Genomic DNA, 112,616 nt, shown 5'->3' with positions numbered 1-112,616 from the left:
ACCTCCACCTGTCGATGCAGGTCGAGCGCGCTGGTCGGCTCGTCGAGGAGGAGGATCTGCGGATCGCGGACCAGCACCTGGGCGAGAGAGACCAGTTGCCGTTGTCCGCCGCTGAGTTCGTGCAGGCCCTTGAAGGAGATCGATTCGATCTGCAGGTCGTGGAGCGCGCGGTCGACCTGTTCGAGGTCCTCGTCGGTGACCTTGCGGGCGGTTCCCTGCTTGCGGGCGAGCAGGATCGACTCGTAGACGGTCAGCACCGTGTTCACCGAAGTGTCCTGCGGCATGTAGCAGACTTGGCCGAAATCGGGCAGGGCGGCCGCGCCTTCGATGCGGACGCTTCCAGGCCCATCGAGCAGGCCGGCGATGCGCCGGAACAGGCTCGACTTGCCGGCAGCATTCGGACCGATCACGGCGGTGACCTCGCCGCCCTTCAGTACAGGGGTGGTGACTCCGGCGAGCACCTCCTGCTTGCCGTAGCGCACGCCGACATCGGTCAATTCAAGGCTCGCTACCATGAGCGCCTCCGGCTGGACATGATCAGGCTGAAAAGGAACGGCACGCCCACGAGGGCCGTGATGATGCCGATGGGAAAAATCGTACCCGGCACGATGGATTTGCTGATGACGGAGGTCAGAGACAGGATGGTCGCGCCGGAGAGAACCGAAGCCGGCAGGAAATAGCGCTGATCCTCGCCCACGAGCATGCGCGCGATATGCGGACCGACCAATCCGATGAACCCGATGGTGCCGACGAAGGCCACGGGAACGGCGGCGAGCAGGCTGATGATCATCATCGTCTCGAGGCGCAGCCAGCGCACGTTGACGCCGAAGCTGGCGGCCTTGTCGTCGCCGAGGCGAAGCGCCGTGAGCGCCCAGGCGCGGCGCATGAAGAGCGGAAGCGAGATCGCCACCACGGCGGTGGTGATCGCGAGTTTCGGCCATGTGGCACGGGTGAGGCTGCCCATGGTCCAGAACACCACTGCGGCGAGCGCCTGCTCGGAGGCGAGATACTGCACCAGCGCGAGAAGCGCGTTGAACGTGAAGACGAGGGTGATGCCGAGGAGCACGATGGTCTCGACGGTGACGCCGCGCTTCTGGCTCATGAAATGGATGAAGAGCGCCGCCGCCATGGCCATGAGCAGGGCGTTGATCGAGACCACATAGTCGATGGCCCAGGGCAGTAGGCCGACGCCGAAGACGAGCGCGATCGAGGCGCCGAAGCTCGCCGCAGCCGAGATGCCCAGCGTGAAGGGGCTCGCGAGCGGGTTGTTGAGGATCGTCTGCATCTGCGCGCCCGCGGCCGAGAGCGCGGCACCCACGACCACGGCCATGAGCGCCACCGGCATGCGGATATCCCAGATCACCACGCTGATCTGCAGCGAGACATCGGACGACCCTACGAGTGCCAGAACGACCTCGCGCATGGTGTAGCGGGCAGGTCCTAAGCCAAGATCTGCAATGACGGAGAGGATCAGAACGAGGCTGAGGGCAAGAAGCACGAGCTTCTTTCGCTGCACGAGGACGCGGTAAGCCCCGCGTCCTTTGGGCATGGCGATGGCAGGCGAGTGGGCCAAGGGCTTATTCCTTGTCCGCGAGGGAGACCCAGTATCCGGTCTTGTACGGGACGGGCAGGAAGCGTTCGTAAAGCGTCTTCATGGTGGCCTCGGGATCGACATCCTTGAACAGATCCGGGTGCAGCCACTTGGCCATCGCCTGGATGGCGACGAACTGATAGGGGCTGTTGTAGAACTGGTGCCAGATGGCGTGAACCTTGTTGTCGCGCACCGCCTTCACGCCCGTATAGGCAGGGCGCTTCATCAGCGCTGCGAGTTTGTCGCGCGCCTTCGCCTTGTCGGCGCCGGAGCCGACGCCGACCCAGGCACCGCCTGGAACATAGAGTTCCCAGTTCGAGCCGGTGACGATCACCTGGTCCGGGTTCGTCGCGATGATCTGTTCAGGATTGACCACGCCGAAGGTGCCGGGGATGATCTTGGCGGCGAGATTCTGCCCGCCTGCGACTTCCACGAACTTGCCGAAATTCTCGTTGCCGAAGGACATGCAGCAATCGTCGGAATAGCCGGCCGCACGCTCGACCATCACCACCGGCCGCGGCGGGCTGGCCTTGGCGAGGCGCTCGGTCACGAGATCGATCTGCGCCTTTCGGAACGCGATGAATTCTTCCGCCCGCGCCTCCTTGCCGAAGAGCTTGCCGATGAGGCGCATGCTCGCGTCCGTATTCTCGAACGGCTTCTCGCGGAAATCGACGAAGACGACCGGGATGTCGATCCTGGCGAGCTTCTCGATGAGCTTGGCGTCGTCGGTCGCGGTCTTGGCCTCGATGTTGAGGAGGATCACGTCGGGCTTGAGCGAGACGGCCTGCTCCACGTCGAAGGTGCCTTCCTTGAAGCCGCCGAAGGTCGGAATCTTGTCGATCTGCGGATACTTGGCGCGATAATCGTTGTAGCCGTCGAGATCCGCCTTCTGCAGATCGTCGCGCCAGCCGACAACGCGCTTGAAGGGCTGGTCGGTGTCGAGGGTCGCCACGAAGTACATCTGGCGCCCCTCGCCGAGGATGACCTTCTCGACCGGCGCATTGACTTCGACCTTGCGGCCCGTGATGTCGGTCACCGTGATCTTGCCGGCGGCCTGGGAGGGAACGGGCAGGAGCCCGACAAGTGCCAAGGCGGCACCGAAGATCAGTTGGGAGAGTTGCATGACGCGCCTCGTTTCAAGGAAAGCAGGCCGTTCCTATGTGCAGGTCACCTGTCAGGCAAGAAATATCTTTTAGAATTACTTTAATTAAAATGTAATCGTGCCAGTTTAAAACAATTCTATTCTACAGTTTATAGTAATTAAAAATTGACGTCTTCCGGTTTTGGCCATAGAGGAGCGGCGAAATCAGCTGTATCCGTGAGCACTCATGAACGCGAATTACACCCTCCGGGACGAGATCCGTGACTACTGGTCCCTGCGCGCTCCGACCTTCGACGAGCAGGTCGGGCACGAGATCTTCTCGGAGGCGGAGCGGCAGGCATGGCGCGATCTTTTCCTGCGGCATCTCGGGCCGGGAGAGGGCCGCAGGGCGCTCGACCTCGCCAGCGGCACGGGCGTTATCTCGCATCTGCTGCACGGACTGGGCTTCAACGTCACGGGCCTCGACTGGTCGGAGCCGATGCTGAGCCGGGCGCGGGCCAAGGCGGCCAGGAACAATGCCGACATCCGCTTCATCATGGGCGATGCCGAGCGAACCCTGGAAAAGCCGGGGAGCTACGACGTGCTGGTGACGCGCCACCTCGTCTGGACGCTCGTTGATCCGAGAGCCGCGTTCCGGGAATGGCATTCGCTGCTCAAGCCGGGCGGGCGGCTTCTCATCGTCGACGGCGATTTCGTGTCCGACACGCTGGTCAAGCGCATGATCAGGTTCGTCGAGAAATGGGTGCCGGGCCTCGCCGGGGCCGCGCATGCGCCCAATGCCATGCGCGAAACCCATGAGCGCATCCTGAGCCGGGTCTATTTCTCCAAAGGGGCGCGCGCCCAGGACGTGGCCGCGCTGCTGCGCGAGGCGGGTTTCGCGCAGACCGTCATCGACCGGGATCTCAAGCAGATCCACCGCCATCAGGCGAAAAACCTGCCGCTGCTCAAGGGGCTCGAACGCGCGACGCAGCACCGCTACGCCGTTCTCGCCGTGAAGGCCTCCACCTGAAAAGTCATGGCCTGACGCGCCGGCTCGTGCTCTCCTGATGCCCGGGATATGGGTTTAGCGGGAGAAGGCCCATGGGACGACGCCTGATCAAACTTCTCGTTGCTTGCGCTGCCCTGACGGGCGCGATCCCGTTCGAGGCGCGGCCGCAGCAGCGCCCCGATGTCGATGTCGCGACGCCCGAAGGCCTGCCGGCCGTGGGGAAATGGATGCTGACCGCGCAGGGAGTGCCGTCCGACTGGCTCGGCGAGATCTACGAGGGCAAGAACCTGCGCGAGCCGATCAACGTCATCATCGTCGATCAGGGTGCTTCGAGTGTCGATGAGGCCAAGGAGCGGCTCCTGGCCGCCGCCGCTCGTGCCGGCTATCCGATCCGCTTCGGCCATTCGACAGGCTACCAGGGCTCCATCGGAGGGCGGCTCTACGCGCAGTTGCCGCAGGGCCGGGATGATGCGTTCTCCAACGATGTCTTCGAGGTCAACAATAACCACGGCCGAGTCTTCGGCCCTCATCAATTCGATCAAGGTTATCTCTTCATCGCGGCCTTCAGCCGCGAGGAGGTCGACCCGCTCCGCGTTCCGGGGCATCGCTTCGAATCGTTCAACCGGGCGCGGGACGACTTCACGCAGCGCCTCGACCGCAGCACGGATTTCAAGGTGATCCGGTTCGTCGATCTCGGCAACGCCCTGATCGGTGACCCGAAGCTCACGACCGGCGATCACGATGGGATTGCCGTTGTCGTGCGGGTCGGACCGTGAGGCGAGCATCAACTATGATGAAAGTGCTCCACACTCTCCACGTCATCACCGGCCTCGTGCCGGTGATCCCGATTGCTTGAGGCGGTGCGCTTCAACGTATCGGGATGGCCGAGACTGATCCCCGGATCAAGTCCGGGGACGGCCATGACGTGAAAGGGATGTCATTCCCGGAGTGAACGCTACCCTGCCAGAAAGCCCGCCAGCGCGCGTGGGTCCACGTTGCCGCCGCTGATGATGATGCCGACGCGCTTGTCCTTGCACGGCACGATGCCGTGGAGGGCGGCCGCGGCCGCGAGGCAGCCGGTGGGTTCGACCACGATCTTCATGCGCTCGACGAAGAAGCGCATGGTGTCCACCAGCTGCGCGTCCGACACGGTGAGAATGTCGTCGGCGAGGGCGCGCATGATGGGAAAGGTCTTGTTGCCGACATAGCTCGTCTGCGCCCCGTCGGCGATGGTGGCGGGCACGGGGATCCGGACGATGGAGCCCGTGCGGAAGGATTGCTGCGCATCGTTGCCGGCTTCCGGCTCGACGCCGTAGATGCGGCAATCGGGCGAGAGCGCCTTGGAGGCGAGCGCCGAGCCCGCAAGCAATCCGCCGCCGCCGACGCAGACGAGCAGCATGTCGAGCGGGCCGACCTCCTCGATCAGCTCCTTCGTCGCGGTGCCCTGGCCGGCAATCACGTCCTCATGGTCGTAGGGTGGGATGAGCGTCAGGCCGCGCTCCTGCGAGAGCTTGCGGCCGATGGCCTCGCGGTCTTCCTTGTAGCGGTCGTAGAGCACGACCTCGCCGCCGTAGCCCTTGGTGGCGGCGACCTTCATGGCCGGCGCATCCTGAGGCATGATGATGACGGTCGGCACCTCCTGCAGCTGCCCGGCATAGGCGATCGCCTGGGCATGGTTGCCGGAGGAGAACGCCACGACACCGCGCTTCCTCGCGTCGGGAGAAAGGCGCGCGATGGCATTATAGGCGCCGCGAAACTTGAAGGCGCCCCCGCGCTGGAAATTCTCCGCCTTGAAGAACAGCCTTCCGCCCGTGCGTTCGTCGGCTGTGCGGGACGTGAGAACCGGCGTCCTGTGAGCCACTCCGTCGATCCGCCGCGCGGCTGCGGCGACGTCCTCGTATGTCGGCAGGTTCACGGCGACAGGGGCTGCGGGTTCGGAATTCTGCGGGGTCTGCACGTTCATCGGATTCTCATGGTCTCGGCGAAGCTTCGCTTCTCTCATATCAACTTTGCACAATCCTTGTCACCTTTGAGGCTTTTTCGAGAGTCGGGAGGTTTTCGGGATTATGCCAGGCCCAAGATCGTCATCGGCGGAACAGCCCATCCGCTCCAGCCGTTCATGGAGATGACGGCATGACAGGAGGCCTCCCATGGAACTGTGGCAGATGGTAGTGGCGGATCACGCGAATATCGAGGAACTCTGCCGCGAGGTGCTGCGCGCCACGGGCAGCGGGCCGAACAGCCGCACCGAACTCTTCGCCGACCTTCAGGACGAGCTGGAGCGACACTTTGCAGCGCAGCAGAACGTGCTCTATCCCGCCCTGTCCACCCATGAGCGCACGGCAAGCTATCTGACCGATCTCGAGAGCAAGCAGGAGGAGATCCTGCGCGAGCTCGACCGGCTCGCCGCACGCCCCGACAAGAACAGCGCCGATTGGGCTGCGGACTTCAAGGAACTCACCGGATCGATCCGTCATGCCTTCACGCTCGAGGAGAACGGCGTCATGATCGTCGCCCGTGGGGCCTTCTCGCCGGACGAGCTCAAGCACCTCTGGCGGCGCTACGAGCGTGAGCGCATCGCGTCCTATGAGGCCGGGCGCTGGCACATGCCGCAAGCCATGATGCCGAGCCGCTATGGGCTTCCGACCGGAACAGTGTTCGGTGTGCTCGCCGGTCTCGCCGCCATCGGCGCCGGTGCGCTCCTGTGGAACATGACCCGGTCCGGCCGCGCCGGCTCGCGACAGAACAGGCCGCTGCATGCGGCTCCCCGGCGCCCTCAGCCACCGTTCCCGCTCGATCGCGGAGTCATCGACCGCAGCCTGGAAGGATCCCGGCGTGGCGCGATGGGGCAGGCACCCTCCGGGGCTAGAACCTATCGGGCGGCAGGTTCGTCCGCAGCGGCCGGTGCCGGCACCGCCACGGGGACCACGTCGAACAACCCGGGCAGCTCGGCGACGGAAGACGAGGCGCTGCTTCATGGGGCAGGGGGCGGCGCCGCTCCTGCCGCAGGCGGAAGTCCCTCGGACGATACCTGGTTCTCCTCCGCTCATCCGCCCCGCGCCCCCTCCGGCCTCTCGACGCCCCTGCAGCCGGGCGGAACGCTTCCCGCAGGCGGCCCTGCCGCCTCGACGGGCTCCATCGGAACCGGCGGTGCTCAGACCGGCGGTGCGGATTCAGGTTCTTTGAAGCGGGATGGGCAGTAACGGCTGCCCACGCTTCGCCTAAAGCATCGGACCCGAAAATAGATATGCACTTTCGGGTCCGATGCTTATTCCACGAAGAGTGCGCAAGACCCCTCCCGTCAGGTTTTCGGCAGGGCATAGGCGATCACGTAATCGCCCGCCTTGGTGCCGAGGGAGCCGTGGCCGCCTGCCACCACGAGCAGGTACTGCCGTCCGTCCGATCCCGTATAGGTCATGGGCGTGGCCTGCCCGCCGGCCGGAAGCCGGGCTTCCCAGAGCTGATTGCCGTTGGACACGTCGTAGGCGCGCACGAAGTAATCGATGGTGCCGGACAGGAACGCGACGCCGCTCGCCGTCATCATCGGCCCGCCGAGGTTGGGCACGCCCATCGGGAAGGGTAGCGGGATCGGGGACGCGTCGCGCACCGTGCCGTTCTTGTGCTTCCAGAGAATCTTTCCGGTGGTGAGATCGGCCGCCGCCACATAGCCCCAGGGCGGCGCCTGACAGGGGATGCCGAGTGTGGAGGTGAAGGCCGAGAGCTTCACGGCGAACGGCGCACCGAAATTCTCGTTCAGCGCTGGCAGGCTGTTCTCCGGCCGATCCTTCCCCTGCACATAGAGCGTCTTCTCGTCCTGGCGTGGCACGAGCTGCGACACGAAGGCGAGGTAGGTGGGCGTGGTGAAGGCGATCTGCCGTTCCGGATCGACCGCGACACTGCCCCAGTTGAACACGCCGAAATTGCCCGGGTAGATCAGGCTGCCTTGAAGCGAAGGCGGCGTATAGCGTCCCTCGTAGCGCAATTTCCTGAAGGCGATGCGGCAGGCGAGCTGGTCGAACGGCGTCGCGCCCCACATGTCGCGCTCGGTCAGGGGCGGCGGGTCGTAGGAGAGGGCGGAGACGGGCTGCGTCGGCGCGGTGCGGTCGCCGGGTGCTGCGCCCTGCGGGGCAGGCTTCTCCGTCACCGGCAGGACAGGCTGGCCCGTGCGCCGGTCGAGCACGTAGAGTTCGCCCTGCTTGGTCGGCTGCACCAGCGCCGGCACCGTCTGGCCGCCGATGGTCAGGTCGATCAGGCTCGGCTGCGAGGGAACGTCGTAGTCCCATAGGTCGTGGTGCACGGTCTGGAAGACCCAGCGCACCTGACCGGTCGCCAGGTCGAGCGCCACGACGGAGGACGAGAAGCGGTCAACGTTGGCGCTGCGGTTGCCGCCCCATTGGTCCGGCGGCTGGTTGCCGAGCGGGATGTAGACGAGCCCCAGGGCCTCGTCGACGCTGGAGATCGACCAGGAATTGGGCGAGTTCGGCACGTATGTTTCACCCGGTGCCAGCGGCGTGGTCACGTCTGGCCTGCCCGAATCCCAGTTCCACACCAGCGCGCCGGTATTCACGTCGAAGGCGCGGATGACGCCGGACTGCTCGCTCGTCGACACGTTGTCGAGCACGGTGCCGCCGACGATGATGAGGTTGCGGGCGATGGCCGGCGGGGAGGTGGAGTAATAGGCGCCCGGTCGCACGTTGGGCATGTTCGCCCACAGATTGATCTGGCCCGTACCGCCGCCGAAGGAGGCGCAGACGGCGCCGTTCTCAGGGTTGAGGGCGATCAGCCGCCCGTCGGCGGTGGGCATGAAGAGCTTCGTCGGGCAATTGTCCGTGGCCGGGTGCTCGCTTGCCGCAACCGGCAGGTCGGGAACGGGTGAGGCCGGGGTCGCAGGGGCTGGAGGCGCCGCCGACGCGGCTGCCCCATTGCCGCGATAATAAGAGAGACCACGGCAGGTGAGATGCTGAAGGGCGAGGTCGCCGCGGATCTTCGGATCGTAGCGCCAGACTTCCTTTCCGGTCGCATCGTCGAGAGCGATGATTGATTGATGCGGCGTGCAGAGATAGAGCCGGTTGCCGAACTTGAGCGGCGTCACCTGGAAGGTGGTCTCTTCCGGATCGCCCGGACGTCCCCGCACATCGTCGGTGCGGTAGGTCCAGGCCTCCTGAAGATTGGCCGCGTTCGCGGGCGTGATCTGGTTGAGCGGCGAATGCCGCTGTCCGTAGGCCGTGCGCCCGTAGGCATGCCATTCGCCGGGTGGAACGCCGAGGACGTCGTCGGGCACATCCGCTCGCGGCCCGGGCGCCGTGCCTTCGATGCGCGTGGGATCGGTGAACCACGAGGCCACCGCCACCACGAGTGCGATGGCGAGCACGCCGGTCAGCGGCAATCCTGCGCCCCGGAAGGCGGAGACGGATCGTGCCGATGCATCATAGTCCGATGCCAGATCGGCCGGGCGATTGTCGAGGCTGCGCGTCACCCAGGGCGTGAGCAGCAGCAGGCCCACGAGGAACACCACATCGCCGCGCGCCGCCAGAGGCCACCAGTGAAGGCCCGCTTCCCATAAGGCCCATCCGAGCGTGCCGGCGGTGACGAGCGCGTAAATCCACAGGGCTGCGGGCTTCTGCGCGAGGAGGAGGATTCCGGTGAGCAGAAAGCCGACGGCGGCGATCATATAGTACCAGGAGCCGCCGAGCGTCATCAGCCAAACCCCGCCGACAGCGAGGGCCAGTCCGATCAGAAGCGTGAGAATGGCGGCGACCACGAGAACAGGGCTGCGCCTCACACCAGGCATGACTCACTCCTCCGGACATTCGGCTTCCAACGACAGGAGGGAGGAAATGTTTCAAAGGGACATGACGCCAAGGCAGAGCAATGCAGCCCAGCTATGCTTCCTTCACATTCGTGCCCCAGCGGCGATGGAGGAAGCGCTCCCAGGGTGAGAACAGCAGGCGGTCGACGAGAAGCCCGATCACCACGATGACGATCATGATGCCGATGACCTGATCCATGGCGTTCAATTCGCGCCCGTAATGCAGAAGGTGACCGAGGCCGAAGCCGGTCAGGATCGTCACATAGATCTCGGCCGCCATCAGCGAGCGCCACGCGAAGGCCCAGCCCTGCTTCATGCCGCTGACGAGGAATGGAAGCGAGGCAGGCAGGATCACCCGGGTCCATTTGTGGAATCCATCCGATCCCATGGTGCGCGCGGCGCGCGCATAGATGGGCGGAATGTTGCGAGCCCCGTGATCCGTCGCGATGATGACGGACCAAACGGTGCCCATGATCACCACGAACAGCATCGCGCCTTCGGTCTGTCCGAACCAGACCAGCGCCAGCGGCACCCAGCACACGCTCGGCAATGTCTGGAAGCCGAGTGCCAATGATCCGAGCGTATCCTCGAAGATCTGCGACGTGCTGGTCAAAAGACCGAGCGGAAGGCCGATGAGGACGCCGGCCGCATAGCCGATCAGCAGCCGCTTGAGCGTCACCCAGGTCGCATCCTCGAGCGTGCCGTCGAGCATCGCGCCCCAGATGTATTCGCCGACGAAGATCGGGGAGGGCAGCAGAACGACGGACCAGCGGCCGGTGCGCACGGCAAGCTCCCACAGGCCGATGAGGAGCGCGAAGAACAGGACAGCGGAGGCGATACGCTTCATTCCGAGAATGCCTCCGTCAGGGTGCCCTTGAGGGCCGACGCAATCTTCGATGCATAGCCGGCGAGCTCTGGACTGTTGATATCGCGCGGGCGCGGCAGGGGAATGTCGAAGATCTGCTGAATGCGTCCGGGCGAGGGCGACATGAGGACGACCCGATCGCCCAGGCACACGGCTTCGCGGACGTTATGCGTGACGAACACGATGGTCTTGCGGCTTTCCATCCAGATCTGCTGGATGTCGTCGTAGAGCTGATCACGGGTCATGGCATCGAGCGCCCCGAAAGGCTCGTCCATCAGCAGCACCTGAGGATCGGGCGCCAGCGCGCGCGCCAGAGCGACGCGCTGCTTCATGCCGCCTGAAAGCTCATGAATCTGCGCATGCTCGAACTTGCTGAGCCCGACGAGCTTGAGGAAATGATGAGCGATTTCCTTGCGCTGCGCATTGGTGAGATCGGGGCGCAGCTTGAGCCCGAACATCACGTTGCCGAACGCATCGAGCCATGGAAACAGCGCGGATTCCTGGAACATGACGAGGCGCTCGCGCCCCGGCCCTTCCACGGCCTTCCCGTCGGCGAGCACACGTCCCACATCCGGCTTGGTCAGGCCTGCGACAATGTCGAGAAGCGTGGACTTGCCGCATCCGCTCGGCCCGACCAGGCAGATGAATTCACTATCGGCAATCGTCAGGGATACGTTGTCGAGAGCCTGGACGGCCGCCCTTGACGAGATGAAGCGCTTGGAAACTCCTTCGATGATCAGCTTTGCCGGTCGTCCGGTCATGACCTTCGCGTCGGGCGCCTCCATCAAGGCGCCTCGATCAGACGGGACAGATCGGGCGTATCGCGCAGGAAACCGACCTGCTGGGCGCTGGTCACGAAGGATTGGAACGCCTCGCGCGATGTATCCGGCGTAATCACCATGCGGCTCCAGGCCTTGGCGACAAGCTCAGGCGACATGTCGAGGCGGAAGGATGCCTGCAGTTCGTCACGGGCCATGCGCTGGGCTTCCTCCGGGTTCTTCTGAATCCAGTCGGTGAGTTCGCGATGGGCTTCGACGAAGCGCCTGGCGAGGTCGCGGTTCTTCGCCAGGAAGTCGGCGCTGGACACGAGGATCGTGGTGATGGCGTCCTTTTCCTCCACCAGGATCTTGCCTCCGGCTTCGGATTCGAGCCGCGACACCCACGGCTCCACGGTCCACACCGCATCGAGCTGCTTTCCCTGGAAGAGGGAGAGCTGGTCCGGATTGCTGGTGGGGACCACCTGCGCGTCGCCGCCGGTCTGCGTGATGCGCAATCCGCCCGCCACGAGCCAGGCCCGGGCGGCCACGTCCTGCGTGTTGCCGAACTGCGGGGTGGCGATGCGCTTACCCTTGAAGTCTGCGGGCTTTGTCAGTGTCGAATCCCCCTGCACGACGAGGGCCGAGCCGCCATTGACCGCGCCGGCGATCACGCGGACCTCGGTGCCGCGGGAGCGGGCATAGGCGTTGAGCGCCGGATTGGGGCCGACATAAGTCAGATCGAGGGACTTGGCGAAAATCGCCTCCATGGCGCTGGGGCCGGCATTGTAGACATACCACTCGATCTTCACGCCGGGCCCGAGCCGCTCGGCGAGCCAGTTTCGTCCCTGCCGCTCGAAGGCGCGGGCCACCAAGGCCTGAACATGGGTGATGTTCGGAAAATGGCCGACCCGGACCGTGGTGGCCTGCTGGGCGAGCGTCGGTGCGTGTGCCGCAACGAGCGACAACGCCGACAAGAGTAGGATCCGCCATCCATACCGCATCGGAAGCCTCCATTTACATGGGATCAAGGCTAGGGATTCCCGGCTGAAGGTCAATGGGACGGGCTGAGACAGTATTCACGATGCAGCTTTGTCTCCGGACTCAGGATATCATTCCTCTCATCGCTTCTTGCCGGATGAAACCGTTGTTTTTTCAACAAAAATCTTGGTTGAAACTGGAAATATTAACCACCCGGTAACCATAAGTACCGCCCAATAAGATGCATTACGTAGCGTAACAAATTCCGCGACAGCCTGATCCGCCTCCGCTCTCCGACCATGTTCTGCGGTCTTCCGGGGAACCTGATGGTGATGTCGTCGCAGGAGCAGTTTCGAAGGGCGAGGAGAACCAAGGATGGCGAAAGTACTTGTCGTGACATCGGGCAAAGGCGGTGTCGGAAAGACGACCTCGACAGCCGCGCTGGGTGCGGCGCTGGCACAGAGCGGCAAGAAGGTGGCCGTGGTCGATTTCGACGTGGGCCTGCGCAATCTGGACCTGATCATGGGGGCCGAGCGTCGCGTGGTGTTCGATCTCATCAACGTGGTCAAGGGCGATGCCAAGCTCGACCAGGCCCTCATCCGCGACAAGCGCATCGAGACCCTTTTTCTGCTTCCCGCATCTCAGACGCGCGACAAGGACAACCTCAGCGAAGAGGGTGTCGAGCGCGTCATCAACGGGCTTCGTGAAAAGTTCGACTGGATCATCTGCGACAGCCCGGCCGGCATCGAGCGCGGCGCGACTCTCGCCATGCGGCATGCGGATGTGGCCGTCGTCGTGACGAACCCGGAAGTCTCGTCCATCCGCGATTCCGACCGCATCATCGGCCTCCTCGATTCCAAGACCGAGAAGGCGGAGAAGGGCGAGCAGGTGGAAAAGCATCTCCTCCTCACACGCTACGACAATGCTCGTGCCCAGCGCGGCGAGATCCTCAAGGTCGAGGACGTGCTGGAGATCCTTTCGATTCCGCTTCTCGCCATCATCCCCGAAAGCACCGAAGTGCTGCGGTCGTCGAATCTCGGTGCGCCGGTGACGCTCGGCAGCCCGAACTCCGCGCCCGCCCGCGCTTATCTCGAGGCGGTACGCAAGCTCCAGGGCGAGACTGTTGTCGAAGTGCAGAAGCAGCGCGGTCTCTTCAGCAAACTCTTCTCACGGAGGGCAGCATGAGCCTGTTCAGTTTCTTCAAGCGCAACACATCCGCGCCCGTTGCCCGCGAGCGGCTTCAGGTCCTGCTCGCCCATGAGCGCACCATCGTCGGAGGTGGCGAATCCGATCTCGTGGCGATCCTGCGCGAGGAGATCATGGCCGTGATCGCCAAGCACATGGCGGTGCCGCAGGACAACGTGCAGATCAAGATGGACCGCGGCGCCTCCGTGTCGACCCTGGAGGTGGATATCGAGATCCCGAGCGACATCGCGGCCGGGATGCGCCCGGCTGCGTGATCCTACCTCGACGCACCTGGAGCGGCTGGAATCCCATCGGGCTTCCAGCCACTCCAACGCTATATCGCGTCGAGGCCGTTTCGCTGTTCTCCGCTTTCAGGCAGCCTTGCTGCCTCACCTGAACGATGATCTACTCGATGTGAGATCCGTTCAACGCGGAGGAATGCGATGCGTGACGCGTCCTGGCCCGATCTGCCCTATCCCGCCTGGCGGGACACGGCGGCGACCCTTCAGCTCTGGACGCAGATCGTGGGCAAGATCCGGCTTGCCCTTTCGCCCTGGCTCAATCACGGCTGGCAGGTTCCGCTCTATGTGACGGCCCGGGGGCTCGGCACCTCGCCCATTCCCGTCGGCCATGAGATCCTGGAAATCGAGTTCGATTTCCTGTCCCATCTCCTGCGCGTGCGCACGAGCAGCGGCGAGGAGCGGGAACTGCCGCTGCAGCCGCAGAGCGTCGCGGATTTCTATTCGCGGCTCCTCACCATCCTGAGCGATATCGGCATCACGGTCGCCATCAACGAGATGCCGAACGAGGTGGCGGATCCCATCCGCTTCTCCGAGGATCGGGTTCACGCCTCTTATGACCGCGATGCAGCCCATCGCTTCTGGCGGGTGCTCATACAGGTGGACCGGGTGTTGAAGCTGTTCCGCAGCGGTTTTCTCGGAAAGTCCTCTCCGGTGCATTTCTTCTGGGGCAGTTTCGATCTCGCCGTGACGCGATTTTCCGGGCGGTCCGCGCCTCTGCATCCCGGCGGCGTGCCCGGTCTGCCGGACGACGTGACCCGTGAGGCCTATTCGCACGAGGTTTCGAGCGCCGGCTTCTGGCCAGGCAGCGAAGCCTTTCCGCAGCCAGCCTTCTATTCCTATGCCTATCCCGAGCCGCCGGGCTTTCGCGACGCGAGGGTGACGCCGGGCGCGTCCTTCGACACGACGCTCGGCGAGTTCATCCTGCCCTACGACACGGTGCGTCTGGCGGAGGATCCCGACGCGCTGCTGCTCGATTTTCTCGTGACCACCTACGATGCCGCCGCCGATGCGGGCAAATGGGATCGAGCCACGCTCGAATGCTCCATCGGCGCGCCAGCGCGGGTGCGTCCGGTCTGACGCGAGACTCCCGAAAGGTGACGATGTTGCTCATGGATCGGGCGGTGTGCAGGAAATCCACACCTGCCTAAAATCGTCGTGGAGCCTCATCGAAGGGCCTTGATTGCCACGCCTGCGCCACATCCCGCGTCTAGCGCTAGTCCTCATCACGGTTCCGTCATCGACGAGATGTGCGAGGATCCCATGAACGTTGGCGACTTGTCTCGACCGCGAACGCCCCGCGAACCACACGACAACGCGGCCTTCCAGGTCATGCGCGTTCTGCTGGTCATCGGTCTCATGAGTGCCGGGTGGCTGGCCCTAGGCAGGTTCCGGGAAAGCGGCCCCGCCACGGAGGGCATGGTGACTGCGGCTCCGCCGCAGACCATCACCGTGGAGTCGAGAACCCCGGCCCCGCCTGATCGGGCTCCGCCCGTCCAGGTTGCCGACGCGGATCCGGCAGCGTTGATCACTCTGCCGACGAAGCCCGTGGCGGCGGTTCGTCCGCCGGAGACCGGCGAGGATGATGGGGAGCAGTCCTTCGACGAGCCTGCCCTCGACTCCGCCGCCATCGCGCAGTCGCGCGATCAGTCCCTTGCCGTGTTGAAGCAGTTCGAAGACGCCCTCGGGCAATCGTCCAGGAAGGAGCCCTCCAAGCCGCAGCCCGCACCCCGCACGGACATGAACATGACGGGTGCCGTGACGCAGCAGGCGAGCCTCGCGAGCCAGTATGTTCCGGCGGGTGGGTCCGCCGCGGACCTCGTCGATCTCAACAAGAGCTCGGTTGAGGATCTGAACAGACTGAAAGGCGCCGGTTCGCTCGGCCGCGCCATTGTCAGAGGACGCCCGTATAAGTCCGTGGAGGATCTGGTGAACAAGCGCGTGGTGCGCCGCGACGTCTTCGAGAGGATCAAGGATCAGGTCGCGGTGCAGTAGGTGTCGTGATCTGCGACACGCGACCTGCTTGCCATGGCGTCATGAAAGGTGCTAAGCAAGTCACATCTGACAGGGGTGCTCCGTATTGCCGGGGCTGAGATGACGGCGCGAAGCCGTTGGACCCTCAAGCTGATCTGGGTAATGCCAGCGGAGCGAGGTGACGATGTTTTCCGGCGCACAGATTTCCCTCTATCCGATGACCGACGATTTCGTCGATGTCATCCTCGGCGCCATTGGGGCGCTTGATCCCTACCGCCCCAATTTCAGGATCGAGACGGACGACATCTCGACCTTGATCGTCGGCCCGCCCGAACAGCTCTTTCCGGCGATGCGCGATCTTTTTCTCGCAGCATCGCGGCGTGGCGTTCACTGCGTGCTGGCCGCAACCGTTTCGCGCGGGTGCCCTGGTGAGCCCGACGATCCGATCTGCACACCGATTGCCGGTTCGCACCATGACCGGTCGCTCGAAGAGCGCATCTCCGCCGCCGTCAAGCACGTGGAGTCGGCGCCGCGCACCGGGCAAGTCGTGGCCGCGCAGTTCTCGCTCTATCCGCTCGGCAGCGGACACCACATGGACGAGATCTACGGCTGCATCGATTTCCTCAAACGATCCGGCGTCTTCGACCGCTCCAAGAATTTCTGCACCAAGCTGCGCGGCGATGCGGGCCCGGTCTTCGCCACGTTGAGCGAAGCCTTCCTGCGCTTCGGTGCTCCGCAGGGCCATGTGGCGCTCGATCTCAAGGTCTCGGCGAACAGCCCGAGCAAGGCTTAATTTCCGTCGTACAACAAGGAGGTCGTCATGTCCGTGACACGTGGCTGGACGTTGAGGGAAACGCTCATCGTCACCGTGATCGGCGCGGTTTTCGCCGTGCTCTATCTCGGATGGGTGCAGGTTTGGTTGATCGCACAGGCGGTCTTCGGCCCCCTGACGATGGATGTGGTGATGGGCTTCTGGTTCGTCGCCTCGATGGTGGCGGCCGCCATCATCCGAAAGCCGGGCGCAGCCTTCGCGGCGGAAGTGCTGGCGGCGGCCGTGCAGGTGCTGCTGGGAAGTCCCGCCGGATTGCTGCTCGTGGTCAGCGGGATCGTCCAGGGCGCGGGCGCCGAAGCGGTCTTCGCCGCAACGCGCTGGCGCAATTATTCGCTCCCGGTGCTGATGGCGGCGGGCGTCGGCGCTGCGGTCTTCTCCTATGTCTATACCTGGATCCGGTTCGATTACGGCGCACTGCAACCTGGGCTGCTCATCGCCATGTTCGTGCTGCGTACTTTGAGCGGCGCGCTGCTCGGCGGCTGGCTTGCCCATGTGATCGTGCAGGCCCTCTATAAGACCGGTGCGCTCGCGGGCCTTGCGATCGATGTCGACAAGCGCTCCGCTGCCGCCTGAATCTGTTGCGGAGTGGCGTGAGGCTGAGGTTGTTTATCCCTTCGCCAAGCGCCCTGCCGTCGGGCCCGTGGATTTATCGATCCGCCAAGGCGAGCGGGTTCTCCTGCTCGGACCGTCCGGCTCCGGCAAATCCACCCTGCTGCTGACGCTGACGGGGCTGATCCCCGACAGCATACCGGCCGAGGTGCGAGGAGAGGTTCGTCTGTTCGGTGCCGGTGTGCTCATGCGCAAGCCGTGGGTCTGGGCGCGCCATGTGGCGCAATATTTCCAGGACGCGGACCAGACCCTCTGCGGCATGCGGGTCGAGGACGAACTCGCCTTCGCGCTTGAAAACCGCGCCCTGCCGTCGGAGCGCATCGCGCAGGCGGTTGCGGATACCATGCGAAAGGTCGGCGTGCCGGAGGAATGGCGGCACCGCCGCTCGACGCAGCTCTCCGGCGGCGAGCGCCAGCTTGTCGCACTGGCGGCCGTTCTCATCCAGGAGGCGCCGCTCTTCGTCGCCGACGAGCCGACCGCGCATCTCGCGCCGGAAGCGGCCGGCCGCCTGCATGCGCTGCTGACGAGCGAGGACGGGCGAACCATTCTCATCGTCGACCACAGGCTCGACGGGTTGATTGAATCCATCGACCGGATGATCGTTCTCGGCCACGACGGCACGGTCATTGCCGAGGGCGAACCGCGCAGGATTTTCCGCGAGGAGCGCGCGCTGCTGCTGTCGCACGGCATCTGGTGTCCCGCCGCGAGTGCGCTCGACGCGGAGCTGATGCGGGCGGGTGTTGCGGCGCCCTCGGCGCCGCTATCCGTTGCTGAGGCCCTTGCGCATCTCGATCCGGAGAGCGCACCAAGTCATCGCATCGAAAGAGCGCGTTCCGCGGTGGCGGCCTTCGTCGCCTCGGCCAAGCCATCCACCGCTGCACGCGACGCCCCCGCGCTCGTGCAATTGCTGCAGGCCGATTGTGCACCTTTCCTGGGCCCGACCGTGCTGCGCGGCGTCGACCTCGCCATTCACGAGGGCGAAATTCTCGGGATCCTGGGCCGGAACGGTGCCGGCAAATCCACGCTGGGGCTGAGCCTCGCCGGTCTTCTGCCCCTGAAAGGCGGTGTGCGCGAAGGGCCGCCGGGTGGCTACGCCTTCCAGCGTCCGGAAAGCCAGTTCACCGCCGGCACCGTGCGCGAGGAACTGCTCACCGCATGGCCGAAGCGCATGAGCGGCGAGGAGAAGGGCGCCCGCACGGATGCCGCGCTTGAAGCCTGGGGCCTGGCGCATCTGTCGGCAAGCCATCCCTTCGAGCTGTCGCAGGGCCAGAAGCGTAAGCTCGCACTGGCATCGCTCACGCTCTCCGATCGCTGGCCGCTCCTCGTGCTCGACGAGCCCATGGCCGGACTCGATGCTCATGGTGCGGCCCTTCTCACGCAGGAGATCCTCGCGCTGCGTGAGAAGGGCCGCACCGTCGCGCTGATCACGCACGACATGGATCTCGCGTTGAAACTCTGCCCCCGCACCATCGTCGTGGGGGAGGGCGGCATCCTGGCGGACGGCGCGACGGAGGAGCTGATGAACGACACCCCTCTGCTTGCTCGCGCCGGGCTTGCCGAGCCCGCATGTCTTGCGGCGGTGCGGTGGCTCGAGGCAGTCGCTCCAAGGCCGGAACGGATCGCTGCATGCTGAAGGCGCTCAATCCGCTCTCGAAGCTGTCCGTCTGCTGCATCTGGCTCGTCGCTTCCGTGCTGGTCTTCGACCCACGCTTCCAGCTTGCCGCGATCCTCGTGCCGGCGCTCGCCCTCATGGCTTTCAATCGCACTTCGCCGCTGGTGCTCCTGGGGCTGATGATCCCCTTCGCCCTGTTTGGTTTCGGCTTTCTCACCACTAGCCTGTTGTTTCGCCGGGAAAGCGACTTCGCGTTGCGCATGGCAGGCGAAGCCCTGCTCGCGTCGCCTGCCTTCTCGGCCGGCATCACGCTGTTCCTGCGCGCGCTCGCCTGCGGCATGATCTCGGTGTTCTTCGCGCTGACTACCGATCCCGGCCTTTTCGTGCGGGCCCTGATGCGGTACGCAGGGCTCCCGCCGCGTATCGGCTATTCCCTGTTCGCCGCGATGCAGCTCGTGCCCGATCTGGCAGGCGAAGCGCAGCAGATGCGTCTTGCCCGTGCCATGAAGTCCGGCCGGCGCCTGCGGCGCATCCCCGGCCCCTTCGAGCTGATGAGCCTCGTGATCCCGCTGCTCGCCTTCGCCATCCGCCGCGCCGGCCGGACCGCCATCGCCATGGAGGCGAGGGGACTCGGCCCCGATACACCACGCACGATCATGAACGCGCCCACCTTTCGCAGGAGAGACGGGTTCTTCATCGCCGTCGCGGTCGCCATATTGGGACTCTGCAGCGCCGCGGCGGTGATGGGGTCGTAGAGTGGAAGGGCCGGGCAGGCGTCCTCAGGCACGGGAAGAAAGTTTCCCTGACCCCATTCACGAGATGGTCTCACCCGGCTACAACCCCGTTGCATCTCCTCGCATTCCGGATCGAGAACAATGGCCGCCAGCGTTACAGACCGTTTCCTCCGCTACGTCGTCATCGACACCCAGTCCGACGCGAAGTCCCAGACCCAGCCCTCCACCGAGAAGCAGAAGAACCTCGGCCGCCTGCTGGTCGAGGAGCTGCTCGAGATCGGCGTTTCCGACGCGCATCTCGACGAGCACGGTTACGTCTATGCGACCATTCCTTCGAACACGCAGAAGAACAACGTACCGGTCATCTGCATCACGGCCCACATGGACACGGCGCCGGATTTCTCCGGCACGAACGTGAAGCCGCAGGTGGTCAGGAACTACCAGGGCGGCGACATCCGCCTGCCGGGAGATCCGAACCAGGTCATCCGGGTCGCCGACCATCCCGTCCTGAAGGACCTGATCGGCCACGACATCGTCACCTCGGACGGCACGACACTGCTAGGCGCCGACGACAAGGCCGGCATCGCCGAGATCATGGCGGCGGCCGAGTTCCTGATCAACAATCCGGACGTCAAGCACGGCACGATCCGCATTCTCTTCACCACGGACGAGGAGATCGGCCGCGGCGTCGACAAGGTGGACCTGAAGAAGCTCGGCGCCGATTTCGGCTACACCATGGACGGGGAGACCGCGGGCACCATCGAGGACGAGACCTTCTCGGCCGATGCCGTGGAGATCGCCATCAAGGGCGTGGCGATCCATCCGGGCTTCGCCTACGGCAAGATGGAGAACGCCATCAGGATCGCCGGCGATATCGTCGCGCGTCTGCCGAAGGACATGGCGCCCGAGACCACGAAGGGACGCGACGGCTTCATCCACCCGACGGGCCTCTCCGGCGTGATGGAAAAGGCCCACTTGAGCTTCATCATCCGCGACTTCACGGAGGAGGGCCTCAAGACCAAGGAGGCGCTGCTGGAGGACATCACCAAGGAGGTGATGAAATCCTATCCGGGTTCGAGCTACACCTTCACGGTCAAGGAGCAATACCGCAACATGAAGGTCGTGCTCGACAAGAACCCGGAAATTGTCGAGAACGCCGTCGAGGCGATCCGCCGGGCCGGTATGGATCCGGTGCGCGGCAGCATCCGCGGCGGCACGGACGGCTCGCGCCTCTCCTTCATGGGCCTGCCGTGCCCCAACATCTTCGCAGGCGGCCATGCCTTCCATTCCCCGCTGGAATTCGTCAGCAGCCAGGACATGGAAAAGGCCGTGAAGACCATCGTCGAACTCGCCAAGGTCTGGGAGGAGCGCGCCTAGGGCATCCTGCGGAACCGGAGGGCGACCCCGAATGGGGCGCCGTTCGAGGATCAGAGACCGACGGAGAGAAGAATTGCCCCCATGCGAGCGGGGGCAATTCTCGCCGAGGCAGGCGGAGCACCATCTGTCGCGGCTCAGATGGTTGACAGCGTCAAGTTCGGGAAACTAGAGCATCGAACGCAAAAGTGGGAACCGGTTTTGCGTGTAAAGATGCAGGAACAGAAAAGCTTAGAGCATCGGATGTGAGTTCGAATTTGCGTCCGATACTCTAAGAAAAGTCATTTCATATCGTTGCGACGTGATGTGCCGAGCATAGACGATAGTCGGGGCCGGGGCGGCTGTCGAAAACTTGACGGCGCATTGTATTGTCGATGAGGAAACCAGAAGATTCGGAGCGGGTTTCTGACGCCGTTGGCCTCCGTATCGCTCAACCCACGGGACGTTGCGGTCAACGATGCTTTTCAATTCCTTTGCGTTCCTGCTCGTATTCCTGCCGGCCGCACTGGTGATGCACTGGCTGGTCGAGCGCTTCAAGCCGCAATGGCGTTTGCCGTTGCTGGTCGTCCTGTCGTTCGTGTTCTACGCCTATTGGGATTGGCGTTTCGCGCCGCTGCTTGCCGCATCGATCCTGGTGAACTGGCTCGTCGCCCAGGCCTTCCTGCGGACGCGGCAGGGCGTCCTGATCACCCTGGCACTGATCGCGAACCTCCTCGTTCTCGGTATCTTCAAGTACTTCAACTTCTTCGCCGACCTTACAAACCTCCTTTCCCCGCTCACAGTTCCGAAATGGGACGTCGCGCTGCCGCTGGGCATCTCGTTCTTTACGTTCCACCATGTCATGTATCTCGTCGATCTGAAGGCCGGGCGTGCGCCGCGCTTCGGCCTCGTTCGATACGCTCTCTACATCGCCTTCTTCCCTCAGGTGCTGGCCGGTCCGCTCGTCCGCTGGAGCGAGATCATGCATCAGTTCGACGAGCGGCCCTACAAACGTCCCGATGCAGCGGAGCGCTTCGGGCGCGGGTTCATGCTGCTCATTCTCGGCCTTGCGAAAAAAGTCTTCGTCAGCGACCCCCTGGCCGAATACGTGAATCCCGTCTTCGCCAAGGCGGCAACCGGCGCCGCGATCCCCACCCTCGACGCATGGCAGGCGACGCTCGGCTTCACGTTCCAGATCTATTTCGACTTCTCGGGCTATACGGACATGGCGCTGGGCATGGCGCTGATGCTCGGGATCATCCTGCCGCAGAACTTCGACAAGCCCTATGCCTCGACGTCGCTCCAGGATTTCTGGCGCCGCTGGCACATGACCTTGTCCCGCTTTCTGCGCGATTATCTCTACATACCTCTGGGCGGTAGCCGCAATGGCCTCGGGGTCCAGATCGGCGCCCTGTTCGCCACCATGGCACTGGGAGGGCTCTGGCACGGTGCCGGGCTCACCTTCATCGCCTGGGGCGTCGCACATGGCCTCGGCCTCGGCGCAGGCGTCCTTTGGCGTCGGGCCGGGCTTCGCATGCCGGCCGCTGTCGGCTGGATGCTGACGATGCTGTTCGTCATGTTCACGTGGGTTCTGTTTCGCGCGACGAGCTTCGATGCCGCCTTGCGGATCTATGAAGGCATGCTCGGGCTCACGACACACGGTGGGACGTTCAAGTGGCGCGCCATTGCCCTCGCGGCCGCCGTGGCATGCCTGGGGCCGACCGCGTGGACGGCAGTCCAACTCGTTCCGCCCCGGCGCTGGATTGCTGTCGGTTTCGCGGTCGTTCTGGTGGGGGTCCTGCTCACGATCGGGGATTCCGCGAATTATGAGTTCATCTATTTCCAGTTCTGACGGACAGCGCATCCGATGACGGCAGGCCCTCAGAACCGAGCCTGGAAGCGCTTCGCCACATGGGCGGTCTCCTCGTCCGTTGCTCTTGTCCTGGCATTCGTGGGTGGGATGTCCCTGATTGATCCCTACGACACGGGACGCTCGCCGTTCTCCCGCGAGCCGGACCTGCGCGGGCAGAGGGAACTCAATGCGACGGCGAGCGTAGGGCGCAACCCGAAATACGAAGCGGCCGTGATCGGTAATTCGACGATCTCCCAGATCACCCCGTCGCGGGTGACGGCGCTGACCGGGATCCCGTTCGCCCAACTGGCTGTGCCCGGTGCGCAGATCCCCGAACAGATCGCAGTCCTCGACTGGTTCATGAAGCATCATGACGGCACCGCGAAAGCGCTGGTGATGGCGCTCAGTCGCGAGATCTGGTGTGCCTCCGATCCGACGCAACCCGGCAACAACTCCTTTCCATTCTGGCGCATCAGCGACTCGACGTCCGAGTATCTGGCCGGCCTGATCAGCATGAGCAGCGCGAAGCAGGCCGCCCGACGCCTGGGAATCATCCCGGCTTCAAGAGCCAAGTCCGGGCCGGACGGCTTCTGGGATTACGAGCCTCTCTACGCGGCGCTTTTCGCGGATGCTCCACAGCGTCGCGAACTCCTCTTCAAGCGCCAGAACGATCGGAACGCCTTAGGCGAGCCGTCGTTTCCGGGTGTCCGGGTTCTGGGCGAAAAGCTTGCGGCTTTGCCGGCCGATCTCCCGGTCGTTCTCGTGGTCCCGCCCGTGTTCACGGCACGGCAACCGCAGTCTGGAACGCCGCGGCATCGCGCCGAGCAGGCTTGCAGGCAGCGTCTGATCGATCTTGCGGCGAGGCGGCCGAATACGGCATTGGTCGAGTGGTGGGACGACCGGCCGGAATTCAGAAAGACCGACGCGTTCATCGATCAGATTCACTATCGCCACCCGATTGCCCGGACTATGGAGCAGGACATTGCAGCGGCGTTGCTCGACATCAGGAAGCGAGCGGGGTCTTTAACGCTTCGCTAACCATAAAAACGAGAAACGGCACTTGCCGCATGCGATGACCGTGATCCTGCGTTAGTTTAGGGCGTTCCCAGGACAAACCGTTCATTTCGCACGATATCGCGCGGGCACGATCCATTATGTTGCGTTTTCTTCTTCTTCTCAGCCTCGTCGCCATCTTCGTTCATCTGTATGGCCCGATCCTTTTCAGCCGGGCTCCGCTCCTGAGCAAGCTGAAACGCATTCCGATCCAGATTGCGGTGTTCGCGATCCTCGCGCTCGCGACGATCAACGGCTTTCGTGGCGAGCCGCAGGAAGCCGAGCAGCAAGCCTCCGCGACGAAGCCGATTCCCGAGGTGGAGACGACCGCCGCCATCACGCCGCCCGTCGTGCTCGAACCCCTGCAGCCGAAGGAGGCCGCCGTGGCCTGCGTGGAGCAGGCCCTGAGCGAAGCGCGCGCCACCGAAGATCTCGTGGGCCAAACCTGGTTGTCGTCGGTCGAGGGCTTTCTCGAGTCGGCGCCGGGAGAAGTGACGGTACAATTCGCCGTCGGACCTCGGGTCGGTCCGGCGAAGGGGCCGCAATGCCGGTCCGAGGCACGTCTCACCTGTGCCATCGCCGGCCGGGACGTGAAGCCGGTGACGCCCGTTCACATGACGGGAGCGCAGATCGCCTGCGGGGCGCAAGGCAGCCTTTGATCACGCTTCTTCTCTGAGATGGCATATCGTCCGGCGTGGACCCTCAGGGTTCGCCCGATGCGCTAGTGAAGCGCCGACATGATGCGCCGGATCGTCGCCTCGAGCAGCTCGATCGTGGATTCCGTTCCGTCTTCACCGGCGAGCATCGCCAGCGAGGCGTCGCCGCGGCTCACCATCGCGGTTTCGAGCACCGCGTAATAGGCGAGGTCGCGCGTTCGTCCGCTGGCCTGATCCCGCAGGGAACTGATCGCTTCGATGATCCCGGGGAATTGGCCGGTGCCGACGAGATCGCATGCCGTCCTCAGGACGCCGATGACTGTTGTTTCCATGAGAGGTGCCCCCTCCTTCGCCAGGTTGACCCGACTTCGGTCCATTATGATTGTGCCCGGTTCTGGTGAGGCCGGGCCCGAGCACAGAATACCATAACGCTGCAGCGTCGAACGACGCGTATTGTCGCGCCAGGCCGCAGCAGCCGGCTGTCGGCCGGAACGCAGAATCGCCGCGACTGAAATCAGGGTTTGCCGCCGCCGACTTCAGGGATGTTCCCGATAGCCCGGGAGCCAGTCGCAGGGCGATACTGTCGCGCTCGGCACAGCACGATCTCCACGCCATGAGCCGCCCTGCACCTCCGCGCGGCAGCGTCCCGTTCGTACGGCACCGGGCTTGCCTTGGCGATCTTATGAGGAGGATCCCGCCATGAAAGCGATCTCCGCAGCCCTCCTGTTCATCTCGGCCAGCATTCTGGCCATCTCCGCCGCCGAGGCCCAGGGGACGACCGGCACGCCCGGCGCGCCGGATGCGACCACCTCCATCGACGGGCGCCAGCTTCCCCCGCCGGATCCGCAGTTCGGCGGTGTGATCCGGGACGAGGCCTTGCAGTCGAAGCCCTGGTGGGCGCCGCGTATCGTGCCGCCGCAGGGCGCGCCCAACGTTCTGCTGATCATCACCGACGATGCCGGCTTCGGCGTTCCCAGCACATTCGGCGGAGTCATTCCGACACCGGCCATGGACCGGGTCGCCAATGCGGGCCTGCGCTACAACCGCATGTTCTCGACGGCCTTGTGCTCACCGACGCGGGCGGCGCTCATCACCGGGCGCAACCACCACTCGGCAGGCTTCGGCGTCGTCTCCGAGCAGTCCACGGGCTTCCCCGGCTACAACAGCATCATCGCCAAGGACAAGGTTACCATCGGCCGCATCCTCAAGGACAATGGCTACGCCACCTCCTGGTTCGGCAAGGATCACAACACGCCGTCCTTCGCGGCGAGCCAGTCGGGGCCGTTCGATCAATGGCCGACCGGGATGGGCTTCGAGTAATTTTACGGGTTCGTCGGCGGTGACGCCAATCAGTGGCAACCCAACCTCTTCCGCAACACGACGCAGATCTATCCCTTCGAAGGCAAGCCCGTCGGGAGCTGGAACCTGGTCACCGCGATGGCCGACGATGCCGTCGATTACGTCAACCGGATGCACCAGATCCAGCCGTCCAAGCCGATCCTCGTCAAGTACGCGCCCGGCGCCACGCACGCACCGCACCATCCTACGGCGGAGTGGGTCAAGAAGATCAGCGACATGCACCTCTTCGACGACGGCTGGAACAAGCTGCGCGAGCGCATTTTCGAGAACCAGAAGCGGCTTGGCGTCATTCCCCAGGATGCCAAGCTCTCGCCCTGGCCCAAGGACGTGCTCAAGGAGTGGGACTCGCTTTCTGCCGAGGAGAAGAAGCTGTTCATCCGCCAGGTCGAGGTCTTCGCCGCCTATGCAGCCTACAGCGACCACGAGATTGGCCGCGTGATCCAGGCCTTCGACGATATCGGTCAGCTCGACAATACGCTCATCATTTATATCAACGGCGACAACGGCACCAGCGCCGAGGGCGGGCCGATGGGGACGCCCAACGAGGTGGCGTGGTTCAACGGCCTGAACGAATTGCCTGTCGACATTCAAATGAAGTTCTACGACGTCTGGGGCACGGACCAGACCTACAATCATATGTCGGCCGGCTGGTCGTGGGCTTTCGACACGCCGTTCTCCTGGTTCAAGCAGAACGCCTCGCAGCTCGGCGGCATCAACCAGAACATGGCCGTCTCGTGGCCGGCGCGCATCAAGGACAAGGGAGCCCTGCGCGAGCAGTTCGTGCACGTCATCGACGTCGTGCCGACGATCCTCGAGGCAGCCGGCATTGCGGCGCCGGACGTGGTCGACGGCATCAAGCAAGCGCCGATCGAGGGCACGAGCTTCGCCTATACCTTCGACGCGGCGAACGCGAAGGCGCCGTCGCGCCACACGACTCAATATTTCGAGATGATGGGACAATGGGCGCTCTATAACGATGGCTGGCTCCTGAGCACGAAGGTCAATCGCGCACCATGGCAAGCGTTCGGGACGGCCAATCCCGATCCGCTCAACAACCAAGTGCTCCAGCTCTACGACCTGAACACGGACTTCAGCCAGACCACCGACGTGGCGGACAAGAACCCGCAGAAGGTCGACGAGCTGAAGAAGATGTTCGTCGCCGAGGCGAGGAAGTACCAGGTGTTCCCGATGGATGCTTCGGTGGCCGCGCGCATCGTCGCGCCACGTCCCAACATCACGGCGGGTCGGAGCGAGTTCGTGTACACGCGGCCCATGACCGGATTGCCGCAGGGCGATTCGCCTGTCCTGCTGAACACCTCCTACACGATCACGGCCGACATCGAGGTGCCGCCGGACGGCGCGGAAGGCATGATCCTGACATCGGGCGGACGCTTCGCGGGCTACGGATTCTACCTGCTCAAGGGCAAGCCGGTCTTCCTGTGGAATCTGGTCGACCTGAAACGGGTCAAGTGGGAGGGACCGGACGTTCTCGCACCCGGTCGGCACAATGTGGAATTCGACTTCCGGTATGACGGCCTGGGGCCAGGTACCCTTGCCTTCGACAACATGAGCGGCGTCGGACGCTCGGGCACCGGTACGCTCAGGGTCGATGGCAAGGATGTGCAGACGATCAAGCTGCCTCAGACGCTGCCGATGATCCTGCAATGGGACGAGGCGTTCGATATCGGCTCCGATACGCTCACCGGCGTGAATGATGCCGACTACGAACCGCCGTTCCCGTTGACCGCCAAGCTGAACAGGCTGACGATCAAGGTCGATCGTCCGACGTTGTCGCCCGAGGACATCAAGAAGCTCGAGAGCGCTGAGGCCACGGCGGTCGATGGCACGCCGCTGACTCGGGTGCAGGCGGGACCTCAATGATGAGGCGGGAAGGGAGGCGGAGCGCCACGGGCTTGCGGCCCTGGCGCTCCGGGGCAGGAGCGGCGCATCGTGCGGACCCGGAGGGCCAGGTCAGTGAAAAGTGGATCCGGTTTTCCGCACGATGCACCTATTCAAAGAACGATCATCGGACCCAAAAGTGCAAGTCCACTTTTGGGTCCGATGCTTTAGCCCTGATGGTTGAAGATGTCGGCGTCCTGGTTGGTGAACGCGAAAGCGTCGCCGCCGTGGCCGAAGAGGCCGAGGCCGCCGACGGCCGTCGTGTCCGCCACCTGGGTGATCGGGCTGGCATTCACGTTGAGATCGGGGCCGAAATCGGCCGGGCCGCCCCAGGGGAAGTGATAGCTATCGCCCAGCTGGACGTTCGAGCTCTCGGCGTGCTGGTTCGTCACCGCGGTGGCATCGCCGCCGTCGCCGAAGAGGCCGGGACCACCGATGGCCGTGGTGGTGGCGACCTGGGTGATCGGGCTGGCATTCACGTTGATATCCATAATGTATCCTTTTCAGTTCAAGTGTTGCGTTCCGTACCGCCTGAGAAGCGATCTCCGTTGGCGATGATGGGACTTTGAACGATTGCGCGGAGGCGGGCTGTGAACAGCATCACAGGGTCGAAAGATTGAATCTCGCGAAGCCGGGCCATGCCCGTTCTGCCGAAAGAGAATGAACGGACGCTCCGGCTTCACATCACGATTCGTGCAGGCGTGCGTGCCTCGACCTGAACCATCGGGGGCGCAGCAGGTCCAGGTTGACAAAGATCGCGCCGGTCGCAGCCATCAGGGCCAGCGCGGCCCAGGTGAGCGCGTAGACGAGGTGATTGTTCGAGAAGGCGATCACCGTCAGTCCGGGGACAGGCAGGCCGCTCTGGCCCGGTGTCCGTTCGGCGTCGATGAAGTACGGCGCGACCTTGTCGAGCCCATGGGCCGCAGCGATCGCCGCCACGTCGCGGGAGTACCAGCGGTCGGACGCGGGATCGTTCGCGCGCAGGAAGCCGCCGCGAGGCTCAGAGATGCGCAGCAGGCCCGCCACCGCGACGGGCCCCGAGCCGCGCGGCTGCCATGATGCCGGTTCGCGCTCGTCGGCGGGAATGAAGCCGCGGTTGACGAGAACCGTGGTCCCGTCGTCTCGGGCCAAGGGCGCCATGACCCAGTATCCGCCGCCCAGTTCCGTGACGGCCTGCACGAGCGCGGAGCGATCCTCGAGCCAACGGCCCGTCACGACCACGTGGCGGTACTCGTCTGCGGCCGCCGACACGTCGCCCCACTGTCCTGGTCCCGGCGCGGGTGTGGGCGCCGCATGAACCCGCGCTTCCACACGCTGGATCAGGTCCAGCTTGGAGGCCCGGCGATGGACCTGCCAGACCGCGAGCGCCGCGAGGCCCGCCACGAGCAGCAGCGCGGCGATGTCGAAGGCAACCAGCTTCGCGATGCGCTTGCCCGTCAGGGCTTTTGCACCGCCTCGTGCGGCGGCATCGGCATCATGTTCTGGTCGAGGTGGTACATGACCCATATGGAGCCAACCAGCGTGATGACGACGAGAATGAGCGTGAACACCAGGGCCAGGAAGGTCCAGCCGCCCTCGGACTTCGTGTTCATATGCAGGAAGTAGATCATATGGACGACGATCTGCACGGCCGCCAGCGCCATGATGACGATGGCGGTCGTGCGCGTGTCGTCCAGCACGTTGCCCATCACGAGCCAGAACGGAATGGCCGTGAGGATGACCGACAGGACGAAGCCGGTCATGTAGCTTCTGAACGTGCCCTGCGAGCCGTGCGCATCATGCGGTCCATGCGCCTCGCCGTGGCCTTGCGGCCTTCCGGCGAGCCCGGGCTCGACGATGTCGCTCATCGCATGACTCCCATCAGGTAGACGAAGGTGAACACGCCGATCCAGACCACGTCGAGGAAATGCCAGAACATGGACAGGCACATGAGTCGACGCTGGTTATCCCGGATCAATCCGCGCAGGCGCACCTGGACCATCAGCGTTACGAGCCAGACGATGCCGAACGTGACGTGCAGCCCGTGCGTGCCCACCAGCGTGAAGAAGGAGGACAGGAAGGCGCTCCGCTGAGGCGTGGCGCCTTCGCGGATCAGATGGGCGAATTCATAAAGCTCGATCGCGAGGAACGCGGCGCCGAGAAGGCCCGTGACTGCGAGCCAGATGAGGGTCGTGCGGGCCTTTTCCTTGTCCATCTCCAGCATGGCGAAGCCGTAGGTGATCGAGGACAGAAGCAGGAGGGTCGTGTTGACCGCGACCAGCCGCAGATCGAACAGCTCCGCGCCCGACGGGCCGGCCGCGTAGTTGCGGCCGAGCACCCCGTAGCAGGCGAACAGGACCGCGAAGATCAGGCTGTCCCCCATCAGGTAGATCCAGAAGCCGAACAACGTGCCCCCATCGCCGTGGGCGTGCTCTTCCTGCTCGTAGAAGACCGGTGCCGTGGCGCCCGGCGGCGGGGTCATCTCATGCATCGGCTCAGGCCCTCCCTGCGAGTTGCGCCATGCGCTGGTTTTCGAGCCGCACGACCTCCTCGGCCGGGATGTAGTAATCCCGGTTGTAGTTGAAGGTGTGGATGATGGCCGCCGCCAGGAGCGCCACGAAGGACAGGGCTGCCAGCCACCAGATGTACCAGACCAGGGCGAAGCCGAGCACGGTGCTGAGCCCGGCCAGCACCACGCCCGCGCCGGTGTTCTTCGGCATGTGAATGGGCCTGAACCCTTCCATCGGATGATCGAAGCCGCGCCGCTTCATGTCCCACCATGCGTCGAGATCGTGGACCACGGGCGTGAAGGCGAAATTGTAGGGTGGGGGAGGCGAGGACGTCGCCCATTCGAGCGTGCGGCCTCCCCAAGGATCCCCGGTGAGATCGCGTAGCTGCTCGCGCCGAAGATAGCTGACGAAGAGCTGAATCAGGAGCGCCGCGATGCCGGCCATGATGATGAAGACGCCGATCGCGGCAACCGTCAGGTAAGGCTGCACGGCCGGGTCGTCGAAGTGCTGCGTCCGGCGCGTCACGCCCATCAGGCCGACGAGATAGAGCGGCGCGAACACGGTCCAGAAGCCGACTAGCCAGCACCAGAACGACACCTTGCCCCAGAACGGGTCGAGCTTGAAGCCAAATGCCTTGGGGAACCAGTACTGTAGGCCTGCCAAGACCCCGAACACCACGCCGCCAATGATAACGTTGTGGAAGTGGGCGACCAGGAACAGGGTATTGTGCAACTGGAAGTCGGCGGGCGGCACGGAAAGCAGCACACCCGTCAGACCGCCGATCACGAAGGTCGGGATGAAGCCCACCACCCAGATGAACGGCGTCTCGAACCGGAGTTTACCCCGATACATGGTGAACAGCCAGTTGAACACCTTCGCGCCCGTCGGGATCGAAATGATCATGCTCGCAATGGCGAAGAAGGAATTGACGTTGGGCCCCGCTCCCATGGTGAAGAAATGGTGCAGCCAGACGAGCCAGGACACGAGGGCGATCACCATCGTGGCGTAGACCATCGACGTGTAGCCGAACAGCCGCTTGCTGCTGAAGGTCGAGGTAACCTCCGAGAAGATGCCAAAGGCTGGCAGGACGAGAACATAAACCTCCGGGTGGCCCCAGATCCAGATGAGGTTCATGTACATCATCGGGTTGCCGCCGTAATCGTTCGTGAAGAAATGCGTCCCCACGTAACGGTCGAGGGCGAGGAGCGTCAGGGTCGCAGTCAGGACCGGAAAGATCGTGACGATCATCGCGTTGCTGGCGAGTGTGGTCCAGCAGAAGACGGGCATCTTCATCATCGTCATGCCCGGAGCACGCATCTTTGCGATGGTTGCGATCAGGTTGATGCCCGACAGTGTGGTCCCCACGCCAGCGACCTGAAGGCCCCAGATGTAGTAATCAACTCCGACACCGGGGCTGTAGGCTGCCTCCGACAGTGGCGCGAAGCCGAGCCAGGTGGCCCGCGAGAACTCACCCACGAACAGGGACATCATGGTGAGGATGGCGCCGCCTGCCGTCATCCAGAAGCTGAAGTTGTTCAGGAAGGGAAAGGCGACGTCGCGCGCCCCGATCTGCAGCGGCATCACGTAGTTCATGAGGCCGGTCACGAATGGCATGGCCATGAAGAAGATCATGATCATGCCGTGGGCGGAAAAGACCTGGTCGTAATGGTGCGGAGGCAGGTAGCCCTCGTTCACGCCGACCGAAAGCGCCTTCTGGGTGATCATCATGACCGCGTCGGCGAAGCCGCGCAGCAGCATCACGATGGCGAGGATGACATACATGATGCCGATCTTCTTGTGATCGACGCTCGTGAACCATTCATGCCACAGATAGCCCCATTTGTCGTACCAGGTGATGGCGCCCAGGAGCGCGATCCCGCCCAGGGCGACGACCGCGAAGGTCGCGAGCAGGATCGGCTCGTGGTAGGGGATGGCTTCAAGCGACAGTCGTCCGAAGATGAGTTGCTGGAGATCGATGTTCGAAAACATGCGGATCCTCGTTCCAATCAGTGCTGGTGACCGTCGGCGGGTTGATTGTTCAACTGGGCCGGCGCGGGCTCCCGGTTGGCGCCGGGGAGGGCATTGCCCTGTCCCTGGTCGGGCTGAGCCTGGGGGGCGTTGACGCCGCCGCGGGTCAGGTCCTGGTCCCGTGGCATCATGCCCTGAGGCTGGACGGAACCATGGGGTGGTCGGCCGGAAGCCGGGAAGGTCGCCGCGGATGGCTCGTTGCCGCTTTCCAGTCGGTGGCGGTTATCATAGTCGAGACGCTTGCGGTTCTCTTCGCTTCCCTCCGCCGCCCCCCCCATGCTGTCGATGTGGTGCATTTCATGCACGCACATCTGGCCCGGTTGGGCGCACATGCCCACGACGGCGTCGAAGAGGCCGTTCTCCACAGTGGAGAAATAACGAACCGGCTCCTTTTCGCTCGGCTTTTCGAGGTTGAGATAGGTCTCGCGGTCGAGGGGCGCCCCAGCTGACCTGGCCTTCGCGATCCACTCGTCGAAGCCCTGCTCGCCGAGGCTTTGGAAGCTGAAGGTCATGCGGGAGAAGCCCGACCCGCTGTACTGCGCGGACAGGCCTGTGAACTCCCCCTCGTGGTTTGTGACTGCCTGCAGCGGCGACTCCATGCCGGGCATGGCGTAGATCATGCCCGCCAGGGCGGGCACGTAAAATGTGTTGAAGACGGAGGATGACGTGATCCGGAAGGAGATCGGCACGTTCACGGGTGCGGCCATCTCGTTGACGCTCGCGATGCCGAATTCGGGGTAGATGAACAGCCACTTCCAGTCGAGGGCGACGACCTCGACCTTCAGGGGCTTCATGTCGGCGGGGACGGGCTTGCCGGGGGCGATCCGAGCCAGCGGCCGGAAGGGATCGAGCGTGTGCGTGCCGATCCAGGTCATGGCGCCCAGCGCGATGATGATGAGCAGGGGCACGGTCCAGATGACGACTTCGAGCTGGGTCGAATGGTGAAACTCGGGATCGTAGGGAGCATCCGTGTTCGATGCCCGGTAGCGCCACGCGAAGATGAAGGTGAGCGCGATCACCGGCAGGACCACGAGCAGCATCAAGGCGACGGACGCGACGATGAGGTTGCGCTGCTGGGCGGCCACGTCGCCCGCTGGAAACAAGATGGTCATGTTGCAGCCGGCGAGCAGACCCGCGGTGGCGAGCAGCGCCAGAGCGTGGAGGGACTTGCGCTTCAAGGATCGACCCGGGCGGCGAGATGCGTTCTCAAGGATTGGGCGCATCGGCTTGTGCATGGTTCAAACCTGCCGGATTTCGGAGCGGGACAGGCTCAGCGCCAGGAGGGTCGTAACCGCTCCCGACAGCAGATACAGACCGACGCAGGCGAGCCCGTAACGGGCCGTCAGGAACAGGACGATCAGCGGCGCGAAGCCGGCGCCGAGCAGCCAGGCGAGATCCGTCGTGAGGGCCGCGCCCGTGTAGCGGTAGCGCCGTTCGAGCTGCGACGTGATCGCGCCGGACGATTGGCCGTAGGACAGGCCGAGCAGCGCGAAGCCCGCATTGACGTAAATCGTCTGGCCGATCGCATTCTCCTCGACGATCAGGGGCGCAATGGTGCTGCAGAGTGCGAAGATCGCGATGAGGCCGGCCGAGACCATCAGGAGCCTGCGGCGGCCGATCTGATCGGCGATAAGGCCCGAGGCCACGACCGCTCCGGCGCAGATGAAGGCGCCTGAGCATTGGATCATCAGGAACTCGCCCGCGGAGCGCTGGGTGAACAGGGTGATCCAGCTGATGGGAAACACGGTGACGAGATGGAACAGGGCGAAGCTCGCCAGAGGGATCAGCGCGCCGACGATGAGAACGCGCGCCTGGGTGCGGATCAGCGGGATGACGGGTGAGGGCTCGAGCCGCCGCTGTTCGAGAAGGCGCGAAAACTCTTCCGTCGCCACGAGACGCAGTCGCGCGAACACGGCCACGACATTGATCGCGAATGCGCAGAAGAACGGATAGCGCCAGCCCCAATCCAGGAAGTCGGCGTCGGAGAGGTTGAGCATGAAGAACGCGAACAGGACGCTGGCGACCATGAAGCCGAGCGGAGCGCCGAGTTGCGCGACGGCCGTGTAGAAGCCCCGTCGCTCGGCGGGCGCGTTGAGCGCGAGAAGCGATGCGAGTCCATCCCAGGCGCCGCCCTGGGCGAGACCCTGCCCGATGCGCAGGATGGCCAGGAGATAAATCGACCAGGCTCCGATCTGGTCGTAGCGGGGCAGGAAGGACACCGCCATGGTCGAGAAGCCGAGCAGGAAGAGCGCGACGGTGAGCTTGACGCCACGCCCATGCCGGCTGTCGATGGCCATGAAGATGACCGTGCCGATCGGCCGGGCGATGAAGGCCAAGGAGAACAGGGCGAAGGAATAGAGCGTCGCCGTCACGGGCTCCGCGAAGGGGAAGAACACCTTGGGAAACACCACCACGGACGCGATGGCGAAGACGAAGAAGTCGAAGTATTCCGCCGCCCGGCCGATCACGACCCCGATGGCGATCTCGCTCGGTGCGACCCTGTGGTCCGTGGAGACCAAGCGGGCATCGCGCTCCAGAGCCGTGGAGGAAGGCTGCGGTCCTTGAACCTGATCCATCGTCATCCGGGCGAACGCCTCCAGCGCGAATCGTTCAGCTCAGTCGGTCGGTCCGGTTCAGTCCCGTGTCGGCCTGTGCTCCGGCTCCTCGATCTGAGGCCTTGCTGCCGCAATTCAGGTGAAACTTAGCCACTTGTTGTAGGGCCGTCGTCCTGTTCAACAACCCAAAGGCGGTGAGTATTTGGCCTGGAACGGCAAAGGGGCAGCGCCATGTCGCGGGTCATCATCAGGCAACCGGCACGGTCAGCGGCGGCTGCTCGGGATGCGTCTCCGCCACGTCGGGTTCGCTCGAGACCGGTTTGCCGGGCCGCGCCGCGCTGATCCGAACCGGGACGGATTTCGCCGCCGGCGTGTTGCTCCGCTCGTCGCGGTGGGAGAGGGGCAGGAGCGCATTGGTTTCCGGGTAGTAGGCCGCGCAGCAGCCCTGCGGCACGTCGTAGGCGACGACTTTGAAGCCGCCGACGCGCCGGTCGATCCCGTCTCCGGCGGCGCTGGTGAACTCGATTACCGCTCCCTCCGACAGACCGAGACCGGCGATATCCTGCTCGTTCATGAACACCACCATCCGCTCGCCCGAAACGCCGCGATAGCGATCGTTGTACGAATAGACCGTCGTGTTGAACTGGTCGTGGCCGCGCAGGGTCATGAGCTGCAGGTGCGGCGCTTCCGGCGTGTCGTCGTCCTGGTCGGTCTGGCCGGGCTTGAAGAGGAAATTGGCCTTTCCGGTCGGCGTGTCCCATTTGCGCACGCTCGCCCCATTGGGAAGGCGGAAGCCGCCCGGAGTCGCGATCCGGGCGTTGTAATCCGCGAACTGCTCGGGCAGCACGGCCTCGATCTTGTCGCGGATCAGGGAATAATCCGCCACGAGCCGGTCCCAGTCGATCTTCGCCCGGTCGGCCACCGTCGCCTTGGCCAAGCCCGCGATGATCCAGGGCTCGGAGCGGCAATGCTCGCTCGCGGGCGTCAGGATCCCGGTCGAGCCGTGGACCATGCAGAAGCTGTCCTCTACCGTGACGGTCTGCTTGTGCCCGTTCTGGATGTCGAGCTCCGTGCGCCCAAGGGCCGGAAGGATATAGGCCCGCTTGCCGTGGATCAGGTGAGAGCGGTTGAGCTTGGTGGCGACATGCACGGTCATGCCGATCTCCGGCACCTTCGCGCCGACCCGGTCGATGTCGGGAATGGCGCGGAAGAAGTTGCCGCCCATGGCCAGAAAGGCATCGACCTCGCCGCGCAGGATCGCCTCGCAGCATTCGGCCGTATCGTGCCCGCCCTCGCGGGGGCTGCGGAAACCGAACGTCTCGTCGAGCTTGGCGAGGAACGGCTCCTTGGGCTTCTGGTAGATGCCGACCGTGCGGTCGCCCTGCACGTTGGAATGTCCCCGGATCGGGCAGGCTCCCGCGCCCAGACGGCCGATATTGCCGCGCAGCAGCAGCAGATTGACGATCTGCTGCATGGCGTCGCCGCCGCGCTTGTGCTGGGTGATGCCCATCCCCCAGCAGGCGATCACGCGCTCGGCCCTCATGTAGATCTCCGCCGCCTGCTCGATCTGCTGACGGGTCAGGGCCGTGTAGCGCTCGATCTGTTGCCAGCTCAAGCCGCGCACATAATCCGCGAAGGCCTCGAAGCCGTGGGTGTGCTCGGCGATGAAGCCGACATCGAGGATGCGCGGCCTGCCGGCCGCCTGGGCGGCGTCGTCGGCCGCGATGACCGCCTTGCAGATGCCCTGCATGGCCATGATGTCGCTGCCGGTGCGGAGCTGGAAATAGTTCGAGCTGATCGTCTGCCCGGTTCCCGTCAGCATCTCGACCGGGCTCTGCGGATCGGTGAACTTGACGAGCGCGCGCTCCTTCAGCGGGTTGAAGGTGACGATCGGGATCCCGCGCTTGGCCATGTCGTGCAGGTAGCCCATCATGCGCGGGCTGTTGGTTCCCGGGTTCTGGCCGATGATGAAGAGAGCGTCGCACTGCTCCCAGTCGTCCAGGGTCACGGTTCCCTTGCCGACGCCGATGCTCTCGGGCAGCGCCACGGTGGTCGTCTCGTGGCACATGTTCGAGCAGTCGGGGAAGTTGTTGGTCCCGATCAGCCGACCGTAGAGCTGCCAGAGAAACGCCGCTTCGTTGGAGGTGCGGCCGGACGTATAGAGCTCCACCCGCTTCGGGTCGAGCCGGCGCACGAACCCGCCGATGTCTTCCAGGGCAACGTTCCAGTCCACCGGCTCGTATTTGTCGGTGTGCGGGTTGTAGCGCATGGGATGCGTGAGGCGGCCGTTGTCCTCGAGCGCGAAATCGCTCCAGGTCTTGAGTTCCTCGACCGTGTGCTGCGCGAAGAATCCTGGAGTCGTGCGCTTTTTCGTGGCCTCCCAGGCGACAGCCTTGGCGCCGTTCTCGCAATACTCGGCGATGTGAGGCTTCTTCGGATCGGGCCAGGCGCAACTCGGGCAGTCGAAGCCTCCCGGCTTGTTCATGGACAGAAGGGTCCGGTTGCCCTTCAGCAGCACCTTCTGCCGGCCGAGATGCCGTTCGACGGCGTTCAGGGCTCCCCAGCCGCCGGCGGGAGGCTGCTTGGGGGCAGACTTGCGACCTTCGCCCATGACAGGCCTCTCAGCAATTGACGATCCAGCCCAACTCGCGACGGTGCCGATTGTTCAAGGCGAGGAACGCTCCGGCTTGTCCTGACCGGCCTTTCGCGGCTTCGCTTTTCCGCGCACCCCGATCACGGAGCCTCCCTCGGTCGCGTTCACCAAGGGAGCGGTCTCGTCGAGGAGTTTTCGTGACTGGTCCAGCGCCGTCCGCGATAGCCGGAGAAGCCAACTATCGTAGGTACCACGGGTCATTGATTTCGATGCACCAACCATCACGGTGCTCCTCGTCTTTCGCAGGCGGGAGCGCGCGTCTCTCTCAGCCACCAGGGCCTACAGGTTCGGATCGGCTGGTGATGAAGGACAACGGATCAGGCTCGGTTCCGTTCGAATCCAGGGTGCGGCATTCCTGACAAGCGATCGTTCGCAGGCGGTTCAGGGCCGACGGATGAGGGCCGGAATCGCCTGCCCGCTCCTGCAGGCGGTCGTCTAGGCAGACGTGGGAGGATCGCCCCTGAGCGGCATCGGCTACGCGTACGAAAGGCTCCGGTCATCGACCGGAGCCCAGGCTTGAATGTCGCAAAGGCTGCCCGGTCACATGCTGTGATGGGTCGTGCGGTGATGCTTCTTGGTCGTATGATGCTTGCTGACGCTGCCCGTTGTCATGCCAAGCTGCTTCTGCTGAAGCAGCATCGAGCGCTCACGGTCGCGCCTGGCCGTGTCCCGGTAAGTTGACGGATTGGTCGTCTGGGATCCGCTTCCGCCGGGAACCGGCGGCGGAGGATTTTGAGCCATGGCGGTGGCAGCGCCCAGAGCGATGCTGGCGATGGTCACGGTACCCAACAGAATACGACGCATGGGGATCTCCTTGCGATCAGATGCCCCTGGAACGATGCTTCTTGGTCAACACCCAACGCGACGTGTTCGAGAAGGTTGCGGCCAAGATGCGGACAGGGCCCCTCGGGTCCGCACAATGCTCTAGATGAGCCAATCCGTCGCCGCATTATGCTGATGCGCCTGCTCCGGAGCGGCCGTGAGCTTTCCGAACAGGCCATGCGCCTCATCCTGCACGCCCGCGGTGAAATAGATGCTGTGCGGATCGCTGTTCGGGCCGCGATTGCCGGGCACGAGCGCCCAGAGATCGCCGATCACGACCTGATTGCCGCTGGGATCGTCCACGGTGCCGATGAAATGGAAGTCGTGTGGATCGTAGGCGTTGATCCTCCCGTCCCCGAAGTTCCCGACCAGAAGGTCATGGGCGAACTTCCCGAAGCCGGACGGCGCGATGGCCAGACCCCAGGGCGAGTCCAGCGGACCCTGCGAGGCGACCCTGTGAAGAAGATGTCCGGAGAAATCGAACTCGTCGACATAACCATGGCCCGGGCCGGCGACGTCGTCTTTCTTGTCGGCATCCTGGAGAGCGAAGGTCACGAACAGATGTCCGTTGAGCGCCTGCACGTTGAACGGCGCGTAGCCGTCCGGCAGGTTGTGATCGGTGAAATGCTTCACCTGGTGAAAATGATTGTTGAAGACGTCGACGACTCCGTTATGGAAATCCGCCGCATACAGATAGGTGTGGCCATGCGTCGATCCGATGGCGAGGCCCTTGAACACCGCGTCCGATGCGGACTTGTCGACGGCGATCACGGAGCTGCCGCTATCGACGTTCGGATTCCAGCCCGAGATCGTTCCGTTTTCCGTCGCGAACAGAAATCTGGCCGACCCGGTATGCCCGTTGCTGGAGATGTTGAATCCTCTGTGCGTGTAGTTGAAGACCTGGCCTGTCGGGGCGGACGGGTCCGTCTGCCCGGGAGGTGCTGCGATCGTGATCGACGAATGACCGTCGATCGAGACGGGCGCGCCCTTGCCGTCGTAGATTGTGGTGACCCCGGTCCCGTTGTCGGAGACCCAGAACGGACCGGTGTGGCTGCTGGCAACACCCCATGGATTGATCAGGTTCGGGTCGATATGCGCAGCAGGCAGGAAACCGTCCGAGACAAGGTTGGTCTGAGTATAGGAATTCTCCTGCTGGGGATGATGACGTCCGACTGGCCGGTTCTGAAAATCGAACTCGAAATCACTGAGGGATAAGGCGTTCATCGCCGCCTCCATGCCGAGGGAAGCCCCCACGTCCCTGACACTCGGGTCAGGGGTCGACGAAGCCCGCCATCCAAAGGGCGGGCGAAATGCCTGTCGCGGCGATCATCGTAGGTTCCAAGACTTAAAGGAGAATTAGGCTCGCGGATATGTCGCTCCCCGCCAGGCCCGGGCGAGGCCCGGCGGTCCATGTGCCGCCGGGCGCGAGGGCGCATCAGCCGCGCCGCGCGGCCTCGATGGCGGCGACGTCGATCTTCTGCATGGTCATCATCGCGGCGAAAGCGCGTTTGGCTTCATCGCCGCCCGCCGCCAGCGCATCCGTGAGGACGCGCGGCGTGATCTGCCAGGACACGCCCCACCGGTCCTTGCACCAGCCGCACGCGCTCTCCTGACCGCCGTTGCCCACGATGGCGTTCCAGTAACGGTCGGTCTCCTCCTGGTCGTCGGTGGCGATCTGGAACGAGAAGGCTTCGTTGTGCTTGAACGCAGGCCCTCCGTTGAGGCCGAGACAGGCGACGCCCGCAACGGTGAACTCGACCGTCAGCACGTCGCCCTGCTTGCCCGATGGATAATCGCCGGGGGCGCGGTGCACGGCATGCACGGCGCTGTCGGGAAAGACCTCGGCATAGAAGCGGGCTGCCGCCTCGGCGTCCTTGTCGTACCAGAGGCAGATCGTGTTCTTCGCCATGCGCGTGTTCCTTCCCTTCGAGACCGGGATTCCGGCCTCTTCCCCATTGCTCTTTCGGCCGAGGCAGCGAACCGCATTTCGCCACCCGGATCAAGTGCGGGGAGGGACGACGTCCGATTGCAGGCGGGGCGTCAATCGGGGTGCTATGGGAGCGACCGGGCTCGGGGCTCGAGTCGACACTCGGTCTCATCCCGGAACGTGCCAAGAACAGAATCTCGCAATCCTGAGGACGGTCCAGCCATCGGCGCCGGGTTGCGGAGCGTTCAGCTAAAGGTCCGACGCTCTAACGGGCCTGTCTTTAGGGAGTTTGTCTTCCTAAGAAATCATTGCTGACTGGCGGGTTGACGATGCAAAGCCGGCCCGAAACCAAGATCGACCACGGTGGAGACCGTTATTGTCGATTGCGAAACTCGCGTCCAGCCCCTTGACACTGCTTCCTGCTAGGGCAGCCTAACCTTTATCAGCGTGGCAGGCGCCACCCTGAGCGGGCTCGCGGTGCCGGATCGACATGAGCGATGACGCGGTAGAGCAACCAGACGGACAGGCCCCCCGGACCGCGAAATCCGATGTGTGGAGGGCAGGCGAAGGGCTTGTGCGTCAAGAGACCGTCGTCCTGCTGGTCGACCTCGTGGAATCGGTGCGGCTCATGCGAGAGCATGAGGCCGCCACCATTCGCCGATGGACAGACTTCATCCAGACGGTCACCACCGAGCTCTTGCCGCGCCATCGCGGCGTCCTCTTCAAGAACCTTGGCGACGGCTTACTGCTGCGCTTTGAGTCGGTGCGTGACGCCGTCGAGGCTGCGTCCGCGATGCATCGGACCCTTGCCGACCGGAACACCGCCATTCCCGAAAGCCAGCGTTTGCACCTTCGCGCCGGGATCAACGCCGCAACCGCGTGGAGCGACGGTACCGACCTCTACGGAACCGCGATAAATCTAGCGGCGCGGCTGGCGACACTGGCCGGTCCCGACGAAACCATTGCCAGTGCATCAGCGCAGGAGCATCTGGTAGCCGACCTGGCGAAACTGGCCAGTCCTGGCGAGACAATCACCACGGCCGCTGCGCGTGATGAGCTTACGCACGGGGTGGATGCACTATGCGAGGATCTCGGTGCTTGCTATCTCAAGCACTTCGACGCGCCGGTGCGGGCGTACCGGGTCGGTCCGCCAAGTCCAAAGCCAAGCCTGTCAGGCCGACGTGACTACGGAACACGGATGGAACCTACCATTGCGGTGGTTCCCTTCGAAGCAAGGAATAAGTCGCGCGATCATTTCGACGTTGGCAACCTCCTTGCCGACAGCGTGATTTTGCGTCTGTCGAAGTCGACGAACTTCAAGGTGATTTCACGCCTGTCGACCAGCGTGTTTCGGGGACGCGCAAACAATGTGGACGAGATCTCGGCCCATCTTGGCGCGAATTATGTCCTCAGCGGCGGGTATATCGTGAATGCAGGTCAGCTTCTGGTGACAGCGGAGCTCGCCGATGCACGCAGCCACGAGGTTGTCTGGACCGAACGGTTGAGCGGGGAAATTGGTGACCTCCTCAAGCCCGAAAGCGAACTGGCGCATCGCATCGCTCGGGCGGTTCATGTCTCAGTCTTCGACGCCGAAGTCGAGCATATCCTAACCCAGCCGCTGCCGACCCTCGAGAGCTACTCGCTGCTGCTCGGCAGCATCAGGATGATGCACAGATCAAACAAGGAGGAGTTCCTGCAAACCCGTAAGCTCCTCGAGGAACTCATCAACCGACATAACAGAATTGCCGCTCCGCGCGCATGGCTGGGCAACTGGTTCATTCTGCGGGTGACGCGCGGCTGGTCCGAGGATCGGGGCCGCGAAGCCGCCGAGGCCTTGAGCGCCACCCATGCCGCGCTCGACCGGGACCCGTCGAACGCCCTTGCGCTCGCGACCGAAGGCTTCGTCTATTGTCACTTGTTGAAGGACCTGGACACGGCTCGCAAGCGTTGCGACGAGGCCGTCGCCGCCAATCCCAGCCACGCCTTGGGGTGGCTCTACAGGGGCACAGTCCATGCGTTCAAAGGTGAGGGGGATATCGCTGTGGAGGCGACGCGGCGTGCGATGGACCTCTCCCCGCTCGATCCGCAGCGTTACTACTTCGAATCCCTTGGGGCAACGGCGGAGCTTTCGGCCCATCAATACCTGAGCGCCGAAAGGCTTGCGCGATCGTCGCTGACGCTCAACCGCATGCACTCCTCCACGTGGCGGGTTCTGACGATTTCGCTCGTTCGTCAGGGGCGAATGGATGAGGCACGCGAAGCCCTGCGCAACATGCGGCAGCTCGAGCCGGAACTGACAGTCGAGAAGTATATCGCGCGCATGCCCAATGGGCAGCTCGAGACCGGCCAGCAATGGGCGCGCTGCCTCGCGGAGGCAGGTTTACCATCGGGACGATAGGCAATCACAGGGAGAGAGGAATGACCCAACTGGGCGGAGCGGGTGGAGCAGGCGGGGCCGGCGGAGCGGGCGGGGCTGGTGGGGCCGGCGGAGCGGGCGGGGCTGGTGGCGCCGGCGGGGCTGGTGGCGCCGGTGGCGCCATTCTGGGCACGATGGCCGATGTCTTTGCCAACCCGATTATGGTGGATGCGCTCATCCTCGGGCGTGAAGGAACGACGGTTCCCGATACCGGTACCTACGCGCCCGCCCTGCCGGGCATCGACGATGCGGCACAGATGATGCGGTGGGAGCCGTGGGTTCGTGCCTACGTGGCGGTTGGCGAGATGCTGCAAGGGATCGGCTTTCAGGCGACGGCAAAGTCCTTCAAGGTTCTGTCATCCAACGCGATGATCGCGGAAATCGAACGTCCTCAAAAGTCTACGTTCGAGGGGCAGATCCCTATGGTGGTGAGTTGGGCCGAACTGCGGAATGAACGCGCTACCGAGATCATGGCGCAGATCGACCCTCAGTACGCCTTCTGGTCGTCGATCGTCTACCTGCACCCCGAGCGGACGAGACGCACATTCGAACTGATCAATATGGTGCTGCAATTCTGCGTTTACGTGGAAATGCGCTTCAAGCATGCCCTCGGGTGCTGGCGTCCGGTCGAGTATAACGCCCAAGTCCAACCGATGCTTACGACACCGGGGCACGGGAGCTTCCCGAGCGGGCACGCGACGCAGGTCTTTGCGGTCGCGCACGTGCTGAAGTCGCTGCTGAAGCTGAAGCCGGCGAAGGCGACACACGCAAAGGTCATCGAGCAGCTCGAGCGTCAGGCGGCCCGGATCGCGACCAACCGTGTCGTTGCGGGAGTCCATTTCCCGGTCGACAGCATGGCAGGGCGCATGCTGGGCGTCGCTTTGGGCGAGTACTTCGTCGGGCGTTGTACGGGAGGCCAGACGCTCATGGGCAGAAAGTTCCTCGCTGCCGGCATCGATGCTGCCGCGACGACGGACTTCAATCCCTTCAACGCTGCCCAGGCTCTCGACGGCCCCTCGCCGTTCTACTCCCACGCCGCGGGGGGAGCCATCGCGAAGTCGACTTTGATGGAGGCCGTGTGGCTCGCCGCGCAGGCCGAGTGGAAGAACAGGTTTCCATAGGCGGACGATCGTAACCGTGGCCCAGGCGGAGAAGCTCCATGCTCGAACGCAACACTTACCCGAAGTGCTTTGGTCCGTATCTTCTGTACGCGATATCGACGGACTTCGAGAACTTTGGACCGTTCGACGAGAGGAAAGCCAGTTACAGGCTGTTCTTCCTCGTGGAGTTCGAAAAGGCCGAAGACGGGGCGAGGTTCGAGGAGGAAATGCGCGAAGCCGGGTTCCCCGTCGTCCTCGGCCCGGCCGACGACAGCATTCCATATGCTACCCTGCAAACCGCAAAAGAGGCCGTCGTCCAGGCCGTGAAAGGCACCGTCGTGTTCGACGTCTGGGAGAAGTATGTCTCCAGGGTCGAACCGTCGCTTCCGCTGGAACCTGTTGCGCTGATGTCGTTCGTGAAAAGCAAGATCAGTCGCTGGCGCAAGGGCCAGGGATCGCCGGAGTCAGTCATCATCGGCGTGCTCGACGATGGCTGCCCGTTCGCTGCCGCGCATTTTCTCCAGGCCAAGATGAGCACGCGGGTTCTGGGAATCTGGGACCAGAATAAAGGCAGGAAGCCGGTTAAGGTGAAGGATCGGAAAGGAAGGAAATGTCGGTTCGGGCAGAAGTTGCGCGACTTCAACTATGGCCTCGAGTTCCGGCGCTATTCCGGCCCGCCCGTTGCCGCACCTTTGCGGCGGCGGATCGGTCTCGACGAATGGATCCAGTTGCATACGACGCCGACAGGCAGCATCGACGAGGATGGCTGCTACGCGGACGCCCGGTTCAAGAACCTGTCACGTCGCCGGTCACACGGCGCACATGTCATGGACGTGTTGGCCGGCCGTGTGCCGACCTCTTCGCGTGTCGGTCACCCGGCTCCCGGCGACCGTCGCGATCCACCGACCTGGAAACCGGGCACGGATCGAGCTTCCAGGGCCGATGTGGTGTTCGTGCAATTCCCCGAAGAAGGTATTCGCGATGCGACCGGGGTGTGGCTCAAGGCGTATGTTCTCGATGGCATCCGGTACATCCTGACCTTTGCCGACCCGAAGAAGATCGAAAACGTGATCATCAATGTCAGCTACGGCCCAACGACGGGGCCGCACGACGGCACGGCGGAACTGGAGGCTGCACTGACGGCGCTTGTCGCGGAATACGATGGCGTCACCAGGAAACCCAAGCTTGACATCGTTCTAGCGGCGGGCAACGCCTATCTGAGCGAGGGGCATGTCACCTACACGAGGCGCCCGAAGCAGCCTGGCCACGTCGAGTGGACATGGCGCCTTCCTCCTGACAATTCCGTACTTTGCTTCGCTGAGGTATGGATCGACAAAGTCAATCCAGGTCCTGTCACGGTTACGCTCAAGTCGCCGAGCGGAGCTATTTCGACATCGGCTACCGGCCCCGTCCAACCGCCCCCCGGCTCCCCGCTTCCACCTTACACCGGGGTGTATGCCCCGGCCGTAAGCGGCAGCCATACGATGTGGCTGCTTGCAGTCGAAGCCACTCAGAGTGTCGCCGAACATGGGGACTGGACGATCGAGGTTTCCGGCATTCCACCGAAAGCGCAGGTCCATGCCTACGTCGCACGCAGCAATCCGAACATGGGCGTGCGCTCGGGCGCCAAGCTCTCGTATTTCGTCGATCACAAATGGGAAACAACCCGTTCCCGTGAGGCAGGCTGCAAGTACGCCGACGGTGAGTTCGACAAGACTGGGTCCCTGATCGAGCGCAAGGGCACTCTCAATGGGATTGCCACTGCCAACGACTCCCGCGTGCATGTGGCCGGTGGTTACATCATCGCAAATGGACGAAAGTCGGCCTACTCGTCTGCGGGACCTGCGCGTGGTGGCCCTCTGACCCTCCGCGCAGGGCCCGATTATGTGCTGCCCTGCGATGAATCGCATGCCCTCCGGGGCATCCGTGCCGGAGGGAACAGGAGCGGAGGCGTGTTTCGCCTGATCGGCACCAGTATTGCGGCTCCGCAACTTGCCCGACATTTAGCCGACCCACCGATCCCGGCGCCGACTCATGGACCGGTGCAGCCCGACGACATTGCCAAATTGGGTGGCGGCGATATCGAACCGCCGTAGCGCATCACGGATCTGTCTCAGAGCACGAAGTCGGCGCTGCCGAAGGTGTGCCGGCCAAGCACCTTAATCGAGAACTCGGGCCGGCCGTCGCCGTTGGTGTCGGCCGAGATGTAGGTATTGCCGTCTCCAGGGCGATAGGTGTGAAGTTCGCCCGCGACGTTGTTGAACCGCTCGCTGCCGATGAAGACGAAGGGCTGCTTCCCGTCCACGTTCGTGTCCGCGTCGATGAAGTGAAGGTCGATGACGTCGGTGCCGTGCTCGAAGTCGACGATGGTATCGCCGCGGGCCTCATCGGCGAAATCGAACACGAAGGCGTCCTTCCCGGATCCGCCTTTCAGGATGTCGTCGCCACCCCGGCCTTTCAGAATATCGTCGCCGGCCGCGCCGTCGAGGACGTTGGAACCGGGGTTCCCGTCGATCCAGTTGTTGAGGGAGTTGCCCGTGCCGTCGATATCGGCCGTCCCCCTGAGCGACAGTTTCTCGATCACCTGTCCGTAAAGCGAGTAGCTCACGGTGCTGATGACGTGGTCGTAACCGTTTCCGGCGTCCTCGTAGGCCTTATCCCCCGGATTGTCGACGTAGTACAAGTCGTATCCGGGACCGCCGTACATGGCATCGGCGCCGGTCATGCCGTCGAGCGTGTCGTATCCGGATCGCCCATAGATCGTGTCGTTGCCGGCTGTGCCGTAGAGAGTGTCGCCGCCGGAATCGCCGTAGATGGTTTCGCCCCAGGCACCGGGGTACGGCCCGGACGTGGTGGGTGTGGCGCTTCCGACGTCATTGGCCTCGGCCCGCTCGGCGGCGTTCGGCGTGCCGAAGTTCTGGGTCACGAGCACGACGGCCTTGCCGTTGAAGTCGGCTTCCTTCAGCCCGATGCCGATCTCCTCGAACGAGCCGTTGACGATGTTGGCATAATGCTCGGGCGAGTTGACGAGCAAGGCGTGCAGCTTCTGGACGGTGGCCTCGTCGAGCCGGCCGCTCCTGTAGCCGATGTTCTCGCCCCATCCCTCCCAGCCGTAGCCGGCCGCCGTCATGCGGTCTCCCGCGTTCGAACGGTCGATCCCCGTATGCGAGAAGTTGTTTGTCTGGTCCATCCAGGCATTGTGGGCATCGGAGGAGTTGAGGAGTTCGCCGTCGAACGTGAGGGCCTTCACGCCAGCCTGGGCGCGGGTCTCGTTGACGAGCTGGAGGAAGTAGGTCTCCAGGTTGGTCGGAGTGCTCATTGCCGCATCTGCCTCTCATGCAAACATATTGCCGGCCTGCATTGCCGTGCTGCTGGTCAGCAAGTTGACGACGAGTGATGTAGCTGAAACTTGCACAGAACTCCAACAATAAAAGGCAAATATGTCATGATTCCGAATGTTTACTTTGAATATTATTTAGATTGATTTTTGAATTATTTGTTTGGTTCAAAGCAAGAGAATGTATTGTTCGTGGCTGCGCGGCAGGATCGACCTTGCGCGTGTGCGGAGGAGAGGCCGCGAATGTCGCAGAAGCGGCGTCATGGAATGACAACCCGCTCTTTAAGCTGGTCTTGGCCGATCAGATCCTCGCTGCAAAGCTCTTCTGCTCCATCGACGCCGGGAACGAAGTCCGCGGGGTCAATCTCCGGCGTCAACAATGTTCCAGTCGCGTCCACGCAACCATCCCGGTTGCCATCGAGAAAGAACTGATTGGAGCGAAAGTCCATGATGAGAAATGGCTTCCGTTCGAGAAGGTGGTCGCAGGCCATGAAGAACGCCGCGATAGCGTGAGACCCGTTCGGGTCCTCAGCGTAGTAGAGGCCCTTGATCAACGGGCCGCTCGCCGCCACGCCTGGGCTGCCACGCAGGATGAGCGCATTCAGGTTTGGCATGGGCCGTTGCCCTGGGCGGCAGGATGGTGAGGCCACCGTGTGGCGGAGCGGATAGGCCAAGCTGGCACTTGTCAGTACCAGAAATACCGGAAGCCAGAGCAGGACTGGAAACATCACAGCCTCCTCTCCGATTTCAGCCAGTATGCCACTATTCGGGCCGCACTGTTAGACCAGTTGTTCAATGGCGGCGAATTGCGCGGCCAGTCCAAGCTCCTTTCCGGGGCGCCTGCCTCCACGAGGAATACTGACGGGACCTATCAGGTCCCGACCTAGACCCAAAAACGGACTTGCACTTATGGGATCGGATCCGATGCTTCCTCTTTTGATGAGAGCATCGTTCGGGCCGGACCCGGAGGGCCGCGTCAGCGAAAACCGGGTCCACTTTTCACTGACGTGGCCCTACGGGTCGCTAGCGCGGCCCGCTGGGTCCGTACGATGCTCTAGGATCGACGCTTGATCAGGACCCCTTCGCACGACGCTGCGTGATCCACGCCCGGGCTGCGTCCAGATCGGCAAAGGCGGGGTGGGTGATTCCATTGAACCGCCCGAAGCCTGCCTCAAGGTACCACTGCCCGGGAGCCACCTCGTTGGTGTCCGAGAGACGAGTCAGCACCGCCAGCAGCCGCCGTTCCTCGTCGAGCACCAGCATGCCGTCCTCGTCGAAGCCCGTTGCAACGCGAATGGGCTGAAAGGTGAGGGTCATGCGGTTGGCCACTCCTGCACCAGATGCAGGTAAGCCGGGTGGAAGTCGCCGGCTTCCTTCAGCCTCTCCCAATCGGGAACATGCAGTCGCTCGCCCTTCAGTTCGATCAGGTCGTCAGCCCGCATCTGCTGGAGAACGCGGTTGGCGTGAACCGTCGTGATGCCGAGCGCATCGGCAAATTCGGCCTGCGTGATCGGCAGGGTGCAGGAATGGTTGTCGACCAGTCCCACCGCTCGCAGACGCACCAGCAACTCGCACAGGATGTGCGCCATGCGCGGATAGGCTTCCCGCCGCCCGACGTTGAGCACCCACTCGCGGAATGCGGCACCCTCCACCAGGGTCTCGCGCCAGAAGGCGGCAGCGATTCGGGTCTGGCGCAGGCAGAGATCCCACAGGTCCTCGTGCCGGACGAACCCGATGCTGCACGGGGTCAGGGTGGTGATGGTCATGTCCAGTACCTTCAAGTGCAGGCTCTGCAGATCGGGCATGTCGCCGGCGATTCCATAGGCCACGATCTGGCGCTTGCCGTCACCGGTCAGCTTATAGGTGCAGGTGAAGCCGCTCAGGATCGCGAAGCACCGGGACGGGCGGTCGCCCTCGCGCACGATGTCCTGATCGGCTTTGATGACAGCCATCTGCATCGGCAGGTCCATCAAGGCCTGCTGCTCGTCGTCAGTCAGGCTGAAGATGCTCTCCAGTTTGCGGATGAGCGGACTGTGATTGTAGTCGTTCTGGAAAGCAGCGTGCATGACGGTGCTCCTTCGTTGCAGGCGGGAGCACACGTATCTCTCAGTCATCAGCGCCCAAGATGGATTGCCAATAATAAAAATACTCAATCACAAATGTAAGTCATTGGCTTTAAGCCATGTTAAGTTTTTGAAAAACATTGCTGTCTAGGTGGAATATCTGCATTTATCTTCATGGTCGCCGAGAATAACGGAACCTGATCGGGCTCATCTGGATTGTCTTCGCCCTCCTGATCTCGCGAAGCACGACGTTATGGAACATGGACGCGCGTGGGAGAACGGATCAGGGGAGGTGCGGCGCGAGTCATCCGGAGCGCCGTCTCGACCGCCTTCTTCAGCAGTTCCTGCAGATTCGGTGAGGGATTGAAGGCTGTGCCAAATGTCCGGATGAGGCGAGGGCGCGGCTGTCGCAACCATCTCGATGAAGACGGAGTGCGTTTCCTGACTGATATGTTAAAACTGTCCCGGGGCCACGACACTGGCTGAGGGCTCGTCGTCAGATGATCCGCTACATCCTGTCCCTGCGCTGGGTCACCCTCGTCGCTGCTCTTGGGGCGGCAGTCGGTGCCATGCTGATGTTTTTCGAGGGCTGCCTGAAGCTGGCATATGCCCTGGAGATGGTTGTTCAGCCGAGTGCCGACACCGAGACGCTGGTCATCGCCACAGTGATGCAAGCCACGGATGCGTTCTTGTTCGGCCTCGTCCTGATCGTGTTCGCCTATGCAATCACGTTCGGCTTCGCCTTCAGCCTCCCCTCCAGCGTTCGCGCCAAAGCACCGCTGTGGATGCGGGTCGAAGGTCTTGGGGAAATCAAGATCACTCTGATCCAGGTGGTTCTGGTGTACCTGGTGGTGGATTTCGTCACCGACGTTGTGGAGATGGGGACGCGCGTCACCTGGGAGATGCTCGTGAAACCGGCCGCCATCGTCTTGATCGCAGGAGCCCTTCGTCTGCTCGGCTCCGCGCTCGAGGATGACCAGCCGGCCGATTTCGAGAAACTTCGGCGGACCTCCGAGACAACCCAACAACCCGATGAAAATCGATCTCTGACCCACCCATGAACGTTCCCGTCGAAAGCGGTCGGCGCTACCGAGGATAGGAAACCGAACGTTCTGAACATCGGAACGATGAGGCATCGGCACGCCCGCAGATTGCGCGGGCGCACCAACCGGATAGAGCGAATGCAGGGTTCAGAGCCGGGCGCCGCCCGTGGCGTCCAGCGCCTGGCCCGTCGTCCACCGCGCATCATGCGAGGCGACGAAGGCAATGACGTCCGCGACATCGGCGGCTTGGCCGACCCGCGAGAAGACCGACATCGCTTCCGCGCCGGCACGCGCCTCCGGGATCGTGAGCCACTCTGCATTCATGTCGGTTTCCGTGACGCCGGGCATGACCGCATTCACCGTGATGCCACGGCGACCGAACTCCGGCGCGAGCGCCAGCGTCAGCGTTTCGAGCGCGCCTTTCGATGCTGCATAGGCGGGATGAGTGGGGGCGGCGACGCGGGTGAAGCCTGTGGAGATGTTGATGATGCGCCCATTGTCGCGGATATGGTCGGCGACCGCCTGAATCAGGAAGAACGGCGCCTTCAGATTGATCGTCATAATCTCGTCGAAGACGGCCTCGCTGGTTTGGGCGAGAGGGACAGCGGGTGCCACGCCTGCGTTGTTGACGAGAATATCCAGCCCGTGTTCCCCCGTGGCGCCTATCGCCGCCCTGAACTGCTCCCAAAGGCTTTCCGCCGCTTCCCTGCCATTTCTCAGGTCGGCCTTGATGGCGACGGCCTTGGCTCCCAGTGCTTCGATCTCGCGAACGGTGGCATGGGCCGCATCCGCGTTGCTGGTGTAATGAACGCCGATCAGCGCTGCGCCTTCCTTCGCGAAAGCCAGCGCAGTGGCGCGGCCGATCCCCCGTGAACTTCCCGTGATGAGGGCCACTTTGTTCGACAGTCTTCCAGGCATCGCTCACTCCGTTGCGATTTATCTAGTGATCGATATAATAAACGGGGAAAATGTCTGGTCAATAAATTTATAGGGATCACTATAAAATGAGCGAGCTGACCCGAAAACGGGGCAGGCCGAGAATGCTGGATCGCGAGGCCGGGCTTGAGATCGCGGCGCGGCTTTTCTGGCAGCATGGATATGAGGGAACGTCGATTGCCGACCTCACGCAGGCCATGGGGATCACGCCGCCGTCCCTGTACGCGGCCTTCGGTTCGAAGGAAGACCTTTACCGGCAGGCCCTCGACCATACGATCGAGCGTGAAGGCAAAAGCCGATCCGAAGCGCTGCAAGGAGCGATGTCAGCCTATGACGCCCTTGCGTTCTACCTTCGCGACGTCGTGCAAGGTATCACCGATCCAGGCAAGCCGCGCGGCTGTATCGTCTCGACCGCTGTCCTTCAACATGCCAAGGAGAATGAGTCCGTCGCCACAGTCGTCGCCGCGCGGCGAGAGGCGTCGATCCAGGCTCTCAAGACACGCTTCCAGCGCGCGATCGATGAGGGCGAACTCCCCACGGGGACCGACATCGATGGTCTCGCACGCTTCTACGCGGCCGTCGTGCAGGGCATGTCGGCACAGGCTTGTGACGGAGCATGCACGGAAAGACTGATGCAAGTTGTCGATACTGCGTTGTCGGCATGGCCAGGGACCAGGCACCCGGGTCCCCGGGGTGCGGTCTGAGGGGGGAGCCTCTCACGCCTCCGGCCTGCGGAACACGCCCTGGATCACCGACCCGCGCCCGATCAGTTCCGGCGGCGGGTTCTCCCAATCCACTTCTTCAGGCTTGCGCCCGTGCCAGTAGACCATCCAGCGCCCCTGCGGGTCCTGGTACACGCCGTAGATCAGGTGGCCGCGCCACTCGCCGTGGCCGCGCCACTCGCCATGTCCGTGCGACTCGCCGCGCTGTTCCCGACGGGAGAGCAGGGGAGCGAGCTGGACGAGGCCGCGCATCGTCAGCCAGGCGAGGCCGAGCAAGGTCGCCGGCCCGGCAACCAGCCAGAGCGCCTGTATGAATTCGGGCCAGGTGTGGAACTTCGAGAGCCAATCGGCCCACAGGCTGTACGGCTGCTCCATTGCGGCAACTCCCTTGATCGAGACGACCACCAGCGGGAGCTGGTGGTCGGGGAGTTCAGAAGCCGCCGAAGGACGACCGCGCTGCCCTTTAGGCTTTCGCCCTGGACATGCGACAGCACCTCCCCGACCGTAAGGTTGGGAAGGCATCGTTGACGGCCGATACCGGCCGCCTTCGGAGGGGTTCTGACGCCCCAGAGCCAGGTGCGCCCGGTTCCGGCGACGAGGTAACACGCAACAGGGGTGCGGGGTCAATGGGGACGCTGCGCTCGTGGCCGCATACCCTCCTGTCATCCCCGCGCAGGCGGGGATCCATAACGGCGACGTCTCAAGAAAAAGCGGGTCGCGGTGCGCGCCTGTCTGCGCCGGTTGCGGTTATGTCCCGGGCTCCGCTCACGCGGCCCCGGGATGACAGTGCGAGACACCCTCTGCCCTCATCCTGAGGAGCCTGCGGAGCAGGCGTCTCGAAGGAGGATCCAGAACGCAATGGATGATCCGTCGAGACGCAGACGACGTCTGCTCCTCAGAGTCTGGCCCGTAAAGCACTGGGAACTCTCCTCCCCCTTGTGGGGAGGAGGTGGAGGTGGAGGTGGGGGTGTCGGCGCCACGTTCTGAAATCCTGGCGCTCACACCCCCACCCCGGCTGCTTGCGCAGCCACCCCTCCCCACAAGGGGGAGGGCATACCCGCGCCGCTTGATGAGCCAGCCTCTCAGGATGAGGGCAGAGTTTCCTGAAACGTGGATAGCCGGAACAAGTCCGGCCATGATGGTGAGAGGATACACGCCCTGTCATTCCGGGGCGCCGCAGGCGAGCCCGACCCGAAGGACCGCGCCGAAGGCGTGGAAACCCAGAGCCGCGACGTCATAGGAAAGCGCGAGCCGCGTTACATCTCTTTCTGCATCGTTAGTGTTTATGGGTTCCGGGTTCGCACCAAAGGCGCGCCCCGGAATGCCACCCTCCCGCGTCATGGCCGTGCTCGTCACGGTCATGACGGCGAAGGGAATGTACCCAACTGTCATTCCTGGATTGCGTGGAAGGCGCGGAAATTCATCTTGATCGATGAGGCAGACGGATACGTAACCCTCAGCGCTCCTTCCTGGAACGCCATGTTGATACGTGCCGGCTTCTATTCCGAAGCTGCTGTTTCGCCGACTTCAGCGGAGTGCCATTTCCGGATCTTCCAATAATGGAGGCCGTTGCCTGCTCTATCCATCAATGACTGGCGACGAGCATATCGGGCTATGGAGTAGGATATCTTTGGAGCAGAGCGAAAGACTGAGCGATCCGCGCCTTGCTATCGTGAATTTGCTCCCAGGAGAGAGCCGAAAGTTTGGCCGCGCTGGAACTCGCCTTGGAGCAGACCTCGAAGGCATGTTCGTTGCCGGTGTGCGCCACCTCCCTGCATCCTCGGTCATGTCCGCTTGCGGCAATCCTCGGCGCCTCCACAGGAGGGTTGTCTCCAACATCGCAGTCAGAGTGGCGCAGCCTGTTGCTCCGGAATGATTGCACGACCCTGTGCTCATCGAGAGCCGCGATGCTCGCCCGAGCATCGCTCAGAAACTGCTCTTTGAGCCGCGCGGGCTCGCGGTCCCAGCCTCGGGCGCAGTCCTGCAGGTCGTAGAAAGCCCGAGCGACAGCTTCGATCTCGTTCTTGATCATCGAACGTTCCTCGGTGGACCATGCAGAGCCTAAAGGCAATTTTGACCAGATTTGGATCAGAGCGTCCGATTTCTCCGCAATTCTTGATCGATGCTCATCCTGGAGTAACGCCGAGGGCCAACGATGCGATGATCGCAACTCGCAGCGGACCTCGTTGGTCAATTTTCGGAGCGAACTGCCTTCGGCTTTAACGTGCCGATACAGCGTCCGGCGGGACACCGCGTAACGGCCCTCCGGGTCCGTCCGATGCGCTAGGGCGAGGTCGGGGCAGGCCTGCCCCGCGAGGGGACCGCATTTTCACGGCATCAGTCTAGCGATGAGCCGGAGAACCGAGCTTGACCGCTTGGAACGATCTTTTGACAGTTTGGAATGTCGTTGTTTGCTGCGAATTTCGCGGAAGGCTGTTTTATAAAGTTCTTACTGTCGCGTGAGGATGTCGAGGATGCGCTCCCGCTGAGCGTAAAAGTAATCGAGGACCTGCTCCAGCCCGTGAAGAACGGCCAAGGCCGTTTCGGTATCCGCCCCCTGCTTGGTTATCCGCTCGATCCGGGCGATCTGCCGGGAGACGAGCCGCTGGGTGTCGGCGATATTCTTCTCGAGTTGAGCGAGCTCCGGGTGCAACTCAAACATAGCTTCTGAACCCAGCTCACACTTAGTGAGCCATAAATCATGGGATCCGGCAGGGGTTCCCGACGGGATCGAACAAACGGCTTTCTGCTGAGTTTGTCGGCTCCTAGCTCAGAAGCAGTGTGTGGTGCCTCGGTTCTACTTCGACGTGCGGGAGTGCGAGAGCTTGGTTCGGGATGAAGGGGGCCTTGAGCTTGAGAGTTTGGATGCGGCCGAGCGCGAGGCCGCCACATGGGCGGCCGATCTTGGGCGAGATCACTTCCCGAAGGGCGTTGCCCGTGAAGTCACAGTCGAGGTCAAAGCGGTTGATGCGCGCCAGACGCACGGTGCGTCCGCAATTGATTGAGGTCTGGCTTGACGCGGCCGGTTGGAGAAGTTCTACGGCGTGTAGGAGATCGGCTCGAACCAATCCACACGCATGGTTCAACGCTTCTGGTACGGGTGGAAGATGTGGTCCTTCGCCTTCACGGCGACATGGCACGCGTGTCCACAATCCGAAGGGCTGGGATCGGCCGTGAACGAGTCCGATGCGGCTTCGTAGTTGAACAGCGCGTAGCCCCAGCCACCGCTGTCCGGAAATCGTGCGCTGTCCTTTTCGATGACAAAGGCCTGTGAGAAGACGTCGGGCACATCCACGACGAAGGGAGCTTCCGTGCTCTTCTTCGGCTTCCACTGGAGCTTCACGATCTTGGAGCCATCGGGGAAAGGTCGGCCGTTGCCGGGGACGCCGGCCTTGTACGCCTCGATCATGGTCGGATTGGCGACGATCACCTTGAGGACTTCATCGGTCCGGGCGGAAGAGACCACCGCCCAGTCCTCGTAACCCTTAAAGTCGGAGAACGCGATCCCGCTCGGTGAGGTCAACGCGTATTTGTCCTGTCCATAAACGGCCGTGCCCAGGAGCAGCACTGCCGTGGCGATCACACTTGTGAGTTTGCTTTTGCGCTGCATGTCCGACCCTTTCGCAAGTGCCACGGACGGGCGTTTGCCCGGCAATTCGAACGCTACGAAAGCTCACATCATGCGCTGTGCGCGGCAGGGAGCATGTCACTTCGGCTGTTCATGATTCCAGAAGACCTAGAGCGTGCCGCCCTGACGTGTATCAGGGAAAACCCTGGGATCCGGTCGTATGAAACCTGAAATCTCAAGTGTCCGGAGGCCCGCCCCTGGTCAAACCTTTACCTGCCAGATCCCCACCAAACATCGCCTCTCAAGCGCGTGCGTTTGAAGGATTGCGATGGGCCGTTCATGGTCAGGTTGCAGCCCTTGGCCTCTTCCCCGTCTAAATCCCCCCGCCATCCTTGAACCACCATTCCCGCACGTCCCAGCCATAACCTTCCTCACGGTTGATGCGCTCCAGATGGGCGGCGAGTTCGTCGCGCAGCTCGTTGAGCGTGCGGCGGGGCTTGGGGGCGTCGATCTCGTAGCCGGCCTCGTCTTCCTGTGCGGGCAGGGGCGGGCGGACGTGCTTGTCGATCTCGCCGAGCGTGCGGGTGAGGCGGGCGAGCGGCTGGAGGGAGCGTTCGGCGCGCTCGATGGGCTGGGTCTCCAGGACCTCGGCGTGGCGCTCCGCCAGGGTCCAGAGCCGTTCGACGATGTGCTCGCGCGGATGGGCTGATGGGGTAGTCCTATCCCGAGGGGCCGGAGGGAGGGGTGGGGCGTCGCCCTGCCGGCGCGCGGGCGCCGGGTTGCGTCGGGCGATGGCGGGCGGCGGAGCCGCTCCCGCCGGGCGCTTCCAGCCGCCTTCCTTCGCATAACGCGAGATCGTCGCGGGCGAGACGCCGAGTTCCTTGCCGATCTTCTTGAACGGGCGGGTGGTGCATTCCACCCATTCGCGCAACAGGGCGATCCGCTCAGGCGGGAGCTTTTGGCGGAACCCCGAGGGGCCGGCGTGGTCCGGGTCGGACGGGACGGGGGAAGTGGGGGACGTCACGACAATCAATCTCGTCAAATAAGAACAAAACATGAACATTATAATGTGAGGCGGAGACCGGTCAAGATTGGCGACCATTGTCATTCCGGGGCCGCGCAGCGGAACCCGGAACCCAGAAACGCTGACGTTGCAGGAGGCGTGACGCTGCTCGCTCACTCTTTCTATGTCGAGGTTATGGGTTCCGGGTTCGCGCCGAAGGCGCGCCCCGGAATGACGGGAAGGGCGTGAGCTCTTTACCCATTCAAGCTGGGATAAAGATCCGACCAGTCGGGGTTCATCTCCTCGATCAGAGTGACCTTCCAATCGCGGCGCCACTTCTTGAGGCTTTTCTCGCGGGCGATGGCTTCGTCGATCCGGTCGTAGACCTCATACCAGACGAGACGGGAGATGTCGTAGAGGGCCGAAAAGCCGGGAATGACCTTGCGTTTGTGCTCGTCGACTCGCCGCGCAAGATCGTTCGTCACACCCAGGTAGAGCGTGCCGTGGCGGCGGCTCGCAAGGAGATAGACATAATAGGGCATGGGCTTCTCACATCGCGGCAGCGCCATGATATGAAGTTTCATTCTTCCTGCAATGTCTGAACTCTCTGGTCCGGTCCCATCCAGGACGACTTCCCGTTGGAACGCCCGTTCCAGCTGTTCCAACCGTTCCAGCGCCGTTCCAGCGGGGCGTTCCACGGCTTTCCCTAGGGGCAGAGCCTGGAACGTTTCATCACCGTTCCAAGGGTGATCGATCAGTTATCATCATTTGTCCTGATGGCTGGCGGAGCGTATTCCGGATGCTTCGAGAAGGGACGGAACGCCATGACTGACGCTGCTGCGGCCATGCCGGGTCAAAGCGTGAAAGGGCTCGACGGGACGACATTGGGGCTCTACGCCGCCACCGTGTTCCTGTGGGGCGTGAGCTGGATCGGGATCCGGGCGCAGCTCGGGGTCGTGGCGCCGGAGATGTCGGTGCTGTGGCGGTTCCTGCTCGCGGCCGCGCTCATGTGGGGCTGGGTGCTCGTCACCGGGCACCGGGTGCGCTTTGCGCTCGCCGATCACCTGCGATTCGCGGCGGTGGGGTGCTGCCTGTTCTCGTTCAACTTCATCTCGTTCTATTACGGCGGTTTGAGCGTGCCGTCCGGGCTGCTCTCGGTGGTGTTCTCGCTCGCCTCCGTGTTCAACCTGGTGCTCGGCTTCCTCGTCTTCCGGCAGAAGGTCGAGCCGCGGGTGGCGCTCGGCGGCGTGATCGGGGTGGCGGGCATCGTGTTCCTGTTCTGGCCGGAAATCACCGGCGCGGGCTTCAACGCGGCGGCGCTCAAGGGCCTTGCGCTCTGCGTGATGGGAACGCTGTTCTTCTGCTCGGGCAACATGATCTCGACGGTGGTGCAGCGCCGGGGCGTGCCGCTTCTCTCCGCCACCGCCTGGGGCATGACCTATGGCTGCGCGGTGCTGCTGGCGTTGAACCTGTTGCGCGGCAACGCCTTCATCATCGAGCCGACGGTGAAGTACGTCGGCTCGCTGCTCTATCTCTCCATCGGCGCGTCGGTGCTGGCCTTCATGTCCTACCTCACCCTGCTGCGGCGGCTCGGCGCCGCGCGGGCGGGCTACGCCACGGTGCTGTTCCCCATCGTGGCGCTCACGGTCTCGACCCTGATCGAGGGCTATGTGTGGACGCCGCTTGCGGTGATCGGCGTCGTGCTGGCGCTCGCGGGCAACGTGCTCGTGCTGCGCAGGCCCGTGGCAAAGTAAGCGATTTTCCCGGCACGTTGTCTTGTCGGCGAACCGGTGCCCACTTCGCCGGACAGCGCGCTACTCCGCCGCCAGCGGCGCCATCGTGCGGGTCGAGCCGAGATTGTCCAGGGACTGCTTGATGTGGAAACCGAGCGCATCGGCGAGCGGGTTCTCCTCGCCGCGGGCGCGGATCAGGCCGATCTTGCACGAGGGCAGGGCCGGGAAGCCGTCCGAGGGACCGAGGATCCGCATGCCGGGACGCACGGCGCTTTCCGGCAGGACGGAGACCGCGAGACCCGCGAGCACCGCCGCGCCCACGGCGGTCGAGTGCCAGCTCACATAGGCCACGCGGAAGGGGCGGCCGGCGCTTTCCAGCGCCTCCGTGGCGGAGTGGCGCCAGTCGCAGCTCGGGCGGCCGAGCGCCAGGGGAATCGGGCTCTCCTCGTGCACCCCGTGGCGGGCCGAGGTGATCCACAACAGCTGCTCGATGCGCACGATCTCGGACGGGCCGCGGCGGTCCACATGGGTGATGATCGCGAGGTCGATATCTCCGTGCTGCACCCGCTCGATCAGGTTCGGCGTCGGCTCGCACATCACCGTCACCTCGGCCTTCGGGTTGGAGCGCGAGAAGCGGGCCAGGATCTCCGGCAGGTAGCGGTCGGCGTAGTCGTCGGGAAGGCCGAGGCGCACCCGGCCGGTCAGCTCGTGCTCGTTGAAGGAGGCCATGCATTCCGCGTTCAGCCGCACGATCCGGCGCGCGTAGTCGAGCAGGCGCTCGCCCTCGTCGGTAAGCTTCGACAGGCGCCCGTCGCGCTCGAAGATCGCCTTGCCGACCCGGTCCTCCAGCCGCTTCATCTGCATGGACACCGCGCTCTGCGTCTTGTGCACGATCTCCGCCGCGCGGGTGAACGACCCCGTATCCGCGATGGCCACGAAGGTCCGAAGCTGGTCGATATCAAGCAGATGCATGGCGACACCCTCATCATCAATCAAGTTGATGATACATATCTCAAACAATCGTTTCAAGTGATGAAAAGCATCTGGTACAACCTTCCATATCCTGAGAAATAAGTCAGGAAAATCAAGGAGTTGCATGGAAGCCCATTGGTAGGTGCTTCCAGGAAAAGTCGTAGAACACCGTGGAACGTCACCTGGAACGGTCTGCTGGAACGCGCTGAAACGTTCCAGCCTAAATTCCTGGAACGGCCGCTGAAACACGTTGAAACGCTGGAACGCCTGAAACGCCCGTTCCACAGCGTTCTAAGCCGACGAATCGAACGTGAGAGCAAGGAGACCTCCGATGAACCGGTCTGCATTTTCGTCCATGACCTTCTCAGGAACGGCCGCTCTGGGGCTGTTGGCCCGTGCCCTCACGAATCTTGTGACCGCGTTGAAGCATCGCCGGGAGGTCAGGCATCTCGCCGAGTTCGACGATCGAATGCTCGCGGATATCGGCCTGACGCGCAGCGATGTGACGAGCGCTCTCGATGAACCGCTTATCCGCAATCCGTCATGGGTGTTGGTTCGAAGTGCGGAGCGGCACTCCCGGGCTGAAAGACCCGGCTATTCGGCGAAGCCGGTTCGACCCGTGGTTCCCATGGTGACGCCGATCAAGCGGTGTGCCTAAGCCTTCTTATCCTGGCTTTGCCAGGCATCGGTGAAGATCGATTGGAGGGACGCGAGATACTGCAGCTGCATCTCGCGTCCCTTTTCCATCATCTCATCGAAGGAAGGAGCGGAGGAGGCTTCCTGCGATACCTTGGGAGGCGGAGCCTTGAGTACGCTTGCCATCATGTCCTCGAACGGGTTGGCATGCTTCTTCTCAGGATTCGTCGCGGTCATCCATCCGGCCCAGAGATCGGCCCAGGGATTACCGCTGCCGGACGCGTCTTTTGAGGACGCGAAGGATTGCAGGGCCTGTGCGTGTGCAGTCATCCAGTGAGACATGCCTCCGGCCAGGATGCCTGCGAGAAGCGGCAGCAATTGCTGCATGGTCTCGGTGCTGATTCCCGCATAATCGGCGGCCTGATGCGCGACGCGACGGCTGATCTCGTCGGAGCCGAAGAGCTGGTCCAGGAGCCGCCTGCCTTCTTGCTGCGCTTGCGGTGTGAAAGGGTTGCCGGCGGCCTGCCAGAAATTCTGGTAGGCGCCGCTCATCATCGGCTGGAAGAGGCGCATCGGGTCGCTGGACGCGGTGGCGTGCTGCAGCGCCATGGCGAAGGCGGGCATGAAGGCCGCCATGGTCTTCTGGGTCTGATCGCCCGACAGGTTGAATTGCTGGGCGAGGGAGGCCAAGGCTGCACTGGTCTGGGCTTGGCGCATCAGGTCGAACCAGTTGAACATGGCAGCCTCCTCAACGGTGAAACGCTGCGGCTGATTTCTCACACCGCCGGAACAGCTTGCCTCTCAAGGCGCCGGATTGTCCAGAACGCAGTGATGACGGCAGCGATTCCGAACACAACGGATCCCGCCCCGATCCCCACAAGGGCCCCCTTGGGCCCGCCGATCTCGGCGCCGAAATAGGCGAAGGGGATCATACCCAGCGTGGCCCGGCCCCAGTTGAAGAAGGTGGACAGCAACGGGTAGCCAAGGTTGTTGAACGAGGCATTCGCCACGAAGACGAGGCTGACGAAGAACCAGATGAAGCCGCTGAGCTGGCAGAAGACCTGGACGATCTCGGCGGTTGCCGGAGGTGCGTTGAAAGCTCGCGTGATTGGAACCTGCATGAGGACGAGGAGCAGCCATACGCTGCCCACGTAGACGATCGTGAAGGTCAGCGCATCCTTGAGCGTTTGCTTCATGCGATCATAACGCTGCGCACCCCAGTTCTGTCCGAGAACGGGGCCGATGGCACCGGCGAGTGCGAAGACGCCAGCGAAGGACACGGGCGTAACCCTGTCTATGATGGCGGAAGCGGCAATCGCCTGATCGCCGAACCGTGCCATCACGCCGGTGAAGAAGGCGTTGGCCGCCGGAGCCGCGATGTTGGTGAGAATGGCCGGGATCGCGATGGCGAAGAACGGTCTTGCATCGGCAGCGATCGTTTTCCAGTTCGGCCGCCCCAGCAGGTCATGAGCGCGCGTGAGATAAAGAAAGCTCACATAGACATAGGCGACGCGCGCGATGTTGATGGTGATCGCCGCACCGTTGGTCTTCAGACCCAGTCCGAAGATGAGGATGGGATCGAGGACGACCGTGACGGCCGCAACCGACAAGGTGGCGTACATGCTGCGCTTGGCATCGCCAGCCGCGCGCAGGACAGTTGAGAAAGCCATGCCGATGGCCATGAGAACGTTGGTCGGCAGCGCGATCCAGAGGAAGTTCCGTGCCACCTCGTAGGTCTGCTCCCCGGCGCCGATCATGGTCAGGATCGTGGGCAGCAGGGGCAGGAGGACGAGACTGACCACGGCCGCGACGGCCGCCATGAGGATGCTGCACGAGGTCGCCAATCGACGGGCATCGTTGGGCCGGCGTGCGCCGAGAGCCCGGGAGACGAGTGCCCCGATGGGAATCATCAGGCCCACATTGATCGAGACCGTGAAGAACATCACGACCGTGGCGAGGCCGACGCCGGCCGTCAGACTCGGGTCGTTCAGCCAGGAAATGTAGAGGAGTGACACGAGGTCGACGATGAAGATGGCCACGAGACCGGCCGCTCCCGTTCCCGTCATGACGAGAACATGGCGCATGGTCGAGCCGACGACGAAGCGCGGGGGCTCAGTCGGCGCCTCGGCCGTTTTTGCGGAAGGACTGGCATCCATCACAACACGCCTTCACCGAGAATGTCCCGCGTTTCGGGACTGAGAGCCCTGGCCCGGCTCGTCGGAACGGTGAGCGGCTCCGGAGTGATCTTGGCGCCCACCACCAGCTCGGCACCGCCCATCGAGCCGACCTCCTTCTGCAGCACGAGACGTGCGATATCGCGCTTGCGCACGTCGTTGGCCGCGGCGGCGGCGGCCTCGGACTCGGTCCCGAGTTCCTCGAGTGCCGCCCGTCCGAACACGATGGCGGATTCGAAGACCTCGCGGATCTGATAATCCACATCCCGGTTCATGAGCTCGATGGCGTGGATGCGATCGAAGGCGCGCACGAAGCTGCGGGCATTCTGGAAGTTTTCGTGAATGATCTCGATGATCTTCAGGATGGCGTCGTGATCGTCGATGCAGATGCAGATCATTTCGGCCTTCTCGGCGCCGGCCGCGCGCAGCACGTCGAGGCGGGTTCCGTCGCCGTAATAGACCTGAAGCCCGAAGCGTCCCGCATCGCGAATGCGCTCCACATCCTTGTCGATCACGGTCGCTTCGATGCCTTGCGCCAGCAGGACCTGGTTCACAATCTGGCCGAAGCGGCCGAAGCCGATCACGAGAACGCGGCTTTCGAGCTCGCCTTCATGGCTGAGAAGGCCGGACTCATCCGGCTGGTCTTCGCTTGCGCTGCTCTTGGCGAGCGTTCTCTCCACGAAGGTCGACAGGAGCGGGCCCAGAAGCATGGTGATGGCGGCAAGCGCCGTGACGGGCTGGGCTTCGGCCAAGGACATGAGGCCGAGTCCCGTTGCGACGGGGAGCAGGACGAAGGCGAACTCGCCCGCCGTGCACAGAAGCGCTCCCGAACGCAGTCCATCGCGCCAGCTCGCGCCGAAGAGCCGCGACAGGAGAGCGATGAGAAGGCTCTTGCCGATGATCACGGCGGGTGTCGCGAGGGCGAGCAGCAGCCATTGCTCGCGGACGAGGGCGAGATCGATCGACATGCCCACGCTCATGAAGAACAGGCCGAGCAGCATGCCGCGGAAGGGCTCGATATCGGCCTCGAGCTGGTGCCGGAAGTTCGATTCGGCGAGCAGCAGTCCCGCGAGGAAAGCGCCCATCGCCATGGAGAGCCCGACTTCCTGCATGAGAAGGGCGGCCCCGAGCACAACCAGCAGGGCCGAAGCGGTCATGACCTCGCGGGCGCCGCTGCGGGCAAGGATCCGGAAGAAGGGGTTGAGCCCGTAGCGGCCGATCAGCACGACCGCGCCGATGCCGAGCAGCGCTTCGCCGACGGCCAGAAGGCGGTCCGTGAGCGAGCCGTGCTCCGCGGCCGCGCCGGAGGCGAGAAGCGGCAGGACGGCCAGGAGGGGAACGACCGAAAGGTCCTGGAACAGCAGGATCGCAAAGGAGCGCTGGCCATAAGGCGTCTGCAGGTCGTTCCGCTCCCCCAGCATCTGCAGGGCGATGGCCGTCGCCGAGAGCGCGACGGCCGCGCCGGTGACGAACGAAGCCTTGGGCGAGAAGCCGACGGCATAGGCCGCTGCGCCGAGGCAGAGAGTGGTCACGGCCAGCTGGGCGAAGCCGAGGCCGAAGATATCCCGCTTCATTTCCCAAAGATGGGACAGCTTCAGCTCCAGGCCGATGATGAACAGGAGCAGCACCACGCCCAGTTCCGCGACTGTGGCGATGGTTTGCGGATCCTCCACCAGGCTCAGGCCCGATGGTCCGATGGCCACGCCGGCCGCGAGGTAGCCCAGAACGGCGCTCAGCCCGAGCAGCCGGAACACGGGCACGGCCACGACGGCCGCCCCGCAGAAAGTCAGGACAGGCGGTAGGAAGCTGACATGGGAAACTGTGGAGGCCATGGGCGATCTGGGGAGGTGAGGGGCTGCTGCACCTTTCTAGGGATTCTAGAGGGCGAGGGCGAGCGTTTCTTGAGCGGAACTGCCCTGCTTGGTGCTTTGCCGCACAGGTTCGGAAGGGAACCTTTCTCGTCATCACCGGCCTTGTGCCGGTGATCTCGATCAAATGAGGCGCTGCGCTCATCCAATCGAGGTGGCCGGGACTGATCCCGGACTTGATCCGGGGATCAGTCCCGGCCATGACGTCAGAGGGAGGCATCCCTGCCGCGAATAAGCGTCGCTCCCGCTTGACAGGAAGGGCCTCGTCTCGCCACATCGCCGGATCATGATGAAGCCCTCTCTCGACATTCTGCTCTGTGCCCCGCGCGGCTTCTGCGCCGGGGTCGTCCGTGCCATCGATGCCGTCGAGAAGGCGCTCGCGATCCATGGGGCGCCGGTCTATGTGCGCCACGAGATCGTGCACAACAAATATGTCGTGGAAAACCTGAGGCGGAAGGGTGCCGTCTTCGTCCGGGAACTCGACGAGGTGCCCGACACGAAGGCCCCGGTGATCTTCTCGGCCCATGGAGTTCCCAAATCGGTGCCCGAGGCTGCGCAAGCCCGCAACCTTTTCGGGATCGACGCCACCTGTCCACTGGTGACAAAGGTTCATCGCGAGGCTCAGGTCCATCACAAGCGGGGCCGGCACATCATCCTGATCGGCCACGCGGGTCACCCGGAGGTGGTCGGCACCATGGGTCAGTTGCCCGAGGGGGCCGCCACCCTGGTGGAGACCGTCGACGACATCGCCCGGCTCCGGCCGGTGGATCCCGACAATCTTGCTTTCGTCACCCAGACGACCCTCTCGGTCGACGATACCCAGGACATGGTGGATGCCCTGAAGGCGCGGTTCCCGACCATCGTCGGCCCGCACAAGGAAGATATCTGCTACGCCACCACGAACCGCCAGGGCGCGGTCAAGCGGGTGGCGCCCCAGGTCGACGCCATGATCGTGGTGGGCTCGCCCAATTCCTCCAATTCCCAGCGCCTGCGCGAAGTCGCGGAGCGGGAGGGCTGCCCCCTGGTCCGGCTGATCCTGCGGGCCGAGGACATCGACTGGAGCCTGTTCGGAAATATTCGTAAGTTGGGCATCACGGCCGGGGCCTCCGCGCCCGAGATCCTCGTCGAGGAGATCATCGACGCCTTTGCCGAGCGGTACGAGGTCTCCGTCGAGAGCGTGTCGACGGCAGATGAGAGCGTGTTCTTTCCTTTGCCTCGCGAGCTTCGTGAGCAGGCGGCGGAGTAAGCGGTGGCGGTCTATACGGAAGTGAGCGACGAGGAGCTCTCGGCTTTCCTCGAAACCTACGACATCGGCACGGTGCTGTCCTACAAGGGCATCGCCGAGGGCGTGGAGAACACGAACTATTTCCTCCACACGACGAAGGGCTCCTACATCCTGACCCTCTACGAGAAGCGGGTGCGCGAGAGCGATCTACCCTTCTTCCTGGGCCTGATGCAGCATCTGGCGCTCAGGGGGCTGAACTGCCCGCTGCCGGTCAACAACCGCCGGGGCGAGCCCCTGGGCCGGGTCGCCGGCCGGCCGGCCGTCATCATCACGTTTCTGGACGGCATCGCGGTCCGCCGCCCTACGGCGCAGCATTGCGGAGCGCTCGGCGCCGCCCTGGCCAAGCTGCATCTGGCCGGGCAGGACTTTGCCATGCAGCGGCCCAATGCCCTCTCGCTCGATGCCTGGGCGCCGCTCTTCGCCCAGGCCGAGGCTCAGGCGGACACGGTGTCTCCCGGCCTTGCCGAGCGGACGCGGCGGGAACTCGCGAGCCTGGCCGAAGCCTGGCCCCGCAACCTGCCGTCCGGCATCATCCATGCGGATCTGTTCACCGACAACGTGTTCTTCATCGGCTCCGAGGTTTCGGGGCTGATCGATTTCTATTTCGCCTGCACGGATGCCTTCGCCTACGACGTCGCGATCTGCCTCAACGCCTGGTGCTTCGAGATCGACGCCTCGTTCAACCTGACCAAGGGCCGGGCAATGCTGGCGGGTTATCAGAGCGTCCGCAGGCTCGATGCGGACGAGGTCGAGGCCCTGCCGGTCCTCTGCCGCGGCTCGGCCATGCGCTTCATGCTGACCCGCCTCGTGGACTGGCTCAACGTACCGCCGGGGGCGCTGGTGAAACCGAAGGATCCACTGGAATACGACCGCAAGCTCAACTTCCACCGCCACGTGAAGCACGCGCGCGAATACGGGCTTGCAGCATGAGCGGGGCGGAACGCGTCACGATCTACACGGACGGCGCCTGCTCGGGAAATCCCGGGCCGGGCGGCTGGGGTGCGATCCTGCTCTTCAAGGGCAGCGAGAAGGAGGTCTCCGGCGGGGAGGCTCACACCACCAACAACCGCATGGAAATCCGCGCCGCCATCGAGGGCCTGAACGCCCTCAAGCGGTCCTGCTCGGTCGACCTGTTCACGGATTCGCAATATGTGCGCCAGGGCATCACCCAATGGATGCACAACTGGAAACGGCGCGGCTGGCGCACGGCCGACAACAAGCCGGTGAAGAACGAGGATCTCTGGCGCGCGCTCGACGAGGCGGCCTCCCGGCACGACGTCGCCTGGCACTGGGTGAAGGGCCACGCGGACGATCCGACCAATATCCGCGTCGACGAGCTGGCGGTCGCCGCCATGAGGCCCTTCAAGAAGAGCGGCCGGAGAGTGGGCGTGTGACTTTCCGAGTCTCTTCGGGTTCTCCGTCATGGCCGGCCTTGTGCCGGCCATCTCGATACTGAAGGGCTCTATGCTTCAGACAACCGGGATCACCGGCACAAGGCCGGTGATGACGTCGAGGGCGACCTTCTGGCCAAATTCTGAGGAGATCAAAGATCCTTCATGATGTTGTCGGCGCCGGAATGCTGCGCCTTGGAGGGGGCGTCCTCCACGTTGATCGCCTTCACGACGCCGTCCTCGACGACCATGGAATAGCGCTGAGAGCGCGTGCCGAGGCCGAAGCCCGTACCGTCCATGGAGAGCCCGATGGCCTTGGCGAAATCGGCATTGCCGTCGGACAGGAACTCGATGCCTTCGGCGTCGGAAGCCTTGCCCCAGGCTTCCAGGACGAAGACGTCGTTGACCGAGGTCACCAGGATCGCGTCGACGCCCTTGGCCTTGATCTCATCCTTCTTCTGCACGTAGCCGGGCAGGTGGTTGCGGTGGCAGGTCGGGGTGAAGGCTCCGGGCACGGCGACGAGGACCACCTTGCGGCCCTTGAACAGATCGTCCGTCGTTTTGGCCACGGGCCCGTCCGGCGTCATGATGCGGAAGGTGACCTGGGGAAGGCGTTCTCCAACCTGGATGGGCATGGGCTGATCTCCGAAATGAACCGATAGGGGCTCATCCCTAGCGCGGCTGTCCGTTGCCGTCGAGGCTGACTTCCGTCTCGATGGCCCTGCCCCCTGCCACGAGGGTCAGGCGCAAAGGAACAGGGCCCGAGGCGTCCTTGGGCTTCTCCTCGACCGTGACGGTGAAGCGATTTGTGTCGTCGGGGGGCGAGGTCGAGAAAAACCAGTTCTCCGGCCCCTCGGCGAAGAGGGAGGGTTTGGCGCCGTCCGGGGCACGGACCGTGACGGAGAGCGTCGGCTTGTCGTAGGTTACGGGCTCCACGGCGAGCACGGACAGCTCCGACTGCGCCCCCAATCCCTGCGGGCGCGGCACCTTCGTCAAGGCAGCCTCGATAGCGCTGCGGTCAGGGCCGTCAGCTGTCAGGTCCACGCTCATGTCCGCCCGGGCCGGGATGCAGATGTCCTTGCAGACGCCGTATTCCGCGGCCATCGCAAGCTTGACCGGCTTGGCCCTGTCCTTGGCCTTCACGATAACCGGCAGCACGACCCGCTTGCCATAGACATAGGAAACGCCCGCCGCATCCTCATGCCGGTACGGGGCGGGATAGCGGATCTCGACATCGGCCACATTCTCGGATCCCGACCAGTCGAACCGTGGCGGCAGTCCGGAATCGCCCGGGTTGCGCCAATAGGTCTTGAATCCCGGATCGAGGGTGATCTCGATCCCGGCCAGCCAGGCATCGCCCTGCCGTCCTCCCGAGACCAGACGGGCGCGGGAGTGAAAGCCCTGGGCCGAGTCGGATGATTTAACGGGTTGCGCAACGACTGCGGAAACGGACAAAATCGAAAAAATTGCAATCGATGCGACCCGGAGCATGAATGCCATGGAACTGACACCTCCCTGACGCGCTTCCCTTATGCATTTATCTTCGGGCTTGCCATCCACGATCCTGTGATCCGGCCGAGTCCGGCAAGGCAGATTTAGGATATGGGCTCGCAGCTTCCTTTGTACGATATCGAATCCCCCTACCTGGACGGTCAGATCCTCGTGGCCATGCCCGGGATGATGGATGAGCGCTTCGCGCGGTCCGTGATCTATATCTGCGCCCATTCCGCCGAAGGAGCCATGGGAATCGTGCTCAACCGGCCCGCCGCCAATCTGAACATGCCGGATCTGCTGGTGCAGCTCGAAATCCTTCCCGAGCCTGAACGGATCCGCCTGCCGCAGAAAGTCGGCAGCATGCAGGTGCTGATGGGCGGGCCCGTGGAGACGAGCCGGGGCTTCGTCCTCCATTCGCCGGATTTCCACCTCTCTCAGTCGACGCTGCCGATCGACGATCACATCTGCCTGACCGCGACCATCGACATCCTGCGCGCCATCGCCCGCGGCGACGGGCCGGAGAATGCCGTGCTGGCGCTGGGCTATGCCGGCTGGGGCGCCGGGCAGCTCGAGCTGGAGCTTCAGGCCAACGGCTGGCTCAACTGCCCGGCCGACGCGGAACTGATTTTCAGCACCGCGGCCGACCTTCGCTACGAGATGGCCCTGCGCCGGATCGGAATCGAACCGGCCATGCTATCGATGGAAACCGGCCACGCCTGATCAGGCGGCGGCCGGAGCGGCCCCCACGAGCTGGCGCGCCTGCAGGGTCGACATCGGCTCTCCGAAGACGGGACCCTGTGCGTATTCGCAGCCGAGCTGATAGAGCTCGATGGCCTCGGACTCGCTCTCCGCACCCTCCGCCACGATCTCCATGCCGAGTTCGTGCGCCATCTTGACGATGGAGCGCAGGATGACCGGCTTGCCGGAGGCCATCAGGCGCACGAAGGATTCGTCCACCTTGATCGTGTCGAACGGGAACCGCTGAAGGTAGGAGAGGGCGGAATAGCCCGTTCCGAAATCGTCGAGCGAGAGACCCGCCCCGAGATCGCGCAGGCGCGTGAGCATTTGGGCCGAGTATTCCGGGTTCTCCATCACGAGGCTCTCGGTCATTTCGATCTTGAGCGTGCCCGGGATGACGCCCGTACGGGCGATGACCGACTTCACGTCCTGCAGCAGGTCGTGGCGCAACAGGTGATGGCTCGACATGTTGACGCTGGCGAAGATCGGAGGCTCGACCTCGAGCGCGTTCTGCCAGGCGGCGAGTTCGTAACCCGTCTGTTCCAGCAGGAAGACGCTGAGCTTGATGATGAGGCCGGTTTCCTCGGCAATCGACATGAAGTCTTCGGGCCCGATGCGGCCCAGGCGCGGGTGGTCCCAGCGCAGCATGGACTCGAAGCCGGCGATGGTCCGGTCTTCCAGGCGCACGATGGGCTTGAACAGCACCTTCATCTCGTTGCGATCGAGGGCGTGGCGCAGGTCGGTTTCCATGGTGAAATGGTCGCTGCGGTCCGAGCGCATGGTGGGCCGGAAGACCTCGATCCGGTCGCCCCCGTGGCGGCGGGCATGGGCCATGGCGATCTCGGCGTTGCGCAGCACCTCCTCGCGCCGCGCGGCGATCTGCGGATCGTGCAGGGCGATGCCGATGGAGGCGGTCAGGAAGATCTCGCGGTCGGCATAGGTGAACGGCGTCGTCACGACCCGCCGGACCATGTCGGCGAAGGAGATGATGCGGTCCGGTTCGCGCTCGGAGAGCAGGATGATGGCGAATTCGTCGCCCGAGATGCGTGCCAGGGTATCCTGCGGCTTGAGCAGGCGGCTCAGGCGACGGGACAAGGTGAGCAGTACCGAGTCGCCGGCCGCGTAGCCTGCCGTGGCATTCGCGTCCTTCAGCTTGTCGATGTCGATCACGAGCACGGTGGGACGTAAGGAATCGTCCTGGCTGGCGAAGGTAAGGGCCGCTTCCAGGCGGTCGTAAAAGAGCTGCCGATTCGGCAGGCTCGTCAGATTGTCGTGCACAGCATCGTACAGCAGGCGCTCCTCGGCGGTCTTGCTGTCCATGACGTCGGCGAGCGTGCCGACGATGCGCAGCACTTCGCCGTCCGAGCCGATGACCGGCCGAGCCTTGAGGCGGAACCAATGATGGGCGCCGGAAGACGAGCGCAGGCGGAAATCCTGGGTCAGGCGGCCGCGGCGCTGCTCGATCACCGCATCGAGGGCAAGGCGATAGCGGTCCTTGTCGAAGGGGTGGATCAGGTCGAGCCAGGCGGAGGCCGGGCCTTCGAGCGAGCCGCGCTTGAGCCCGAGCTGATGCTCGACCTCGGGGCTGACGAAGATGTTGTCGGACGCCACGTCCCAGTCGAACACGATATCGCCGGCGCCGGTCAGGGCCAGAGCGCGGCGCTCCGTGTCGTTCACGAAGCCGCGGGTGAAGGCGCCGCCTGCAAAGGCGTGCTGCATGACCGTGAAGCCGATGAGCATGACCACCAGAACGAGGCCGCCGACGAGGGCAGGAGGGACGAGATCGGACGAGAGTTGCCCCACGACCGTGAAGCTCGCAGCCGTCACCCAGGCCACCAGAAGGAGCCAGGTGGGAACGAGCATCACCGCGCGGTCGTAGCCGTGGGTCGCCAGATGGATCACGAGCACGAAGCCGATGCCGGCCACGGCCGCGATGGACATGCGCGCCACGCCGGAGGCCACCGGCGGATCGACGATGGCGAGCGCCACCATGGCTCCGAGGAAGAGCAGCCAGAAGGCGGTCACGTGGCTGTAGCGCACGTGCCAGCGGTTGAGGTTGAGATAGGCGAAGAGGAAGACGAGGAGCGTTGCCGAGAGCACCGCCTCGGCGCCGGCGCGATAGATCTGCTCCGTCGCCTCGCTGATCGGGAAGACGCGCTGGAAGAAACCGAAATCGATGCAGGCATAAGCCAGCACCGCCCAGGCCAGCGCCGCGGCCGCCGGGAAGATCAGCGCTCCCTTCACCACGAAGACGATGGTGAGGAACAGGGCCAGAAGGCCCGCGATGCCGATGATGATGCCCTTGTAGAGGGTCAGCCCATTGACGCGGTCCTTGTAGGCATTCGCATCCCACAGATGGAGCTGGGGCAGGTTGTTGGAGCGCAGCTCCGCCACGAAGGTGACGGTCGTGCCCGGATCGAGGGTGATGAGGAAAATGTCCGCATCCTCGCTGTCGTCCCGGTCGGGCCTGATGCCCTGGCTGGCCGTGATGGCCGCGATGCGGGTCGCTCCGAGATCCGGCCAGAGAACGCCGGAACCGGTGAGACGGAAGTGGGGAGCAACGAGCAGGCGGTCCACCTGCTCGTCCGTGTCGTTGGTGAGGGCGAAGACGATCCAGTCGGGCCGGGTGCCGGCCTCGCGCGCCTTCACGGCGATGCGGCGGACGATCCCGTCGCGTCCCGGCGCGGTCGAGATCCTGATTTCGTCGCCGTCAGAGTTGTAGCGCTCGATGGCCGGGGTGAGGTCGATAGCCTTCATCTTGGGGTCGACGCGGACGGATTCCACCGCCCAGCCGGTGGACGGCAAAGCCAGCCCCAGGAAAGTCGCCAAAAGAAGGGTCATGGCGAAAGATACGATCCGCAATGCTTCGGTCTTTCGTCCGGTACTAAAACAATGGAACAGGATTGGTACCGGTCAGGAGGCTTGAGAGCAAGGTGGGGTCGCAGACGCTCCCCACTTGTCCGCAGGACTCGTTGGTTATTGTTACCAATGGCGATGAGGTCACTTTGCGGCGGGATTGAGGAGAATCGGACGTGACCTTGGGGAAGGCGAGGAAGAAAAATTCAGCCTCGCAGCCCCGAGGCAATGTCGTCCAGGGACGGCAATCCCTTGATCGGCCCGATGGCCGCGAGCGTCGGGGCTCCCTGCAGAAGCTGTCGTCCGGCCTCGCGAACGTGCTCCACCTCGAGGGCGTCGACCTTCCTGACGATCTCTTCGCTTGCCACGACCCGGCCCCAGGACAGGAGCTGGCGCGCGACGCGCTCGATCCGGCCGCCGGGCGTCTCCAGGGCCGTGAGGAGAGCGACCTTCATCTGGGCTTTGGCACGCACCAATTCGATCTCGCTGATGTCGCGGGTCGCCTGGGCCATGCAGGCGAGCGTGACATCCATCAGCTCGCGCACATCCGAACCGGCGGTTCCGGCCCCGATGCCGAAGAGGCCGCAATCGGAGAAGGGCCAGTGGAAGGAATCGATGGAATACGCGAGGCCCCGGGTCTCTCGAACCTCGTGCCAGAGGCGTGACGTCAATCCACCGCCGAGCATGTGGGCGAAGAGGTGGACGGCGTAATAGCCCGGGTCCTTGAACGAGAGACCCGGCAAACCGAGCACCAGATTGGCCTGCTCAAGCTTGCGCGAAATCCGCCTCTCTCCGCCCGTGTAGCATCCCGGTTCCGGTGCCTGGGGTGCCACGGTCGGCATCCCGCCGAAAAGCCGTTCCGCCATGTCGACGATCCGGGCATGTTCCACGTCGCCGGCGGCGGCGAGCACCATCTTGCCCGGCGTGTATTCCCGCGCCAGGAAGGCGCGGATCGTCGCCTCGTCGAAGCTCTTGATCGTATCCGGCGTGCCGAGGATCGGCCGTCCGACGGCCTGGCGCGAGAACGCCGTTTCCATGAAGGCGTCGTAGATCAGGTCGTCGGGCGTGTCCTCGACGGCCGCATATTCCTGCAGGATGACGCCCTTTTCGCGGGCGAGCTCGTTCGCGTCGAAAGCGGAATGGATGAGGATGTCGCCCAGGACGTCGAGCGCGACATCCACGTTCTCCCCGAGAACGCGGGCTGTATAGCTCGTATATTCGACGCTGGTGGCGGCGTTGATGTCGCCTCCCACATTCTCGATGTCTTCGGCGATCTGGCGGGCCGAGCGGCGCGCCGTGCCCTTGAAGGCCATGTGCTCGATGAGGTGCGACAGGCCGTGCTCGTGAGCCCGCTCATGCCGCGAGCCGGTGCCGACCCAGACGCCGAGCGTCGCCGTGGCGATCGCCGGCATCCGCTCGGTGGCGACCATCAGGCCGTTGGACAAGGTCGTGATCTCGATCCGCTTCTCGTGGACGAAGTGCTGGTTCATGCGGCCGCGCCTTTGACCGCCCGCGCGCGCTCGCGGATGAAGCGCTCGACCGCAGCCTGGTCGTTGGGGAGAACCGTGAAGCTCTCCTGGCGCTCCATCAGATCAGCCATGTGCGGCGGAAGTGCGGGGCGAACGCCCGTGGCGCGCTCCACCGCATCGGGGAATTTGGCCGGATGGGCCGTGGACAGGGCGACCACGGGCGTTTCGGGACTGTCCTTGAGCAGGGCGCGTCCGGCCCGGGTGCCGACGGCGCTGTGCGGGTCGAGCACGTAGCCGGTCGTGCGGTAGGTCTCGGCCATCTCGGCGATCACGCGGTCCTCGTTCACGGCCTCGGCCGAGAACTCCTGGCGGATGCGGGCGAGCGGCTCCGCGTCGATCGTGAAGGCGCGGGACTGACCGAGATTTGCCATCAGGCGGCGGATCGCCTCGCCGTCGCGGCCATAAGCCTCGAAAAGCAGGCGCTCGAAATTGGACGAGATCTGGATGTCCATGGACGGGGAGGTCGTGGGCTGCACGCCCTTGATCTCATAGGAGCCGGAGCCGAGCGTGCGGGCCAGGATGTCGTTGGCGTTGGTGCCGATCATCAGCCGCTCGATGGGAAGGCCCATGCGCTTGGCAACCCAGCCGGCGAGGATGTCGCCGAAATTGCCCGTGGGCACGGAGAACGAGATGGGGCGGTAAGGCGCGCCCAGGGCTACGGCGGCTGTGAAGTAATAGACCGCCTGGGCGGCGACCCGGGCCCAGTTGATGGAGTTCACGCCGGAGAGCTGAAGCTCGTCGCGGAAGCGGGCATGGTTGAACATGCCCTTCACCATGGTCTGGCAATCGTCGAAGGTGCCCTCGACGGCCAGCGCATGGACGTTGGGCGAGGCTACTGTCGTCATCTGCCGCCGCTGCACGTCCGACACGCGGCCATGCGGGTAGAGGATGAAGATATCGACCTGATCGAGCCCCTTGAACGCCTCGACCGCGGCGCTGCCCGTATCGCCCGAGGTCGCGCCCACGATGGTCGCGCGGGCACCCCGGGCTTTCAGCACGTGATCCATGAGACGGCCGAGGAGCTGCATCGCCACGTCCTTGAAGGCGAGCGTGGGGCCGTGGAAGAGTTCCAGCACGAAGAGATTGTCGCCGATCTGCGTGAGCGGGCAGACGGCGGCATGGCGGAAGGAGGCATAGGACTCGTCGATCATGCGGCCGAGCGCGGCGTCCGGGATGTCGCCGTCCACCAGCGGGCCGAGCACCGCCTTCGCCACCTCGGCATAAGGTTTTCCGGCGAAGCCTCGGATCGCGTCCTGCGACAGGGCCGGCCAGCTTTCCGGCAGGTAGAGGCCGCCGTCCCGGGCGAGGCCGGTCAGCAGGGCATCGGCAAAACCGAGCGCAGGGGCTTCCCCCCGGGTCGAGACATGGAGCACGGTGGATCTCCTGGAAATTCGGCCGGACATTAGGTGGCGAGACCGGTGACGGCAAGCCGGATCTATGGCCGCATCACTCCTTCATCCGCCGCCATGCGAAGGCGATGAAGACGCCGATCAGGGTCAGCGCGATGCCGAACCACGTCACCGCGTATTGCAGGTGGTTGTTCGGCAGGGTGAGGGGCGTCTGGCCGCCTCTGGGCCAGCCGCCCGGGTTTGGTGTGGCATCGGCGTCGATCAGGAAGGGCGCGACGCGCTCGAGCTTGTGTGCCGCGGCAATGGCCTGCGGGTCGCGGGCGAACCATTGATTCCTGGCGGGATCGTCGTTCGGCGTGAAGGGGTTGCGGGCCTCCGGCGCCCGCACGAGGCCGGTGATCGTCATCTCGCCCTGGGGCTGGCTCTCGGGCCGGCGGGCGGGATCGCGCAGGTCTATGGGGACGAAGCCCCGGTTGATCATCACGATGGCGCCGCTCGCGAGCTTCAGGGGCGTGATCAGGTAGTAGCCCTGGATCGGCGCTCCCTGCCGCTCGCCGGGGAGAAGGCCGTAGACGGGGGCTTCGAACCCGTGAAGGAAGGTGCCCGTAACCCGCACCTTGCGGAACTCGTCCTGATCGGCCCGCCAGGCAGACCAATCCGCCTCCGGCATGATCGTCCCGGGCTCGCCGTAGGCCCGGGCCTCGATCTGCGCAATGAGCCCTTCCTTCCAGGCCTTGCGCTGGAGCTGCCAGGTGCCGAGCCCGAGCAGGATCGCAAGCGCCACGAGCGTCGCGAGCCCCGGAACGATCAGCGAGCGGAGTTTGCGGGACGTGGCCGTCACTACCGGAAGCGCCCTTCCTCGGCCTTGTGATGGTATTGCAGGTTCACCAGGACGCCCTTGAGCGGCCGTACGAGCACGAGGCTCATGACGATGCTCAGAGCCGTCCACATGACGAGGTGGAGCCAGATCGGCGGGGAATAGGCGAACTCGACCCAGAGGGCGAGGGCCACCACCACGATGCCTACGATGGACATGACGAAGAAGGCAGGCCCATCGCCCGTATCGGCGAAGGCGAGATCGAGGCCGCAGACCTCGCATGTCGGCCGAACCTTCAGATAGCCCTGGAAGAGATGTCCCTTGCCGCAGCGGGGGCACAGGCCCTTGAGGCCCGTGGTGATGGGGGAGGGGGCGGAAGGGTCATAGGCCACGGCTGTTCTCCAGATGGGTTGCCGGTCAACGAACTCCAGGCCGTATGGTGCCGGGAGCCCAAAAGCGAAGGGCGGCTTGGAGCCGCCCTTGCTGAGTTCGATGTCGCTAGCGGCTTAGTGCCCGGCGGCGGCGTGTCCGCCGTAGCCCCAGACGTAGATGGCGGCGAAGAGGAACAGCCACACCACGTCGACGAAGTGCCAGTACCAGGCGGCGAACTCGAAGCCGAGATGCTGCTTGGGCGTGAAGTCGCCGCGATAGGCGCGCAGGAGGCAGACGGCCAGGAAGATCGTGCCGATGATCACGTGCGCGCCGTGGAAGCCCGTCGCCATGAAGAAGGTGGCGCCGTAGATGTTGCCTTTGAACCCGAAGGTGGCGTGGCTGTACTCGTAGGCCTGAACGCAGGAGAAGATCAGGCCGAGGATCACCGTGAGCCACAGGCCCGCCTTGAGGCCCTGACGGTCGTTCTCGAGGAGCGCGTGGTGCGCCCAGGTCACCGTCGTGCCGGAGGTGAGCAGGATCAGGGTGTTGAGCAGCGGCAGGTGCCAGGGATCGAAGGTCTCGATGCCTTTCGGGGGCCAGACGCCGCCCAGAACTTCCACGCGGGAATAAAGCTGCGGGTCGCCGGCATAGAGGGCGGCGTCGAAATAAGCCCAGAACCAGGCGGCGAAGAACATCACCTCGGAGGCGATGAACATCATCATGCCGTAGCGATGGTGAAGCTGGACGACGCGGGTGTGGTAGCCGGTGTTGGCTTCCTTAACGACATCGGTCCACCAGCTGAGCATGGTGTAGAGAACGCCGATGATGCCCGCGCCGAAGACGAAGGGGCCCAGATGCATGCCCGCGATGGCGATGTCCTTCCACCAGGTCACGAACCCGGATGCCATCAGGAAGGCGCTGACCGAGCCGATGAGCGGCCACGGGCTCGGTTCAAGAATGTGGTAGTCGTGGTTCTTGGCGTGGGCCTCGGCCATTTCGTGTCGTCTCCGTGCCTCGAATGTGAACTCGCTTTAAGACGTTTCCGCCCAGCTTGTCACGTCCCTTATTGAGCAATGGGTTTGGTGGATGATGTCACCTCCGCCACCGGCTTGCCCCCCTTGGAGGGAAAGTAGGTGTAGGAGAGGGTGAGGGAGGTCAGGTCCTTCACGTCGGGATCCTGCGCGAGGCGGGGATCGACGTAGAAGACAACGGCTGATTCCAGGGTTTCTCCCGGCTGCAGGGTCTGCTCGGTGAAGCAGAAGCATTCGAGCTTGGAGAAATAGGTGCCCGCCAGATCGGGCTGCACGTTGTAGGTGGCGATGCCCGTGCTCGGCTTGTCGCCCGTGTTGGTGACCTTGTAATAGACCGTGGTGGTCTCGCCGAGCTTCACCTTGATCTCGGGCTTCTCCGGGGCGAAGCGCCAGTTCAGGCCGGGCGCGACGTTGGAGTCGAAGCGCACGCCGATCGTCCGGTCCATCACCTCGGAGCCGTTGGTATCGCGGATGATCGGGGTGCCGCCGAAGCCGGTGACCTTGCAGAAGAGGTCGTAGAGCGGCACGGAGGCGTAAGCCAGGCCGACCATTCCCACGACGACGCCGACGCAGGCGAAGGCCGTACGGTTCATCTTGCGCTGGTGGTGAGATGTTTCAGCCATCTTGGTCTCACAGGGGCCGTTGCAGGACGCCAGGTCCCAGCTTTGCGAGGGTGATAGCGAAGAGAATGATGCAGAACGCCGCGAGCGTCAGGGCCAAAGCCACCGAACGCCTGCGGCGGCGCCTCTGCTCCTCGGGTGTCAGACGAACGTAGTCGATGCGGTCTGCCATTCGATCACCCGAAAACCGGCCGGAAGAAGCCGAAGCCGTGCTCCGCGAGAAGGGTCGCGAAGAGCAGGAAGAGATAGAGAATCGAGAAGCCGAAGAGATGCTGGGCAACGCGCATGGCGGGCTCGCCCTGGCGCAGGCGATAGACCTGCACGGCAAGCGCCAGCATGCCGAGGCCGCCGATCAGCGCGATGATGGCATAGGCCAGTCCGCCGAAGCCGAGAACCACGGGGGCGAGGCCGAGCGGGGCCAGGAGAACCGTATAGGCCAGGATCTGGAAACGCGTGGAATCGGGACCGGCCACGTTCGGCATCATGGGAATGCCCGCGCGCTCGTAGTCGCCCGACTTCACGAGGGCCAGCGCCCAGAAATGCGGCGGCGTCCACATGAAGATGATGGCGAACAGCACGACGCTGTCCCACGCCACATGGCCCGTGACGGCGGCCTGCGCGACGATCGGGGGGAGGGCGCCCGCCGCACCGCCGATGACGATGTTCTGCGGCGTCGAGCGCTTCAGCCACATGGAATAGACGACCACGTAGAAGAAGATCGTGAAGGCCAGAAGGCCGGCGGCCAGCCAGTTGCTGGCGAGCCCTAAGATGATCACGGAACCGGCGGAGAGCGTCACGCCGAAGGCGAGAGCCTCGCCCGGCTGGATCTTGCCGGCCGGGATCGGGCGCTTGCGGGTCCGGGTCATGACGGCGTCGATGTCCGCATCCCACCACATGTTCAGGCAACCCGACGCGCCGCCGCCGATGGCGATCATCAGGAGCGATACGAAAGCCACCACGGGATGAACGTCCGAATGGCTCACGACCATGCCGACGAGCGCCGTGAACACGACGAGAAACATCACGCGCGGCTTGAGGAGCGCGAAGAAGTCGGACACGTCGCCCTGCGAGAGGCCTGCCGTAGCAAGGTGCTCTGCGCGGTTATCGGCCAAACTGTTCGACATGGTGCTCATAACTGATTGATCTTCCGAAATGCCGTGACGAGGCCGAAAAGGCCTCCTGAAAGTCGGCTCCTCGCCGGAAGGCTTGTCAGTGCAAGCCCTCTGGGGAGGAGCGGGCGGCACGATGCCGCCCACTCGAATTGGCTTAGTGTCCGGTGTCGACGACGCGGGGAAGCGTCTCGAACTGGTGGAACGGAGGCGGAGAGGACAGGGTCCATTCCAGCGTCGTCGCACCCTCACCCCACGGGTTGTCGGCCGCCTTCTCCTTGCGGACGAAGGCATAGACCACGCCGCCGATGAAGACGAACAGACCGGCGAAGAAGATGTAGGAACCGATCGAGGAGACGAGGTTCCAGCCCGCGAAGGCGTCCGGGTAGTCCGCATAGCGGCGCGGCATGCCGGACAGGCCGAGGAAGTGCATCGGGAAGAACAGCACGTTGGCGCCGATGAAGGCGATCCAGAAGTGCAGCTTGCCGATCCACTCGGGCATCACGTAGCCGGTGATCTTCGGGAACCAGTAGTAGATACCGGCGAAGATCACGAACACGGCACCGAGCGACAGCACGTAGTGGAAGTGAGCCACCACGTAGTAGGTGTCGTGCATGTAGCGGTCGACGGGCGCGTTCGCCAGCACGACGCCGGTGACGCCGCCGACCGTGAACAGGAACACGAAGCCCACGGCCCACTGCATGGCCGCCGTGAAGCGGATGGAGCCGCCCCACATGGTGGCGATCCACGAGAAGATCTTCACGCCGGTGGGAACCGCGATCACCATCGTGGCGAACACGAAGTAGGCCTGGGTCTGGAGCGAGAGGCCGACGGTATACATGTGGTGAGCCCACACGACGAAGCCGACCACGCCGATCGCCACCATGGCGTAGGCCATGCCGAGATAGCCGAAGATCGGCTTCTTCGAGAAGGTGGAGATGATGTGGGACACGATGCCGAAGGCCGGCAGAATCATGATGTACACTTCGGGGTGGCCGAAGAACCAGAACAGGTGCTGGTAGAGCACCGGATCACCACCGCCCGACGGCTCGAAGAAGGTCGTGCCGAAGTTGCGATCGGTCAGCAGCATCGTGATCGCGCCCGCGAGAACCGGCAGCGACAGGAGCAGCAGGAACGCGGTCACGAGCATGGCCCAGGCGAAGAGCGGCATCTTGTGCAGCGTCATGCCCGGAGCGCGCATGTTGAGGATCGTGGTGATGAAGTTGATCGCACCCAGGATCGAGGCCGCACCGGCAAGGTGCAGGGCCAGGATGCCGAAGTCGAGCGCCGGGCCGGGATGGCCGACGGTCGAGAGCGGCGGGTAGACGGTCCAGCCGCCGCCGAAGCCGAGCGAGCCCGGTGCGCCTTCGACGAAGAGCGAGCAGAGCATCAGGCAGAAGGCCGAGACGGTCAGCCAGTACGAGATGTTGTTCATCCGCGGGAAGGCCATGTCCGGCGCGCCGATCATGATCGGGATGAACCAGTTGCCGAAGCCGCCGATAAGGGTGGGCATCACCATGAAGAACACCATGATGAGGCCGTGGCCGGTCACGAAGACGTTGAACGCCTGCGGATTGGAGAAGTACTGAAGACCCGGCTCCTGGAGCTCCAGGCGCATGCCGATGGACAGAAGGCCGCCGACGATGCCGGCCGTGAAGCCGAAGATGAGATAGAGCGTGCCGATATCCTTGTGGTTCGTGGAGTAGAACCACCGGCGCCAGAAGCTCGGGTGATGATCGTGGTGATCCGCGTGAGCGGCATCAGCTGCATGTGCCATGATGAGACCTCTGTGGTCCTTCTTACAATTACTGAGCGGTCGCGAACTTGAGCGGGGCGTCACTCTCGGTCGAAGCATACTTCTGCTTCGCCTCGGCGAGCCAAGCGGCAAATTGCTGCTCGCTCACGACGCGGATTTCGATCGGCATGTAGGGGTGGCCGTTGCCGCAGAGCTCGGAGCACTGGCCGTAATACACGCCTTCCTTCTCGGCCTTGAACCACGTCTCGTTCAGGCGGCCCGGGATCGCATCCACCTTGATGTAGAAGGACGGCAGGGCGAAGGAGTGGATCACGTCGGCGGAGGTGGTCTGAACCTTCACGACCTTGCCCACCGGGACGACCATGGCGTTGTCGGCGCCGAGCAGACGGGGCTGGTCGGGCTTCCGGTCCTTGGCCTCGGTGATCATGTTCGAATCGAATTTGAAGCCGCCCTGGTCGGCCGGGTACTCATAGCCCCAGTACCAGGAATAGCCCGTCGCCTTCACCACGAGGTCGGCCTGCGGCGGAACGAGCTGCTGGCGCAGGAGGCGGAAGGACGGGATGGCGATCGCCACGAGGATCAGAACCGGAACGATGGTCCAGGCCACCTCGAGGAGGGTGTTGTGGGTGGTCTTCGAGGGAACCGGGTTCTTGCTCTCGTTGAAGCGGGCAACGATCACGAGGAGCAGGGCCAGCACGAAAAGGCAGATCGCGGTGATCAGCCAAACCAGGTAGGTGTGGAAGTTGGACACGCTGTGTCCCAACTCGGTCACCATCTCCTGCATGCCCGTTTCCCATGGGGAAGGGCGACCGGCGGCGGCCCACGCCTCACTTATGCCCAACACAAGTGCGACCGCTGCCGTGGAGAGGGCGGTCACCGATCGACGTCCAGTCTCGATCCGCATCGGCGTTCCTAAGCTCCTAAAGATGTGATGGCCCAGGGCCATGAAAGCATCGGGGAAGGCGCGGGCGTGCGGAAAGCGGCGCCCGGCTTGCGCCATCACCTTTGATCTGCGTCAAAGATCACAGGACGCGCTCAAGCGCAACGGTAGAAGCGTTCCAAACTGTGCGTCATAACCGCCAAAAATCATTTCAGCCTTCCAAACGGCCTCTCTCGCTTGACATTGCGCCCTCTGCCATGGTCCCAACGGGCCAAAGATGGACCCGAAGCGGCTGCAGGCCGCGGCCCTTTGATTGAGGGTTAATGAATGGAGAAACCGATGGGCGCATCGCGATGGGCTCGCCATGGTGCGGCGGCAATCCTGGGGCTTTCGGCCCTGTTCGGCGCCAGCGGCGCCGGCGCTCAGGGCATGGTCAAGAACACCTACGGCGAGTGGCAGATGCGCTGCGAGACCCCGGCGGGTGCCACGACCGAGCAATGTGCCCTCGTGCAGAACGTCGTCGCCGAGGACCGTCCTAACGTCACTCTCGTCATTATTGTGTTGAAAACCGCCGACGGCAAAAGCCGCCTCCTGCGCGTGGTCGCGCCTCTTGGTATTCTGTTGCCGTCGGGCCTGGGCCTCAAGATCGACCAGACGGATATCGGCCGTGCCGGATTCGTGCGCTGCCTCGCCACTGGCTGCGTGGCAGAGGTCGTGATGGAGGACAACCTGATCAACCAGATGAAGACGGGACAGGCGGCCACCTTCATCGTGTTCCAGACGCCTGAGGAGGGGATCGGGATTCCCGTGTCCCTGAACGGATTTGCGGCCGGGTTCGACGCACTTCCGTAACAGATGAACAAGAAGGTGGGGCAATCATGAGAAACGGATTGAGCCGGAAAGCCGGGTGGGCGCTCGCGGCACTCGGCCTGTCGGCCCTGGCGGGCTGCGGCGCGCCGGGCGAGGGCGGCTTCGGCATGAGTGACATGCTGCTTACGGCTGGCACGCGCCAGGCGCCGGCCCAGGCGGCCGAGATCCGGGACGTATATTGCCCGACCATCGACGTGGTGGACGGCGGCGCGGCCCTCCAGGTCCGCGGGGGCGGCGAGGAAGGCTCGATCCGGAGTCAAGTCACCCTGGGCGATATCGCCCGCGAATGCATCGGCCAGCCGGACGGCTCGACCCTGGTCAAGATCGGCGTCGAGGCGCGGGCGCTCCTGGGCGTCGGCGGATCGGCGGGACGCTACGACGTGCCGGTTCATATCGTCGTGAAGGACGGCTCGACCGTCTTCGCCGACCGGTCCCGCCGGGTGGCGGCCGTCATCCCGGCCGGCCAGACCCAGACGACCGTGTCGGTGATCGAGGACGGCATCGTGGTGCCTCCGTCCTACGCCAACAGCTTCGAGATCGAGGTCGGCCTCGGCGGAGGCGGCCGCGCCGCCCCGAGCCGCCGGCGCCGCGGGTAAGCTTCATCAGTCTCAATAGAGAGCGGCGGCGCCCGCTCTCTGGTTGAGGGGAGCGGCCAGGACCTTGTCGATCCGGCGCTCGTCCAGGTCGATCACCTCGAAGCGCCAGCCCAGAGCGTCCACGTGCTCGCCCGTATTGGGCAGGTGCTGCAGCTCGCTGATCACCAGGCCGCCGACCGTGTGATAGCTGCGGGTTTCGGGCAGCGTGACGCCAAGGACTTCGGCCATTTCGTCGACCGGCATGGAGCCGGCGAGCAGCCAGGAGCCGTCCTCTCGCCGGATGGCGTCGGGTTCCGGAGCCTCGCCGTCGGACCGGAAGGCGCCGACGATGGCCTCCAGGGCGTCGGCTGGGGTCACGACCCCTTCGAAATGCCCGTATTCGTCATGGACGATCGCCATCGGCACCTCCGCGTCGCGCAAGGTGGAGAGTGCATCGAGAGCATAGAGGGTGTCCGGAATGACCGGGGCCGCCTGGACATGGCCCCGGATGTCCAGCGGCTGGCCCGCCAGCATGGCCGCGAGCAGCTCGCGGGACTGGACGACGCCGATCACGTTGTCGGGCGTCCCTTCGCTCACGGGCAGGCGGGAGTGTGGCGTCTCGATCAGCAAGGCGCGGATCGTCTCCTCGTCATCGTCCAAGTCGATCCAGTCCACGTCCGTGCGAGGCGTCATGAGGCCGCGTACCGTCCGGTCTCCGAGGCGCAGGACGCCCGAGATCATCCGGCGCTCCTCTTCTTCGATCACGCCGGCGCTCTCGGCCTCGCCGACGAGCATCTTGATTTCTTCTTCCGTGACCGTCGACGAATCGTCGGATTTGGCCCCCAGGAGGCGGAAGATCAGCCCTGTCGACGCGTTCAGAAGCCAGACCGCGGGAGCCGCGACTTTCGAGACCACCAGCATCGCCGGAGCCATGGTGCAGGCGATGCCCTCCGGATGGCGCAGGGCTAGTTGCTTGGGCACCAGTTCGCCGATGACGATGGACAGATACGTGATGGTGCCGATCACGAGGCCGTAGCCCAGGGGCTGAGCGACCCCTTCGGGCATGCCCTGGGCCAGGAAGATCTGGGTCAGCCGGTCGCCGAGCGCAGCGCCCGAGAAGGCACCGGCCAGGATGCCAACGAGCGTGATGCCGATCTGAACCGTGGACAGGAAGCGGCCGGAATCCTCCATGAGGGTCAGGGCCGTGTTGGCTCCCGAGCGGCCCTGCTCGGCCATGGCCTTGAGGCGGGCCCGGCGGGCGGAAACGATGGCAAGTTCGGAAAGAGCAAAGACGCCGTTGAGGGCGACGAGAGCAAGAGCGATGATCAGTTCGAGCAACGATGCGTGGAGCTGCCGACCGGATCAGGCCGCGCTTCTCCCCTTCTGTGACAGACGGCCCCTAAGATGGAGTGCCGGCGCCCTGCCGTCAATTAAGGCAGGGAGATATTCGATGCGGCCGCCTGCTTTGTTGACAGGATCGCATTTCCTCTTCAGAGCTAAATCCAGCCGATGATCCCCGCGGAAGAGACCGGACCTCAGGTCCGGCGCCGAAGGCGCAACCGCCCCGGAAACGCTCAGGCCAAAGGACCGCGCGGGAGCTGGCACTCTGGAAAGCGGCGACGTTCAACAAGCGTCGCCCACCGACGGGCGTAACCTGCCGCGGAAGCGGTCAGGGAAATCTCTCAGGTCTCGGGACAGAGGGGGCGCACAGCAACGGGCCGCAAGGCTCGATGGAACGCGCACCTTTGAGGGAACCCGATGGCCGAGCATGCGCATAGCGACGAGCCGCTCCTGCAGACCCCGCTTCATGCCCAGCATGTGGCCCTTGGCGCCCGCATGGTGCCCTTCGCCGGCTATGACATGCCGGTGCAGTATCCCACCGGTATCCTGACCGAGCACAACTGGACCCGCGAGCATGCGGGGCTGTTCGACGTCTCGCATATGGGCCAGGCCTTCCTCGTCGCCGAGGACAAGAACCACGAGACCGCGGCCAGGGCGATCGAGGCGCTGATCCCCGCCGACGTGCTGAACCTCAAGCCCAACCAGCAGCGCTATTCGCAGCTGCTGGCGGAGGATGGCGGTATCCTCGACGACCTGATGGTCACCCGGGTCGGCGCGCCCGGTCACGAAGGCTGGCTCTATCTGGTGGTGAATGCCTCGATGAAGGAGCAGGACTACGCTCATATCGAGGCCCGCCTGCCGAAGGGCGTCGAATTGCGGCGCAAGGACGATCTGGGCCTCATGGCGCTTCAGGGTCCCTCCGCCGAGGCCGTGCTCGCCAAGCTTGCGCCCGAGACCGCCGCGCTGCCCTTCATGATGTCCGCCGACGTGCAGATCGACGGCATCTGGTGCCACGTCTCCCGCTCCGGCTACACCGGCGAGGACGGCTTCGAGATTTCCTGCCACGGCAAGGATGCGCCTGCGCTCTGGAACAAGCTGCTCGCCGATCCGGAGGTGAAGGCCATCGGCCTCGGCGCGCGCGATTCCCTGCGTCTCGAAGCGGGCCTGTGCCTCTACGGCCATGACATCGATCCCACGACCTCACCGATCGAGGCCGGCTTGATCTGGTCGATCCAGAAGCGCCGCCGCGAGGAGGGGGGCTTCCCTGGCGCCGGGCGTGTCCAGCGCGAGATCAAGGACGGCGCCGCGCGCGTGCGCGTCGGCATCAGGCCCGAGGGCCGTGCCCCGGCCCGCGAGGGCACCATCATCACCACGCCCGACGGGCGCGAGGTCGGCATCGTCACCTCCGGCGGCTTCGGCCCCACGGTCAACGGCCCGGTCGCCATGGGCTATGTCGCGAAGGACGTGGCGGCCACCGGCACCGACCTTCATCTCATCGTTCGCGCCAAGCCGCTGCCGGCCAAGGTCGCGGCCATGCCGTTCGCTCCCCATCGCTACAAGCGCTGACATTTCACAAGAGGGAATTCACCATGACCACGCGCTACACCAAGGATCACGAATACATCCGCATCGAGGGCGATGCCGGCATCGTCGGCATTTCCGACTATGCGCAGAGCCAGCTCGGCGATGTCGTCTTCGTGGAGCTGCCGAGCATCGGCAAGACCCTGTCGAAGGGCGATGAAGCCGCCGTCGTCGAGAGCGTGAAGGCCGCGAGCGAAGTCTATGCGCCGGTCTCCGGCGAAGTCGTCGAGGTCAACAGCGATCTCGAGGCCTCTCCCGGCACCGTGAACGAGGATCCCGCCGGCCGCGGCTGGTTCATGAAGATCCGCCTTACCGACCAGAGCGAGCTCGACGGTCTCATGACCGAGGAGCAGTACCAGGAATTCGTGAAGTCGATTTCCTGACCAAGAGCGGCATGGCAATGGCGCACGAATACAAGGCGACGATCCGCTGGGCGCGGGGAGAGAACGAGATCTTCTCCGACAACCGCTACAGCCGCGGTCATTCCTGGAGCTTCGATGGCGGCATCGAGGTGCGGGGTTCCGCGTCGCCTTCCGTCGTGCCGTTGCCGCTCTCTCGGGAGGATGCCGTCGACCCGGAGGAGGCGTTCGTGGCGGCGATTTCCAGCTGCCACATGCTGACCTTCCTGTCGATCGCCGCCAAGAAGCGCTTCGTCGTCGACCGTTACGAGGACGAAGCGCTCGGGACCATGACCAAGAACGAAAGCGGCAAGCTCTTCGTGTCCAGGGTCACCCTGGATCCGACAATCGAATTCTCAGGCGACAAGGTTCCGACACCGGAACAGATCGCCGACATGCATCACCTCGCCCACAAGGAATGCTTCATCGCCAATTCCGTGCTCACGGAGATTGTCGTGGCGGGCATTCCCTCGCACTGACACACCCAAGGTTTTGCCGATGCGCTATTTGCCTTTGTCCGACACCGACCGCGGCGAGATGCTCGCCCGGATCGGCGTCAAACACGTCGATGAGCTGTTCGCCGACGTGCCGAAGAACCTGCTCCTGAAAGAGCCGGTGGATCTGCCGCGCCGCAAGGGCGAGCTGGAGGTGGAGCGCATCCTCTCCCGCATGTCGGCGAGGAACATGTCCGCCTCGTCCGTGCCGTTCTTCGTCGGTGCGGGGGCCTACAAGCACCATGTTCCGGCGACCGTCGATCACCTGATCCAGCGCTCCGAGTTCCTGACGAGCTACACACCGTACCAGCCGGAGATCGCGCAGGGCACGCTGCAATATCTCTTCGAGTTCCAGACGCAGGTCGCGGCGCTGACCGGCATGGATGTGGCGAATGCCTCCATGTACGACGGCTCCACCGGCACGGGCGAGGCGGTGCTCATGGCGCATCGCGTCACCAAGCGTCGCAAGGCCGTGCTCTCCGGCGGCCTGCATCCGCATTATACGGATGTGGTGAAGACGCTCTCCGACATGGCGAGCGACGAAACCGTCATCCTGGCGCCGGATGTGACCGGCACCGAGGACATCCTTTCCCAGATCGACGATACGACCTCCTGCGTCGTCGTGCAGTCGCCGGACGTGTTCGGCAACGTGCGCGACCTGAAGCCCATCGCCGACAAGGCGCACCAGCACGGCGCGCTTCTGATCGCTGTGTTTACCGAAGCGGTGTCGCTCGGCCTGCTGAAGTCGCCGGGAAGCATGGGCGCCGACATTGTCGTCGGCGAAGGCCAGTCCATCGGAAACGCGCTGAACTTCGGCGGTCCCTATGTGGGCCTCTTCGCCACCCAGTCGAAATACATCCGCCAGATGCCGGGCCGCCTCTGCGGCGAGACGGTGGACGCGGACGGCAACCGGGGTTTCGTGCTCACGCTCTCGACCCGTGAGCAGCATATCCGCCGCGACAAGGCGACGTCGAATATCTGCACGAATTCAGGGCTTTGCTCGCTTGCCTTCACCATTCACATGACGTTGCTCGGCGAGAAGGGACTTTCGCGTCTCGCCCGCATCAATCATGCCAATGCGGTGAAGCTGGCCGATCAACTCGGCACCGTGAAGGGCGTCGAGGTCGTCAACAAGACCTTCTTCAACGAGTTCACCGTGAAACTCGCCAAGCCTGCTGCTGAAGTCGTCGAGCGTCTGGCCGAGAAGGGCGTGCTCGCGGGCGTGCCCGTGTCGCGCCTCATGCCGGGTTCTGGCCTCGACAACCTGCTGCTCGTCGCTTCCACCGAAGTGAACACCGATGATGACCGCGCGGCCCTTGTCGCCGCCTTGAAGGAGGTTCTGTGATGTTGAACCGCCAGGGACGTCCCTCTTCCGCCGGAGAAGCCGGCACCACCGTGCATCCGACCTTCACCGGCAACAAGGCGCTCGCGCAGATCGAGCCTCTGCTCTTCGAGATCGGACGCTATGACACGACCGGCGTCGATTTCGATGAGCCGGAGGATTTCCAGCCGCGCCTCGGCGGCCTGGAGCGCAAGGAGGCGATCGGCCTGCCGGGCCTCTCTGAGCCCGAGACCATGCGCCACTACGTGCGCCTCAGCCAACAGAACTACGGCATCGACACGGGCCTCTTCCCGCTCGGTTCCTGCACCATGAAGCACAATGCGCGCCTCAACGAGCGCATGGCCCGCCTGCCGGGCTTTGCCGATGTGCATCCGCTGCAGCCGGTCTCGACCGTCCAGGGTGCGCTGGAGCTCATGAACGAGCTCGGGCGCTACCTGGTCACGCTTACCAACATGACGGCCGTCGCGCTGTCGCCGAAGGCCGGCGCCCATGGCGAGCTGTGTGGCATGATGGCGATCAAGGCAGCCATCGAGGCGAAGGGCGAGGGCGCCACCCGCAACGTGGTGCTCGTGCCCGATTCCGCGCACGGCACGAACCCGGCGACCGCCGCGCTCATCGGCTTCAAAGTGAAGCCGGTTCCGGCGCGGGAGGACGGCTCCGTGCATGTGGAGGACGTGAAGAAGCTGCTCGGCCCCGATGTGGCGGCGATCATGCTGACGAACCCCAACACCTGCGGTCTCTTCGAGCCGCAGGTGGCGGAGATCGCCAAGGCGATCCACGACGCGGGCGCCTATTTCTACTGCGACGGCGCGAACTTCAACGCCATCGTGGGCAAGGCGAAGCCGGGCGATCTCGGCGTCGACGCCATGCACATCAACCTGCACAAGACCTTCTCGACGCCTCACGGCGGCGGCGGTCCGGGCTCGGGTCCGGTGGTGCTCTCCGCGCGTCTCGCTCCCTTCGCGCCGGTGCCGTTCGTGCGCGCCGGCAAGGACGGCTTCGAGCTGGTGGAGCAGGAAAGCGATGCCGCTGAAAAGCCTTTCGGCCGCATGACCGCGTTCCATGGGCAGATGGGCATGTATGTGCGCGCCCTGTCCTACATGCTTTCGCATGGTGCGGACGGCATGAAGCAGGCCTCCGAGGACGCCGTTCTCAACGCCAACTACATCCGCGCAGGCCTGTCGGATCTCCTCTCGCTGCCGTTCGGCAACAAGCCGTGCATGCACGAGGTGCTGTTCGACGATGCATGGCTCAAGGACACGGGCGTGACCACGCTCGACGTGGCCAAGGCCATGATCGACGAGGGCTACCACCCGATGACCATGTACTTCCCGCTGGTGGTGCATGGCGCGATGCTGATCGAGCCGACAGAATCCGAATCGAAGTCGTCCCTCGACCTCTTCATCGCGACGCTGCGCGACCTCGCGATGGCGGCAAAGAGCGGCGACAAGGAGCGCTTCACGGGCGCACCATATCATGCACCGCGCCGCCGCCTGGACGAAACCCGCGCCGCCCGCAACCCGGTGCTGAAATGGACGCCGCCGGAGCCCGTGGCTGAGGCTGCGGAGTAAGCCCCTCGAAAACACAAATGCCCGGCCTTGTGCCGGGCATTTTCTTTTGGTCAAGTTCGCTGCTCATCCTGAGGCAACAGAGCAGAAACCTACCGCATGCCTCTCACGTCATGGCCGGCCTTGTGCCGGCCATCCCGATGCCGTGAAGCGCCGCGCTCTCCAGATGCGAGATCACCGGCACGGATCCCCGGATCAAGTCCGGGGAGGTGATGACGTGTGGAGGTCGTTGCTCCCCGTGCTATGCGCAGCCCTGCGCTGCTGCGCGCAAGTCTGCCATCCGATCGATAATCACGGTCGCTCCCGCCTGCCGGAGCTTGCCCCCATGTCCGGGGCCGCAATGCCCGCCGCCGGTAAAGCCGACGACCCTCATGCCGGCGGCAATTGCTGCCTGAACGCCTGCGACGGAATCCTCGATGACCAGGCAATCCTCAGGAGGCGTGCTCATCTGTTTCGCCGCATGAAGGAACAGGTCCGGTGCGGGTTTCCCGCGCGCGACCTGGGTCGAGCTGAAGATGTTGTCGAACAGGTCGGCAAGGCCCGTGACACGCAGCGAGAGGGCGATTCGTTCAGGGATGGACGACGAGGCCACGCACCGGGGGAAGGGGAGCGAGAGGATGGCGTCCCGCACGCCCGCGATGGGCTTCAGGTCGGTTTCGAAACGCGCGAACAGGGTCCGGTTGAGCCGTTCTGTGAAATCCTCGGGAAGCCTGATGCCGCGCTCCGATTCGATCCGGGCGATCTGGTCCTTGATGCTGACGCCGGTAAATTCGCGGGCCACGTCCTCGGCCGTGTAGGGGACGCCGCATTCGGTCAGGACCTCGGCGTCGATGCGGCAGCTCAAGGGCTCCGAATCGACCAGCACGCCATCGCAATCGAAGATCAGCAGCATTATCGTCTCCAAGCAAAAAGGCCGCCTCGGAGGGCGGCCTTGATAGGGTTCGTCCGGAACGACGCCGTTACTGCAGCTTCGCGCGCACGTCGTTGAGGCTTGCCGTCATGAGCGACGCGGCGGTGGGGCCCGTGATCTCGTCGCGCAGGACGCGCTCGGAGGCCTTGATGGCGGCGTCGACCGCTGCGGCGCGCACCTCGGCGGAGGCCTGGGCCTCGGCCTGGGCGATCTTCGCCTCGGCGGTGGCCGTGCGGCGCTTCACGAAGTCGGTCATCTTCTCCTGGGCTTCGCGGGCGAGGCGCTCGGCCTCGTCGCGCGCGGTGGAGACGATGTCGGCGGCTTCACGCTCGGCAGCCGCGCGCTTGGCCTCGTATTCCTTCAGGAGCCGCTCGGCGTCCTGGCGAAGGCGCGTGGCTTCGGCCAGCTCGTCGGCAATACGCTTGCCGCGAGAGTCGAGCTGGTTGAGCACCTTACCCGGGACGCCCTTGTAGAACAGGATGCCCCAGAAGATGACGAAGGCGACCGCAACCCAGAATTCAGCGCTGTGCAACATGGGGACCTCCCGATCAGGCCTTGATCTGGTTGAGAGCGGCTTCGACCTTCTGCGGGGCCGGAGCCTTGCCGGTCAGGCGCTCGATGATGGCGGAAGCGGTGTCGCGTGCGATGGCGTCCACGTGGCTCATGGCCTCGGACTTCTTCGCGGAGATCGTCGCCTCGGCGTCGGCGAGACGCTGATTGAGGTCGGCCTCGAGCGCCTTGCGCTTGGCATCGCTCTCGGCCGAGAGCTTGGCGCGGGTTTCCTGAGCGAGAGCCTGGGCACGGCCCTTGGCTTCGGCGAGGGCGCTCTCGTAGGCGGCGCCGGCTTCTTCGGCTCGGGATTTCATGGCGGCCGCGTTGTCGAGATCGTTGGCGATCATCGCGCGGCGATTCTCGATGATTCCGCCCAGACGCGGGAGAACCAGCCGTGAAAGCAGGGTGTAGAGCACCACGAAGGTGATCGCCAGCCAGAGGAGCTGACCGGCGTAGGTTTCCGTCTCGAAGGGCGGAAAGCCGATATCCTCGTGAGCGCCGCCGGGGGCCTCTGTTGTGGCGTGGTTCGTCTGAGCCTGAGCCATAGAGCAGATCCTATAGGATAAACGATCCTAGAAACAATGAATGACGGCGGTGGATCCGCCGTCACCCTTGTCGAGGCGAAGCGCTTGAGCGCGCCTCGACCTCCCGATCACCGTCTTGAGATTAGGTGAAGAGCAGAACGAGAGCGACGACGAGGCAGAAGATGCCGAGACCTTCTGCGAGCGCCGCACCGATGAACGCGCGGGCGAACTGGCCGTCGGCAGCCGACGGGTTGCGCAGAGCGCCGGAGAGGAAGTTACCGAAGATGTTGCCAACGCCCATAGCGGCGAGACCCATGCCGATGCAGGCGAGGCCCGCGCCGAGGAACTTGAAAGCAACCGGATCCATTGTGATCTCCTTGGGAATACTGTGATCGGGAGGGAAGGTGTAACTCAGCGCAGACCTAGTGGCCCGGGTGCAGCGCGTCGTTGAGGTAGATGCAGGTCAACACCGTGAAGACGTAGGCCTGCAGAGCGGCGACGAGGAACTCGAGCGCCATGAGGGCAACCGCCATGAGAAGCGGCAGCGGAGCGAGGATCGTCAGGGCGCCGCCGGCAGCCAGGAGGCTGACCACGAAGCCTGCGAAAACTTTCAGCGCGATGTGTCCCGCGAGCATGTTCGCGAAGAGACGCAGGCTGAGCGAGATCGGGCGCGAGAGGAACGAGATGAGCTCGATCACCACGATGAAGGGCAGGAGCCATGCCGGCACGCCCGACGGCACGAACAAGCCGAGGAAGTGGGTGCCGTGCTTCATGAAGCCGTAGACCACCACCGTGCCGATGACGAGCATGGCGAGGGCGAAAGTGACGATGATGTGGCTGGTGACGGTGAAGAAGCCGGGGATCATGCCCAGCAGGTTCGCCGTCAGCACGAACATGAAGAGGGAGAAGACGAGCGGGAAGAACTTCATCCCCTCCTTGCCCGTTGCATCGACCAGCGTGTTGGCGACGAAATCGTGCAGGACCTCGGCCATGGACTGGGCGCGGCCCGGAACGACGGCCCGCTTGCGGGTCGCCAGCAGGAGGCCGCCCACGATCACGGCGGCTGCGCCGATCATGAACAGGGACGAATTGGTGAAATTGATAACCGGAATGATGGGCTTGATCTGGAATTGTTCGATCGGGCTCGCCATGATCCGCTCTCAAAGTTCGATGTTATCAATTGCCGTTCGGCGTTCGAAGTCCTGGTCCGTCACCGCTTGTCGTCATACCGGGCGGATTTGACCATTCCGGCTGCTCGCATCAGATTGAGCATCCCGGCGCAGAAGCCGAGTATCAGACAAACGATCAGACCCCAAGGTGAAATCCCGAACAGGCGATCGACAATCCAACCTAAAATTCCCCCGGCTGCCACTCCTGCAACAAATTCAGCCGAGAGCCTGAAGGCTTGGCCGAGAGCGCTGGAATCGGACGTCGGGCGGGAGCGAGGTTCCGCTTCGGCTCGCTGCGCGGATGCTTGGGAGATCCGTGCGTCGAGCGATTGCAGTCTCGCTGACAGGTCGGCATCGTCGGCGCTGCCCGGTTTCCGCTCATTGTCTCCGTTCCGCTCGTTGGGGTCCGCCATTGCGATCTCCTTTGAAGCGTTGCGGGAAAATGCTTGGAAGCCCAGCCCCGAAAGCCGGGCGCACCATATGAGCGGGGGTCCACCCTGTCAAGAACCGTCTAAAAAGATCTAAGTGATTGATGTGGTTTATAAAACACCGTTTTTGGGTGGCCTGAGGCTGAAAGCGCACATGTTTTTGAGGCCGAAGCAAGGCGAGGCTGAAAGCCTTACGGCATCGGACTTAGAGCATCGTGCGGAAAACCCGGGCCACTTTTCGCTGGCGCGGCCCGCTGGGTCCGCACGATGCGCTAGGCTACCTCGAGAATGCGCTCGGCGCTCTGCAGATCGACGGAGACGAGCTGCGACACGCCGCGTTCCGCCATGGTGACGCCGAAGAGACGGTCCATCCGGGCCATGGTGATGGGGTTGTGGGTGATGACCACGAAGCGCGTCTCGGTCTGGCGGGCCATGTCCTCCAGAAGGGCGCAGTAGCGCTCCACGTTGGCGTCGTCGAGCGGTGCGTCCACCTCGTCGAGCACGCAGATCGGCGAGGGATTCGTGAGGAACACCGCGAAGATCAGCGCGGTGGCCGTCAGGGCCTGCTCGCCGCCTGAGAGCAGGGTCATGCTCTGCGGCTTCTTTCCGGGCGGGCGGGCGAGGATTTCGAGGCCCGCTTCCAGCGGGTCGTCCGAATCGACCAGGGTCAGTTCCGCCGTGCCGCCGCCGAACAGGGTGGTGAAGAGCCGCTTGAAGTGATCGTTCACCACGTCGAAGGCGGCCAGCAGGCGCTCCCGGCCCTCGCGGTTGAGGCTGCCGATGGCCTGGCGCAGGCGCTTGATGGCTTCGACGAGGTCGTCCCGCTCGCCGGCGATGCCGTTGTACTTGGTCTCGAGCTCGGTCAGCTCCTCGTCGGCGCGCAGGTTCACGGCGCCAAGGCGCTCCCGGTCGTTCTTGAGAGCGTGCAGCTTGGATTCGATCTCGCCATGGGAGGGCAGCTCGAAGCCTTCCTTCAGACCGGCAAGCTCGATGAGCCCGGCGGGCGTCGTCTCCAGGCTCTCCGCAATGTTGCGGGTGATCTCGGCCAAGCGGGCAATGGCCGCCTCGTGGCGGGCCTGCGAACCGGCGCGGGCTTCGCGGGCGGCTGAAAGAGCTTCCAGGGCCGCACGGGCGGCCCGGTCCGACTCGGCGAGGCTCGTTTCCGCATCGGCGAGGTGGTCGGCGGCTTCCTTGCGCTTCGCCTCCGCCTCCTCGACCTCGGCCATGAGGGCGCGGCGGCGCTGGAGGTAGGTATCGGGAGCCTCCAGCAGGCGCTGGTGCTCGTCCTGCGCGCGCTCCAGACGCTCGCCCAGATCCTCGAAGGCCTTGGACGCACGGGCGGCCCGCTCGGTCCAGAGCCGGATATCGGCGGCGATCGACTCCTGCCTGCGGCGGCGCAGCTCCCCCTCGTGCATGAGGGATTGAAGGGCGGCGCGCGCCTCGGAAGCCGCAGCCCGGCGCTCCGCCACCCGGGTACGCTCTTCGAGCAGGCGGCTCTCGAGATCGGGCGCGGGGGCGAGGTCCTGCAGGGCGCCCTCGGCATCCTGTACGCGCTCCAGCGCCTCCGCCTCGCTTTCCGACAGACGGGCGAGGCCCTCCTGCAGAGCCGAGCGGCGCTGGCCGAGTTCGGCCTCCTTGCGCTCGGCGGCCGTGAGCCGGGTTCGGGCTGCATCGAGCGCCTGGCGGGTCTGGCGTGCGGCCTCGATGGCCTGCATCTCGTGGGAGGCGGCCTTGCGCACGGCCTCGAGGGCCGCTTCCGCCTCATGGCGCAAATGCTCGGCCTGCTCACGGGCTGCCGCGGCCTCTCGTTCCAGGTCGCCGAGGCGATTCTTCTCTGCAAGGCGGCGGGCGGCCGGGGAGGGTGCTTCGGCCGCGGCCGTAAAGCCGTCCCAGCGCCAGAGATCGCCCTCCTGCGTGACGAGGCGCTGACCGGGCTTCAGAAGCCCGCGCAGGCGCAGGCCGTCGGCTTTGCTCACCACGCCGATCTGGCGGAGGCGACGCTGAAGCTGGGACGGTGCCTGAGCGAGATCCGCCAGGGATGTGGCGCCCTCCGGCAGAGCCGGATCGTCCGCGCCGGCATGCGTCTCGGCCCAATGGTGCGGCGCCGTCGGGTTGATCGAGGCTTCGAGATCGTCGCCGAGGGCTGCGCCGAGGGCCGTCTCGTAGCCTTTCTGAACCGTGATCTGGTCCACCGCCGGAGGCCAGAGATCGCTGGTCGCGGACGTGACGAGCTTGGCGAGCGTGCGCGCCTCGGTTTCCAGGCGCTGGGCCGTCCGTTCGGCCTCGTTGAGCGGGGGACGCAGGCGGTTTTCTGCCTCGCGGGCGGCCGACAGGGTTTCGCGCGCCTCGATCACTGCCTCTTCGGCGCCCTGCGCGGTCTCCTCGGCAATCGCCGCTTCCTCGCGCAGGTCGTCGAGGGAGGGACCATCCTCGGGAGAGCCGGCGAGCGCGGCGATCTCGCGTTCGAGCCGCTCCTTTTCGGAGCGGAAGCGGGAGGCGCGCTCCATTTCCTCGCGCACGGCGCGTTCCAGGGCGGCGCGGCGGGCATTGAGGTCGGACGTCTGCGCCTGGAGGGCGCTCAAGGAAGCTTCGGCTTCGGCCAGCTCGGCCTCGGCCGTCTGGAGGCGCTCCTCGGCCTCGGCACGGACATCGTCCGCCCCGTCGGTCGTGAGAGCGATCTCGGCAGCCTCGGACTGAAGCCGCTCGATGGTGGCCTCGGCATCCGTGCGCTGCGCCGCCTCGCGGGCGATGTCACGGTTGAGATCGCCGATATGGCGCTCGAGCTCGACCACGCGCTCCTTGGAGCGGCGCTCTTCCGATTCGAGTTCGTTGCGGGCATGGGTCAGGCGCTGCAGGGCGGCGGCGGCGGCGGCTTCGGCCTGCCGCAGGGCCGGAAGCCCATGGGCGGAGACCGCCTGGGCCGTGGCGGCCCGGGTCTGCTCCTCGGTGGCGTCGGCGACCGCCTTGAGGTCCTCGGCGACCTGACGTTCGGCGGTGGCGGCCTGCTCGCGGGCTTCGGCGAAGCTGATGGCGTACATCAGGGCTTCGAGGCGGCGGATCTCGGCCGAGAGGTTCTTGTAGCGGGAGGCCTGGCGGCCCTGGCGCTTCAGGCTCTCGATCTGGCTTTCCAGCTCGCGGATCACGTCCTCGACACGCACGAGGTTGTCCTCGGCGGCCTTGAGGCGCAGCTCCGCCTCGTGCCGGCGGGCATGGAGGCCGGCGATGCCGGCGGCGTCTTCCAGGATGCGGCGGCGGGCCTGGGGCTTGGCGGAGATGATCTCGCTGATCTGGCCCTGGCGGACGAGAGCGGGGGAGCGCGATCCGGTGGCGGCATCCGCGAACAGGATCTGCACGTCGCGGGCGCGGACTTCCTTGCCGTTGACCCGGTAGGTCGAACCTTCCTCGCGCTCGATCTTGCGCGAGATTTCCAGCAGATCCGTGTCGTTGAAGGCGGCCGGGGCCGTGCGCTCGCCGTTGTCGATGGTGAGCATCACCTCGGCCCAGTTGCGGGCCGGGCGGCCGCCGGAGCCGGAGAAGATGACGTCGTCCATCCCCGTGGCGCGCATGTTCTTATGGGAGTTCTCTCCCATGACCCAGCGCAGGGCCTCGACGAGGTTGGACTTGCCGCAGCCGTTCGGGCCGACGACGCCGGTCAGTCCCGGCTCGATCAGGAAGTCGGTCGGCTCGACGAAGGTCTTGAAGCCTGCAATGCGAAGGCGCGTCAGCTTCATGGACGCGCCTTCCCGTCCCGTCCGCTAGCGCATCGTGCGGAAAAGTGGATCCGGTTTTCCGCCTCGAACGATGCGCGCATCAAGGGAGAGGGCATCGGGTCGATCCCAAAAGCGGGCACCACTTTTGGGCCCGATGCCCGGAGGGCGGGGGAACGGAGTTTACTCTCCGAGCATCGGCTTGATGATCTTTTCAAGCTCATCGATCGACATGCTTCCAGGATGGCGCTGACCATTGATGAAGAAAGTGGGCGTGGAGTCCACACGGAACTGCTCCATAGCCCGGTTCTTCACCGCGTTGACTGCGTCATATAGTTTCTGGTCCTTGAGGCAAGCGTCAAATTTTTCCTGTGAAAAACCTGCCTGCTTGAGCATGGCCCGGAGAGCATCGAGGGGCTTGTCGACGAAAGCCCAGTTCTTCTGCTGGTCGAAGAGCAGGTCCGTGATGGGGTAGTACTTGTCGTTGCCGTCGCAGCGGGCGAGCATGAAACCGGCCGTGGCCAAGGGATCGAGCGGGAATTCGCGCAGGACGAAGCGGATCTTGCCGGTGTCGATGTAGCGCTTCTTCAGCTCGGGCCAGGTCGTGGCGTGGAAATGGGCGCAGTGCGAGCAGGTCATCGAGGCGTACTCGATGATCGTCACCTTGGCGTCGGCCGGGCCGAGAGCGATATCGCCCAGCGGCCCCGGGACCGCGAGGTCCTGGGCGGACACGTTCTGGGCGAGAGCCGGGAGGCTCGTGCCGAAATAGACGGTCGCGGCTGCGGTTCCGAGAAGCTGAAGCGTCTGACGCCGGGTGATCATCGTGGGGAAGCTCCTGAAGAGATTTCGTCCTGCGGTAGAATGACTTGGCCTTCGAGGCAAGCGCCCCCTATCTCACGCTTTCGTGCGTGAACCTGAACTGACGATGGCCTGGCCCAGCCGGTCGAGCGCCGCCTTCAAGGATTCCTCCTCGATCGGCCCGACGGCCCTGTCCACCTTTTCCCTCTCCGCAGGGGTGAGGGGCCGGGGGGCCGGGCGCTTCTTCTCAACCCGCCGCACCGGACCTTGTTTCAGCACCAGTTTCCCGATGCAGCGCCAGCCGTAATAGGTGTTCACCCGGTCGATGATTGTCGGCGCGAGGTGCTGGAGTTCGAGGGCGAAGGCGCTCTCGACCCGGATCACGAGGGTGGCCGGATCGGGCCGTGCCTCCGGATCGGCATGGGGAGCCTTCCGCTTCCACTCGATCTTGAGCGGCTGGGTGAACGCGGAGAGCCGCTCGCCGACGATGTCGGGCCAGGCCATGATGATGTCGGAGGTCGCAAAGCCTTGCGCCGCCAGGCTTGGAGACAGGCACACGTCGAGAAACTCGGCGAGGGGGCGGGCAAGAGGCCTCGGTCGTCTCATGTTGAATGTCCAAAAGCCGCGTTGGAATATTCCGTGTAGAACGGTATTCCGAATCCCATGTTAACGCCCGCCCCGAGCGCGACCAAGCCCGACCCGCAGGATCTCCTCGCCTGGTACGACCGTCACCGGCGGGACCTGCCGTGGCGCGCCAAGCCCGGCGTGACGGCGGATCCCTATCGCGTCTGGCTGTCCGAGATCATGCTGCAGCAGACCACGGTGGCGGCGGTCCGACCCTATTACCTGAATTTCCTCGAACGGTTCCCGACCGTCGAGGCCCTGGCCGAGGCACCCTCCGAGGCGGTGATGCAGGCTTGGGCGGGGCTCGGCTACTATTCCCGGGCCCGCAACCTCCATGCCTGCGCCAAGGCGGTTGTGGATAAGCATGTCGGGATCTTTCCAGGGACGGAAGCCGAACTTTTGAAGCTTCCCGGCATCGGCGCCTATACGGCGGCGGCGGTCGCTGCCATCGCCTTCAACGAGAAGGCGGCTGCTGTCGACGGCAACGTGGAGCGGGTCATGTCCCGCATCTTCATGGTCGAGGAGCCGCTGCCGAAAGCCAAGCCCCTGATTCGTGCGCTGACCGAGGCCCTGGTGCCCGAGGACAGGCCGGGCGATTTTGCTCAAGCCGTCATGGATCTCGGCGCCACCATCTGTACGCCCAAGAGGCCCGCCTGCGCGCTCTGCCCGTGGATGGTGCCCTGCAAGGCTCGCGCGGAGGGCCTGCAGGAGAGCTTCCCCAAGAAGCAGAAGAAGGAGAGCGGGCAAATGCGCAAAGGAGCCGCCTTCGTCGTCCTGCGCGCCGACGACACGGTGCTGCTCCGCACCCGCCCGCCGCAGGGGCTTCTCGGCGGCATGGCCGAGCCGCCGACGAGCGCCTGGGAGCCGGACTACGAGCCCTCCCGCGCCGTCCTCGACGCACCCATCGAGGCCCGCTGGCAGCGCCTGCCGGGCACCGTGAAGCACGTCTTCACCCATTTCCCGTTGGAACTCACGGTGCTGTTCGCGAAGGTCGCGAAGGGCACGCCGGCGCCCGAGGACATGCGCTGGACGCCGCGCCTGCAGCTGCACGAGGAAGCCTTGCCCGGCGCCATGAAGAAGGTGCTGGTGCATGCGCTGGGGGAGATTCCGGGCGGGAAAGCGAAGGCTTCCACGAAAGACTGATCATCCGCCCACCAGCGCCTTCTGATTTTTCTTGAACAGCGCAGCCAGCGCATTCGCCACCCGCGTCACGTTGGGACGGTTGCGGCTGCGCCGGTGCATGACGAGGAAGACGTCCTCGATCAGGTCACCCTCCGGTTTCGTGATCTGGATGAGGTCCGGATCCGAATCGCCGAGCCAACACGGGAGGAAGGCAGCGCCGAGGCCTGCTTTGGCCGCCTGATAGCGGATCGGCATGTCGCCGATGCGGGCCGCGATGGTGCGTCCTTGGGCGAACTCGGCCACGTAGGCAGCCTGACGGGACAGGGTCGGATCCTCCGGCGGCGCGATGACTGACATGGGATTGTCCGTGCGGGCATACATGGCGAAGGCGATCTGCCCGATTTTCCTCGCGACGAGATCGTCCGTGCCCTCCGGCAGGTTGCGCATCCGCAGGCCGATATCGGCCTCGCCGGAGGCGAGATCGAGCCTGCGGCGGGTGGGGATATAGGCGATTTCCACGGGCGCAGCGGCCTCATGAAGCTGTGCCGCGTAGAGGGACAGGAAGAGGGTTACCGAGGCGGTGGCCGTGATCCGCACCGGCGCATCGGGATCGGGCCGGTAGGCGGCAGCCGTCCGCGACACGACGGCGGCCGCGTCCCCCATGGGACCCGCCGCTTCGAGGATGGCTTGGCCTGCTTCCGTCAGTTCGAGATTGTTCGGCCCGCGCTGGAAGAGGGAAAGGCCCAGCGTCTCCTCCAGCACCTTGACGCGCCGCGCGATGGTCGGCTGGCTCTGGCCGAGCGCCTTCGCGGCACCGTTCATCGATCCATGAGCCACCACGGCCAGGAAGATCCGCAGGTCGTCCCAGGACGGTTCGGTGAAGGCGATGCGGAAGGGATCGAGAGACGAAGGAGCCATGACAGGATGCTAAAGCGTTGAACCGGGTTCGGCATAGGGGGATGTTCCGGCTTGGGGACAAGCCACACCATTGCGCAGGGATCGTTCCCCCACAGCCCGCCAGGAGCGTGGGAGACCCGTTCAGTTTTGATCGGGGGCAGTGCAGTTCGATGCCTCTCTCACGTCATCACCTCCCCGGACTTGATCCGGGGATCCGTGCCGGTGATCTCGATGGATTGAGGCGCTGCGCTTCACAGAAACGAGATGGCCGGCACAAGGCCGGCCATGACGTGGAGGAGGCTATTTCTGGTGAGCCACATCCGGGTGAAGTGGAACACTCAACTCATCGCCGGCTTGGGTTCGAGCCGGCTGATCGCGGCGGAGCGAGCCGGCGCATGAAGGGCCTGCCTCTGCCCGTGCACATCGCCTTCGACCTCGCATTGCCAGGGCAGGGCGCCCTCGGGGAGATACTTGCCCATCGCATCGAGGGCGAGCATGGCGACGGTCACCACGGCGACGATGACGATGGCGATGGCCGAGGCTTGGCTCGCGAGGCCGGCCTCTTCGAGATTGTAGAGCACGACCCCGATGGTCTCCGTGCCGGCTGACCAGAGCAGGGCCGAGACGGTGAGTTCGCTGAAGGCGAGCAGGAACGCCATCAATCCGCCAGCGACGGCGGCAGGCAGCAGGGAGGGAAGAACGATGCCGAAGAGACGTTGCGCAAGGCGAGCGCCGTCGATGGCTGCTGCTTCCTCCTGCGCGACGTCGATCTGCGCCATTCCCGCGAGCACCGGCTTCAACGCAACAGAGAGAAAGCGCGCGAGATAGGCGAAGACGATGATCCACGGTGTCGCGTAAAGCGAAACCTGTACGAACGGCAACGGCTTCAGGAAGAGCAGAATGCACGCGATGGCGAGCACGATGCCGGGCAGAACGTAGGAGATTTCAAGCAGAGAAACCGCAAGGATTCTCCATCGCCCCATCAGGCGGATCAGGCCATAGGCGACAGGCACGACGACGAACGACAGGAGCAGCGCCGCGCCGCCTGCAAAAAGCAGCGAGTTTCTGAAGGCGCGGATCGTAACGTCCTGGCGCGTCAGCACCTCGGTGAAATTGTCGAAAGTGATCGTCGCGAGTGAAAGCGGCATGCCGTAAGACGGAACGAGAGCCGATGCCATGAGCGACAGGATCGGAAGGACGAGAGTCGCGGCCAGGATAGCACCGACGAAGATCTCGGCCGCGATGCGCGCACGGCCGAGAGACCAGAACGGCTTCAGGGGCGTCTCGTCGTCCAGATGCACGGCGTCCTTGCGCGTGAGAAACTGGCTTGCCGCAACGCAGACGATCGCGATGGCCGCGACGAGAAGTCCGAGGGCCGACACGTCGCCGATCATGCCAGTGCCGAAACTCGACAGGCGTCGATAGATGAGAACCGGAAGCGTCAGGTAGTTCACAGGCGCGCCGAGGAGCGCCGGAATGCCGAAATTGCCGATTCCGGCCACGAAGGCGAGCAGGGCCGCGCCGACAAGATGCGGGCGCAGCAACGGCATCACGTGGTCGGCCAGGATTCCCGCGGGCCGTGCACCATCGATGCGGGCTGCTTCGACGACGGCAAGCGGAATGCGCTTCAGGCCCGCACTCATCACCACATAGACGAGCGGGGCATGATGCAGGCCGAGCACCAGAATGATCCCGCCGCGCCCGAGCATCGGATTGGCGCTGCCCGCTTCGGGGGCGAGGCCCAGCGTGTTTAGGATCGGAGAGGCAGGGCCAGCCAGGTGCAGAAAGGCGAGCGCGATCACCTGGGGCGAGATCATCACCGACAGGACGAAAAGGAACGACGCGATGCGACGCTTGCGGATATGGGTGACGCCGAGGATCAGCGCCATGGCGGTGCCGATGGGCAACGCAAGGAGCGTCGACAACAGCGCGGTTTCCAGCGTCGCGCGGGACGCGTTCATGGCGGCGCGGCTGGACAGCGCCGCGAGCATGGCATCGGGATTGAGGACGCCGCCGGGAAAAAGCGCTGCGATCAGCAATCGCAGGCCAGGCAGAACCTCGAAGGCGAAGACGACCGAAGCGACAAGAGCGAGAAGGCCGAAACCTCCCCGCTCCAGGAATGACTTGGTCTGAATGCGATCTCTCACTGCCCGAAGATGTCGGCGAAGGCCGCCTTGTTCTTGGTTTCATCGGCAAGCGCCTTGGCCGCGTCGAAGCTCATGACCTTGATCTGCTCACGCGCCGGGTAGCCTGCGGGCAGGGCGACGGCAGGATGGGCCGCGATATAGCCCTGCTTCAGCGCCAGTTCCTGTCCTTCCTTCGAGAGCAGGAAATCGACGAAAGCGCGGGCGGCGTCCGGGTTCTTCGTGCTCTTGAGAATGGCGACGGGCTCCGAGACCGCCGAGACGCCTTCCTTCGGGAACACGAACTCGATCGGGGCACCCTTGGCCTTTTCGCGGATCGGCATGTAGTCGACGATGACGCCGTAAAGCTTCTGGCCGCCGGCCACCTGCTTGAGCACGTCGCCGTTGCCGCCGCCGGCGACGGCATCGTTGTCCTTGAGTGCCTCGTAGTATTTCCAGCCGCCTTCCATGGTGCCGGTGAGAGTCGCCGCGTGGATGAGCGCCGCCCCGGAGGTGAGCGGGCTCGGCATCACGAGCTGGCCCTTGACCTCGGGCCGCGTGAGATCCTGCCAGGAAGTCGGCTTGAAACCCGCCTTCGTGTTGTAGGCGATGCCCGTGGTGATCAGCTTGGTGGCGAACCAGAATTTCTGAGGATCGTGCGTGCCGGCGGGATAGGCCGAGACATCGGCCTTCTCGTGCGCGAGCAGACGGCCTTCCTTCTTCAGGCCCTCCATGGTGACGCTGTCGGCGATCAGCAGCACGTCGGCCTGGGGCTGCCCGGCCTCGAACTCCGCGCTCAGCTTGGCGAGGATCTTCGGCGTGCCGTCGCGCACGAAGGTGACATTGACGCCAGGATGCTGCGCCTTGAAGGCGTCGATGGTCTGCTGGGCATCGGTGTTGGGCTGGCTCGTGTAAAGAACGAGATTACCCGAGAGTCCTTGCGCCTGCACGACGGCGGGCATGAGGGCAACGAGCATGGGCAGGAGGCGCTTCATGAACACGGGGCAGTCCCTCTCTTTCGGTAAGGCTTTCCCCGCCTGAGCATCGGACCCAGAAGTGGAAGGCACTTCTGGGAGCGATCCGATACTCCCTTCCTTTAAAGAGCGCATCGTTCGACGCGGAAAACCGGGTCCACTTTTCCGCACGATGCGCTAACGGTGTTGGATGACGCCTCTGTGACGATAGCTTAGTGCGCTAAAGGAAAAGGGCCAGCTTTCGGCTGGCCCTTTCGGAAAATCCAATTCGCCGCAAAGGTCAAGCGGCCATTTCGGCGCGCACCTTCGCCCGGAACTCGTCGATGGACACAAGCTTGCCCTGCCGCTCCACGTTCCAGAAGGTCCAGCCGTTGCAGGAGGGGAAACCCTGGGTCAGGGCACCGATCTTGTGGATCGAGCCTACGATGGGGCCGAGAGCAAGCGTGCCGTCGGCACGCACCACCGCCTTGTGGCGGCGGCGTTCGTCCACCAGAGTCTCGCCCGCCTTCACGAGGCCCGCCTCGATGAGCGACAGGAACGGCACCCGCACCTCCGCGCGCTTCTCGGGCGCTGCCGCGACGGACACGTCGGAGAGCGGCTCGACCGCGTCGATTCGCGCCCGCGCCGCCTTGGCGTAGGTGGAATCCCGCTCCAGGCCGATGAAGTTGCGGCCCAGCATCTTGGCGACGGCGCCCGTCGTGCCGGAGCCGAAGAAGGGATCGAGCACCACGTCGCCCGGATTGGACGAGGAGAGCAGGATGCGCGCGAGCAGGGCCTCGGGCTTCTGCGTCGGGTGCACCTTGCGCCCCTGAGCATCCTTCAGACGCTCGTCGCCGGTGCAGATCGGGAGGAACCAGTCCGAGCGCATCTGCACGTCTTCATTGCCGGCCTTGAGCGCATCGTAATGGAAGGTGTAGCCCTTCGAATCCGCGCTCTTCGAGGCCCAGATCATGGTCTCGTGCGCATTCGTGAAGCGGCGGCCCTTGAAGTTCGGCATCGGATTGGCCTTGCGCCACACGATGTCGTTCAGGATCCAGAAGTTGAGATCCTGCAGGGCTGAGCCCACCCGGAAAATATTATGATAGGAGCCGATGACCCAGAGCGTCGCGTTCTTCTTCATCACGCGGCGCACGGCGAGAAGCCACGCGCGGGTGAACGCGTCGTAATCGGCAAAGCTGGCGAACTTGTCCCAGTCGTCGTCGACCGCGTCGACGAGGCTCTGGTCCGGGCGCGTCAGCGCCTGTTCGAGCTGGAGGTTGTAAGGCGGATCCGCGAAGACCACGTCCACGCTCTCAGGGGGAAGCTTCTCGAGATTGGCGATGCAATCGCCGAGAAGAATCTCATTGAGAGGAAGAGACGGCGGCAGAACGGAGAGGGGCGGTTTACGCCCCGTCCGAGGAGCCGGCGCAGACCGCCCGGTACGCGAGACATGGATCCGGGAGGCGGCGCCGGCAGCCCCGGTACGCGAGGTACCCATGGGTGATCACCGGTTACGCAACTGACACTCAGGATCATGATCGGATAGGGTAAAGAGGAGGTTTCCAAATGCGAGAAAGTCCAAATATTTTGGATCGGCAAAACTTGCCTACGCATTGAAAATATTGGGTTTTTTCGTTAATCAGCGTTAAGGGAGGTTACAGGTCCAGTAACCCTTGGCGCAGGGGCGAGAAACTCAAGCGATGGAACGGGCAGGGGCCCTCGCTCGCGATCACGTTAAGATGCGCCTTGGTGCTGTAGCCCGCGTTGCTGGCAAAACCATAGGCGGGATAAGCGTTCCCAAGCCGCGCCATCATGCGGTCGCGGACCACTTTCGCGATGATGGATGCGGCAGCGATCGACGCGATGGACGAATCACCCTTGATGACCGCCTCCGTCGCGCAGGGGAGATTCGGCGGATCGTTGCCGTCGACGAAGGCCATGTCCGGCTTGCAGGGAAGGGCAGCGAGCGCCCGGCACATGGCAAGCAGGGAGGCCTGCCGGATGTTGATGGTGTCGATCTCCTGATGCGACACCGAGGCGATGCCGACATGGGACGTCGCGAGGATTTCCGTAAACAGCGCCTCGCGCTTCGCCGCCGTCAGCGCCTTCGAATCGGCCAGGCCCTGCGGCACGTTGTCGAGATCGAGCACGACCGCGGCCGACACGACCGGTCCCGCCAGCGGCCCACGCCCGACCTCGTCGAGGCCTGCGATGCAGGTGAAGCCCTGCGCGTGGGCGGACAACTCGCGGTCGAGGCCGAGGCCGGATTTGGAGGGACGAATCAGGGCGGTCATGGTGGGCAGGCTTATAGGCGATCTGCGTCTTCCCGTGGACCGGGCCATTCCGCGCGGGCCATCCGGTCGACGACCGACATGCCGATGCCTTCCGTGGCCCGCATCGGGATCGTCGAAGGATCGAAACCGTCGAGGCAGAAGATGTTCACGCCGTAATGGTCGGGTGCCGCCCGCTTGCGGTGGAACGTGTAGATGCCGCAGCGCGAGCAGAAGTAATGCTTCGCTCGCTTGGTGTTCCACTGATAGAGAGACAGGACCTCCGCGCCTGCCAGGATCGTCAGGGCGCTCTCGTGAACCTTCGTCATCAGAGCGTTCTTCTTCACGCAGAGCGAGCAGTCACAGGTCGTCAGCTCGACGATCTCCGCGTCGATGCGGAAACGGACGCTGCCGCAATGGCATGATCCTGTGTGGCGACCCACGGTAAACTCCGGCGTTCAGGCAGATAAGGACGGGGTACTATACCGATTGGCTGCGGCGCGACCAGAGTGGCGCGGAGGAAGGGCCATGCTTTGTCATCCCGGACGCCTGAGGCGATCCGGGATCGCGGGACGAGGGTGGCGTTCATTACCTCTCCCTAAGGGAGAGGTCGGACCGGAGGTCCGGGTGAGGGGTTGGAGTCCTTTACGGATAGACCTGTAACCCCTCACCCCAACCCTCTCCCTATGGGAGAGGGAGTCTGGCACCACATTCTGCACCCGAACCCGGATCTGCGCTGACGCTTCGTGCGGAATGGCATTCGAGATAAAGCCTCAAAACAGACTCAACTGCCCCGTCTCTTTCGGCGGAACCTTGAACAGGTCCTTCCTGAGTCTCAGGTTCCGCTTGTTCAGCCCAAGCCGCTCGGCGGTGGTCTCGAAGCGGCGGCCGAGCATCCAGGCATAGGGGCCGATGCCGGATTGGCGGGTGCTCCATTCGGCATCGTAATCCTTGCCGCCGCGCGCCTCCTGCAGGAGCGTGAAGACGTGCTTGAGCTTGTCCGGGTAATGCTCGGCGAGCCAGTCGCGCATCAGATCCTTGAGGTCGTGCGGCAGGCGCAGGAGCACGTAGCCGGCTTCCTCGGCGCCGGCTTCGGCGCAGGCCTTCAGAATCGCCTCGATCTCGTGATCGTTGATCGCCGGGATGATGGGGGCGACCAGGACCGATACCGGGATGCCGGCCTCGGACAGCTTCCTGATGGTCTCCAGGCGCTTCGCCGGAGCGGCGGCGCGGGGCTCCATTCGCCGGGCGAGCTTCGGGTCGAGCGTCGTGACCGAGATCGCCACCTTGGCGAGCTGCTTCTCGGCCATCTGGCTCAGGATGTCGATGTCGCGGGTCACGAGGGCCGATTTCGTCACGATGCCGACGGGATGGCTCATCCGGTTCAGCACCTCCAGGATCGAGCGCGTGATGCGGAAGCGCCGCTCCACCGGCTGATAAGGGTCGGTGTTGGAGCCGAGCGCGATCGTCGTCGGCTGGTAGCTCGAGGACCGCAACTCCTTTTCCAGCAGTTCCGCCGCGTTCGGCTTGGCGAAGATCTTGGTCTCGAAATCGAGCCCCGACGACAGGCCCTGGAAGGCGTGAGTGGGTCTCGCGAAGCAATAGGAGCAGCCGTGCTCGCAGCCGCGATAGGGGTTGATCGACTTTTCGAACAGGATGTCGGGCGAGTCGTTCCTTGTGATGATCGTGCGCGGCTTCTCGACGATGATCTCGGTCGGCAGGGACGGAAGCTCCTCCTCGAGATCCCAGCCGTCGTCGAAGCTTTCGCGCTGCGCCGGCTCGTAGCGTCCCGACGGGTTCGCGGAGGCGCCCCGGCCCCGGCGGCGCTCCACCTCGACGCGATAGGCCGGATCGTCCATGCGCCGCCGCGCAGCCTCGGCGGCTTCCAGAGGGGTGCGCTTCACGGGCCGGGTGCGGAAAGGATCGCGGGCGGGATCTTTGGCGCGAACGCTCATGGCGGCCTCGAACGAATCTGTGTTGAAGGCTCCAAGCTTAAGAACAAATCAGGAACAAAATCAAGGGCACATCGGCAAGAATGTCCTAGCGACGGCATGGCAGGGTGCGGCTATACTGTTCGGATGATTACCGTTCTCGTCCGCGTCTCCCATGGGCCCGAGGCTCTTGCCGCCACCCTGAGCGCTCTCGTCCCGGCCGTCGCCGCCGGGCTGATCGGCGATGCCGTCATCCTGGCCGAGAGGCAGGACGAAACCCTGGCCGAGGTGGCCGATGCTGCCGGGGCGAGCCTGGTGATTGCGCAGCGCAGTTCCTGGATCGAAGGGGCGAAGGTTGCGCGGCGCGACTGGCTCTTGTGCCTCGACGACGGCGACATTCCACAGGAGGGCTGGATCCGGGTGCTCGACCGGTTCGTGGCGCTCTCCAAGCCTGAGCATGGATTGGCGCGGATGCGGCGTCGGCGCGGCGGCGTCGCGAGTGCGCTCACCAATCTGTTCGCCGATGCGAGGGTGCGCGCTGGCGATCTGGTCCATCGCCGCGTGCTAATGAACGAGGTCCGGGCTCGAATGCCGGTGCGGCTCTCGGCCACCATCGAGCGCGACCCGGTTTTCGGGTGATCAGCCTCTCAGCTTTCCCCGTTTCAGGTGCTCGTCGAGGCGCGGCATGATCTCGACGAAATTGCACGGCCGGTACCGGTAGTCGAGCTGGTTCGCCAGAATGCCGTCCCAGGCATCCTTGCAGGCGCCGGGAGAGCCCGGCAGCACGAAGACGAAGGTCGTGCCGGCCACGCCCGCGGTTGCCCGCGACTGGATCGTCGAGGTGCCGATCTTGTCGTAGGAGATGCGGTGGAACACGGCGGAGAAGCCCTCCATCCGCTTGTCGAACAGGGGCTCGATGGCCTCCGGTGTGACGTCGCGGCCGGTGAAACCCGTGCCGCCGGTCGTGATGACTACGTCGATAGTGGGATCGGCGATCCAGCCCTGCACCTTGCCCCGGATCGCCTCCACGTCGTCGGTTACGATGGCCCTGTCGGCGAGCCGATGACCGGCTTTCGTAAGACGCTCGGCCAGCGTCGTGCCCGACCTGTCCTCATCGAGCGAGCGCGTGTCGGAGATGGTCAGCACCGCGATGCTTAAGGGGATGAAGGGGAGCGTGTCGTCGATGCCGGGCATGATCGCATCTTTTTCGGATAGAGTGACCTCTCCCGTCATAACCGGCCTTGTGCCGGGTATCCACGTCTTAAGCCGCTCTAAAACGTGGATGGCCGGGTCTAGCCCGGCCATGACGATGACGGACTAAAGCTTCGCCGCCCGGAACGTATCGCACGCCTGGATCGAGCCGCTTTTCAATCCCGTCGTGAGCCAGCGCATGCGCTGCTCGGAGGAGCCGTGGGTGAAGCTGTCGGGGACGACGCGGCCTTGGCTCTGCTTCTGCAGCCGGTCGTCGCCGATGGCCTCGGCCGCGCGGATCGCCTGTTCGATGTCACCCTGTTCGAGAGATTGCCAGCGCTGGTTCGAATGGTTCGCCCAGACGCCGGCGAGGCAATCCGCCATCAGCTCGACGCGCACGGAGAGCTGGTTGGCTTCCGCGCGTCCGACCTGCTGCTGGCGCTCCTGGACGCGGGGCAGGATGCCGAGCTGGTTTTCCACGTGATGGCCGACCTCGTGGGCCAGCACATAGGCATAGGCGAAATCGCCGCCTGCGCGGAAGCGCTGCTGCATTTCCTGGAAAAAGGAGAGGTCGATGTAAACGGTCTGGTCGAGCGGGCAGTAGAACGGGCCCATGGCCGATTGCGCGCCGCCGCAGCCGGAACGGGTGGCATCCGAGAAGAGCACGAGCTTCGGTGGCTGGTATTGCCGGTTGGCCTGCTGGGGCAGAACCTCCTTCCACACGTCTTCCGTGTTGCCGAGGATGGCGGCGGCGAAGCGGCCGGCCTCGTCCTGCGGCGCGCCCTGGCGTCCCTGCTGTTGCTGCTGGTAGCCGGAGCCGCCGCCCGTCATCATCTCGGCGCCGCCGATGAGGATGCGCGGGTCGATGCCGAGCGCCCAGCCGACAAGGCCGAGGATCACGATGGTTCCGATGCCGAGCCCGCCCGCGCCTCCGGGCATGCCCATGCCGCGACGGTCTTCCACGTTCGACGAGGTTCGAAAATCTTCCCAGCGCATGATCCACCTTCCGGCAGCGGCATTCCTTGCCGCAGATGCTTAAGGCTTAAGCATATAGACCGGTTCCGAACCAGGCGGCGAGAGCCTCTCAATCCCGGCCGTCGAGAGCCCGGCGCAGAGCCTGGAAATCCCGCCAGCCGAGCCGCTTCTGCAGGGGCTGGCGCAGCAGATAGGCCGGGTGCAGGGTCGGCAAGGCCCTGATCTCCCGCCCATCCTCGGTCTTGTAAGTATACCAGCGGCCGCGGGTGCGCAGAATACCATCCTTGAGGCCGAGCAGGTTCTGGGCGGCGGGCCCGCCGAGGCAGAGCAGGATCTCGGGGGATGCCAATTCGATCTGCCGCGCGATGAACGGCTTGCAGATGGCGATTTCCTGCGGGGTCGGCGTGCGGTTGCCCGGCGGGCGCCAGGGTACGATGTTGGCGACGTAGACCTGGGTGCGGTCGAGCCCGATGGTCGCGAGCATGCGGTCGAGAAGCTGGCCGGACCGGCCCATGAAGGGCTTGCCGATTCGATCCTCATCCGCGCCGGGCGCTTCGCCCACCAGCATGACGCGGCCTTCCGGATTGCCGTCCGCGAATGCGAGGTTCTTGGCCGAGAACTTGAGGGCGCAGCCGTCGAAGCCTGCGAGAATCGCCTCGAGCTCCTCCAGGGATTGCGCATGGCGCGCCTGCTCCCGGGCCATGCCGGCCACCTCTTCCGGAGCGCTCGCCGCCGCCTTCGGCAACGCGCGCGGGGAGGGGGCGGATGAGGCGGGAGACGCTTTGGATGGGGCAGGCTGAGCCGTTGCCTTGGCCTGAGTGCGCTCGGGCTTGGGCTCGGCAAAACGGTTGTGCGGGGTCTCGTCGAGCGCAAGATCCACCCCCGCCTCGACGTGGAAGTCGAGGAGCGCCTGTAGAGCGTCACGGTCGGAAGGGAGATCCTGCATGGATCGTATGTAAGCATTCCGAGGACTGTGGACAACTCGGACCTGCGTGGGACCCGACGTTCTTTCCGTCACGGGATCAAATCGAACAGCGTCGGGCTCTCGTCGCGTCTGGCGCCTTCGATGGCAAGGAGGCGGCGCTTGGTCGTGGCGCCGCCATTGGCCGAGAAGCCCCCGAGCTTGCCGCCCGCTGCGACGACCCGGTGACAGGGGACGATGATGGCGAACGGATTGCGCCCGAGCGCCTGACCGATGGCCCGGGCGTTGTCGATGCCGAGCCGGGCCGCGACCTCGCCATAGGTCAGAACGCGGCCCGGTGGGATGCCTCGGGCGATCTCGTAGACGCGGCGGTCGAAGTCCGTCAGGCCGTCCATGTTCAGAGGAACAGACGAGAGATCACGTGCTTCACCCTGCAGCAGGGCGGTGACATCGGCGATGACGTCCTGGATGTCCAAGGGTGGCGCGGTTTCGACGATTGCGGGAAAGCGCTTGGCGAGGCGGCCACGCGTCAGGGTCTCATCGTCTTCGGGAAGCTGAAAGCCGATGACGCCGCGCCCATTCCAAGCCAGGCCGCAGAGCCCGATGGAAGTCTCGAAAAGTGTGTAGAACGCCGCATTGTCGGACGGATGATCCTGCATGCTCTTTTGTAAACCTCCCGAGTTCGCCGAACAACCTGCCGCAGTTTTCTCGTCTCCCCATTCCAGTCCTGTTGGCGTGAGCCGAGCCGCTCCCCTCAGAGCGGACGGTATTCATTGGGTTTTGGCATAACCTTATGCGGAAAGAGAACTTTCGGCTTCACCGCAATGAAGCTAGGAGAGGGATCTGACGAGAAAGACTTGAGAAATCGCGTAGATGGTTCATATGTGAACTGTCTGCTGTCGTCGAACGTTGCCGCTGCGTATCAGGAGGAAGCCATGTCCGATCTGCCTGCCCGTGAATCGATGGAGTTCGACGTCGTCGTCGTGGGGGCAGGGCCTGCCGGCCTGGCGACGGCGATCCGGCTCAAGCAGCAGGCGCTGGAGCAGGGCGCGGACATCTCGGTCGTGGTGGTGGAAAAAGGCTCCGAGGTCGGCGCCCATATCCTCTCCGGCGCGGTGATCGACCCTATCGGCCTCGACGCGCTCCTGCCGGACTGGCGCAATGATCCCGACCGGCCGCTCAAGACGCAAGTCACCGCCGACGAGTTCATGTATCTCGGCCACGCCGGCGGGGTGACGCTGCCCAACGTGTTCATGCCCAAGCTCATGAACAACCATGGCAACTTCGTCGGCTCGCTCGGCAACGTCGCCCGCTATCTCGGCCGCAAGGCCGAGGAGCTGGGGGTGGAGATCTATCCCGGCTTCCCGGCCGCCGAGGTGCTGGTCGAGGACGGCAAGGTGGTGGGCGTCGCCACCGGCGACTTAGGTATAGGCCGTGACGGCGAGCCCAATGCCAACTTCACCCGCGGCATGGAGCTGCGCGCCAAGTACACGATCTTCGGCGAAGGCGCGCGGGGCTCGCTGACCAAGCAGATGATCGAGCGCTTCGGCCTGAACCAGGGCCGGGATCACCAGAAATACGGCATCGGCATCAAGGAGCTGTGGCAGGTCAAGCCCGAGCACTTCCGGTCCGGCCTCGTGCGCCATTCCATGGGCTGGCCGCTGCCGAACAACGCGGGCGGCGGCTCCTGGCTGTACCATTTCGACGACAACCTGGTGTCCGTCGGCTTCGTGGTGCACCTGAACTACAAGAACCCGACCCTGTCGCCGTTCGACGAGTTCCAGCGCTTCAAGACGCACCCGATGGTGCGTGACGTGTTCGAGGGCGGAAAGCGCATCGGCTACGGGGCGCGGGCCATCATGGAGGGCGGCTGGCAGTCGGTGCCGCGCCTGTCCTTCCCGGGCGGCTGCCTGGTCGGCGACTCGGCAGGTTTCGTGAACGTGCCGCGCATCAAGGGCAGCCACAACGCGATCCTGTCGGGCATGCTCTGCGCCGACCACGTCTTTGCCGCCCTGCAGGCCGGGCGCGCCCGTGACGAGGTGGCGGCTTACGAGGAATCCTGGCGCGCCTCGCCCATCGGCTACGACCTCAAGCGGGTGCGCAACGTGAAGCCGCTCTGGTCGCGCTACGGCACGGCGGCCGGCGTGGCGCTCGGCGGGCTCGACATGTGGCTGACCGAGATCTTCGGCTGGTCGCCGTTCGGCACGATGAAGCACGGCAAGCCCGACTACGAGACCTTGCTGCCCCTCGATCAGGTCAAGCCGATCAAGTACGACCGGCCGGACGGGGTGCTGACCTTTGACAAGCTGTCCTCGGTGTTCCTGTCGAACACCAACCACGAGGAGGACCAGCCGGCCCACCTCAAGGTGAAGGACATGGGGCTGCAGAAGGCATCGGAGCTTGGGGTCTATGGCGGCCCCTCGCAGCGCTACTGCCCGGCGGGCGTGTACGAGTGGGTCGAGGGCGAGGGCGGACCGCGCTACCAGATCAACGCGCAGAACTGCGTCCACTGCAAGACCTGCGACATCAAGGATCCGAACCAGAACATCACCTGGGTCACCCCCGAAGGCG

107 protein-coding genes, 1 pseudogene and 2 riboswitches (1 of these 110 running past the window's edge) are annotated in these 112,616 nt (G+C 64.3%); of the genes and pseudogenes, 38 read left to right on the top strand and 70 right to left on the bottom strand.

All coding sequences use genetic code 11. From position 1 onward, the window contains the following. The 3 genes in view from DDF70_RS11355 to DDF70_RS11345 are tightly spaced (at most 4 nt apart) and all read right to left on the bottom strand, a layout consistent with a single transcriptional unit that may run on beyond the window. Positions 1-515 carry the 5' portion of an ABC transporter ATP-binding protein gene (locus tag DDF70_RS11355; RefSeq protein ID WP_114944980.1) on the bottom strand. The gene continues 256 nt to the left of window position 1, outside the view, so the window shows 515 of its 771 coding nt (coding positions 1-515); the start codon lies at positions 513-515; its stop codon lies beyond the left edge, outside the window. Then, positions 509-1,573, bottom strand: coding sequence for a FecCD family ABC transporter permease (locus tag DDF70_RS11350; protein WP_114944979.1), 1,065 nt, complete (start codon positions 1,571-1,573; stop codon positions 509-511). Before DDF70_RS11350 ends, DDF70_RS11355 begins: the two co-directional genes overlap by 7 nt. A 4-nt stretch (positions 1,574-1,577) precedes the next feature. Beyond that, complete coding sequence (locus DDF70_RS11345; protein ID WP_114944978.1) at positions 1,578-2,714, bottom strand: ABC transporter substrate-binding protein; 1,137 nt, start codon at positions 2,712-2,714, stop codon at positions 1,578-1,580. Between the two features lie 205 nt (positions 2,715-2,919). Between DDF70_RS11345 and DDF70_RS11340 the strand changes: the two genes are divergently transcribed. Continuing rightward, entirely contained in the window at positions 2,920-3,702 is a 783-nt protein-coding gene (locus DDF70_RS11340) for a class I SAM-dependent methyltransferase (RefSeq protein ID WP_114944977.1), read from the top strand. A gap of 71 nt (positions 3,703-3,773) precedes the next feature. Continuing rightward, positions 3,774-4,457, top strand: coding sequence for a hypothetical protein (locus DDF70_RS11335; RefSeq protein WP_114944976.1), 684 nt, complete (start codon positions 3,774-3,776; stop codon positions 4,455-4,457). A 179-nt stretch (positions 4,458-4,636) separates the two neighbouring features. Here the strand turns inward: DDF70_RS11335 and DDF70_RS11330 are convergent, their stop codons facing one another. Continuing rightward, on the bottom strand, positions 4,637-5,644 hold the full coding sequence (locus DDF70_RS11330; protein ID WP_170316056.1) for a threo-3-hydroxy-L-aspartate ammonia-lyase: 1,008 nt from the start codon (positions 5,642-5,644) through the stop codon (positions 4,637-4,639). A gap of 187 nt (positions 5,645-5,831) precedes the next feature. Between DDF70_RS11330 and DDF70_RS11325 the strand changes: the two genes are divergently transcribed. Then, positions 5,832-6,884: a hemerythrin domain-containing protein gene (locus DDF70_RS11325; protein ID WP_114944975.1), complete on the top strand. Its 1,053-nt coding sequence runs from the start codon at positions 5,832-5,834 to the stop codon at positions 6,882-6,884. A gap of 98 nt (positions 6,885-6,982) precedes the next feature. Here DDF70_RS11325 and DDF70_RS11320 read toward each other — a convergent pair whose 3' ends face one another. The 4 genes from DDF70_RS11320 to DDF70_RS11305 form a co-directional block, all read right to left on the bottom strand. Further along, positions 6,983-9,472 (bottom strand): glucose/quinate/shikimate family membrane-bound PQQ-dependent dehydrogenase, encoded by a 2,490-nt coding sequence (locus tag DDF70_RS11320; protein WP_114944974.1) that lies wholly within the window; start codon positions 9,470-9,472, stop codon positions 6,983-6,985. A gap of 91 nt (positions 9,473-9,563) precedes the next feature. Beyond that, positions 9,564-10,337 carry an ABC transporter permease gene (locus DDF70_RS11315; RefSeq protein ID WP_114944973.1) on the bottom strand — a complete coding sequence of 258 codons (774 nt, stop codon included), beginning with the start codon at positions 10,335-10,337 and terminating at the stop codon, positions 9,564-9,566. After that, positions 10,334-11,140, bottom strand: a complete 807-nt coding sequence (locus tag DDF70_RS11310; RefSeq protein ID WP_114944972.1) for an ABC transporter ATP-binding protein — start codon at positions 11,138-11,140, stop codon at positions 10,334-10,336. The genes DDF70_RS11315 and DDF70_RS11310 overlap by 4 nt, the downstream gene beginning before the upstream one ends. Then, entirely contained in the window at positions 11,140-12,087 is a 948-nt protein-coding gene (locus DDF70_RS11305) for an ABC transporter substrate-binding protein (protein ID WP_245435449.1), read from the bottom strand. The genes DDF70_RS11310 and DDF70_RS11305 overlap by 1 nt, the downstream gene beginning before the upstream one ends. A 379-nt stretch (positions 12,088-12,466) precedes the next feature. Here DDF70_RS11305 and minD point away from each other — a divergent pair, with 379 nt between their 5' ends. The 12 genes from minD (at position 12,467) to DDF70_RS11245 (ending at position 24,253) form a co-directional block, all read left to right on the top strand. After that, on the top strand, positions 12,467-13,276 hold the full coding sequence (gene minD / locus DDF70_RS11300) for a septum site-determining protein MinD (protein ID WP_114944970.1): 810 nt from the start codon (positions 12,467-12,469) through the stop codon (positions 13,274-13,276). After that, positions 13,273-13,551, top strand: a complete 279-nt coding sequence (minE, locus tag DDF70_RS11295; RefSeq protein WP_114944969.1) for a cell division topological specificity factor MinE — start codon at positions 13,273-13,275, stop codon at positions 13,549-13,551. The genes minD and minE overlap by 4 nt, the downstream gene beginning before the upstream one ends. A 168-nt stretch (positions 13,552-13,719) precedes the next feature. After that, a complete protein-coding gene (locus tag DDF70_RS11290; RefSeq protein WP_114944968.1) occupies positions 13,720-14,655 on the top strand; it encodes a DUF5996 family protein in 936 nt (311 codons plus the stop codon). A 183-nt stretch (positions 14,656-14,838) separates the two neighbouring features. Then, positions 14,839-15,570, top strand: coding sequence for a ComEA family DNA-binding protein (locus tag DDF70_RS37970; protein ID WP_245435448.1), 732 nt, complete (start codon positions 14,839-14,841; stop codon positions 15,568-15,570). A 61-nt stretch (positions 15,571-15,631) separates the two neighbouring features. Continuing rightward, positions 15,632-15,743, top strand: a riboswitch (TPP riboswitch). Then, positions 15,734-16,342 carry a YkoF family thiamine/hydroxymethylpyrimidine-binding protein gene (locus DDF70_RS11280; protein WP_114944967.1) on the top strand — a complete coding sequence of 203 codons (609 nt, stop codon included), beginning with the start codon at positions 15,734-15,736 and terminating at the stop codon, positions 16,340-16,342. Its footprint overlaps the riboswitch before it by 10 nt. Before the next feature lie 27 nt (positions 16,343-16,369). After that, positions 16,370-16,954, top strand: a complete 585-nt coding sequence (locus tag DDF70_RS11275; protein ID WP_114944966.1) for an ECF transporter S component — start codon at positions 16,370-16,372, stop codon at positions 16,952-16,954. Next, a complete protein-coding gene (locus tag DDF70_RS11270; protein WP_114944965.1) occupies positions 16,926-18,623 on the top strand; it encodes an ABC transporter ATP-binding protein in 1,698 nt (565 codons plus the stop codon). The genes DDF70_RS11275 and DDF70_RS11270 overlap by 29 nt, the downstream gene beginning before the upstream one ends. Beyond that, positions 18,617-19,357: an energy-coupling factor transporter transmembrane component T family protein gene (locus DDF70_RS11265; RefSeq protein ID WP_114944964.1), complete on the top strand. Its 741-nt coding sequence runs from the start codon at positions 18,617-18,619 to the stop codon at positions 19,355-19,357. Before DDF70_RS11270 ends, DDF70_RS11265 begins: the two co-directional genes overlap by 7 nt. 120 nt (positions 19,358-19,477) lie before the next feature. Continuing rightward, positions 19,478-20,713 carry a peptidase T gene (gene pepT, locus DDF70_RS11260; RefSeq protein ID WP_114944963.1) on the top strand — a complete coding sequence of 412 codons (1,236 nt, stop codon included), beginning with the start codon at positions 19,478-19,480 and terminating at the stop codon, positions 20,711-20,713. A 454-nt stretch (positions 20,714-21,167) separates the two neighbouring features. Beyond that, entirely contained in the window at positions 21,168-22,541 is a 1,374-nt protein-coding gene (locus DDF70_RS11255) for an MBOAT family O-acyltransferase (RefSeq protein WP_114944962.1), read from the top strand. A 15-nt stretch (positions 22,542-22,556) separates the two neighbouring features. Beyond that, entirely contained in the window at positions 22,557-23,579 is a 1,023-nt protein-coding gene (locus tag DDF70_RS11250; RefSeq protein WP_114944961.1) for a hypothetical protein, read from the top strand. Positions 23,580-23,695: 116 nt separating this feature from the next. Then, entirely contained in the window at positions 23,696-24,253 is a 558-nt protein-coding gene (locus DDF70_RS11245; RefSeq protein WP_114944960.1) for a hypothetical protein, read from the top strand. Between the two features lie 62 nt (positions 24,254-24,315). On the opposite strand, the gene DDF70_RS11240 is transcribed toward DDF70_RS11245, so the two are convergent. Further along, positions 24,316-24,582 carry a Rossmann-fold NAD(P)-binding domain-containing protein gene (locus DDF70_RS11240; protein WP_114944959.1) on the bottom strand — a complete coding sequence of 89 codons (267 nt, stop codon included), beginning with the start codon at positions 24,580-24,582 and terminating at the stop codon, positions 24,316-24,318. A 367-nt stretch (positions 24,583-24,949) separates the two neighbouring features. Here DDF70_RS11240 and DDF70_RS11235 point away from each other — a divergent pair. Continuing rightward, positions 24,950-27,490 (top strand): annotated as a pseudogene (locus DDF70_RS11235) (arylsulfatase). A 185-nt stretch (positions 27,491-27,675) separates the two neighbouring features. Here the strand turns inward: DDF70_RS11235 and DDF70_RS11230 are convergent. From DDF70_RS11230 to DDF70_RS11175, 12 genes are all read right to left on the bottom strand, one after another. After that, positions 27,676-27,999: a hypothetical protein gene (locus tag DDF70_RS11230; RefSeq protein ID WP_114944958.1), complete on the bottom strand. Its 324-nt coding sequence runs from the start codon at positions 27,997-27,999 to the stop codon at positions 27,676-27,678. A 193-nt stretch (positions 28,000-28,192) separates the two neighbouring features. Further along, complete coding sequence (locus DDF70_RS11225; protein ID WP_170316055.1) at positions 28,193-29,014, bottom strand: SURF1 family protein; 822 nt, start codon at positions 29,012-29,014, stop codon at positions 28,193-28,195. Then, positions 28,945-29,355, bottom strand: coding sequence for a cytochrome o ubiquinol oxidase subunit IV (cyoD, locus tag DDF70_RS11220; RefSeq protein WP_114944956.1), 411 nt, complete (start codon positions 29,353-29,355; stop codon positions 28,945-28,947). Before cyoD ends, DDF70_RS11225 begins: the two co-directional genes overlap by 70 nt. Further along, positions 29,352-29,978 (bottom strand): cytochrome o ubiquinol oxidase subunit III, encoded by a 627-nt coding sequence (gene cyoC / locus DDF70_RS11215; protein ID WP_114944955.1) that lies wholly within the window; start codon positions 29,976-29,978, stop codon positions 29,352-29,354. The genes cyoD and cyoC overlap by 4 nt, the downstream gene beginning before the upstream one ends. 4 nt (positions 29,979-29,982) lie before the next feature. Beyond that, complete coding sequence (cyoB, locus tag DDF70_RS11210; RefSeq protein WP_114944954.1) at positions 29,983-31,986, bottom strand: cytochrome o ubiquinol oxidase subunit I; 2,004 nt, start codon at positions 31,984-31,986, stop codon at positions 29,983-29,985. Between the two features lie 17 nt (positions 31,987-32,003). Beyond that, positions 32,004-33,248: a ubiquinol oxidase subunit II gene (cyoA, locus tag DDF70_RS11205; protein ID WP_281024357.1), complete on the bottom strand. Its 1,245-nt coding sequence runs from the start codon at positions 33,246-33,248 to the stop codon at positions 32,004-32,006. A gap of 15 nt (positions 33,249-33,263) precedes the next feature. Next, positions 33,264-34,607, bottom strand: coding sequence for an MFS transporter (locus DDF70_RS11200; protein ID WP_114944952.1), 1,344 nt, complete (start codon positions 34,605-34,607; stop codon positions 33,264-33,266). A gap of 220 nt (positions 34,608-34,827) precedes the next feature. After that, the gene (locus DDF70_RS11195; RefSeq protein ID WP_114944951.1) at positions 34,828-37,191 is read right to left on the bottom strand and encodes an FdhF/YdeP family oxidoreductase; all 2,364 of its coding nucleotides are present in this window, start codon (positions 37,189-37,191) and stop codon (positions 34,828-34,830) included. 54 nt (positions 37,192-37,245) lie between these two features. After that, complete coding sequence (locus DDF70_RS11190; RefSeq protein ID WP_114944950.1) at positions 37,246-37,455, bottom strand: hypothetical protein; 210 nt, start codon at positions 37,453-37,455, stop codon at positions 37,246-37,248. A 318-nt stretch (positions 37,456-37,773) separates the two neighbouring features. Next, positions 37,774-38,037, bottom strand: a complete 264-nt coding sequence (locus DDF70_RS11185; protein ID WP_114944949.1) for a hypothetical protein — start codon at positions 38,035-38,037, stop codon at positions 37,774-37,776. Positions 38,038-38,157: 120 nt separating this feature from the next. Continuing rightward, the gene (locus DDF70_RS11180) at positions 38,158-39,279 is read right to left on the bottom strand and encodes a TIGR03118 family protein (RefSeq protein WP_245435447.1); all 1,122 of its coding nucleotides are present in this window, start codon (positions 39,277-39,279) and stop codon (positions 38,158-38,160) included. Between the two features lie 211 nt (positions 39,280-39,490). After that, positions 39,491-39,964, bottom strand: a complete 474-nt coding sequence (locus tag DDF70_RS11175) for a VOC family protein (protein WP_114944948.1) — start codon at positions 39,962-39,964, stop codon at positions 39,491-39,493. A gap of 508 nt (positions 39,965-40,472) precedes the next feature. On the opposite strand from DDF70_RS11175, the gene DDF70_RS11170 reads away from it, so the two are divergent. From DDF70_RS11170 to DDF70_RS11160, 3 genes are read left to right on the top strand one after another with little or no spacing between them, the layout of a single operon-like run. Beyond that, a complete protein-coding gene (locus DDF70_RS11170) occupies positions 40,473-42,380 on the top strand; it encodes an adenylate/guanylate cyclase domain-containing protein (RefSeq protein ID WP_162820344.1) in 1,908 nt (635 codons plus the stop codon). 20 nt (positions 42,381-42,400) lie between these two features. Continuing rightward, positions 42,401-43,519: a phosphatase PAP2 family protein gene (locus DDF70_RS11165; protein ID WP_114944946.1), complete on the top strand. Its 1,119-nt coding sequence runs from the start codon at positions 42,401-42,403 to the stop codon at positions 43,517-43,519. A gap of 38 nt (positions 43,520-43,557) precedes the next feature. Beyond that, positions 43,558-45,594 carry a S8/S53 family peptidase gene (locus DDF70_RS11160; protein WP_114944945.1) on the top strand — a complete coding sequence of 679 codons (2,037 nt, stop codon included), beginning with the start codon at positions 43,558-43,560 and terminating at the stop codon, positions 45,592-45,594. A 17-nt stretch (positions 45,595-45,611) separates the two neighbouring features. Here the strand turns inward: DDF70_RS11160 and DDF70_RS11155 are convergent, their stop codons facing one another. The 4 genes from DDF70_RS11155 to DDF70_RS11135 form a co-directional block, all read right to left on the bottom strand. Then, entirely contained in the window at positions 45,612-46,817 is a 1,206-nt protein-coding gene (locus tag DDF70_RS11155) for a CAP domain-containing protein (protein WP_114944944.1), read from the bottom strand. A gap of 278 nt (positions 46,818-47,095) precedes the next feature. Further along, positions 47,096-47,563 carry a hypothetical protein gene (locus tag DDF70_RS11150; protein ID WP_162820343.1) on the bottom strand — a complete coding sequence of 156 codons (468 nt, stop codon included), beginning with the start codon at positions 47,561-47,563 and terminating at the stop codon, positions 47,096-47,098. 343 nt (positions 47,564-47,906) lie between these two features. Next, on the bottom strand, positions 47,907-48,152 hold the full coding sequence (locus tag DDF70_RS11140) for a hypothetical protein (RefSeq protein ID WP_114944941.1): 246 nt from the start codon (positions 48,150-48,152) through the stop codon (positions 47,907-47,909). Next, positions 48,149-48,901 carry a Crp/Fnr family transcriptional regulator gene (locus DDF70_RS11135; RefSeq protein ID WP_114944940.1) on the bottom strand — a complete coding sequence of 251 codons (753 nt, stop codon included), beginning with the start codon at positions 48,899-48,901 and terminating at the stop codon, positions 48,149-48,151. The genes DDF70_RS11140 and DDF70_RS11135 overlap by 4 nt, the downstream gene beginning before the upstream one ends. Positions 48,902-49,398: 497 nt before the next feature. On the opposite strand from DDF70_RS11135, the gene DDF70_RS11130 reads away from it, so the two are divergent. Continuing rightward, on the top strand, positions 49,399-49,959 hold the full coding sequence (locus DDF70_RS11130; RefSeq protein WP_114944939.1) for a YqhA family protein: 561 nt from the start codon (positions 49,399-49,401) through the stop codon (positions 49,957-49,959). A 129-nt stretch (positions 49,960-50,088) separates the two neighbouring features. Here the strand turns inward: DDF70_RS11130 and DDF70_RS11125 are convergent, their stop codons facing one another. Next, positions 50,089-50,859, bottom strand: coding sequence for an SDR family oxidoreductase (locus tag DDF70_RS11125; protein ID WP_114944938.1), 771 nt, complete (start codon positions 50,857-50,859; stop codon positions 50,089-50,091). A gap of 86 nt (positions 50,860-50,945) precedes the next feature. On the opposite strand from DDF70_RS11125, the gene DDF70_RS11120 reads away from it, so the two are divergent. Beyond that, positions 50,946-51,581, top strand: coding sequence for a TetR/AcrR family transcriptional regulator (locus tag DDF70_RS11120; RefSeq protein WP_114944937.1), 636 nt, complete (start codon positions 50,946-50,948; stop codon positions 51,579-51,581). Positions 51,582-51,593: 12 nt separating this feature from the next. On the opposite strand, the gene DDF70_RS11115 is transcribed toward DDF70_RS11120, so the two are convergent. The 3 genes from DDF70_RS11115 to DDF70_RS11100 form a co-directional block, all read right to left on the bottom strand. Beyond that, positions 51,594-51,974, bottom strand: coding sequence for a hypothetical protein (locus DDF70_RS11115; protein ID WP_114944936.1), 381 nt, complete (start codon positions 51,972-51,974; stop codon positions 51,594-51,596). A 786-nt stretch (positions 51,975-52,760) separates the two neighbouring features. Further along, positions 52,761-52,991, bottom strand: coding sequence for a hypothetical protein (locus DDF70_RS11110; protein ID WP_114944935.1), 231 nt, complete (start codon positions 52,989-52,991; stop codon positions 52,761-52,763). Between the two features lie 1,057 nt (positions 52,992-54,048). Continuing rightward, positions 54,049-54,261: a hypothetical protein gene (locus DDF70_RS11100; RefSeq protein WP_114944934.1), complete on the bottom strand. Its 213-nt coding sequence runs from the start codon at positions 54,259-54,261 to the stop codon at positions 54,049-54,051. 124 nt (positions 54,262-54,385) lie between these two features. Here DDF70_RS11100 and DDF70_RS36525 point away from each other — a divergent pair, with 124 nt between their 5' ends. Beyond that, complete coding sequence (locus tag DDF70_RS36525; protein ID WP_162820342.1) at positions 54,386-54,604, top strand: DUF6894 family protein; 219 nt, start codon at positions 54,386-54,388, stop codon at positions 54,602-54,604. 77 nt (positions 54,605-54,681) lie between these two features. Here the strand turns inward: DDF70_RS36525 and DDF70_RS11090 are convergent, their stop codons facing one another. The 3 genes from DDF70_RS11090 to DDF70_RS11080 form a co-directional block, all read right to left on the bottom strand. After that, entirely contained in the window at positions 54,682-55,209 is a 528-nt protein-coding gene (locus DDF70_RS11090) for a cytochrome P460 family protein (RefSeq protein WP_114944932.1), read from the bottom strand. A gap of 331 nt (positions 55,210-55,540) precedes the next feature. Then, positions 55,541-56,191 (bottom strand): hypothetical protein, encoded by a 651-nt coding sequence (locus DDF70_RS11085; protein WP_162820341.1) that lies wholly within the window; start codon positions 56,189-56,191, stop codon positions 55,541-55,543. A gap of 233 nt (positions 56,192-56,424) precedes the next feature. Next, positions 56,425-56,712, bottom strand: a complete 288-nt coding sequence (locus DDF70_RS11080; protein ID WP_114944930.1) for a GIY-YIG nuclease family protein — start codon at positions 56,710-56,712, stop codon at positions 56,425-56,427. A gap of 282 nt (positions 56,713-56,994) precedes the next feature. Here DDF70_RS11080 and DDF70_RS11075 point away from each other — a divergent pair, with 282 nt between their 5' ends. Then, a complete protein-coding gene (locus tag DDF70_RS11075) occupies positions 56,995-57,924 on the top strand; it encodes a DMT family transporter (protein ID WP_114945002.1) in 930 nt (309 codons plus the stop codon). 60 nt (positions 57,925-57,984) lie between these two features. Here DDF70_RS11075 and DDF70_RS11070 read toward each other — a convergent pair whose 3' ends face one another. Next, positions 57,985-58,875, bottom strand: a complete 891-nt coding sequence (locus DDF70_RS11070) for a LysR substrate-binding domain-containing protein (RefSeq protein ID WP_114944929.1) — start codon at positions 58,873-58,875, stop codon at positions 57,985-57,987. A 331-nt stretch (positions 58,876-59,206) separates the two neighbouring features. Between DDF70_RS11070 and DDF70_RS11065 the strand changes: the two genes are divergently transcribed. Next, a complete protein-coding gene (locus DDF70_RS11065) occupies positions 59,207-59,533 on the top strand; it encodes a DUF1127 domain-containing protein (protein ID WP_114944928.1) in 327 nt (108 codons plus the stop codon). Here DDF70_RS11065 and DDF70_RS11060 read toward each other — a convergent pair. The 3 genes from DDF70_RS11060 to DDF70_RS11050 are packed head-to-tail and all read right to left on the bottom strand — an operon-like array spanning position 59,530 to position 63,517. Beyond that, on the bottom strand, positions 59,530-60,249 hold the full coding sequence (locus DDF70_RS11060; RefSeq protein ID WP_114944927.1) for a DUF937 domain-containing protein: 720 nt from the start codon (positions 60,247-60,249) through the stop codon (positions 59,530-59,532). The two genes, DDF70_RS11065 and DDF70_RS11060, sit on opposite strands and share 4 nt — an antisense overlap. A 38-nt stretch (positions 60,250-60,287) precedes the next feature. After that, complete coding sequence (locus DDF70_RS11055; protein WP_114944926.1) at positions 60,288-61,667, bottom strand: MATE family efflux transporter; 1,380 nt, start codon at positions 61,665-61,667, stop codon at positions 60,288-60,290. Further along, the gene (locus DDF70_RS11050; RefSeq protein WP_114944925.1) at positions 61,667-63,517 is read right to left on the bottom strand and encodes a monovalent cation:proton antiporter-2 (CPA2) family protein; all 1,851 of its coding nucleotides are present in this window, start codon (positions 63,515-63,517) and stop codon (positions 61,667-61,669) included. Before DDF70_RS11050 ends, DDF70_RS11055 begins: the two co-directional genes overlap by 1 nt. Positions 63,518-63,839: 322 nt before the next feature. Between DDF70_RS11050 and ispH the strand changes: the two genes are divergently transcribed. Genes ispH through rnhA form a run of 3 tightly spaced genes read left to right on the top strand, consistent with a single transcriptional unit; the run spans position 63,840 to position 66,232 of the window. Continuing rightward, positions 63,840-64,799 (top strand): 4-hydroxy-3-methylbut-2-enyl diphosphate reductase, encoded by a 960-nt coding sequence (gene ispH, locus DDF70_RS11045; RefSeq protein WP_114944924.1) that lies wholly within the window; start codon positions 63,840-63,842, stop codon positions 64,797-64,799. Positions 64,800-64,802: 3 nt separating this feature from the next. Further along, positions 64,803-65,768: a homoserine kinase gene (locus DDF70_RS11040; RefSeq protein WP_114944923.1), complete on the top strand. Its 966-nt coding sequence runs from the start codon at positions 64,803-64,805 to the stop codon at positions 65,766-65,768. Further along, positions 65,765-66,232: a ribonuclease HI gene (gene rnhA, locus DDF70_RS11035; protein ID WP_114944922.1), complete on the top strand. Its 468-nt coding sequence runs from the start codon at positions 65,765-65,767 to the stop codon at positions 66,230-66,232. The genes DDF70_RS11040 and rnhA overlap by 4 nt, the downstream gene beginning before the upstream one ends. A 149-nt stretch (positions 66,233-66,381) precedes the next feature. On the opposite strand, the gene DDF70_RS11030 is transcribed toward rnhA, so the two are convergent. Next, positions 66,382-66,864, bottom strand: coding sequence for a peroxiredoxin (locus tag DDF70_RS11030; RefSeq protein WP_114944921.1), 483 nt, complete (start codon positions 66,862-66,864; stop codon positions 66,382-66,384). A 37-nt stretch (positions 66,865-66,901) separates the two neighbouring features. Further along, positions 66,902-67,729 carry a protein-disulfide reductase DsbD domain-containing protein gene (locus DDF70_RS11025; protein ID WP_114944920.1) on the bottom strand — a complete coding sequence of 276 codons (828 nt, stop codon included), beginning with the start codon at positions 67,727-67,729 and terminating at the stop codon, positions 66,902-66,904. A 102-nt stretch (positions 67,730-67,831) separates the two neighbouring features. Between DDF70_RS11025 and DDF70_RS11020 the strand changes: the two genes are divergently transcribed. Beyond that, positions 67,832-68,443, top strand: coding sequence for a YqgE/AlgH family protein (locus DDF70_RS11020; RefSeq protein ID WP_114944919.1), 612 nt, complete (start codon positions 67,832-67,834; stop codon positions 68,441-68,443). On the opposite strand, the gene DDF70_RS11015 is transcribed toward DDF70_RS11020, so the two are convergent. From DDF70_RS11015 to coxB, 11 genes are all read right to left on the bottom strand, one after another. Then, positions 68,444-71,302, bottom strand: coding sequence for an EAL domain-containing protein (locus tag DDF70_RS11015; RefSeq protein WP_114944918.1), 2,859 nt, complete (start codon positions 71,300-71,302; stop codon positions 68,444-68,446). It abuts the gene before it with no gap. A 221-nt stretch (positions 71,303-71,523) separates the two neighbouring features. Further along, positions 71,524-72,807 (bottom strand): M16 family metallopeptidase, encoded by a 1,284-nt coding sequence (locus tag DDF70_RS11010; protein WP_114944917.1) that lies wholly within the window; start codon positions 72,805-72,807, stop codon positions 71,524-71,526. Beyond that, complete coding sequence (thrC, locus tag DDF70_RS11005) at positions 72,804-74,219, bottom strand: threonine synthase (protein WP_114944916.1); 1,416 nt, start codon at positions 74,217-74,219, stop codon at positions 72,804-72,806. Before thrC ends, DDF70_RS11010 begins: the two co-directional genes overlap by 4 nt. Before the next feature lie 73 nt (positions 74,220-74,292). Further along, entirely contained in the window at positions 74,293-75,036 is a 744-nt protein-coding gene (locus tag DDF70_RS11000; protein ID WP_114944915.1) for an SURF1 family protein, read from the bottom strand. Continuing rightward, positions 75,036-75,404: a DUF983 domain-containing protein gene (locus tag DDF70_RS10995; RefSeq protein ID WP_114944914.1), complete on the bottom strand. Its 369-nt coding sequence runs from the start codon at positions 75,402-75,404 to the stop codon at positions 75,036-75,038. Before DDF70_RS10995 ends, DDF70_RS11000 begins: the two co-directional genes overlap by 1 nt. Before the next feature lie 114 nt (positions 75,405-75,518). After that, positions 75,519-76,379, bottom strand: a complete 861-nt coding sequence (locus tag DDF70_RS10990) for a cytochrome c oxidase subunit 3 (protein WP_114944913.1) — start codon at positions 76,377-76,379, stop codon at positions 75,519-75,521. Between the two features lie 68 nt (positions 76,380-76,447). Beyond that, on the bottom strand, positions 76,448-77,038 hold the full coding sequence (locus DDF70_RS10985) for a cytochrome c oxidase assembly protein (protein WP_114944912.1): 591 nt from the start codon (positions 77,036-77,038) through the stop codon (positions 76,448-76,450). Positions 77,039-77,045: 7 nt separating this feature from the next. Further along, a complete protein-coding gene (locus tag DDF70_RS37355; protein WP_170316054.1) occupies positions 77,046-77,207 on the bottom strand; it encodes a hypothetical protein in 162 nt (53 codons plus the stop codon). Positions 77,208-77,211: 4 nt separating this feature from the next. After that, on the bottom strand, positions 77,212-78,168 hold the full coding sequence (locus DDF70_RS10980; protein WP_114944911.1) for a heme o synthase: 957 nt from the start codon (positions 78,166-78,168) through the stop codon (positions 77,212-77,214). Between the two features lie 133 nt (positions 78,169-78,301). Next, complete coding sequence (ctaD, locus tag DDF70_RS10975) at positions 78,302-79,921, bottom strand: cytochrome c oxidase subunit I (protein ID WP_114944910.1); 1,620 nt, start codon at positions 79,919-79,921, stop codon at positions 78,302-78,304. A 28-nt stretch (positions 79,922-79,949) separates the two neighbouring features. Continuing rightward, positions 79,950-80,804: a cytochrome c oxidase subunit II gene (gene coxB, locus DDF70_RS10970; RefSeq protein WP_114945001.1), complete on the bottom strand. Its 855-nt coding sequence runs from the start codon at positions 80,802-80,804 to the stop codon at positions 79,950-79,952. A 315-nt stretch (positions 80,805-81,119) separates the two neighbouring features. On the opposite strand from coxB, the gene DDF70_RS10965 reads away from it, so the two are divergent. After that, positions 81,120-81,632, top strand: a complete 513-nt coding sequence (locus tag DDF70_RS10965) for an invasion associated locus B family protein (RefSeq protein WP_114945000.1) — start codon at positions 81,120-81,122, stop codon at positions 81,630-81,632. A gap of 26 nt (positions 81,633-81,658) precedes the next feature. Continuing rightward, positions 81,659-82,246 carry a hypothetical protein gene (locus DDF70_RS10960; RefSeq protein WP_162820340.1) on the top strand — a complete coding sequence of 196 codons (588 nt, stop codon included), beginning with the start codon at positions 81,659-81,661 and terminating at the stop codon, positions 82,244-82,246. Between the two features lie 12 nt (positions 82,247-82,258). On the opposite strand, the gene DDF70_RS10955 is transcribed toward DDF70_RS10960, so the two are convergent. Beyond that, positions 82,259-83,563, bottom strand: coding sequence for a hemolysin family protein (locus tag DDF70_RS10955; protein ID WP_114944908.1), 1,305 nt, complete (start codon positions 83,561-83,563; stop codon positions 82,259-82,261). Positions 83,564-83,734: 171 nt separating this feature from the next. Further along, a riboswitch (glycine riboswitch) is annotated at positions 83,735-83,825 on the top strand. Positions 83,826-83,983: 158 nt separating this feature from the next. Between DDF70_RS10955 and gcvT the strand changes: the two genes are divergently transcribed. Genes gcvT through gcvPB form a run of 5 tightly spaced genes read left to right on the top strand, consistent with a single transcriptional unit; the run spans position 83,984 to position 88,952 of the window. Beyond that, the gene (gene gcvT, locus DDF70_RS10950) at positions 83,984-85,132 is read left to right on the top strand and encodes a glycine cleavage system aminomethyltransferase GcvT (RefSeq protein WP_114944907.1); all 1,149 of its coding nucleotides are present in this window, start codon (positions 83,984-83,986) and stop codon (positions 85,130-85,132) included. Between the two features lie 23 nt (positions 85,133-85,155). Beyond that, complete coding sequence (gene gcvH / locus DDF70_RS10945) at positions 85,156-85,530, top strand: glycine cleavage system protein GcvH (protein ID WP_114944906.1); 375 nt, start codon at positions 85,156-85,158, stop codon at positions 85,528-85,530. 17 nt (positions 85,531-85,547) lie between these two features. Continuing rightward, positions 85,548-86,024, top strand: a complete 477-nt coding sequence (locus tag DDF70_RS10940; protein ID WP_114944905.1) for an OsmC family protein — start codon at positions 85,548-85,550, stop codon at positions 86,022-86,024. Positions 86,025-86,043: 19 nt separating this feature from the next. Then, positions 86,044-87,384 carry an aminomethyl-transferring glycine dehydrogenase subunit GcvPA gene (gene gcvPA / locus DDF70_RS10935; protein WP_114944904.1) on the top strand — a complete coding sequence of 447 codons (1,341 nt, stop codon included), beginning with the start codon at positions 86,044-86,046 and terminating at the stop codon, positions 87,382-87,384. Further along, positions 87,384-88,952: an aminomethyl-transferring glycine dehydrogenase subunit GcvPB gene (gene gcvPB / locus DDF70_RS10930; protein ID WP_114944903.1), complete on the top strand. Its 1,569-nt coding sequence runs from the start codon at positions 87,384-87,386 to the stop codon at positions 88,950-88,952. The genes gcvPA and gcvPB overlap by 1 nt, the downstream gene beginning before the upstream one ends. A 238-nt stretch (positions 88,953-89,190) precedes the next feature. On the opposite strand, the gene DDF70_RS10925 is transcribed toward gcvPB, so the two are convergent. The 9 genes from DDF70_RS10925 to DDF70_RS10885 form a co-directional block, all read right to left on the bottom strand. After that, positions 89,191-89,841, bottom strand: coding sequence for an HAD family hydrolase (locus DDF70_RS10925; RefSeq protein WP_114944902.1), 651 nt, complete (start codon positions 89,839-89,841; stop codon positions 89,191-89,193). Positions 89,842-89,908: 67 nt separating this feature from the next. Next, positions 89,909-90,391, bottom strand: a complete 483-nt coding sequence (locus DDF70_RS10920; RefSeq protein ID WP_170316059.1) for a F0F1 ATP synthase subunit B family protein — start codon at positions 90,389-90,391, stop codon at positions 89,909-89,911. 16 nt (positions 90,392-90,407) lie between these two features. After that, positions 90,408-90,956 carry a F0F1 ATP synthase subunit B family protein gene (locus DDF70_RS10915; protein ID WP_114944900.1) on the bottom strand — a complete coding sequence of 183 codons (549 nt, stop codon included), beginning with the start codon at positions 90,954-90,956 and terminating at the stop codon, positions 90,408-90,410. A 121-nt stretch (positions 90,957-91,077) separates the two neighbouring features. Then, entirely contained in the window at positions 91,078-91,302 is a 225-nt protein-coding gene (locus DDF70_RS10910) for a F0F1 ATP synthase subunit C (RefSeq protein ID WP_009764739.1), read from the bottom strand. A gap of 55 nt (positions 91,303-91,357) precedes the next feature. Beyond that, a complete protein-coding gene (locus DDF70_RS10905; RefSeq protein WP_114944899.1) occupies positions 91,358-92,086 on the bottom strand; it encodes a F0F1 ATP synthase subunit A in 729 nt (242 codons plus the stop codon). A 59-nt stretch (positions 92,087-92,145) separates the two neighbouring features. Continuing rightward, entirely contained in the window at positions 92,146-92,517 is a 372-nt protein-coding gene (locus DDF70_RS10900; RefSeq protein ID WP_114944898.1) for an AtpZ/AtpI family protein, read from the bottom strand. Positions 92,518-92,804: 287 nt separating this feature from the next. Further along, a complete protein-coding gene (gene smc, locus DDF70_RS10895; RefSeq protein ID WP_114944897.1) occupies positions 92,805-96,263 on the bottom strand; it encodes a chromosome segregation protein SMC in 3,459 nt (1,152 codons plus the stop codon). Positions 96,264-96,422: 159 nt separating this feature from the next. Further along, the gene (locus tag DDF70_RS10890) at positions 96,423-97,061 is read right to left on the bottom strand and encodes a DsbA family protein (RefSeq protein WP_114944896.1); all 639 of its coding nucleotides are present in this window, start codon (positions 97,059-97,061) and stop codon (positions 96,423-96,425) included. 72 nt (positions 97,062-97,133) lie between these two features. Beyond that, positions 97,134-97,643 carry a DUF721 domain-containing protein gene (locus DDF70_RS10885; RefSeq protein WP_114944895.1) on the bottom strand — a complete coding sequence of 170 codons (510 nt, stop codon included), beginning with the start codon at positions 97,641-97,643 and terminating at the stop codon, positions 97,134-97,136. 57 nt (positions 97,644-97,700) lie between these two features. Here DDF70_RS10885 and mutY point away from each other — a divergent pair, with 57 nt between their 5' ends. Continuing rightward, entirely contained in the window at positions 97,701-98,804 is a 1,104-nt protein-coding gene (gene mutY / locus DDF70_RS10880) for an A/G-specific adenine glycosylase (protein WP_114944894.1), read from the top strand. On the opposite strand, the gene DDF70_RS10875 is transcribed toward mutY, so the two are convergent. The 7 genes from DDF70_RS10875 to DDF70_RS10845 all read right to left on the bottom strand — a co-directional run bounded on the left by DDF70_RS10875 (position 98,805) and on the right by DDF70_RS10845 (position 106,885). Continuing rightward, a complete protein-coding gene (locus DDF70_RS10875; RefSeq protein ID WP_114944893.1) occupies positions 98,805-99,701 on the bottom strand; it encodes a LysR family transcriptional regulator in 897 nt (298 codons plus the stop codon). 317 nt (positions 99,702-100,018) lie between these two features. After that, a complete protein-coding gene (locus DDF70_RS10870; protein WP_114944892.1) occupies positions 100,019-101,827 on the bottom strand; it encodes an ABC transporter permease in 1,809 nt (602 codons plus the stop codon). Continuing rightward, entirely contained in the window at positions 101,824-102,798 is a 975-nt protein-coding gene (locus DDF70_RS10865) for an ABC transporter substrate-binding protein (protein WP_170316058.1), read from the bottom strand. The genes DDF70_RS10870 and DDF70_RS10865 overlap by 4 nt, the downstream gene beginning before the upstream one ends. Positions 102,799-103,057: 259 nt before the next feature. Next, a complete protein-coding gene (locus DDF70_RS10860; RefSeq protein WP_114944890.1) occupies positions 103,058-104,254 on the bottom strand; it encodes a site-specific DNA-methyltransferase in 1,197 nt (398 codons plus the stop codon). Between the two features lie 157 nt (positions 104,255-104,411). Then, positions 104,412-105,050, bottom strand: coding sequence for a ribonuclease HII (locus tag DDF70_RS10855; protein ID WP_245435446.1), 639 nt, complete (start codon positions 105,048-105,050; stop codon positions 104,412-104,414). A gap of 11 nt (positions 105,051-105,061) precedes the next feature. Continuing rightward, positions 105,062-105,469 carry a GFA family protein gene (locus DDF70_RS10850; RefSeq protein ID WP_114944888.1) on the bottom strand — a complete coding sequence of 136 codons (408 nt, stop codon included), beginning with the start codon at positions 105,467-105,469 and terminating at the stop codon, positions 105,062-105,064. A gap of 330 nt (positions 105,470-105,799) precedes the next feature. Then, positions 105,800-106,885: a PA0069 family radical SAM protein gene (locus DDF70_RS10845; RefSeq protein ID WP_245435451.1), complete on the bottom strand. Its 1,086-nt coding sequence runs from the start codon at positions 106,883-106,885 to the stop codon at positions 105,800-105,802. Positions 106,886-107,104: 219 nt separating this feature from the next. On the opposite strand from DDF70_RS10845, the gene DDF70_RS10840 reads away from it, so the two are divergent. Continuing rightward, complete coding sequence (locus DDF70_RS10840) at positions 107,105-107,596, top strand: hypothetical protein (protein ID WP_114944886.1); 492 nt, start codon at positions 107,105-107,107, stop codon at positions 107,594-107,596. Here the strand turns inward: DDF70_RS10840 and moaB are convergent, their stop codons facing one another. From moaB to DDF70_RS10820, 4 genes are all read right to left on the bottom strand, one after another. Further along, the gene (moaB, locus tag DDF70_RS10835; protein ID WP_114944999.1) at positions 107,597-108,151 is read right to left on the bottom strand and encodes a molybdenum cofactor biosynthesis protein B; all 555 of its coding nucleotides are present in this window, start codon (positions 108,149-108,151) and stop codon (positions 107,597-107,599) included. It abuts the gene before it with no gap. A gap of 123 nt (positions 108,152-108,274) precedes the next feature. Then, positions 108,275-109,144, bottom strand: a complete 870-nt coding sequence (ypfJ, locus tag DDF70_RS10830; RefSeq protein WP_114944885.1) for a KPN_02809 family neutral zinc metallopeptidase — start codon at positions 109,142-109,144, stop codon at positions 108,275-108,277. An 88-nt stretch (positions 109,145-109,232) separates the two neighbouring features. Then, on the bottom strand, positions 109,233-110,069 hold the full coding sequence (locus DDF70_RS10825; RefSeq protein WP_114944884.1) for a uracil-DNA glycosylase: 837 nt from the start codon (positions 110,067-110,069) through the stop codon (positions 109,233-109,235). A 68-nt stretch (positions 110,070-110,137) separates the two neighbouring features. Next, a complete protein-coding gene (locus DDF70_RS10820) occupies positions 110,138-110,704 on the bottom strand; it encodes a methylated-DNA--[protein]-cysteine S-methyltransferase (RefSeq protein WP_114944883.1) in 567 nt (188 codons plus the stop codon). Positions 110,705-110,980: 276 nt separating this feature from the next. Here DDF70_RS10820 and DDF70_RS10815 point away from each other — a divergent pair. Continuing rightward, a partial coding sequence (locus DDF70_RS10815) for an electron transfer flavoprotein-ubiquinone oxidoreductase (protein WP_162820339.1) occupies positions 110,981-112,616 on the top strand: 1,636 nt, incomplete at its 3' end.

Origin of the sequence: Microvirga calopogonii, assembly GCF_003347665.1 — a bacterium.
In the GTDB taxonomy this organism is placed as follows: Bacteria; Pseudomonadota; Alphaproteobacteria; order Rhizobiales; family Beijerinckiaceae; genus Microvirga; species Microvirga calopogonii.
This window is presented reverse-complemented; position numbering and strand designations above follow the sequence as displayed.

What these genes read in the sequence shown, in the direction of transcription:
- DDF70_RS11345 (WP_114944978.1), bottom strand. Translation starts at nt 2,714, where the DNA reads ATGCAACTCTCCCAACTGATCTTCGGTGCCGCCTTGGCACTTGTCGGG.
- DDF70_RS11250 (WP_114944961.1), top strand. Translation starts at nt 22,557, where the DNA reads ATGACGGCAGGCCCTCAGAACCGAGCCTGGAAGCGCTTCGCCACATGG.
- DDF70_RS11090 (WP_114944932.1), bottom strand. Translation starts at nt 55,209, where the DNA reads ATGCAGCGCAAAAGCAAACTCACAAGTGTGATCGCCACGGCAGTGCTG.
- mutY (WP_114944894.1), top strand. Translation starts at nt 97,701, where the DNA reads ATGTTAACGCCCGCCCCGAGCGCGACCAAGCCCGACCCGCAGGATCTC.
- DDF70_RS11055 (WP_114944926.1), bottom strand. Translation starts at nt 61,667, where the DNA reads ATGGATGCCAGTCCTTCCGCAAAAACGGCCGAGGCGCCGACTGAGCCC.
- DDF70_RS11245 (WP_114944960.1), top strand. Translation starts at nt 23,696, where the DNA reads ATGTTGCGTTTTCTTCTTCTTCTCAGCCTCGTCGCCATCTTCGTTCAT.
- DDF70_RS11165 (WP_114944946.1), top strand. Translation starts at nt 42,401, where the DNA reads ATGACCCAACTGGGCGGAGCGGGTGGAGCAGGCGGGGCCGGCGGAGCG.
- DDF70_RS11310 (WP_114944972.1), bottom strand. Translation starts at nt 11,140, where the DNA reads ATGGAGGCGCCCGACGCGAAGGTCATGACCGGACGACCGGCAAAGCTG.
- DDF70_RS11100 (WP_114944934.1), bottom strand. Translation starts at nt 54,261, where the DNA reads ATGTTTGAGTTGCACCCGGAGCTCGCTCAACTCGAGAAGAATATCGCC.
- DDF70_RS11330 (WP_170316056.1), bottom strand. Translation starts at nt 5,644, where the DNA reads ATGAACGTGCAGACCCCGCAGAATTCCGAACCCGCAGCCCCTGTCGCC.
- DDF70_RS10985 (WP_114944912.1), bottom strand. Translation starts at nt 77,038, where the DNA reads ATGGCTGAAACATCTCACCACCAGCGCAAGATGAACCGTACGGCCTTC.
- DDF70_RS11060 (WP_114944927.1), bottom strand. Translation starts at nt 60,249, where the DNA reads ATGTTCAACTGGTTCGACCTGATGCGCCAAGCCCAGACCAGTGCAGCC.
- DDF70_RS11225 (WP_170316055.1), bottom strand. Translation starts at nt 29,014, where the DNA reads ATGGGTCATGTACCACCTCGACCAGAACATGATGCCGATGCCGCCGCA.
- DDF70_RS10915 (WP_114944900.1), bottom strand. Translation starts at nt 90,956, where the DNA reads ATGGCTCAGGCTCAGACGAACCACGCCACAACAGAGGCCCCCGGCGGC.
- DDF70_RS10890 (WP_114944896.1), bottom strand. Translation starts at nt 97,061, where the DNA reads ATGATCACCCGGCGTCAGACGCTTCAGCTTCTCGGAACCGCAGCCGCG.
- DDF70_RS11050 (WP_114944925.1), bottom strand. Translation starts at nt 63,517, where the DNA reads ATGGCCTCCACAGTTTCCCATGTCAGCTTCCTACCGCCTGTCCTGACT.
- DDF70_RS11070 (WP_114944929.1), bottom strand. Translation starts at nt 58,875, where the DNA reads ATGCATCTGCTTGATATCGACCAGCTTCGGACCTTCGTGGCCATCGCG.
- minD (WP_114944970.1), top strand. Translation starts at nt 12,467, where the DNA reads ATGGCGAAAGTACTTGTCGTGACATCGGGCAAAGGCGGTGTCGGAAAG.
- ctaD (WP_114944910.1), bottom strand. Translation starts at nt 79,921, where the DNA reads ATGGCACATGCAGCTGATGCCGCTCACGCGGATCACCACGATCATCAC.
- DDF70_RS11140 (WP_114944941.1), bottom strand. Translation starts at nt 48,152, where the DNA reads ATGACCCTCACCTTTCAGCCCATTCGCGTTGCAACGGGCTTCGACGAG.
- cyoC (WP_114944955.1), bottom strand. Translation starts at nt 29,978, where the DNA reads ATGCATGAGATGACCCCGCCGCCGGGCGCCACGGCACCGGTCTTCTAC.
- DDF70_RS11230 (WP_114944958.1), bottom strand. Translation starts at nt 27,999, where the DNA reads ATGGATATCAACGTGAATGCCAGCCCGATCACCCAGGTCGCCACCACC.
- DDF70_RS11200 (WP_114944952.1), bottom strand. Translation starts at nt 34,607, where the DNA reads ATGACGATGGATCAGGTTCAAGGACCGCAGCCTTCCTCCACGGCTCTG.
- DDF70_RS11175 (WP_114944948.1), bottom strand. Translation starts at nt 39,964, where the DNA reads ATGGCGAAGAACACGATCTGCCTCTGGTACGACAAGGACGCCGAGGCG.
- DDF70_RS11190 (WP_114944950.1), bottom strand. Translation starts at nt 37,455, where the DNA reads ATGGTTGGTGCATCGAAATCAATGACCCGTGGTACCTACGATAGTTGG.
- DDF70_RS10940 (WP_114944905.1), top strand. Translation starts at nt 85,548, where the DNA reads ATGGCGCACGAATACAAGGCGACGATCCGCTGGGCGCGGGGAGAGAAC.
- DDF70_RS11340 (WP_114944977.1), top strand. Translation starts at nt 2,920, where the DNA reads ATGAACGCGAATTACACCCTCCGGGACGAGATCCGTGACTACTGGTCC.
- rnhA (WP_114944922.1), top strand. Translation starts at nt 65,765, where the DNA reads ATGAGCGGGGCGGAACGCGTCACGATCTACACGGACGGCGCCTGCTCG.
- DDF70_RS11115 (WP_114944936.1), bottom strand. Translation starts at nt 51,974, where the DNA reads ATGGAGCAGCCGTACAGCCTGTGGGCCGATTGGCTCTCGAAGTTCCAC.
- DDF70_RS10875 (WP_114944893.1), bottom strand. Translation starts at nt 99,701, where the DNA reads ATGGCTCCTTCGTCTCTCGATCCCTTCCGCATCGCCTTCACCGAACCG.
- DDF70_RS10825 (WP_114944884.1), bottom strand. Translation starts at nt 110,069, where the DNA reads ATGCAGGATCTCCCTTCCGACCGTGACGCTCTACAGGCGCTCCTCGAC.
- DDF70_RS11185 (WP_114944949.1), bottom strand. Translation starts at nt 38,037, where the DNA reads ATGCGTCGTATTCTGTTGGGTACCGTGACCATCGCCAGCATCGCTCTG.
- DDF70_RS11255 (WP_114944962.1), top strand. Translation starts at nt 21,168, where the DNA reads ATGCTTTTCAATTCCTTTGCGTTCCTGCTCGTATTCCTGCCGGCCGCA.
- DDF70_RS11265 (WP_114944964.1), top strand. Translation starts at nt 18,617, where the DNA reads ATGCTGAAGGCGCTCAATCCGCTCTCGAAGCTGTCCGTCTGCTGCATC.
- DDF70_RS37970 (WP_245435448.1), top strand. Translation starts at nt 14,839, where the DNA reads ATGAACGTTGGCGACTTGTCTCGACCGCGAACGCCCCGCGAACCACAC.
- minE (WP_114944969.1), top strand. Translation starts at nt 13,273, where the DNA reads ATGAGCCTGTTCAGTTTCTTCAAGCGCAACACATCCGCGCCCGTTGCC.
- DDF70_RS10865 (WP_170316058.1), bottom strand. Translation starts at nt 102,798, where the DNA reads ATGAAGCGCCTCCTGCCCATGCTCGTTGCCCTCATGCCCGCCGTCGTG.
- DDF70_RS11075 (WP_114945002.1), top strand. Translation starts at nt 56,995, where the DNA reads ATGACTGACGCTGCTGCGGCCATGCCGGGTCAAAGCGTGAAAGGGCTC.
- smc (WP_114944897.1), bottom strand. Translation starts at nt 96,263, where the DNA reads ATGAAGCTGACGCGCCTTCGCATTGCAGGCTTCAAGACCTTCGTCGAG.
- DDF70_RS11015 (WP_114944918.1), bottom strand. Translation starts at nt 71,302, where the DNA reads ATGACCCTTCTTTTGGCGACTTTCCTGGGGCTGGCTTTGCCGTCCACC.
- DDF70_RS11270 (WP_114944965.1), top strand. Translation starts at nt 16,926, where the DNA reads ATGTCGACAAGCGCTCCGCTGCCGCCTGAATCTGTTGCGGAGTGGCGT.
- DDF70_RS11030 (WP_114944921.1), bottom strand. Translation starts at nt 66,864, where the DNA reads ATGCCCATCCAGGTTGGAGAACGCCTTCCCCAGGTCACCTTCCGCATC.
- DDF70_RS11315 (WP_114944973.1), bottom strand. Translation starts at nt 10,337, where the DNA reads ATGAAGCGTATCGCCTCCGCTGTCCTGTTCTTCGCGCTCCTCATCGGC.
- DDF70_RS11150 (WP_162820343.1), bottom strand. Translation starts at nt 47,563, where the DNA reads ATGTTTCCAGTCCTGCTCTGGCTTCCGGTATTTCTGGTACTGACAAGT.
- DDF70_RS10860 (WP_114944890.1), bottom strand. Translation starts at nt 104,254, where the DNA reads ATGGGTACCTCGCGTACCGGGGCTGCCGGCGCCGCCTCCCGGATCCAT.
- DDF70_RS11025 (WP_114944920.1), bottom strand. Translation starts at nt 67,729, where the DNA reads ATGGCATTCATGCTCCGGGTCGCATCGATTGCAATTTTTTCGATTTTG.
- cyoB (WP_114944954.1), bottom strand. Translation starts at nt 31,986, where the DNA reads ATGTTTTCGAACATCGATCTCCAGCAACTCATCTTCGGACGACTGTCG.
- DDF70_RS11160 (WP_114944945.1), top strand. Translation starts at nt 43,558, where the DNA reads ATGCTCGAACGCAACACTTACCCGAAGTGCTTTGGTCCGTATCTTCTG.
- ispH (WP_114944924.1), top strand. Translation starts at nt 63,840, where the DNA reads ATGATGAAGCCCTCTCTCGACATTCTGCTCTGTGCCCCGCGCGGCTTC.
- DDF70_RS11335 (WP_114944976.1), top strand. Translation starts at nt 3,774, where the DNA reads ATGGGACGACGCCTGATCAAACTTCTCGTTGCTTGCGCTGCCCTGACG.
- ypfJ (WP_114944885.1), bottom strand. Translation starts at nt 109,144, where the DNA reads ATGCGCTGGGAAGATTTTCGAACCTCGTCGAACGTGGAAGACCGTCGC.
- DDF70_RS10885 (WP_114944895.1), bottom strand. Translation starts at nt 97,643, where the DNA reads ATGAGACGACCGAGGCCTCTTGCCCGCCCCCTCGCCGAGTTTCTCGAC.
- DDF70_RS11065 (WP_114944928.1), top strand. Translation starts at nt 59,207, where the DNA reads ATGAACCGGTCTGCATTTTCGTCCATGACCTTCTCAGGAACGGCCGCT.
- DDF70_RS10960 (WP_162820340.1), top strand. Translation starts at nt 81,659, where the DNA reads ATGAGAAACGGATTGAGCCGGAAAGCCGGGTGGGCGCTCGCGGCACTC.
- DDF70_RS10980 (WP_114944911.1), bottom strand. Translation starts at nt 78,168, where the DNA reads ATGAGCACCATGTCGAACAGTTTGGCCGATAACCGCGCAGAGCACCTT.
- DDF70_RS10855 (WP_245435446.1), bottom strand. Translation starts at nt 105,050, where the DNA reads ATGACCGCCCTGATTCGTCCCTCCAAATCCGGCCTCGGCCTCGACCGC.
- moaB (WP_114944999.1), bottom strand. Translation starts at nt 108,151, where the DNA reads ATGCCCGGCATCGACGACACGCTCCCCTTCATCCCCTTAAGCATCGCG.
- DDF70_RS11130 (WP_114944939.1), top strand. Translation starts at nt 49,399, where the DNA reads ATGATCCGCTACATCCTGTCCCTGCGCTGGGTCACCCTCGTCGCTGCT.
- DDF70_RS10820 (WP_114944883.1), bottom strand. Translation starts at nt 110,704, where the DNA reads ATGCAGGATCATCCGTCCGACAATGCGGCGTTCTACACACTTTTCGAG.
- DDF70_RS11170 (WP_162820344.1), top strand. Translation starts at nt 40,473, where the DNA reads ATGAGCGATGACGCGGTAGAGCAACCAGACGGACAGGCCCCCCGGACC.
- DDF70_RS11325 (WP_114944975.1), top strand. Translation starts at nt 5,832, where the DNA reads ATGGAACTGTGGCAGATGGTAGTGGCGGATCACGCGAATATCGAGGAA.
- gcvPA (WP_114944904.1), top strand. Translation starts at nt 86,044, where the DNA reads ATGCGCTATTTGCCTTTGTCCGACACCGACCGCGGCGAGATGCTCGCC.
- DDF70_RS11320 (WP_114944974.1), bottom strand. Translation starts at nt 9,472, where the DNA reads ATGCCTGGTGTGAGGCGCAGCCCTGTTCTCGTGGTCGCCGCCATTCTC.
- gcvT (WP_114944907.1), top strand. Translation starts at nt 83,984, where the DNA reads ATGGCCGAGCATGCGCATAGCGACGAGCCGCTCCTGCAGACCCCGCTT.
- coxB (WP_114945001.1), bottom strand. Translation starts at nt 80,804, where the DNA reads ATGCGGATCGAGACTGGACGTCGATCGGTGACCGCCCTCTCCACGGCA.
- DDF70_RS11195 (WP_114944951.1), bottom strand. Translation starts at nt 37,191, where the DNA reads ATGGGCGAAGGTCGCAAGTCTGCCCCCAAGCAGCCTCCCGCCGGCGGC.
- DDF70_RS10910 (WP_009764739.1), bottom strand. Translation starts at nt 91,302, where the DNA reads ATGGATCCGGTTGCTTTCAAGTTCCTCGGCGCGGGCCTCGCCTGCATC.
- DDF70_RS11125 (WP_114944938.1), bottom strand. Translation starts at nt 50,859, where the DNA reads ATGCCTGGAAGACTGTCGAACAAAGTGGCCCTCATCACGGGAAGTTCA.
- DDF70_RS11020 (WP_114944919.1), top strand. Translation starts at nt 67,832, where the DNA reads ATGGGCTCGCAGCTTCCTTTGTACGATATCGAATCCCCCTACCTGGAC.
- gcvH (WP_114944906.1), top strand. Translation starts at nt 85,156, where the DNA reads ATGACCACGCGCTACACCAAGGATCACGAATACATCCGCATCGAGGGC.
- gcvPB (WP_114944903.1), top strand. Translation starts at nt 87,384, where the DNA reads ATGTTGAACCGCCAGGGACGTCCCTCTTCCGCCGGAGAAGCCGGCACC.
- cyoA (WP_281024357.1), bottom strand. Translation starts at nt 33,248, where the DNA reads ATGCGCCCAATCCTTGAGAACGCATCTCGCCGCCCGGGTCGATCCTTG.
- pepT (WP_114944963.1), top strand. Translation starts at nt 19,478, where the DNA reads ATGGCCGCCAGCGTTACAGACCGTTTCCTCCGCTACGTCGTCATCGAC.
- DDF70_RS11010 (WP_114944917.1), bottom strand. Translation starts at nt 72,807, where the DNA reads ATGAACCAGCACTTCGTCCACGAGAAGCGGATCGAGATCACGACCTTG.
- DDF70_RS11155 (WP_114944944.1), bottom strand. Translation starts at nt 46,817, where the DNA reads ATGAGCACTCCGACCAACCTGGAGACCTACTTCCTCCAGCTCGTCAAC.
- DDF70_RS11280 (WP_114944967.1), top strand. Translation starts at nt 15,734, where the DNA reads ATGTTTTCCGGCGCACAGATTTCCCTCTATCCGATGACCGACGATTTC.
- DDF70_RS11135 (WP_114944940.1), bottom strand. Translation starts at nt 48,901, where the DNA reads ATGCACGCTGCTTTCCAGAACGACTACAATCACAGTCCGCTCATCCGC.
- DDF70_RS10925 (WP_114944902.1), bottom strand. Translation starts at nt 89,841, where the DNA reads ATGCTGCTGATCTTCGATTGCGATGGCGTGCTGGTCGATTCGGAGCCC.
- DDF70_RS10990 (WP_114944913.1), bottom strand. Translation starts at nt 76,379, where the DNA reads ATGGCCGAGGCCCACGCCAAGAACCACGACTACCACATTCTTGAACCG.
- DDF70_RS10965 (WP_114945000.1), top strand. Translation starts at nt 81,120, where the DNA reads ATGGGCGCATCGCGATGGGCTCGCCATGGTGCGGCGGCAATCCTGGGG.
- DDF70_RS11080 (WP_114944930.1), bottom strand. Translation starts at nt 56,712, where the DNA reads ATGCCCTATTATGTCTATCTCCTTGCGAGCCGCCGCCACGGCACGCTC.
- DDF70_RS10845 (WP_245435451.1), bottom strand. Translation starts at nt 106,885, where the DNA reads ATGGACGATCCGGCCTATCGCGTCGAGGTGGAGCGCCGCCGGGGCCGG.
- DDF70_RS11110 (WP_114944935.1), bottom strand. Translation starts at nt 52,991, where the DNA reads ATGACAGTTGGGTACATTCCCTTCGCCGTCATGACCGTGACGAGCACG.
- DDF70_RS10840 (WP_114944886.1), top strand. Translation starts at nt 107,105, where the DNA reads ATGATTACCGTTCTCGTCCGCGTCTCCCATGGGCCCGAGGCTCTTGCC.
- cyoD (WP_114944956.1), bottom strand. Translation starts at nt 29,355, where the DNA reads ATGAGCGACATCGTCGAGCCCGGGCTCGCCGGAAGGCCGCAAGGCCAC.
- DDF70_RS10905 (WP_114944899.1), bottom strand. Translation starts at nt 92,086, where the DNA reads ATGGCGAGCCCGATCGAACAATTCCAGATCAAGCCCATCATTCCGGTT.
- DDF70_RS11290 (WP_114944968.1), top strand. Translation starts at nt 13,720, where the DNA reads ATGCGTGACGCGTCCTGGCCCGATCTGCCCTATCCCGCCTGGCGGGAC.
- DDF70_RS37355 (WP_170316054.1), bottom strand. Translation starts at nt 77,207, where the DNA reads ATGGCAGACCGCATCGACTACGTTCGTCTGACACCCGAGGAGCAGAGG.
- DDF70_RS11275 (WP_114944966.1), top strand. Translation starts at nt 16,370, where the DNA reads ATGTCCGTGACACGTGGCTGGACGTTGAGGGAAACGCTCATCGTCACC.
- DDF70_RS11120 (WP_114944937.1), top strand. Translation starts at nt 50,946, where the DNA reads ATGAGCGAGCTGACCCGAAAACGGGGCAGGCCGAGAATGCTGGATCGC.
- DDF70_RS11180 (WP_245435447.1), bottom strand. Translation starts at nt 39,279, where the DNA reads ATGAACGCCTTATCCCTCAGTGATTTCGAGTTCGATTTTCAGAACCGG.
- DDF70_RS11240 (WP_114944959.1), bottom strand. Translation starts at nt 24,582, where the DNA reads ATGGAAACAACAGTCATCGGCGTCCTGAGGACGGCATGCGATCTCGTC.
- DDF70_RS10900 (WP_114944898.1), bottom strand. Translation starts at nt 92,517, where the DNA reads ATGGCGGACCCCAACGAGCGGAACGGAGACAATGAGCGGAAACCGGGC.